The 114,537-nt window shown below is 64.6% G+C and carries 101 protein-coding genes and 1 pseudogene (1 of these 102 cut by a window edge); 41 read left to right on the top strand and 61 right to left on the bottom strand.

What is annotated here, in order from left to right:
- Positions 1-1,231: the 5' portion of a YeaH/YhbH family protein gene (locus WH303_RS01665; protein ID WP_312986994.1), read on the bottom strand. Its footprint begins 41 nt before the window's first position; 1,231 of the gene's 1,272 nt are visible here — the first part of the coding sequence; its start codon is at positions 1,229-1,231; its stop codon lies off the left edge, out of view.
- Between the two features lie 56 nt (positions 1,232-1,287).
- Positions 1,288-3,210 carry a PrkA family serine protein kinase gene (locus tag WH303_RS01660; RefSeq protein ID WP_021028741.1) on the bottom strand — a complete coding sequence of 641 codons (1,923 nt, stop codon included), beginning with the start codon at positions 3,208-3,210 and terminating at the stop codon, positions 1,288-1,290.
- Between the two features lie 506 nt (positions 3,211-3,716).
- Between WH303_RS01660 and WH303_RS01655 the strand changes: the two genes are divergently transcribed.
- Positions 3,717-5,654: a PhoX family protein gene (locus WH303_RS01655; protein WP_339516465.1), complete on the top strand. Its 1,938-nt coding sequence runs from the start codon at positions 3,717-3,719 to the stop codon at positions 5,652-5,654.
- 87 nt (positions 5,655-5,741) lie between these two features.
- On the opposite strand, the gene trxC is transcribed toward WH303_RS01655, so the two are convergent.
- Positions 5,742-6,179 carry a thioredoxin TrxC gene (trxC, locus tag WH303_RS01650; RefSeq protein ID WP_021028739.1) on the bottom strand — a complete coding sequence of 146 codons (438 nt, stop codon included), beginning with the start codon at positions 6,177-6,179 and terminating at the stop codon, positions 5,742-5,744.
- A gap of 68 nt (positions 6,180-6,247) precedes the next feature.
- Positions 6,248-7,120, bottom strand: coding sequence for an endonuclease/exonuclease/phosphatase family protein (locus tag WH303_RS01645; RefSeq protein WP_339516459.1), 873 nt, complete (start codon positions 7,118-7,120; stop codon positions 6,248-6,250).
- Positions 7,121-7,239: 119 nt separating this feature from the next.
- Here WH303_RS01645 and WH303_RS01640 point away from each other — a divergent pair, with 119 nt between their 5' ends.
- The gene (locus tag WH303_RS01640) at positions 7,240-7,695 is read left to right on the top strand and encodes a GNAT family N-acetyltransferase (protein ID WP_021028498.1); all 456 of its coding nucleotides are present in this window, start codon (positions 7,240-7,242) and stop codon (positions 7,693-7,695) included.
- A 179-nt stretch (positions 7,696-7,874) separates the two neighbouring features.
- Entirely contained in the window at positions 7,875-8,399 is a 525-nt protein-coding gene (locus WH303_RS01635; RefSeq protein ID WP_021028499.1) for an AAA family ATPase, read from the top strand.
- A 23-nt stretch (positions 8,400-8,422) separates the two neighbouring features.
- Here WH303_RS01635 and WH303_RS01630 read toward each other — a convergent pair whose 3' ends face one another.
- The 3 genes from WH303_RS01630 to WH303_RS01620 all read right to left on the bottom strand — a co-directional run bounded on the left by WH303_RS01630 (position 8,423) and on the right by WH303_RS01620 (position 11,005).
- Positions 8,423-9,130, bottom strand: a complete 708-nt coding sequence (locus WH303_RS01630) for an SDR family oxidoreductase (protein WP_021028500.1) — start codon at positions 9,128-9,130, stop codon at positions 8,423-8,425.
- A gap of 288 nt (positions 9,131-9,418) precedes the next feature.
- Positions 9,419-10,054 carry a TetR/AcrR family transcriptional regulator gene (locus WH303_RS01625; RefSeq protein WP_021028501.1) on the bottom strand — a complete coding sequence of 212 codons (636 nt, stop codon included), beginning with the start codon at positions 10,052-10,054 and terminating at the stop codon, positions 9,419-9,421.
- 84 nt (positions 10,055-10,138) lie between these two features.
- Positions 10,139-11,005, bottom strand: a complete 867-nt coding sequence (locus tag WH303_RS01620) for a LysR family transcriptional regulator (RefSeq protein WP_021028502.1) — start codon at positions 11,003-11,005, stop codon at positions 10,139-10,141.
- A 150-nt stretch (positions 11,006-11,155) separates the two neighbouring features.
- On the opposite strand from WH303_RS01620, the gene WH303_RS01615 reads away from it, so the two are divergent.
- A complete protein-coding gene (locus tag WH303_RS01615; RefSeq protein WP_445228243.1) occupies positions 11,156-12,307 on the top strand; it encodes an agmatine deiminase family protein in 1,152 nt (383 codons plus the stop codon).
- Between the two features lie 43 nt (positions 12,308-12,350).
- Here the strand turns inward: WH303_RS01615 and WH303_RS01610 are convergent, their stop codons facing one another.
- The 7 genes from WH303_RS01610 to WH303_RS01580 all read right to left on the bottom strand — a co-directional run bounded on the left by WH303_RS01610 (position 12,351) and on the right by WH303_RS01580 (position 18,999).
- On the bottom strand, positions 12,351-12,749 hold the full coding sequence (locus WH303_RS01610; protein WP_021028504.1) for a VOC family protein: 399 nt from the start codon (positions 12,747-12,749) through the stop codon (positions 12,351-12,353).
- A 36-nt stretch (positions 12,750-12,785) separates the two neighbouring features.
- On the bottom strand, positions 12,786-13,619 hold the full coding sequence (locus tag WH303_RS01605; RefSeq protein ID WP_021028505.1) for a carbohydrate ABC transporter permease: 834 nt from the start codon (positions 13,617-13,619) through the stop codon (positions 12,786-12,788).
- Positions 13,616-14,515, bottom strand: a complete 900-nt coding sequence (locus WH303_RS01600; RefSeq protein WP_021028506.1) for a carbohydrate ABC transporter permease — start codon at positions 14,513-14,515, stop codon at positions 13,616-13,618. Before WH303_RS01600 ends, WH303_RS01605 begins: the two co-directional genes overlap by 4 nt.
- A gap of 84 nt (positions 14,516-14,599) precedes the next feature.
- Positions 14,600-15,898 (bottom strand): ABC transporter substrate-binding protein, encoded by a 1,299-nt coding sequence (locus WH303_RS01595; protein WP_339516446.1) that lies wholly within the window; start codon positions 15,896-15,898, stop codon positions 14,600-14,602.
- Positions 15,899-15,975: 77 nt separating this feature from the next.
- Positions 15,976-17,001, bottom strand: a complete 1,026-nt coding sequence (locus tag WH303_RS01590) for an ABC transporter ATP-binding protein (protein WP_339516444.1) — start codon at positions 16,999-17,001, stop codon at positions 15,976-15,978.
- Positions 17,002-17,153: 152 nt separating this feature from the next.
- Positions 17,154-17,348, bottom strand: coding sequence for a DUF2905 family protein (locus tag WH303_RS01585; protein WP_021028510.1), 195 nt, complete (start codon positions 17,346-17,348; stop codon positions 17,154-17,156).
- A gap of 37 nt (positions 17,349-17,385) precedes the next feature.
- Positions 17,386-18,999 carry an amidohydrolase gene (locus WH303_RS01580; RefSeq protein WP_339516441.1) on the bottom strand — a complete coding sequence of 538 codons (1,614 nt, stop codon included), beginning with the start codon at positions 18,997-18,999 and terminating at the stop codon, positions 17,386-17,388.
- Here WH303_RS01580 and WH303_RS01575 point away from each other — a divergent pair.
- Positions 18,998-19,183 carry a hypothetical protein gene (locus tag WH303_RS01575; protein ID WP_339516438.1) on the top strand — a complete coding sequence of 62 codons (186 nt, stop codon included), beginning with the start codon at positions 18,998-19,000 and terminating at the stop codon, positions 19,181-19,183. The two genes, WH303_RS01580 and WH303_RS01575, sit on opposite strands and share 2 nt — an antisense overlap.
- 466 nt (positions 19,184-19,649) lie before the next feature.
- Here WH303_RS01575 and WH303_RS01570 read toward each other — a convergent pair whose 3' ends face one another.
- From WH303_RS01570 to WH303_RS01545, 6 genes are all read right to left on the bottom strand, one after another.
- On the bottom strand, positions 19,650-21,644 hold the full coding sequence (locus WH303_RS01570; RefSeq protein WP_239645056.1) for a BCCT family transporter: 1,995 nt from the start codon (positions 21,642-21,644) through the stop codon (positions 19,650-19,652).
- A 347-nt stretch (positions 21,645-21,991) separates the two neighbouring features.
- Positions 21,992-22,894: an ABC transporter permease gene (locus WH303_RS01565; RefSeq protein ID WP_339516436.1), complete on the bottom strand. Its 903-nt coding sequence runs from the start codon at positions 22,892-22,894 to the stop codon at positions 21,992-21,994.
- Positions 22,895-22,914: 20 nt separating this feature from the next.
- Positions 22,915-23,928 carry an ABC transporter ATP-binding protein gene (locus tag WH303_RS01560; RefSeq protein ID WP_339516434.1) on the bottom strand — a complete coding sequence of 338 codons (1,014 nt, stop codon included), beginning with the start codon at positions 23,926-23,928 and terminating at the stop codon, positions 22,915-22,917.
- 1 nt (position 23,929) lies between these two features.
- The gene (locus WH303_RS01555; protein WP_339516432.1) at positions 23,930-25,051 is read right to left on the bottom strand and encodes an ABC transporter substrate-binding protein; all 1,122 of its coding nucleotides are present in this window, start codon (positions 25,049-25,051) and stop codon (positions 23,930-23,932) included.
- A gap of 247 nt (positions 25,052-25,298) precedes the next feature.
- Entirely contained in the window at positions 25,299-26,267 is a 969-nt protein-coding gene (locus WH303_RS01550) for a TauD/TfdA dioxygenase family protein (RefSeq protein WP_339516430.1), read from the bottom strand.
- A gap of 511 nt (positions 26,268-26,778) precedes the next feature.
- Entirely contained in the window at positions 26,779-27,852 is a 1,074-nt protein-coding gene (locus WH303_RS01545; protein WP_339516428.1) for a class I SAM-dependent methyltransferase, read from the bottom strand.
- A 78-nt stretch (positions 27,853-27,930) separates the two neighbouring features.
- Between WH303_RS01545 and WH303_RS01540 the strand changes: the two genes are divergently transcribed.
- From WH303_RS01540 to WH303_RS01515, 6 genes are all read left to right on the top strand, one after another.
- Entirely contained in the window at positions 27,931-28,707 is a 777-nt protein-coding gene (locus WH303_RS01540) for an SDR family oxidoreductase (protein WP_339516426.1), read from the top strand.
- 26 nt (positions 28,708-28,733) lie between these two features.
- Positions 28,734-29,108, top strand: a complete 375-nt coding sequence (locus tag WH303_RS01535; protein ID WP_116926667.1) for a dihydroneopterin aldolase — start codon at positions 28,734-28,736, stop codon at positions 29,106-29,108.
- A 4-nt stretch (positions 29,109-29,112) separates the two neighbouring features.
- Complete coding sequence (gene ttcA / locus WH303_RS01530) at positions 29,113-30,108, top strand: tRNA 2-thiocytidine(32) synthetase TtcA (RefSeq protein WP_339516421.1); 996 nt, start codon at positions 29,113-29,115, stop codon at positions 30,106-30,108.
- Between the two features lie 132 nt (positions 30,109-30,240).
- A complete protein-coding gene (locus WH303_RS01525; protein ID WP_339516419.1) occupies positions 30,241-30,972 on the top strand; it encodes a hypothetical protein in 732 nt (243 codons plus the stop codon).
- A 10-nt stretch (positions 30,973-30,982) separates the two neighbouring features.
- Positions 30,983-31,621 (top strand): histidine phosphatase family protein, encoded by a 639-nt coding sequence (locus tag WH303_RS01520; protein ID WP_339516417.1) that lies wholly within the window; start codon positions 30,983-30,985, stop codon positions 31,619-31,621.
- A 356-nt stretch (positions 31,622-31,977) separates the two neighbouring features.
- Positions 31,978-32,934: a LysR family transcriptional regulator gene (locus WH303_RS01515; protein WP_339516415.1), complete on the top strand. Its 957-nt coding sequence runs from the start codon at positions 31,978-31,980 to the stop codon at positions 32,932-32,934.
- Positions 32,935-33,019: 85 nt separating this feature from the next.
- Here WH303_RS01515 and ruvB read toward each other — a convergent pair whose 3' ends face one another.
- From ruvB to ruvA, 5 genes are all read right to left on the bottom strand, one after another.
- Positions 33,020-34,087, bottom strand: a complete 1,068-nt coding sequence (ruvB, locus tag WH303_RS01510) for a Holliday junction branch migration DNA helicase RuvB (protein ID WP_312987863.1) — start codon at positions 34,085-34,087, stop codon at positions 33,020-33,022.
- 41 nt (positions 34,088-34,128) lie between these two features.
- On the bottom strand, positions 34,129-36,027 hold the full coding sequence (locus WH303_RS01505; protein ID WP_339516411.1) for a trypsin-like serine protease: 1,899 nt from the start codon (positions 36,025-36,027) through the stop codon (positions 34,129-34,131).
- A gap of 199 nt (positions 36,028-36,226) precedes the next feature.
- Positions 36,227-37,690: a trypsin-like serine peptidase gene (locus WH303_RS01500; protein WP_339516408.1), complete on the bottom strand. Its 1,464-nt coding sequence runs from the start codon at positions 37,688-37,690 to the stop codon at positions 36,227-36,229.
- 613 nt (positions 37,691-38,303) lie between these two features.
- On the bottom strand, positions 38,304-39,776 hold the full coding sequence (locus WH303_RS01495) for a trypsin-like serine peptidase (protein ID WP_339516406.1): 1,473 nt from the start codon (positions 39,774-39,776) through the stop codon (positions 38,304-38,306).
- 76 nt (positions 39,777-39,852) lie between these two features.
- A complete protein-coding gene (gene ruvA / locus WH303_RS01490; protein WP_339516404.1) occupies positions 39,853-40,425 on the bottom strand; it encodes a Holliday junction branch migration protein RuvA in 573 nt (190 codons plus the stop codon).
- Positions 40,426-40,516: 91 nt separating this feature from the next.
- Between ruvA and WH303_RS01485 the strand changes: the two genes are divergently transcribed.
- The 3 genes from WH303_RS01485 to WH303_RS01475 all read left to right on the top strand — a co-directional run bounded on the left by WH303_RS01485 (position 40,517) and on the right by WH303_RS01475 (position 42,892).
- Positions 40,517-41,464 (top strand): PhoH family protein, encoded by a 948-nt coding sequence (locus WH303_RS01485; protein WP_339516402.1) that lies wholly within the window; start codon positions 40,517-40,519, stop codon positions 41,462-41,464.
- A gap of 48 nt (positions 41,465-41,512) precedes the next feature.
- Entirely contained in the window at positions 41,513-41,971 is a 459-nt protein-coding gene (ybeY, locus tag WH303_RS01480) for an rRNA maturation RNase YbeY (protein ID WP_339516400.1), read from the top strand.
- Between the two features lie 168 nt (positions 41,972-42,139).
- Positions 42,140-42,892 (top strand): sulfite exporter TauE/SafE family protein, encoded by a 753-nt coding sequence (locus WH303_RS01475; protein ID WP_339516398.1) that lies wholly within the window; start codon positions 42,140-42,142, stop codon positions 42,890-42,892.
- A gap of 38 nt (positions 42,893-42,930) precedes the next feature.
- On the opposite strand, the gene WH303_RS01470 is transcribed toward WH303_RS01475, so the two are convergent.
- From WH303_RS01470 to WH303_RS01455, 4 genes are all read right to left on the bottom strand, one after another.
- Positions 42,931-43,833, bottom strand: a complete 903-nt coding sequence (locus WH303_RS01470; protein ID WP_339516396.1) for a LysR family transcriptional regulator — start codon at positions 43,831-43,833, stop codon at positions 42,931-42,933.
- 80 nt (positions 43,834-43,913) lie between these two features.
- Positions 43,914-45,077, bottom strand: coding sequence for an acyl-CoA dehydrogenase family protein (locus WH303_RS01465; RefSeq protein WP_027011285.1), 1,164 nt, complete (start codon positions 45,075-45,077; stop codon positions 43,914-43,916).
- Between the two features lie 67 nt (positions 45,078-45,144).
- Positions 45,145-45,528 carry a cupin domain-containing protein gene (locus WH303_RS01460; RefSeq protein ID WP_339516392.1) on the bottom strand — a complete coding sequence of 128 codons (384 nt, stop codon included), beginning with the start codon at positions 45,526-45,528 and terminating at the stop codon, positions 45,145-45,147.
- 55 nt (positions 45,529-45,583) lie between these two features.
- Positions 45,584-46,564, bottom strand: coding sequence for a Bug family tripartite tricarboxylate transporter substrate binding protein (locus WH303_RS01455; RefSeq protein WP_339516390.1), 981 nt, complete (start codon positions 46,562-46,564; stop codon positions 45,584-45,586).
- Positions 46,565-46,786: 222 nt separating this feature from the next.
- Between WH303_RS01455 and WH303_RS01450 the strand changes: the two genes are divergently transcribed.
- The 3 genes from WH303_RS01450 (at position 46,787) to WH303_RS01440 (ending at position 49,052) form a co-directional block, all read left to right on the top strand.
- Positions 46,787-47,350 (top strand): dihydrofolate reductase family protein, encoded by a 564-nt coding sequence (locus WH303_RS01450; protein ID WP_021028535.1) that lies wholly within the window; start codon positions 46,787-46,789, stop codon positions 47,348-47,350.
- Positions 47,351-48,308: 958 nt separating this feature from the next.
- The gene (locus tag WH303_RS01445) at positions 48,309-48,749 is read left to right on the top strand and encodes a hypothetical protein (protein ID WP_339516388.1); all 441 of its coding nucleotides are present in this window, start codon (positions 48,309-48,311) and stop codon (positions 48,747-48,749) included.
- A gap of 33 nt (positions 48,750-48,782) precedes the next feature.
- On the top strand, positions 48,783-49,052 hold the full coding sequence (locus tag WH303_RS01440) for a hypothetical protein (protein ID WP_339516387.1): 270 nt from the start codon (positions 48,783-48,785) through the stop codon (positions 49,050-49,052).
- 33 nt (positions 49,053-49,085) lie between these two features.
- Here WH303_RS01440 and WH303_RS01435 read toward each other — a convergent pair whose 3' ends face one another.
- Genes WH303_RS01435 through WH303_RS01400 form a run of 8 tightly spaced genes read right to left on the bottom strand, consistent with a single transcriptional unit; the run spans position 49,086 to position 58,431 of the window.
- A complete protein-coding gene (locus WH303_RS01435; protein WP_339516385.1) occupies positions 49,086-50,576 on the bottom strand; it encodes an N-acyl-D-amino-acid deacylase family protein in 1,491 nt (496 codons plus the stop codon).
- Between the two features lie 33 nt (positions 50,577-50,609).
- Complete coding sequence (locus WH303_RS01430; RefSeq protein ID WP_339516383.1) at positions 50,610-51,572, bottom strand: MurR/RpiR family transcriptional regulator; 963 nt, start codon at positions 51,570-51,572, stop codon at positions 50,610-50,612.
- 1 nt (position 51,573) lies between these two features.
- Positions 51,574-52,845, bottom strand: a complete 1,272-nt coding sequence (locus WH303_RS01425; protein ID WP_339516381.1) for an amino acid deaminase — start codon at positions 52,843-52,845, stop codon at positions 51,574-51,576.
- 11 nt (positions 52,846-52,856) lie between these two features.
- Positions 52,857-53,888 (bottom strand): ABC transporter ATP-binding protein, encoded by a 1,032-nt coding sequence (locus WH303_RS01420; RefSeq protein WP_021028540.1) that lies wholly within the window; start codon positions 53,886-53,888, stop codon positions 52,857-52,859.
- Positions 53,885-54,988 (bottom strand): ABC transporter ATP-binding protein, encoded by a 1,104-nt coding sequence (locus tag WH303_RS01415; protein ID WP_339516629.1) that lies wholly within the window; start codon positions 54,986-54,988, stop codon positions 53,885-53,887. The genes WH303_RS01420 and WH303_RS01415 overlap by 4 nt, the downstream gene beginning before the upstream one ends.
- Positions 54,988-55,881 carry an ABC transporter permease gene (locus WH303_RS01410; protein ID WP_021024848.1) on the bottom strand — a complete coding sequence of 298 codons (894 nt, stop codon included), beginning with the start codon at positions 55,879-55,881 and terminating at the stop codon, positions 54,988-54,990. Before WH303_RS01410 ends, WH303_RS01415 begins: the two co-directional genes overlap by 1 nt.
- Positions 55,881-56,831, bottom strand: coding sequence for an ABC transporter permease (locus WH303_RS01405; protein ID WP_021024849.1), 951 nt, complete (start codon positions 56,829-56,831; stop codon positions 55,881-55,883). Before WH303_RS01405 ends, WH303_RS01410 begins: the two co-directional genes overlap by 1 nt.
- A 25-nt stretch (positions 56,832-56,856) precedes the next feature.
- Complete coding sequence (locus WH303_RS01400; RefSeq protein ID WP_021024850.1) at positions 56,857-58,431, bottom strand: ABC transporter substrate-binding protein; 1,575 nt, start codon at positions 58,429-58,431, stop codon at positions 56,857-56,859.
- A gap of 131 nt (positions 58,432-58,562) precedes the next feature.
- Here WH303_RS01400 and WH303_RS01395 point away from each other — a divergent pair, with 131 nt between their 5' ends.
- From WH303_RS01395 to WH303_RS01385, 3 genes are all read left to right on the top strand, one after another.
- The gene (locus WH303_RS01395) at positions 58,563-58,949 is read left to right on the top strand and encodes a RidA family protein (RefSeq protein WP_021024851.1); all 387 of its coding nucleotides are present in this window, start codon (positions 58,563-58,565) and stop codon (positions 58,947-58,949) included.
- Between the two features lie 121 nt (positions 58,950-59,070).
- Positions 59,071-60,033, top strand: a complete 963-nt coding sequence (locus tag WH303_RS01390) for a 2-dehydro-3-deoxygalactonokinase (RefSeq protein WP_339516368.1) — start codon at positions 59,071-59,073, stop codon at positions 60,031-60,033.
- A 54-nt stretch (positions 60,034-60,087) separates the two neighbouring features.
- A complete protein-coding gene (locus WH303_RS01385) occupies positions 60,088-60,726 on the top strand; it encodes a 2-dehydro-3-deoxy-6-phosphogalactonate aldolase (protein ID WP_339516366.1) in 639 nt (212 codons plus the stop codon).
- 81 nt (positions 60,727-60,807) lie between these two features.
- Here the strand turns inward: WH303_RS01385 and WH303_RS01380 are convergent, their stop codons facing one another.
- The 4 genes from WH303_RS01380 to WH303_RS01365 all read right to left on the bottom strand — a co-directional run bounded on the left by WH303_RS01380 (position 60,808) and on the right by WH303_RS01365 (position 66,163).
- Positions 60,808-62,550 carry a dipeptidase gene (locus WH303_RS01380; RefSeq protein WP_339516364.1) on the bottom strand — a complete coding sequence of 581 codons (1,743 nt, stop codon included), beginning with the start codon at positions 62,548-62,550 and terminating at the stop codon, positions 60,808-60,810.
- A gap of 173 nt (positions 62,551-62,723) precedes the next feature.
- Complete coding sequence (locus WH303_RS01375) at positions 62,724-63,584, bottom strand: DMT family transporter (RefSeq protein WP_339516362.1); 861 nt, start codon at positions 63,582-63,584, stop codon at positions 62,724-62,726.
- 137 nt (positions 63,585-63,721) lie between these two features.
- On the bottom strand, positions 63,722-65,128 hold the full coding sequence (locus WH303_RS01370; protein WP_339516360.1) for an aminotransferase-like domain-containing protein: 1,407 nt from the start codon (positions 65,126-65,128) through the stop codon (positions 63,722-63,724).
- A 42-nt stretch (positions 65,129-65,170) separates the two neighbouring features.
- On the bottom strand, positions 65,171-66,163 hold the full coding sequence (locus WH303_RS01365) for a LysR family transcriptional regulator (protein WP_021024857.1): 993 nt from the start codon (positions 66,161-66,163) through the stop codon (positions 65,171-65,173).
- Positions 66,164-66,312: 149 nt separating this feature from the next.
- Here WH303_RS01365 and WH303_RS01360 point away from each other — a divergent pair, with 149 nt between their 5' ends.
- Positions 66,313-66,555 (top strand): hypothetical protein, encoded by a 243-nt coding sequence (locus WH303_RS01360; protein WP_043338187.1) that lies wholly within the window; start codon positions 66,313-66,315, stop codon positions 66,553-66,555.
- Between the two features lie 215 nt (positions 66,556-66,770).
- Here the strand turns inward: WH303_RS01360 and WH303_RS01355 are convergent, their stop codons facing one another.
- Positions 66,771-67,364 (bottom strand): TetR/AcrR family transcriptional regulator, encoded by a 594-nt coding sequence (locus WH303_RS01355; protein WP_339516355.1) that lies wholly within the window; start codon positions 67,362-67,364, stop codon positions 66,771-66,773.
- Between the two features lie 106 nt (positions 67,365-67,470).
- Here WH303_RS01355 and WH303_RS01350 point away from each other — a divergent pair, with 106 nt between their 5' ends.
- Positions 67,471-68,745, top strand: coding sequence for a beta-ketoacyl-[acyl-carrier-protein] synthase II (locus WH303_RS01350; protein ID WP_339516353.1), 1,275 nt, complete (start codon positions 67,471-67,473; stop codon positions 68,743-68,745).
- A 198-nt stretch (positions 68,746-68,943) separates the two neighbouring features.
- Complete coding sequence (locus WH303_RS01345; protein ID WP_339516351.1) at positions 68,944-69,453, top strand: DUF1993 domain-containing protein; 510 nt, start codon at positions 68,944-68,946, stop codon at positions 69,451-69,453.
- Positions 69,454-69,783: 330 nt separating this feature from the next.
- Here WH303_RS01345 and WH303_RS01340 read toward each other — a convergent pair whose 3' ends face one another.
- The 4 genes from WH303_RS01340 to WH303_RS01325 form a co-directional block, all read right to left on the bottom strand.
- The gene (locus WH303_RS01340; RefSeq protein WP_339516349.1) at positions 69,784-70,272 is read right to left on the bottom strand and encodes a DUF2199 domain-containing protein; all 489 of its coding nucleotides are present in this window, start codon (positions 70,270-70,272) and stop codon (positions 69,784-69,786) included.
- A gap of 97 nt (positions 70,273-70,369) precedes the next feature.
- A complete protein-coding gene (locus WH303_RS01335) occupies positions 70,370-70,810 on the bottom strand; it encodes a hypothetical protein (RefSeq protein ID WP_339516347.1) in 441 nt (146 codons plus the stop codon).
- Positions 70,811-71,156: 346 nt separating this feature from the next.
- Complete coding sequence (locus WH303_RS01330; protein WP_339516345.1) at positions 71,157-71,564, bottom strand: hypothetical protein; 408 nt, start codon at positions 71,562-71,564, stop codon at positions 71,157-71,159.
- Positions 71,565-71,651: 87 nt separating this feature from the next.
- Positions 71,652-72,446 (bottom strand): class I SAM-dependent methyltransferase, encoded by a 795-nt coding sequence (locus tag WH303_RS01325; protein WP_339516343.1) that lies wholly within the window; start codon positions 72,444-72,446, stop codon positions 71,652-71,654.
- 176 nt (positions 72,447-72,622) lie between these two features.
- Between WH303_RS01325 and WH303_RS01320 the strand changes: the two genes are divergently transcribed.
- Positions 72,623-73,732 (top strand): tetratricopeptide repeat protein, encoded by a 1,110-nt coding sequence (locus tag WH303_RS01320; RefSeq protein ID WP_339516341.1) that lies wholly within the window; start codon positions 72,623-72,625, stop codon positions 73,730-73,732.
- Between the two features lie 112 nt (positions 73,733-73,844).
- On the opposite strand, the gene WH303_RS01315 is transcribed toward WH303_RS01320, so the two are convergent.
- A complete protein-coding gene (locus WH303_RS01315) occupies positions 73,845-76,265 on the bottom strand; it encodes a heavy metal translocating P-type ATPase (RefSeq protein WP_445228242.1) in 2,421 nt (806 codons plus the stop codon).
- Positions 76,266-76,360: 95 nt separating this feature from the next.
- Here WH303_RS01315 and cadR point away from each other — a divergent pair, with 95 nt between their 5' ends.
- Entirely contained in the window at positions 76,361-76,795 is a 435-nt protein-coding gene (gene cadR / locus WH303_RS01310) for a Cd(II)/Pb(II)-responsive transcriptional regulator (protein WP_339516339.1), read from the top strand.
- A 74-nt stretch (positions 76,796-76,869) separates the two neighbouring features.
- Here the strand turns inward: cadR and WH303_RS01305 are convergent, their stop codons facing one another.
- The 4 genes from WH303_RS01305 to WH303_RS01290 form a co-directional block, all read right to left on the bottom strand.
- Complete coding sequence (locus WH303_RS01305) at positions 76,870-77,214, bottom strand: DUF4148 domain-containing protein (protein ID WP_312987821.1); 345 nt, start codon at positions 77,212-77,214, stop codon at positions 76,870-76,872.
- Positions 77,215-77,411: 197 nt separating this feature from the next.
- On the bottom strand, positions 77,412-80,591 hold the full coding sequence (locus tag WH303_RS01300; protein ID WP_339516334.1) for an efflux RND transporter permease subunit: 3,180 nt from the start codon (positions 80,589-80,591) through the stop codon (positions 77,412-77,414).
- A 12-nt stretch (positions 80,592-80,603) separates the two neighbouring features.
- Positions 80,604-81,965, bottom strand: coding sequence for an efflux RND transporter periplasmic adaptor subunit (locus tag WH303_RS01295; protein WP_339516332.1), 1,362 nt, complete (start codon positions 81,963-81,965; stop codon positions 80,604-80,606).
- 4 nt (positions 81,966-81,969) lie between these two features.
- Positions 81,970-83,343: a TolC family protein gene (locus tag WH303_RS01290; protein ID WP_339516330.1), complete on the bottom strand. Its 1,374-nt coding sequence runs from the start codon at positions 83,341-83,343 to the stop codon at positions 81,970-81,972.
- Between the two features lie 210 nt (positions 83,344-83,553).
- Here WH303_RS01290 and WH303_RS01285 point away from each other — a divergent pair, with 210 nt between their 5' ends.
- The 5 genes from WH303_RS01285 to WH303_RS01265 all read left to right on the top strand — a co-directional run bounded on the left by WH303_RS01285 (position 83,554) and on the right by WH303_RS01265 (position 87,331).
- Positions 83,554-84,243: a heavy metal response regulator transcription factor gene (locus tag WH303_RS01285; RefSeq protein ID WP_339516328.1), complete on the top strand. Its 690-nt coding sequence runs from the start codon at positions 83,554-83,556 to the stop codon at positions 84,241-84,243.
- Positions 84,240-85,601, top strand: coding sequence for a heavy metal sensor histidine kinase (locus WH303_RS01280; RefSeq protein WP_339516326.1), 1,362 nt, complete (start codon positions 84,240-84,242; stop codon positions 85,599-85,601). Before WH303_RS01285 ends, WH303_RS01280 begins: the two co-directional genes overlap by 4 nt.
- A gap of 115 nt (positions 85,602-85,716) precedes the next feature.
- Complete coding sequence (locus WH303_RS01275; protein WP_339516324.1) at positions 85,717-86,211, top strand: MarR family winged helix-turn-helix transcriptional regulator; 495 nt, start codon at positions 85,717-85,719, stop codon at positions 86,209-86,211.
- On the top strand, positions 86,208-86,978 hold the full coding sequence (locus WH303_RS01270) for a HEAT repeat domain-containing protein (protein ID WP_339516323.1): 771 nt from the start codon (positions 86,208-86,210) through the stop codon (positions 86,976-86,978). The genes WH303_RS01275 and WH303_RS01270 overlap by 4 nt, the downstream gene beginning before the upstream one ends.
- A gap of 14 nt (positions 86,979-86,992) precedes the next feature.
- Positions 86,993-87,331 (top strand): DUF6616 family protein, encoded by a 339-nt coding sequence (locus tag WH303_RS01265; RefSeq protein ID WP_339516321.1) that lies wholly within the window; start codon positions 86,993-86,995, stop codon positions 87,329-87,331.
- Positions 87,332-87,344: 13 nt separating this feature from the next.
- On the opposite strand, the gene WH303_RS01260 is transcribed toward WH303_RS01265, so the two are convergent.
- From WH303_RS01260 to dbpA, 4 genes are all read right to left on the bottom strand, one after another.
- Complete coding sequence (locus WH303_RS01260) at positions 87,345-87,926, bottom strand: sugar O-acetyltransferase (protein ID WP_339516319.1); 582 nt, start codon at positions 87,924-87,926, stop codon at positions 87,345-87,347.
- Between the two features lie 85 nt (positions 87,927-88,011).
- Positions 88,012-88,476 (bottom strand): D-aminoacyl-tRNA deacylase, encoded by a 465-nt coding sequence (gene dtd, locus WH303_RS01255; protein ID WP_339516317.1) that lies wholly within the window; start codon positions 88,474-88,476, stop codon positions 88,012-88,014.
- Positions 88,477-88,535: 59 nt separating this feature from the next.
- Positions 88,536-89,489: a cation diffusion facilitator family transporter gene (locus WH303_RS01250; RefSeq protein ID WP_021024954.1), complete on the bottom strand. Its 954-nt coding sequence runs from the start codon at positions 89,487-89,489 to the stop codon at positions 88,536-88,538.
- 22 nt (positions 89,490-89,511) lie between these two features.
- On the bottom strand, positions 89,512-90,921 hold the full coding sequence (gene dbpA, locus WH303_RS01245) for an ATP-dependent RNA helicase DbpA (RefSeq protein ID WP_339516315.1): 1,410 nt from the start codon (positions 90,919-90,921) through the stop codon (positions 89,512-89,514).
- Between the two features lie 155 nt (positions 90,922-91,076).
- Between dbpA and WH303_RS01240 the strand changes: the two genes are divergently transcribed.
- Both WH303_RS01240 and WH303_RS01235 read left to right on the top strand, forming a co-directional pair.
- Positions 91,077-92,561 (top strand): AMP nucleosidase, encoded by a 1,485-nt coding sequence (locus WH303_RS01240; protein WP_021024952.1) that lies wholly within the window; start codon positions 91,077-91,079, stop codon positions 92,559-92,561.
- A 188-nt stretch (positions 92,562-92,749) separates the two neighbouring features.
- Positions 92,750-94,456, top strand: a complete 1,707-nt coding sequence (locus WH303_RS01235; protein WP_339516312.1) for a tannase/feruloyl esterase family alpha/beta hydrolase — start codon at positions 92,750-92,752, stop codon at positions 94,454-94,456.
- A 116-nt stretch (positions 94,457-94,572) separates the two neighbouring features.
- On the opposite strand, the gene purT is transcribed toward WH303_RS01235, so the two are convergent.
- Positions 94,573-95,802 (bottom strand): formate-dependent phosphoribosylglycinamide formyltransferase, encoded by a 1,230-nt coding sequence (purT, locus tag WH303_RS01230; protein ID WP_339516310.1) that lies wholly within the window; start codon positions 95,800-95,802, stop codon positions 94,573-94,575.
- 147 nt (positions 95,803-95,949) lie between these two features.
- Here purT and WH303_RS01225 point away from each other — a divergent pair.
- The 6 genes and pseudogenes from WH303_RS01225 to WH303_RS01200 all read left to right on the top strand — a co-directional run.
- Positions 95,950-96,843 (top strand): annotated as a pseudogene (locus WH303_RS01225) (3-hydroxybutyryl-CoA dehydrogenase); the annotation flags it as partial.
- Between the two features lie 36 nt (positions 96,844-96,879).
- Positions 96,880-97,254, top strand: coding sequence for a hypothetical protein (locus WH303_RS01220; protein WP_339516308.1), 375 nt, complete (start codon positions 96,880-96,882; stop codon positions 97,252-97,254).
- A 41-nt stretch (positions 97,255-97,295) separates the two neighbouring features.
- Positions 97,296-98,099: an HpcH/HpaI aldolase family protein gene (locus WH303_RS01215; RefSeq protein ID WP_021024947.1), complete on the top strand. Its 804-nt coding sequence runs from the start codon at positions 97,296-97,298 to the stop codon at positions 98,097-98,099.
- Positions 98,100-98,256: 157 nt separating this feature from the next.
- A complete protein-coding gene (locus tag WH303_RS01210; RefSeq protein WP_021024946.1) occupies positions 98,257-98,727 on the top strand; it encodes a MarR family winged helix-turn-helix transcriptional regulator in 471 nt (156 codons plus the stop codon).
- Positions 98,728-98,769: 42 nt separating this feature from the next.
- The gene (locus WH303_RS01205; RefSeq protein ID WP_027010425.1) at positions 98,770-99,189 is read left to right on the top strand and encodes an organic hydroperoxide resistance protein; all 420 of its coding nucleotides are present in this window, start codon (positions 98,770-98,772) and stop codon (positions 99,187-99,189) included.
- A 117-nt stretch (positions 99,190-99,306) separates the two neighbouring features.
- Positions 99,307-100,359, top strand: a complete 1,053-nt coding sequence (locus tag WH303_RS01200; RefSeq protein ID WP_339516304.1) for a serine/threonine protein kinase — start codon at positions 99,307-99,309, stop codon at positions 100,357-100,359.
- Positions 100,360-100,367: 8 nt separating this feature from the next.
- Here WH303_RS01200 and WH303_RS01195 read toward each other — a convergent pair whose 3' ends face one another.
- Positions 100,368-100,865 carry a hypothetical protein gene (locus tag WH303_RS01195; protein WP_445228241.1) on the bottom strand — a complete coding sequence of 166 codons (498 nt, stop codon included), beginning with the start codon at positions 100,863-100,865 and terminating at the stop codon, positions 100,368-100,370.
- A gap of 214 nt (positions 100,866-101,079) precedes the next feature.
- Between WH303_RS01195 and WH303_RS01190 the strand changes: the two genes are divergently transcribed.
- Positions 101,080-102,291: an MFS transporter gene (locus WH303_RS01190; protein ID WP_339516300.1), complete on the top strand. Its 1,212-nt coding sequence runs from the start codon at positions 101,080-101,082 to the stop codon at positions 102,289-102,291.
- A gap of 2 nt (positions 102,292-102,293) precedes the next feature.
- Here WH303_RS01190 and WH303_RS01185 read toward each other — a convergent pair whose 3' ends face one another.
- The 4 genes from WH303_RS01185 to htpG form a co-directional block, all read right to left on the bottom strand.
- The gene (locus WH303_RS01185; RefSeq protein WP_021024941.1) at positions 102,294-103,022 is read right to left on the bottom strand and encodes an exosortase H-associated membrane protein; all 729 of its coding nucleotides are present in this window, start codon (positions 103,020-103,022) and stop codon (positions 102,294-102,296) included.
- A 96-nt stretch (positions 103,023-103,118) separates the two neighbouring features.
- Positions 103,119-103,670 (bottom strand): exosortase H, encoded by a 552-nt coding sequence (xrtH, locus tag WH303_RS01180; RefSeq protein WP_116927747.1) that lies wholly within the window; start codon positions 103,668-103,670, stop codon positions 103,119-103,121.
- Between the two features lie 180 nt (positions 103,671-103,850).
- Positions 103,851-108,014, bottom strand: coding sequence for a hypothetical protein (locus tag WH303_RS01175; RefSeq protein ID WP_339516294.1), 4,164 nt, complete (start codon positions 108,012-108,014; stop codon positions 103,851-103,853).
- Between the two features lie 1,013 nt (positions 108,015-109,027).
- Positions 109,028-110,977 carry a molecular chaperone HtpG gene (htpG, locus tag WH303_RS01170; RefSeq protein WP_339516292.1) on the bottom strand — a complete coding sequence of 650 codons (1,950 nt, stop codon included), beginning with the start codon at positions 110,975-110,977 and terminating at the stop codon, positions 109,028-109,030.
- Between the two features lie 410 nt (positions 110,978-111,387).
- On the opposite strand from htpG, the gene WH303_RS01165 reads away from it, so the two are divergent.
- Positions 111,388-113,535, top strand: coding sequence for a hypothetical protein (locus WH303_RS01165; protein ID WP_339516290.1), 2,148 nt, complete (start codon positions 111,388-111,390; stop codon positions 113,533-113,535).
- 97 nt (positions 113,536-113,632) lie between these two features.
- Positions 113,633-114,253, top strand: a complete 621-nt coding sequence (locus WH303_RS01160) for a hypothetical protein (protein WP_232539510.1) — start codon at positions 113,633-113,635, stop codon at positions 114,251-114,253.
- The last annotated feature ends 284 nt before the right edge of the window (positions 114,254-114,537 follow it).

Below are 114,537 nucleotides of genomic sequence, written 5' to 3'. Positions count from 1 at the left end.
CCGGGTAGATATCGCCGGGCTCGGCCACCTTGCGCATCGCGAAATGCGGAAACAGCGGCAACAACTGGCTGTATTCCTGCCAGAGGCTTTGCTCGTCCGGGGCCACCTGCACATAGGCAAAGTAGCGCGCCAGCGGCAGGATCTTGTCAGCCAGCAGGCTGCGGCAGTTGCCGCCATCGTCGCCAAAGTTGTCGCCGTCGCTCGCCTGGGCCACGTAGATGTTCCAGTCGGCCACCGGGTAGCGAGCGCTGATGACCTGGTCGAGCAGCACCAGCGCGCTGCTGACCACGGTGCCACCGCTTTCGGTGGAATGAAAGAACTCGTCCTCGCCCACCTCGGCCGCCTGGGTGTGGTGGCGGATGAAGACGATCTCGATCTTCTCGTAGTGGCGGGTGAGAAACAGGTAGAGCAGGATGAAAAAGCGCTTGGCCAGGTCCTTGCGCGACTGGTCCATCGAGCCCGAGACATCCATCACGCAAAACATCACCGCCTGGCTGCTGGGCTCGGGCACCTTGGTGCGGCTGCGAAAGCGCAGGTCCAGCGGATCGAGAAAGGCCACCTTGCCCATGCGCGCCTGCAGCACGGCGATGCGCTGCTGCAGCTCGGCCACCGCTTCGCTGGTGCCGTCATCCTGCGCCACGAGGTCTGCCAGCGCGTCCTCCAGCGCCTTGAGTTCACGGTTGGGCGCCTTGGTCAACGCAATGCGCCGGCCCAGCGCGCCGCGCATGGTGCGCAGCACGGCCAGGTTGTGCGGCGTGCCGTCATGGCTGTAGCCGGCGCGGCGCGTCTTGTACTGCAAGGTGCTGGCGATATGGGTGCGCAAGAGGCGCGGCAGCGCCAGGTCTTCAAAGAAGAGTTCCATGAACTCTTCCTTGGTCAGGGTGAAGGTGAAGTCGTCCTCACCCTCGCCGCTGTCACTGGCCTGCGAGCCACCACCCCCGCCCGCACCGCCCTGGGGCCGCGCAATGCGGTCGCCCCGCACATGCTCGGTATTGCCCGGGTGCACGGTGTCGCGCACACCCCCTTGCCCATGGTGAAAAACGGGCTCCTGGATGTCCTTGCGCGGGATGGTGATGTTCTCGGCCTGCTCGATATGGCGGATATCGCGCTTGGCCACCGCGCGGCGCACCGCGTCGGCAATCTGCGTCTTGTAGCGGCGCACAAAGCGCTCGCGGTTGCCCACCGACTTGTTCTTGCCGGCGAGCCTGCGGTCGATGATTTGCAATGCCATCTATGCCCCCATCCATGACCCGGCGCGTTCGGTGCCGGCGCGCCGTTATCGTTGCCTCAGCTGCTCTTGCGCACACGCAGGTACCACTCGCACAACAGGCGCACCTGCTTGGGCGTGTAGCCCTTGGCCTCCATGCGGGTGACAAAGTCTTCGTGCTTGCGTGCATCCTCGGCGCTGGCCTTGGCGTTGAAGCTGATGACGGGCAGCAGCTCTTCGGTGTTGGAGAACATCTTCTTCTCGATCACCAGGCGCAGCTTCTCGTAGCTGGTCCAGCTGGGGTTCTTGCCCTGGTTGTTGGCACGCGCGCGCAGAACGAAGTTGACGATCTCGTTGCGGAAATCCTTCGCATTGGCAATGCCGGCGGGCTTTTCTACCTTCTCCAGCTCGGCATTGAGCGCATTGCGGTCGAACACCTCACCGGTGTCGGTGTCGCGGTACTCGCTGTCCTGGATCCAGTAGTCGGCGTAGGTGACGTAGCGGTCAAAGATGTTCTGGCCGTACTCGCTGTAGCTTTCCAGATAGGCGGTCTGGATCTCCTTGCCGATGAACTCGGCGTAGTGTGGCGACAGGTATTCCTTGATGTAGCCGGTGTACTTGGTCTCCAGCTCGGCGGGGAACTGCTCGCGCTCGATCTGCTGCTCCAGCACATACATCAGGTGCACCGGGTTGGCCGCCACCTCGGTGCTGTCGTAGTTGAAGACCTTGGACAGGATCTTGAAGGCAAAGCGGGTGGAGATGCCCGACATGCCCTCGTCCACGCCGGCGTAGTCGCGGTACTCCTGGTAGCTCTTGGCGCGCGGGTCTGTGTCTTTCAAGCTCTCGCCGTCGTAGACCTGCATCTTGCTGAAGATGCTGGAGTTCTCGGGCTCCTTGAGGCGCGTGAGCACCGCAAACTGCGCCATCATCTTCAAGGTGCCGGGCGCGCAGACCGCGCTGGCGAGCGAGGATTCGCGGATCAGCTTTTCGTAGATGCGCACCTCCTCCGAGACCCGCAGGCAATACGGCACCTTGACGATATAGACCCGGTCGAGAAACGCCTCGTTGTTGCGGTTGTTGCGGAAGGCCTTCCACTCGCTCTCGTTGCTGTGGGCCAGCACGATGCCATCAAAGGGGATGGCGCCAAAGCCTTCGGTGCCCTTGTAATTGCCCTCCTGCGTTGCGGTCAGCAAGGGGTGCAGCACCTTGATCGGCGCCTTGAACATTTCGACAAACTCCAGCAGGCCCTGGTTGGCCAGGCACAGGCCGCCCGAGTAGCTGTAGGCATCGGTGTCGTCCTGGGCATAGTTCTCCAGCTTGCGGATGTCGACCTTGCCGACCAGGCTGGAGATGTCCTGGTTGTTCTCGTCGCCCGGCTCGGTCTTGGCCACGCCCACCTGGCGCGAGATGCTGGGGTAGCGCTTGACGACCCGGAACTGGCGGATATCGCCGCCGTATTCATCGAGGCGCTTGACGGCCCAGGGCGAGAGCACATGGTTGAGACAGCGGCGCGGAATGCCGAACTGCTCCTCGAGCACCGGGCCGTCTTCGATCGGGTCGAACAGAGCCAGCGGCGACTCATTGACCGGCGAGCCCTTGAGCGCATAGAACGGCACCTTCTGCATCAGGTACTTCAGGCGCTCGGCGATGGAGCTCTTGCCACCCCCGACCGGGCCGAGCAGGTAGAGAATCTGCTTGCGCTCTTCCAGGCCCTGGGCGGCATGGCGGAAAAAGCTCACCACCTGCTCGATGGAGTCCTCCATGCCGTAGAACTCGGCAAAGGCCGGGTAGCGGCGGATCATCTTGTTGGCAAACAGCCGCGAGAGGTGCGGATCGTTGCGCGTGTCGACCATCTCCGGCTCGCCAATCGCCGCCAGCATGCGGTGTGCCGCGCCCTCGTAGACCATCGGGTCGCGCTGGCACAAGCCAAGAAACTCGTCGAGCGACATTTCCTCTTCGCGCAGGCGCACGTAGCGGGCGGCAGAGTTGCTGATGACATCCATACGACCTCCGTGGCGGCACCCAAGGGGCTGACCGTGCCGCAAACTTGTTAGGACCCCTCTGCAAAACTCCCTGCCTCGTGGTCGGAATGCGTCCATACCATTTGGCGAGGGCTTTGCAGAGCCTCCCTAGGCAACCGTTATCGTGACTTGGTTTTAGCACCTTAGCGGCGCTTTGACCAGATCACATGTCCTACACACGGATGACCACAATGCAGGCAATATTTCTGGTTACGGCGCCAGCGGCCGCGCCGGCCTCTGATAGGCTCTGCCGCCCTCGGAAAACCGTCCAGCAACGCCCGTCACACATCGCCGCAACGGCGCCATTTGGCGGCTGAAGACGGCAGCCCGCCCCGCGCGCATCGTCATAAAAACGACACAACAACGTCATGCCTCTGCCATGGGCGCCGCCGATACTCGCTGCGCACCACAGAGTATGTTGGCCCGGATCTCTCATGGGCCTCTGTGGTGCATCCAAACACCACATAACACCCCACGGAGTTACCGATATGAGCGCAGTGCTGACCTCGCGTCGCCGTCTTTTGCAATTTCTGGGCAGCGCACCTTTGCTGCCCTTGTCCGGCTCCCTGTCTGCAGCAGGCCTGCTGACCGCCTGCGGCGGCGGTGGTGATGACGATGGCCCTACGGCCGCGTTCAAGTCGGTGAGCTTCTCCAACATGGCAGCGCCCAACCTGACCAACCCCGCAGCGATGGCGACGACCTCGACCACGGCGGTGATGACCATCCTCTACGCCGATGACAGCAAGCGCGAAGTGGCGCTGGCCTATGAATCCTTCTTTGTCACCGGCGACATGGTGGCAGACGGCAAGGGCGGCAAGATCCTGGCTGGCGGCTACTATGACATCAACAACCAGCCGATCATGGACAAGTCTGTGGCGGGCAGCGAGCGCCACTTCTTCTCCGACTGCCCCGATGGCTCCTCGATCATCCAGGTCGCCGATGCCAAGGTCGACGGCGTCAAGGGCAAGCCCGTGTTTGCCGTGGTGCAATTCGAGTACACCTCCAAGGACCTGTCGGGCGCCGATGCCTACGGCACCCTGCCTTCGCCCATCGCCGTGCTGACCCTGGACCAGGACCAGGACACCGGCAAGCTGAGCCTGGTCAAGTACCACAACGTCGACATGTCCAAGGCCCACGGTCTGTGGATCACCTGCGGCGCCAGCCTCTCGCCCTGGAACACCCACCTGTCCAGCGAAGAGTACGAACCCGATGCCTTCACCGCGGCCAGCTCGGCCCAGTTCAAGGCCTTCAGCAAGCATGTGTACGGCAACGAAACCACAGCCAACCCTTACCACTACGGCCACCTGCCCGAGATCACCGTCAATAAGGACGGCACCGGCACGGTCAAGAAGCACTACTGCCTGGGTCGCATCTCGCACGAGCTGATCCATGTGATGCCCGACAACCGCACCGCGCTGATGGGCGATGACTACACCAACGGTGGTCTGTTCATGTTCGTGGCCGACAAGGAAAAAGACCTGTCCGCCGGCAACCTGTACGTCGCGCATTACACCGACGTGCTGACCGACACCTCGACCGCCAAGATGGAGTGGATCCACCTGGGCCACGCCACCAGCGCCGAGATCGAAGCGCTGGCGAACAGCCTCAAGCCGGCCGACATCATGGAGTCGCTGACCACCGACCCGCAGGATGCCAGCTACACCGCGGTGTTCCTGGACGGCAAGGCCGCCTGGCTCAAGCTCAAGCCCGGCATGGAAAAGGCGGCCGCTTTCCTCGAAACCCACCGCTACGCCAACCTGGTGGGCGGCTCGATGGCCTTCACCAAGATGGAAGGCACCACCGTCAACATCAAGGACAAGGTGGCCTACTCGGCACTGGCCAACATCCAGACCTCGATGATCAACGGTGACAAGGCCTGGAATGCCAAGCACAACGTGACCTTCCCCAAGACCGTGAAGGCCGGCGGCGTGCTGGCCCACAACCTGGGCGGCGGCATCAAGGACCGCCAGGGCTCCACCATCAACAGCGAATGGGTGCCACAGCAATCGCACATGCTGATGATGGGCGAGGACATTGCCGCAGACGCACTGGGCAACACCTCCAACCCCGACAAGATCGCCAGCCCGGACAACCTGAAGTTCTCCGAAAAGATGCGCACCCTGTTCATCGGCGAAGACAGCGGCAACCACGTGAACAACTTCCTGTGGGCCTACAACGCCGACACCAAGCAGCTCTCGCGCATCCTGTCGACGCCTGCGGGCGCCGAATCCACCGGTCTGCACGCGGTGGACGAAGCCAACGGCTGGACCTACATCATGAGCAACTTCCAGCACCCTGGTGACTGGAGCGCGCTGCACGCCAAGATCAAGGACCAGCTCGATCCGCTGATCAACGCCAACTACAAGAACAAGTTTGGCGCCTCGGTGGGTTACCTGACCGGCACCCCGCAAGCGGTGAAGCTGTAAGCACAGAGCGCGTGGCCACTCGCGCGCTCGCTTCACAACAAAAAAATGCCATCCAGACGGATGGCATTTTTTCGTGGGGCAGTGCGTTTACAAAACCGACTGCAGCCAGCGCACGATCTCGCCGGGCGGCAGCGCACCAGAGATGCGTGCCGCCTCCTGGCCGCCCTTGAACACCACCATGGTCGGAATGCTGCGGATATTGAAGGGCTGGGCGACGTGCGGATAGGCCTCGGTATCGAGCTTGGCAAAGCGCAGCCGGGGTTCGAGCTGCTTGGCGGCCAGCGCATAGCCGGGTGCCATCTGCAGGCAGGGGCCGCACCAGGGCGCCCAGAAGTCCACCACCACGGGGATGTGGTTGCGCCCCAGCTGCTTGGCAAAGCTGTCGGCATCGAGCGCGACCGGCTCGCCGGTGAACAAAGGCTGGTGGCAGCTGCCGCAATCGGGCTGCTGGGCCAGCTGCGCGCGCTGCACGCGGTTGGTGGTATGGCAATGGGGGCACACAATGTGCAGGCTGTCTTCGGTCATGGGGCACTCTCCTGCTGCCCATCATAGGCAGCGATGCACACGCCAGTTGCAGGCCGGTGCCGCATATTTCAAGCCAGTGTCAACAGTACCGGCTGGTGGTCGGACAGCTGCGTGGCGCTGTCGCTGTGCCAGGCCCGCACATGGCTGCGCAGGCTGTCGCTGACCAGCGCAAAATCACAGGCCACCGGCGCGGGCCCCCAGGTGCGGTCAAACAGGCAGAAGGTGGGCGGCTGCGGCGCGCTGCCGTGCAGCAAGGGCCAGCTGTCATGCCAGAGCGCGGATCCATCGGCCTGGGCTGCGACCAGGGCGGCATAGGCGGGCTCACCGGCGTGCAGGTTGAAATCGCCACACAGCACCGCATGGGGCGTGTGCACCGGCGTGGTGTAGGGCGTGGCCGCCGATGCCGCAGCGGGCAGCGCCTGCAGCTGTGCCAGCGCCTCGGCATGGATCGCCCGCAGCGCCTGCACCTGCGCCATGCGCTGGCTCGCGCTGTGGTACTCCAGATGCGTGCACATCACCCGCACCAAGCCCAGCGCCGGGTCGCGCACCGTCACCACCAGGCAGCCCCGGGGCATGCTGACCACCCCCGCCTCGGCCAGCCAGGGCAGGCGGTGCTGCGCCACCTCGGCCACCGGCAGGCGGCTGGCCACTACATTGCCAAAGCTGCGGCGTTGGCCGCTGGCATCAAAACCATCGGTGGTGGCGGCAAAAAACAGCTGCCAGCCCGGCAGCAGCGCCTGCAGCTGCGCCACCTGGTCACCCGGCGCGCCCGCCAGCGCGCCGTGGCCCACGGCCACCTCCTGCAGGCACAGCACATCGATGCCGCCCGTGCCCGCGCCTGCACCCTCGCCCATCGCCAGCGCATGGCGCACCATGCGCGCCGGATCGGCCAGGCCATCGAGGCCGCAGCACCATTGCACATTCCAGCTCAGTATTTGCATGTGGAAAACTCTGTGGATAGCCGCGCCCGCTGGCGCCATCGCCTGCCATTGTGCAGCAGGGGTCCGGCATTTTTCGTGTCAGCGCCCCAAGCCAGACCCGGCGCCTCTATAGTCGGGCGATGCCCAACCACCAAGCAGATTCCTTTCAGATCCGCCCCGCCACCGTGGGCGATGTAGCGGCCATGTTCCAGGTGCGCCTGGCAGTCACGGAAAACCGCATGACCCTTGACGAGCTGGCCGCCGCCAGCGTCACGCCCGAGTCCATTGCCGAGGCTATTCGCAGCGCCTCTTGCGCCTGGGTCGCCACCATCGATGGCGAGGTCGCCGGCTTCGCGATGGTGGACCTGGACAGCGCCTGCCTGTTTGCACTGTTTGTGCGCAGCGACCGCGAAGGCCGGGGCCTGGGCACGGCCCTGTGCCGGACCTGCGAGCAGGCCTTGTTGGCGCAGCATGAGGCGGCCTGGCTGGAGACGGCCACAACCAGCCGCGCAGCGCGCCTCTACCGCCACCTGGGCTGGGGCGATGAGCGCGATGTGGGCGACGGCGATATCCGCCTGACCAAGCGGCGCTCTTGAGGGCGCGCAGCGCTGCACGCTGGCCTGGCGTCTGCTACATTGCGCTGATGGCCCTGTGCACCAGCCCCCGAATTATTCGCATCGTCATACCGACGGTGGGATAGCGCGCGGCCACGCAAGCATGCAACCCACCCTGGAGGTGGGTTTTCCGTCTCTGGGGTTTCCTCCAAGGAGATGGAATGAACACCAGCCAAGCGCCTGACACATTCGCCGATAGAGACACCGATACCGGCACCCTGCACCTGCTCTGCGGCAAGATCGCCTCCGGCAAGTCCAGCCTGGCCCGGCAGCTCGCCGCACAGCCCCGCACGGTGCTGGTCAGCGAAGACGCCTGGCTTGCCCAGCTCTACCCGGATGCGCTGGTCTCGGTCCAGGACTATGTCCGGCTGTCCGCCAGGCTGCGCGGCGCGATGCAGTCCCATATTGTGTCGCTGCTCCAGGCCGGCACGTCGGTGGTGCTGGATTTCCCATCGAACACCCCCGCCACCCGCACCTGGGCGCGCCGCATTTTTGAGGCAGCCGGGGCCCCGCATGCGCTGCACTGGCTGCAGCTGCCCGACGAGGAATGCAAGCGCCGCCTGCGGGCGCGCAATGCGTCGGGCGAGCATCCGTTTGAAACCAGCGATGCGCAGTTTGAGCTGATCAGCCAGCACTTTGTCGCGCCATCAGCGGCGGAAGGCTTTGCGCTGGTGCTGCACGGCTGATACGCACGGCCAAGCACCCAGCCTCAAGCGCGCTGCGGCAGGTAGCTCGGCCGGTCTGCCGCCAGCCCGCGCTTGACTTGCTGCGTCAGGTCATCGGCCAGCACCTCGTCCAGCCCAGCTTCCAGCGCATCGAGCGTGCGGCGGACGATATCGGCCGGGCTGGACTTGGGGGCATCCAGCCCCCGAGTCAGGTCGGTATCGACAAAGGCCATATGCAGGCCCAGCACCTGCGTTTTCTGGGCAGCCAGCTCGTAGCGCAGCGAGTTGGTGAGCGACCAGGCGGCGGACTTGCTCGCCGAATAGGCGGCCAGATCGCTGCCGTTCACCCAGGAGGCAATCGACAGCACATTGAGCAAGCCACCACCACCATTGGCCGCCAGCACTGGTGCAAAGGCCTTGCTCATGCGCAACACCGCGAAGAAATTGGTCTCGAACATGCGGCGAGCCACCGCTTCGCTGTCCTCGGCAAGAAAACCACCCGTCTGCGCGATGCCGGCGTTGTTGATCACCAGGGTCACATCGGGCGCCTGCGCCACAGCTGCCGCCACGTCCTCGGGCTTATTGACATCCAGCCGCAGCGGATGCACCCCCGCTTGCGGGCTGATATTGGCGGGATCCCGGGAACCCGCGTAGACCTTGCGGGCACCGCGGGCAAGCAACTCGCGCACAAAGGCCTGGCCAATGCCACGGTTGGCACCTGAAACAAGAACGACAGCGTTAGCAATTTTCATGGAAATCTCCAGATTGAACGAGGTTGAAGAAGCGCGCACGGGCGCTGGATGGGGACTTTTCCCCTGGCATCACCGGCCACAGCAGAGGCCAGTGCGTCAGGGGTGCATTCAAAGGCGAAAACAAGATCTGCCACCGGGCGGAGCACCCGCCCCGATCAGCGCTGCGGACTCGCGCAACTGCGCGCAGCGGCCAGCTCTTTTTGCCAGGGCGATTTGGCACCAACGCTTGCACGGCTGCATTTCGCATGATGCTCATCATATTAAAAATCAAAAAAAAGCAGCGCGCTGCTAGGCGCTGCTGCCGGGCGTAAGATCTGCTGCCCGATCGGCGGGCAGCAGATGCTGGAGCGCCGCTTCGCGCAAGCTGTCCGACAGCGCCGGGTCGTCCACCGCACGGGCCAGCAACAGGCTGCCCACCATCGTGGACAAGGCCACCATCGCACGCTCATGCGCTTGCGCCTGTCCCCAATCGGGCGATTGGCGGGCGATGAGGTCCACCATGCCCTTGATGTGCTGGGTGGTCAGGCGGCGCACTTCCGGTGCCTGGCGTGCGGTCTCCGAGCCCAAGGCCACCAGCGGGCAGCCTTGCTCGGCATGCTGCACATGGGCTTTCGAGAGGTAAGCGCGCAGCAGGGCGTCCCAGGCCTGGTCAGGGGGCGCCTGGGCCGCAACCTCGGCCACCACGGCAGCAGACTCGGCACACGCCAGACCGGCAGCTTCTGCCAGCATCGCCTCGCGCGAGGCGAAATGCGCGTAGAAGGCCCCATGCGTCAGGCCCGCCTCTTTCATGATGTCGGCCACCCCCGTGCCGCCATAGCCGCTGCGGCGGATAGCGCGCGCGGCAACGGACACAATGCGATCATGCGTCGCTTGCTTGGCCGCAGCCCGGGTGTTGGAAGTATCATTTCGCATGACACTCATCATACATAATTTTCAGGCCCTGCGCATTGCAGGGTAAATGCCGCGCGATGCCGGCGCAGCAAGCTGCAGGCAGCGCCCTGTCCCCGGTCACCGTGGCTGGCCTTGCGCGCCCAGCCATTGGAAGACCTGCGCAACCATGTCCGAGCGGGCAGGCCCAGCCACGCCCGACAGCCACCAGGTGCTGCCCGGCACACGCGGGTAGCCTGGCAGCATCTGCAGCCGCCCATTTGCCAGGCTGCCCTCCAGCAACAGGCTGGGCAGGCAAGCGATGCCTTGCGCTGCCAACACGGCATCGAGCACCAGCCGCGCATCGTCATACATGGCGCGCTTGCGAAACTGCGCCAGGGGCCCCAGAAAAAGCGGCGCCGTGGCCTCGGAGCTAAGGCTTTCTTCCAGGCACACCAGATCGGCATGCAGGTGGTGCTGCTCGTGAGGGATGCAGCCCAGCTTCTGGGCGATACCCGCATCGGCCACCAGCAGCCACTCGTCCTGCAGCAGGGGCTGATCCTGCAAGCCCGGCTGCAACAGCGGCCTGCGGCTGATGGCAATGTCCACATCGATCTCATCGACAAAGCGGGCGCTCTCGTCGGCCGACAGCACCAGGCTCAGCCCGGGCAGCAGCGCATGCAGCTCGGGCAGCCGGGGCTGCAGCCAGCCGCGCAACAGCGGCGCGGGGCAGACCAGGGACACCAGGCTCGGATCGAGGTAGGTGCCAATGCGATCCACGCCGCTGCGCAGCACAGTGAGCGAGCGCTGAACACTGCGCAGCAGCACCTCGCCTGCGATGGTCAACTCCACACCGCGCCCTGCACGCCGAAACAGCGGCTGCATCAGCTGCGCTTCGAGCTGCTGCACCTGGTGGCTGATCGCAGACTGGGTCACATGCAGCTCATCGGCTGCGCGTGAAAAGCTGCCATGCCGGGCGGCGGCCTCAAACCCCATCAACAGCTTCAAGGACGGGAGACGTGGCTCTGACATATGAGATATATTAATGAATAAGCGCAAATCTTATCATTTGATCTCATACCTACCGCGATACACAATGCGACCTCGTCCGAATATTCGGCAACGCAACGGCTCCGAACAGGAGCCATTGGAAAAGTGATGAAGACAGGTCCAGATGTGATGCGCGATGGCGCGAACGACCCCATGGGAGCCAACACCATGCAACGACGACAATTTCTCTCGGCCGGCACCACCTTGGTCGCCGGAGGCGCGGTGGGCATGCCAGCGCAGTCAGCGCCCGCTGCAGACAGCCAAGGGCGCATGCCCGATGAAGGCGAGCGCCATGCTGCCACCTGGATGGCCTTTGGTGCCAGTGACGCGATCTGGGGCCGCCGGCTGAAGGCGGGCGCACAGGCCAACCTGGCGCTGATTGCCCAGACCATTGCCCAGATGGAGCCGGTGCAGATGCTGGTCAACGCCCAGGACTACGACCTGGCCGCGCGCCTGTGCGGCAGCAAGGTCAAACTGCTGGTGCAAGACATCGATGACCTGTGGATGCGGGACACCGGCCCGGTATTTGTGAAGAAGGCAGGCGGCGGGCTTGCCGGGGTCGGTTTCAACTTCAATGGCTGGGGCAACAAGCAATACCACCGCAACGATGCCCAGGTCGCGGCCTTTGTGGCCGGTACGGCAGGGGTTCCCTTGCTGAAAAGCAGCCTGGTCCTGGAAGGCGGCGGCATCGAAGTGGATGGCCAGGGCACTGCCATCATCACCGAGAGCTGCGTGCTCAACGCCAACCGCAATCCCGGCCTCAGCAAGGCGCAGTGCGAGCAGGAATTGCAGCGGGTGCTGGGGATCGACAAGGTCATCTGGCTGCCCGGCATTGCCGGCCACGACATCACCGATGGCCACACCGACTTTTATGCCCGCTTCTGCGCGCCCGGGGTCGTGGTTGCCGGTGTGGACAATGACAGGTCCTCGCCAGAATATGCGGTCACCCAGCGCCACCTGGCCATCTTGCGCAAGGCGACGGACGCGCAGGGCCGCCCCTTGCAGGTGCTGCGCATGCCGGGGCCTGACGAGGTCCGGCCGCAGTACGAGAACAAGGATTTTGCGGCAGGCTATATCAATTTTTACGTCTGCAACGGCGCAGTGATCAGCCCGGAGTTTGGCGATAGCCGCGCTGACCGCAACAGCCGCGCCCTCTTGCGCGAACAGTTCCCGGGGCGCGAGATTGTGCAGCTCAATATCGATGCCATCGCGGCGGGCGGCGGCGGCATCCACTGCACCACGCAGCAGCAACCGGCTTGAGCGGGAACTGCGGCTCAGCAGGCCGCGGGGACGGTGTGACCCGTTACTGGGCAGCAGCGGACGTCAACTCGCGCAGCTGGAACACATTGCCCTCGCAGTCCATCGCATTGCAAGCGCGAAAGCCCGGCCCGGCCCAGGCGTCCTGGAGCAGCGCACCGCCCAGGCTTTCTGCCACAGCGCCCGCATCGGCCAGTGAAGGGACAGCCGCAAAGAACTTCAGCGCCACATTCTCGCGCCGCTGTGGCGGCGCGGTGATGGTCATGCGCGCGGCGATATGGGCTGGGATCGCATGCAACTCCAGCTGCCAGGCCGCTGCTGCCAGCACCACCCAGCCCGATTCGCGGTGCTGCTCGCGCAGGCCCAGCACCTGCGTGTAGAACTGCGCCAAGCGCTCGATATCCTTGCCATACAGAACCACGCCAGCCAAGCCCGTTGCAGCCATAGACACACCTCCCCAAAAAGCGCCACTCTAGCGTTTTTACTTGATCCCTGCCCGCATAAAGCTCTGCACAAACTGGCGCTGGAACAGGATAAAGCCGACGAGCAGCGGCGCCGAGGTCATCAAGGTGGCGGCGGTGATGGTGGACCAGTCCACGCCCTGCTCCACGCTGGAGAACACCTGCAGCCCGACGGTGAGCGGGCGCGATTCCACGCTGTTGGTGATGATCAGCGGCCAGAGAAAGTTGTTCCAGTGAAAGCTCACCGACACCAGCGCAAAGGCGGTGTAGACCGGCCGGGCCAGCGGCACATAGACGCGCCAGAGAATCTGCAAGGTGCTGGCCCCTTCGACACGCGCGGCCTCGTCCAGCTCCTTGGGGATGCCCATAAAGGTCTGGCGCAGCAAAAAGATCGCAAAGGCCGAGGCAAAGTACGGCAGGCCAATCGCAAACAAGGTATCGACCAGGCCCAGCCGGGCCATGGTCTGGTAGTTCTCCACCAGCAGGATGTCGGGCATGATCATCAGCTGTACCAGCACCAGCGCAAAGGCGATGTTCTTGCCCCGGAACTGGTAGCGTGCAAAGGCAAAGGCCGCCAAGGTGGACAGCACGAGCTGCGCCGCCAGGATCAGGGCCACCAGCAAGCTGGTGTTCAGAAAATAGCGCGCAAACGGCGCCGCATCCCAGGCCTTGCGGAAGTTCTGCAAGGTCCAGGGGGCGCCGAGGTCAAAACGGATCGCGTAGTCGCTGGGGTGGAAGGCGGTCCAGAACGCATAGGCCAGCGGCAAGATCCACAGCAGCGCCAGCAGCCAGGCGGCAAAGGTGTCCAGCCAGGTGTGGCGGTAGATGACGGCAGGGGCTTGGCTGCGGCTCATTGGTAGTGCACCTTCTTGTCCAGCACAAAGAACTGGAACAGCGCCACGCTGGACAGCACCACCACCAGCACCACGGTGATGGCCGCTGCATAGGCCGTATCCCAGAACTTGAAGCCCACCTCATAGAGGTGGTAGAGCAGCAAGGTGGTGGCATTGTCCGGGCCGCCGCGCGTCAGGATAAACACATGGTCGACCAGGCGGAAGGCATTGATCACCGCATTGACCAGCACAAACACCGTGGTCGGCATCAGCAGCGGCCATTGCACCCGGCGGAAAAAGTACCAGCGCGATGCGCCCTCAATGGCGGCGGCCTCCTTCAGGCTCGGGTTGAGCGTTTGCAGCGCCGCCAGGTAGAAGATCATGAAAAAGCCCGCTTCCTTCCACACCGCCACCAAGGTGATAGCCCCCAGCGCGGTCGACGGGCTGCCCAGCCAGTTGTGCGAGGGCAGGCCCAGCGCGCCGGTGACCTGCTCCAGCAGGCCGTACTGCGGCGTGTAGAAGAACAGCCAGATATTGGCCACTGCAATCATCGGCAGCACCGTGGGTGTGAAATACGCCATGCGCACAAAAGTGCGGCCTGCGATGCGCTCATTCACCCAGACCGCCATCAAGAGCGCCAGGCCGATGGAGGCAGGAATCGTGGCGGCCGCAAACCAGAGGTTGTTGCGCACCGCCTGCCAGAACACCGGGTCATCGGCCATCGCCTGGTAGTTTTCGATGCCCACCCACACCGCTGCACGCGCGCCCTTGGGGGTGGAATAAAAACTGTCGATGAAGGTCGCCACGGCCGGCCAATGGGTAAAGGCGACCAGCAGCACCAGCGCAGGCAGCAGCAGCAGCCAGGCGTGGATGCTGCGCTGGCCGCTGCCGGCAATGGACGAGGAAGAGGCGCTCATGCGTTGGGTTCTCTCAACCGGGCTGGGGCCTTGCCCAACCCTGGCCCGGCATGGTCTGCAAGCAGGCCATGCCGGGTGGGGACGTTACTGGTAGCTGCGCAGGATGCGGTCGGCTTCCTTCTGCGCATCCTTCATCGCCTGCGCCGAGGTCTTGGTGCCGTTCAGCGCGGCCTGCACGGCGTCGTTCAGCACCTTGGTCACGCGCTGGTTGTCATGCGTGGAGAACTCGGCCACCGAGACGGGCAGCTGGTCGCGGGCCACCAGGGCCTGCGGGAAATCCTGGCCGTACTGCTTCAGGATCGGCGTGTCATAGGCGGCGGGCGATACGGCCACATAGCCGCTGTCCATGCTCCACTGCGCAGCGCGCTCGGGCTGGGTCACCCACTTGGCAAATTCGAAAGCGGCCTGCTGCTGCTCCTTGGGTGCCTTCTTGAAGATGTAGAAGTTGCCGCCACCGGTGGGCGAGCCGCCCTTGCGCACATGGCCGGCGATCTGGCCGACCCCGAAATCAAACTTGGCGTTGGCCTTGATATTGGTCAGGTTGCCGGTGGTGGTAACGATGATCGCGGCCTTCTTTTCCATGAAGTCCTTGGGCGTCGTGCCCCACTCGATCACGCCCTTGGGGTGCACGCCTTCCTTGGTCAGGTTGACCCAGTAGTCCAGCGCCTCGATCACCTTGGGGTTGTCGAAGCTGACCTTGGTGCCCGCTTCGTTGGCCAGCAGCACATCATTGGGGGTGGTCAGGGTCTGCAGCATCCAGTAGGCAAAGCCGGTCGACGGGATCTGGATGCCGTACTGGGTGACGTTGCCACTGGCGTCTTTCTTGGTGAGCTTCTTGGCCGCCTCGCTCAGCTCCTTCCAGGTGGCGGGGGCCTTGTTCGGGTCCAAGCCGGCTTCCTTGAAGGCGTCCTTGTTGTAGTACATCACCACGGTGGAGCGCTGGAAAGGCACGCCCCAGGTCTTGCCACCCGTCTGGCTGTTGGCCATGAAGGCAGGGTAGAAGCCCTTGAGCCAGGCCTTGTCGGCATCGGTCTTGGCAAAGTCGTCGATCGGCACGATCGCGTCTTCGTCAATCAGGGTGAACATGTCGGTCGACAGCAGCACCGAGGTGGCCGGCGCCTTGCCCGACTTGTTGGCAGTGAGCGCCTTGACGATGGTTTCCTGGTAGGTGCCCGCGTAGATCGGCGTGATCTTGTACTGCGGATGCGCCTTGTTGAAGTCATTCGCATAGCCGTCGATCACCTTGGTGATCGGGCCGCCCACGGCCACGGGGTAGTAAAAAGGCACTTCCAGCGGATCGGCGGCATGCGCCAGGCCGGCGCCCAGGCCAAGCATGGCGACGGCCGATGCGGCCAGGGTCTTCAAAAAGATATTGCGTTGCACGGAATCACTCCTCGGGTTATGCGCCTGCCCGCAGGCGCTGCACAAACAGCTCAGTCAAAGAAAAGGGGTTGCGTGCCTCAGGCCATGCGCTGGCCATGGGCATCGAAGAAATGCATGTCCTCCGCGCGCCAGGCCAGGCGCAGCGCCTGCCCCACGGCCACTGCCTGCTGGCCGGGTGCGCGCACCGTGATCTGCTCGCTGCCAATCGCGCAGCGCAGCACCGTATCGGCGCCCAGGTATTCCAGGCTGCTCACCTGCGCATCCACGCCTTCGGTAGCCAGGCACTGCACGGCCTCAGGCCGCAGGCCCAGCGCAGCAGCACCGGCCGGCGCCGCCACCTGCACCTGGCTGCCGGCAATGGCGCCACCGCTGAGCTGGACCAGGTTCATCGCCGGCGTGCCAATAAAGCGCGCGGCAAAGCGGCTGGCTGGGCGGGCATACATCTCGCGCGGGGTCGCGCATTGCTCGACCCGGCCCTGGTGCAGCAGCACCACCTGGTCGGCCATGCTCATCGCTTCGGTCTGGTCATGGGTGACATAGACCACCGTGAGCCCCAGGCGCTGCTGCAGCTCGCGCAGCTCGGCACGCATCTCCTGGCGCAGCTGCGCGTCCAGGTTCGACAGCGGCTCGTCCATCAGGCAGACATGGGCCTGGGCCACCAGGGCCCGGCCCAGCGCCACGCGCTGCTGCTGGCCGCCCGAGAGCTGGCCTGGCTTGCGCTCCAGCAGATGCGACAGGCCCAGCAGCCCGGCTGCATCCTTCAAACGTTTGTCGGCCTCGGCCTTGGGCACCTTGCGCACTGCCAGGCCAAAGCCCATGTTCTCGGCCACCGACAGATGCGGAAACAGCGCATAGTTCTGGAACACCATCGCAATGCCGCGCTGCGCTGGCGGCAGCTGCGTCACATCACGGCCTCCAATCAGCACCTGGCCGGCGCTGGCCGTCTCCAGCCCTGCAATGATGCGCAGGGTCGTCGATTTGCCGCAGCCCGAGGGGCCCAGCAGCACGCAAAAGCTGCCCGGCGCGATCTGCAGATCGACCGCATGCAGCGCCGTGGTGCTGCCCCAGGATTTGGCAACCTGCCGTAACTCAATGCTTGACATCGCGCCAGTGTATGAAAGCACGGTGACAATTTGTTTACAAGCTTTCCCTTAGCTGACAAGGCGCTGCAGGGGCGATCGGTCTATCCACCCCCGAGATTTGCTTACAACCATGACAGATGCTGCGGTGCAGCAGTGGTCGGCGCTCCCTGGGCTTACAGCCAGCGCGCAATCCCGGCCGCCAGCAGGCTCAGCACCACCGTCGTCGCAATCGGCAGCCACAGGGTTCTGCCAAACAGGCGAATCTCGAAATCGCCTGGCAGCCGCCCCAGCCCCAGTTTGCGCAGCAGCGCGGCAAAACCGTTGAGCAGCAGCAGCGCGAGGAAAATGACAATCAGCCAGCGGATCATCGCAGCGCCTCCGGCAGGTGAATGGGTGGCGAAGTCATCATGCGGCGCAGTGGACCTGCTCGCCGGCAATCCAGGTGGCTTGCACACGCAGGCTGCCAATGTCGGCAACCGGCACGGTGAAGATATCGCGGTCCAGCACCGCAAAGCTGGCTTCAAAGCCGGGGGCGATCTGGCCCAGTTGGCCCTCGAAAGGCGACAGGCTGGCAGCGCGTGCGGTGTAGAGCAGCAGGGCCTGGGGCACCGTCAGCGCCTGGCTGTCCACAATGGGGGCGCCGTTGTAGGCGCGGCGCTGCACGGCAGCCTGGATGGAGACAAAGACATTGTCCGGATCGGCCCAGGTGGTGGCCGGCGCGTCGGACGACAGCGCCACATGGCCGATCTCGTCATAGAAGGTCTTGAGCGCGTAGGACTGGTCAAACTCGGAATCAACCAGGTTCTCGGTATAGGCCTCGTACTCGGCAAACATGAAGATGATCTGCGTGGCCACGCCCCACTGCATCGGCATCGCATTCATCTGCGCGATCTGCGCGGGCTTGAGCAAGGTGGCATGCTCCAAGCGCACGGAAGGCACGCCCGCAGGCAGCCAGGGCTTTTTATCGGCAAAGAAGTCGATCACCAACTGCAGGGCCGCATCGCCCATCGCATGCACGGCCATTTGCGCGCCGTTGGCCACTGACCATGCATAGGCCTGCGCCAGTGCCGCGCTGCTGAGCAAGGACATGCCAAACAGGCTGCCGGTATGTTTGTAGGCGCAGCTGCACCAGGCCGTCTTGCCGGAGATGGAGCCATCGGCAAACAGCTTGATGCCGGCGATCTTGATGCGGCCCTCCTTTTGCGCGGCCTCTAGCCCCGCAAGCAAATCGCCCTTGCAAGGCTCCCAGGAGAAATACAGCGCTGCCTGCTGCTTGAAGCCGGCCTGGGCAGCATCGCGGTAGACATCGAGGTGGTGGAAGGGCTGGGTGAAGGCCATCATGTCGGTCACCGCGACAATGCCGCGCTCGCTGAAGCGCTGCGAGGTGCGCGCCAGGCTCCCCACCGCCTGCGCATAGTCCAGCACCGCCTTGGCGCGCTGCACCACGCTGTTGGCCGCCAGCTCGGTCAAAACGCCATTGGGCGTGCCATCGGCATCGCGGCCAAAGTGGCCGCCGATGGGGTCGGGCGTCTCTTTGCCAATGCCCGCCAGCGCCAGCGCGCGGCTGTTGCAAATGCCCGAATGGCAGTCGGAGCGGCCCACATAGACCGGCTGCGTGGTCGATACCAGATCCAGGTCATGGCGCGTGGGCGTGCGCCCTTCCTTCAGCTTGGACTCGTCATAGCCCCAGCCCTCAATCCAGTCGTTGGGCCCCAGCCCCGCCTTGGGGTGGCTCTTCAACGCCGCAATCAGCCCCGGAATGTCTTCAACCAGCGGCACCGTGCAAGGCACTGCATCGACGATCTGCGACAAAAAGGTGGGATGCGTATGCACATCAATAAAGCCCGGCACCACTGTGCGCCCCTGCAAATCCACCTGCTGGTCGGCCGCCGGCTGCGACGCATCGCCCACATGCCCCACCCAGGCAATCTTGCCGTCTGCGACCACAAAAGCCGAGGCGAAATCGCTCTCGCTGCGACCGGTAAAAACATGGGCGTTGGTGAACAGACAAGAAGGCATGACAGAGGCTGCAAAAAGCAAAGGCGGCAAAGAAGCCGCCATTGTCGGCGATTGCAAGAACCACCCAGCAAACCGCTGCACCGGATGTTCCAGGCCATCAGCAAAGCAGCAAGCGCAGCACCAAGGCCAAATATTGAATGCGGCTGTTCAGAACAACCACCCCAGCAGCAAGCGCAGCGCCTGAACCGCCAACTCCAATGACGAGATGGGGGCGTAGGCGCGACGTCGGGGGCGCAGACAATACGCCTGTATGGCAAGCCACCGCAACAAAGCCTACGCGCCCATATCGCCACCCCAAAACGATGACTGCCAGCGCCCCAGCCAAAAACAGCATCGCCAGGGCAAAGGTTCGCCACAGCCAATCACCCACCGCATTGGACTTCAAAACAACCACCCAAGCAGCGAGCGCAGCACCCGAACCGCCACATCCAATGGCGAGATGGGCGCGTAGGCGCGACGTCGGGGGCGCAGACAATACGCCTGTATGGCAAGCCACCGCAACAAAGCCTACGCGCCCATATCGCCACCTAAAAACGAAGACTACCAACGCCCCAGCCAAAGAAAGCACCGCCAGAGCATTCACCCCCCAACGCATAACCAGACAAACCACAAAAAGAAAAAGCCACCCGAAGGTGGCCAGCGAAGAACATTTACACCGGGTCTGTATGCCCTGGAGCCCGGTTCAGCATTTGCGTTCGCTTGTCTGCGCTGAGGGACAGATAGCGCTCGTACTGGCGGAGAATATCGGCGATGAGCTCCTCGCTGCGCAAGTACTGCACGTCATAGCCCGAGCGCCCATCTTCGAAGAAAGTCACCGGCTCATACATGTAGCGGCGCGCGTTGCTGCCGGCGCTCTCGCGCACTGTGAACGTGGGCATGGTGCGGCGCACGGCGCGCACGCCATAGACAAAGTCGCGTAGCTGCTCGACCGGCACGACCAGGCGTGCTTCGCTGTCGGCATCGCCCTCCAGGCTGTCTTGCACATGCGCCTGCAAGCCCCGCTTTTGCATCTCTGCGGCCACTTCGTTCATCGCAGGCAGCACGGTGGTGCTCAGAAAGCGCTGCACATCGTCCTTGTGCGGCTGGTGCACGATCTGCTCGAGGCGCTTGCGCCAGTGCTGGCCGCTCCAGAAGTTGGTGGCGGGCGCCAGATCGGGCGAGTAATGGGCCAGGTCGGCCACCATGCCGCGCCACAGCCCCACGCACAGCACCAGCATGATGAAGGCCACCGGCAAGGCGGTCACCAGGGTGACCGCCTGCAGGGCACCCAGGCCGCCGGCGAGCAGCAGCACGATGGAGGTCAGGCCCAGCAACACGCACCAGAACAGGCGCTGCCAGACGGGCGCCTCGTTGTTGCCACGCGAAGCGATGGAGTTGACCACCAGCGCGCCCGAGTCCGCCGAGGTGATGAAGAACACGCCAATCAGCAGCACCGCCAGCCAGGACACCGGCTTGACCCAGGGCAGGTACTCGAAGAAGCGGAACAGCAAGGCGTCCACATTGGTGGCGGTCTGCGCCAGCGCACCAGCGGCCACATGGCTGTCGGTCCAGATCGCGCTGTTGCCAAAGGCCGTCATCCACAGCAGGTTGAACGCGGTGGGCACCAGCAGCACGCCGATGACGAACTCGCGCACCGTGCGGCCGCGCGAGATACGCGCGATGAACAGGCCGACAAAGGGCGACCAGCTCACCCACCAGGCCCAGTACAGGATCGTCCAGCCACCAAACCAGCCCTCCTCCCGCGACGGCGCATAGGCGAAGGTGCGCAGCGACATGCCGATAAGGCCCTGCAGGTAGTTGCCGATGTTCTCGCTCAAGGCCTTGAAGATATGCGCGGTGGGGCCGGCGATGATGACAAAGCTCAGCAGCAGCACCGACAGCAGCATGTTGAATTCGCTCAGGCGCCGCACGCCTTTGTCCACGCCCAGCAGCGCAGACAGACTGGCCAGGGTCACCACCACGACGATGACGGCCACCAGGAACCCGGAGGTCTCGGTTTCCCAGCCGGTCAAGGTGTGGATGCCGGCGGCGATCTGGCGCGCGCCATAGCCCAAGGTGGTGGCAATACCGGCAATGGTGCCCACCAGCGCAAACGCATCGACGCCGTGGCCAATGGGGCCGTTGATACGCTCGCGCAGCAGCGGGTACAGGCCCGAACGCATCGTCAGCGGCAGGTTGTAGCGAAAGCCGAAATAGGCCAGCACCAGGCCCATCGTGCCGTAGACCGCCCAGGCATGGAAGCCCCAGTGGAAGAACGTGGCCTCCATCGCCTCGCGCGCGGCAGCGGGCGTGCCCGGCTCCTGTGTGGCCGGGTTGAGGAAATGCTGCAGCGGCTCGCCCACGCCAAAGTACATCAGGCCAATGCCCATGCCGGCGGCAAACAGCATCGATGACCAGGAGACAAAGCTGAACTCCGGCTTGGCGTCATCGGGGCCCAGGCGGATATCGCCATAGCGGCTGGCTGCCAGCACCACCAAAAACAGCAAGAAGGCGCTGAGCGCCATCACATAGAACCAGTCAAAACTGGCCACCACCCAGCGCTGCGCGCCCGAGAACAGGCGGTCTGCGGCATCAGGCGCCAGCACGCACACGAGCAGCAGGACGCCCAGCACCAGCAGTGCAGGCACCACCACCGGCAGCGACATGGTCGAGCGCTGGCTCGCCTGCGGCTCCTGCGGCGTCTGCGCAGCGGGCTCCGGGGCCGCTGCGCCGGCCTCTGGCGAGAGCGCAGTATCAGAAGAAGAATTGGTCATAGGTCTACCCGTGTTGGGAGCACGCCCCATCCGTCACAGGCGCGCAGCAGCAGCCCTCCGGCCCCCAATGGGCATGATCAGGCACTGCAAAACCTATCAGTATGCAATAAATGATTGCAAAAATGCTATTTTGACAAGCCGGCAATCTTCAACAATCGCTACAGTCCTACAGCTGCGCCCCTGCTGGCCCGCTGCGCTTGTTGGGATGCGACCACAGCGCCCGCAGCCCGGTGAGCGCATCAGCGCTGCACACCCCAGCGCTTGATGGTGACCCTCTCCAGCGGGTGAAAGCCCAGGTTCTCGACCAAGAGGCCAATGATGATCACCAGGGCCAGCCCGGCAAATACCTGGTCGGTATAGAGCTCGTTGCGGCTTTGGAAGATGTACCAGCCCAGGCCGCCCTTGCCCGACGACGCCCCAAACACCAGCTCGGCAGCAATCAGGGTGCGCCAGGCAAAGGCCCAGCCAATCTTGAGGCCCGACAGGATGGACGGCAGCGCAGCTGGCACCAGGATTTGCAGCACATAGCGCGCGCCGCGCAGGCCATAGTTGCGGCCGGCCATGCGCAAGGTCTCGGGCACCGACTGAAAACCGGCATAGGTGGCCAGCGCCAGCGGCCACAGCACCGAATGCACCAGCACCGCCAGCAAGCTGGCCTGCCCCAGGCCCAGCCACAGCAGGGCCAGTGGCAGCAGCGCAATCGCCGGCAGGGGGTTGAACATGCTGGTCAAGGTGGTCAGCACATCGCGCCCCCACTGGCTCGATACCGCCAGCAGCGTCAGCAGCAAGGCCCCGGCCACACCCAGCAGATAGCCTTGCAGCAAGATACCCAGCGATATCGCCGCCTTGCCCAGCAGCGCGCCATTGCCCAGCTCGCGCAGCAAGGTCGCTGCCGTCTGGCTGAAGGTGGGCAAGAGCAGGTCGTTGTTCTGCCAGCGCGCAGCCAGCTCCCACAGGAGGGCCAGCACCACCAAAATAAGGGCCTTGCGCAAGGCCGGATGCTGGAGCAAGCGTTTGGCCAGCGGCAAGCGGCGCACCGCCAGGTGTGCCGGGGCATCGGGCAGGGGGTATTCGGCCTCGGGCCGCAGGGGTGGCAGGGCCTTGGCAGCGCCAGGCCAGGCCGTCAGGGGGGTGGATGCCATAGCGGGTCTCTTCTCTCGTGTCAGGCCACGCGGCGCAAGCCGGTGGCTGCGCTGCTGCCGGGGTCGGCGGCGGCGGGGGCGCCAGCGCGGTCTTCGTCAAACAGCAGCCGGTGGATACGCTGGTGCGCGGCCTCGAACTCGGCGCTGCCGCCGCTCGCCAGGCCAAAGGCATGGGCGTTGATCTCCGCCCGCAGCCGCCCCGGGTGGGGCGAGAGAATGGCGACGCGGCTGCCCACGACCAGCGCCTCCTCGATCGAATGGGTGACAAAGACCAAGGTGAAGCGCAGCTCGTCCCACAGCGCCAGCAGCTCTTCCTGCATGCGCCGGCGCGTCAGCGCATCGAGGGCCGCAAAGGGCTCGTCCATCAGCAGCACCTGCGGGTGCATGGCCAGCGCACGGGCAATAGCCACGCGCTGCTTCATGCCGCCTGACAGCTGGTGCGGATGCACATCGGCAAAGCGGCTCAACCCCACCTTGTCCAGGTAGAGATCGGCGCGCTCGCGCGCCTCGGCCTTGCTGCAGCGGCGCGAGGCCAGCAGCGGGAACATCACGTTCTCGCGCACCGTCTTCCAAGGCGGCAGCTGGTCAAACTCCTGGAACACCATCACCCGGTCCGGCCCGGGGCCCTCGACCGGTTGGCCAGCCAGGCGGATCGCCCCTTCGCTGACCGGCACAAAACCGGCCATGGCCTTGAGCAGGGTCGATTTGCCGCAACCAGACGCCCCCAGCAGCACAAAGCGCTCGGCCGCATGCACCTGCAGGCTGACCTGGTGGGTGGCACGCAGCACACGCTCGTCGGTCACATAGTCGATGCTGACCTGGTCGACCTCCAGCAAGGCGCTGCCCGCCTGCGCAGCCTGGCTGTGCAAGCTCTGGCTGGGTGCCGATGTTGGGATGGGCGGGGCACGGCTGATGAGGCGGTCGGCCAGCTCGGCCTCGGCCAGGCTGGCATAGGGCTCGGCGGCGCTGCGCAGCCAGCTGCCGCGCGACAGCGCAACATCACCCTCCTGCGCAAAAACGTGGGGCCAGCGCATCTCAGCTCCCCCCGGAGATGCGCGGGTCGTCAAAGAAATAGTCGCGCACCGATTCGGGCTTGGTCTTGATCACGCCCACCCGCTGCAGGAACTGGCCCAGGCCCACGGTGTTCTGCGGCTGGATCGTGAACTGCACCTGCGGGTTCTTGATGATCTGCAGGATCAGGTTGCGATCGACCTTGCCGCCGCCACCGCTCTTCAAAAAGATATCGGCCGCCTGCTCGGGATTGGCCTGCACAAAGCGGGCCGATTCATCGAGCGCATCGAGGAAGGCGCGGTAGGTCTTGGGGCTTTCCTGGCGGAACTTCTCGGTGGCGTAGAGCACGGTGGACGAGGCCGGACCGCCCAGCACCTCATAGCTGTTGAGCACAATGCGCGCATTGGGGTTGCCGGCCAGCTCCACCTCCTGGAACGGCGGGTTGCCAAAGTGCGCGGTAATCTCGGTGCCGCCCTTGATGATGGCCGCTGCCGCATCGGGGTGCGGCAAGGCCACCTGCAGCTTGTCGAGCCGCTGGTAGTGCTGCTCGCCCCAAAGCTTGGCCGAGGCGTACTGCAGCACGCGCGACTGCACCGAGACGCCAACCGCCGGCGTGGCAATGCGGTCTTTGTCGCTGAAGTCGGCAATCGTCTTGACCTGCGGGTTGTTGCTGACCAGGTAGTAGGGGAAGTTGCCCAGCGAGGCCACGCCCTTGACGTTTTGCTTGCCCTTGGTGCGGTCCCAGAGCGTAAAGAGCGGCGCGACGCCGGCGCCGCCAATATCGACGTTGCCCGAGAGCAGCGCATCGTTGACCGCCGGGCCGCCGGAGAACTGCAGGTAGCTGACCTTGATGTCCACCCCCTGGGCCTTGCCCTGCTTTTCGATGAACTGCTGGTCCTGCGCCACATTGAGCAGCAAATAGACGATGCCGTACTGCTGCGCAATGCGCAGCTGGCCCTCGGCCGCCTGCGCGTCGCCCGCAGCCACGCCCCAGAGCGCAGCGGTGGCGGCCAGCACGGCTGCCGCATGCTTGCTGGCAGAGCCGAGGCTGGCGCCATGGGCGGCGGCAGCGGGACGGCTGGATGGTGTGGTGGACTGTTTACCGGGCGGCTGGCTGCGCAGCGCCCAAGGATTGCGGATGTTCATAGTGCGTCAAGAGGTATGGCTGGAATCGTTGGGCCGCAGCGCAGCACCACCGCGCTTTTTGGCGCGGGTGGGCAGGCACTGGGGGTGGGCGTCAATCGCCGTTGTCAAGGAGCGGGCAGCGCCGCCGCAATGGCGGGCGCTGGCGATCAACAACAGGCGGCAGCCAGGCTCAGCGACAGCAGAAACAGCGGCTGGTGGCGTTGCGGGCGGGGCAGCCCGGTAGCGCGCAAGGTCGGGGAGGTGGCGTTCATACCGGTACATCCCCTTCGATCGTCGTGCGGTAGAGCTTGCGGCGCTGGCCGGCCGGCACGCCGGTGGCCAGGTGCAGCACCGCGCGGTTGTCCCAAAAGACCAGGTCCCGGTCACGCCAGTGGTGGCGGTAGACAAACTGCGGCTGGGTGCTGTGGGCAAACAGCTCGGCCAGCAGCGCGGCCGAGCGGCCCTCGGGCAGGCCCAGGATGCGGGTGGTGAAATGCTCGCTGACAAACAAGGACTTGCGGCCGGTCTGCGGATCGGTGCGCACCACCGGGTGCACAGCAGGCTTGACCTCGGCCACCTGCTCGGCGCTCAGCGCAGGGCGGAAGGCATTGCGCTCGCGCAGTGCCTCATATTTGAGCAAATAGCTGTGTTCGGCCAGCAAGCCCACCAGCTGCTGCTTGAGGGTGTAGGGCAGCGCCTCGTAGGCCGCGACCTGGTCGGCAAACAAGGTGTCCCCACCGACCTCGGGCAGCTCTTGCGCATGCAACAGCGAACCCATCGCAGGCTGGGGCTTGTAGGACAGGTCAGAGTGCCAGTAGGCCCCGGCATCGCCCAGGCCCACGGGCTGGCCGTTTTCAATGATGTTGGAGACGATCAGGATCTCGTCATGGCCCGGCAGCTGGTAGTTGCGCAGCACATGGCGCTGCAGCGGCCCAAAGCGGCGGCTGAAGGCAATCTGCTCGGCCGGGCTGATGCGCTGGTTGCGGTAGACCACGACACTGTGGTCCTGGTGCGCCTGCTGCAGCCGGGCAAAGTCCTCCGGGCCCAGCGGGCGGGACAGGTCCAGGCCCACGACCTCCACCCCCAGGCGGGTCTGGGCGCCCGCGGGCTGCTGGATGGGGCGCAGGCTGAAGGCCTGCGTGGTGCCAGTGGCGCTGCCCGCCTGGCTGGCGCTGTCAGGCACCGGGCGGCGGAAGAAAAACGGATGGGCAGTCAGAACATCAAACAGCGCGGACATGGCAGCTTTCCTTGGCGGACCAGTGATAGGCCCACTGTAGAAGGCGCGCTGCGATCAGAAAACGAATGAAAACGCGTATCTTTATGCGCAAACCGATGAAGGGTGCTGCTGCGCTGCTGTTTTGTCTGCTGTCATCAGGCCGTCATGCAGCGCCGCCATGATCGCAGTCTGTCGGTGCAGCACAAGCCAGCCTGCATGCCCCGTGCCGGGCGCGTCCAGATCGGACGCACCGGGCGGCGGGCATGTGTCAGGGCTTGGCACCGGCAGCCATCTTTTGTCGGCCCGCCTCTGCGGGGCCCACCTCACCCAGTCCCACCCTGCCCCCTCTCTGCCCTGGTGCCAGCGGCTAGGGATGCTCTGCAAAACCCTCGCCAAGCGGGATGGACGCGGATCGGGATGAGGCGCAAGGCGTCTTTTGCAGTCAATAGCTGTTGCTATTGACAAGGAAGACAACGCAGTGGATCGCCCGAGACCGCGTTGAGACCACGGCAGGGATTTTTGCAGAGGGTCCCTATAGCCGGTGCATGCGGTCGCCCTGCACAAAGCCGGCTGGCTCCCAGACGGCCACACCCTTGCTCAGCATGATGGCCTTGAAGAACTCGCCCATCTCATGCTCCATCATCAGCTTGGCCGCCTTGCTGCGGGCAATCACTTCGAGCCCGTCGAGCTTGGCGCCCAGGCCGCAGTTGATCAGGAAATGGGCCTGGCTGGTGTAGCCCAGCACATCCATGCCGGCATCCTGCGCCGCCACAGCAATGCCGGTGAAGTTCACATGGGCGGTGATGTCTTTCAGCCCCACCAGCACCAGCGGGTCACTGTCGACCTGGTGCAGGTGGTGGCAGACCAGGGTGCCCATGTGGCGCTGCGGGTGGTAGTACTCCGATTCGCCAAAGCCATAGTCGATCAGCAGCACCGCGCCGCGCGTGATGCGGTCGGCCAGCGTCGCGACAAAGGCTTCGCCCTGCGGGTGGATCTCGGTCAGGTACTCGGCCTCCTGCGGCAGCTCCGGCTCCACCGGCGGGCGCAGGTGGGTAGGGCGCTGGTCCCAGCCAAAGCGCAGATCGTCGCCCTCGGCGCTCGCCACGACCACGCCGCGCTCCTGCCACACACCCTGCTGGCGCAGCAAAAGCTTGACCGGCATGGCGTCAAGCACCTCGTTGCCGACGACCACGCCCTGCATCTGCGCGGGCAGGCTGTCGGCCCACTGCACCTGGTCGCCAAAGCGGGCCAGGCGCTCTTGCTGGCGCAGGCGCAGGCTGCCCGAGACATCGACAATCGTGTAGCGCGTGCAGGCGGGGCCCAGGGTGGACAGCAGCTGCTCGGCCAGCGCACCGGTGCCGGCGCCAAACTCCCAGACCTCGCTGGTCTGGGTGTGGGCAAAGGCATCCTGCACCTGGGCAGCGACCAGCTCGCCAAACACCGGCGAGAGCTCGGGCGCGGTGACAAAGTCGCTGCCCTCCTCGGGCATGACGCCAAACTTGCTGCGGTCATTGGCGTAGTAGCCCAGGCCGGGCTCGTACAGCGCCATGCGCATGAAGTCATCAAACGGGATCCAACCGCCGGCCTGGGCAATAGCCTCAGCCATGCGCTTGGCCAGCACAGTCGTTAAACTAGAGGGTTCTGTATTCACCCCCTTATTGTCGCCGCTTGCTGAGCGCTTGCCATGCCCATGCCTTCTTCGACCCCACGCACCGTACTGGTCACTGGCGCTGCCAAGCGCCTGGGCCGGGTGATTGCGCTCGGGCTGGCCCGCCATGGCTGGCAGGTGGCGGTGCACTACCGTGGCTCGGCCGCCGAGGCTGCGCAGACCGCTGCCGAGTGCGCCGCGCTGTCGGGCCTGAGCGGCCATTTTGACGCCGATTTCGACGATGAGGCCGCAGTGCGCAGCCTGCTGCCCCGGGTGGTGGCCCATTTCGGCCAGGTCGATGCAGTGGTCAACAGCGCCTCGCTGTTCGAGCATGATGGCGCCGCCGACTTTGGCTATGCCGCGCTGGAGCGCCATCTGCGCAGCAACACGGCCGCGCCCATTGTGCTGGCCCAGCTGCTGCACCAGCATATCTGCCAGCGGGGCGACCCGGCCCAGGGCGTGGTGGTGAACCTGCTCGACCAGAAGCTGTGGAACATGAACCCCGACTTTGTCAGCTACACCTTGAGCAAGGCGGCGCTGGAAGCGGCCAACACCTTGCTGGCCCAGGCGCTGGCGCCGCGCCTGCGGGTGGTGGGTGTGGCCCCGGGCTTGACGCTGACCAGCGACTACCTGAGCGCCGAGAAGTTCGAGGCCCTGCACCGCATGAGCCCGCTGGGGCGTTCTTCCACAGCGGAAGACGTGGCAGCCACCGTGCGCTTTGCGCTGGACAACAGCTCCATCACCGGCACCAGCCTGCTGGTGGACGGCGGCCAGCACCTGATGCGGTTTGACCGCGATTTTTCGATGATGTAGCGATTCTTCGCTGCCTTGCTGTTTTTATGACGACATTTGACACCGGGTTGCAAACCCTGAGCTTGACGGGCCTGCGTTTTGATGCCAATTTAGGCATCCTCGCCCACGAGAAGACTGCGCCGCAACCCATCTTGGTGGATGCGGAAATCAACATGGGCCAGCAGCCGCTGGCGCCCAGTGATGACGACATCATGCATGTGCTGGACTACCGCAAGGTGCGCCAGATCATCATCGATGAATGCACGGCCGAGCATGTCAACCTGCTTGAGACCCTGATCGGCAAGGTCGCCCAGCGGCTGATGCAGTTGCCCAATGTGCGCGGCGTTCGCGTGAAGATCGCCAAGCTAGAGATTTTTGACGATTGCGAAGTTGCAATCCGCACCGAAACCGGACAATGGTGAACCTATGAACGCCCCCACCGATACCGCACTCCTCCAGCCCCAGCCCGCCGCCGCGAACGGATGGGACTTTGACGACGCCACCAGCGACGATGCGCAGGCATCGGCTAACAACGAAAAGCGGGTGAAGATCCAGCGCGAGAACCACAAGCTGGAAAAGCGCCTGTGCCGTGAGGTGGCGCGCGCCATTGGCGACTACAACATGATCGAGGACGGCGACAAGGTGATGGTCTGCATGTCCGGCGGCAAGGACAGCTACACCCTGCTTGACATCCTGATGAAGCTGCGCGCCCGCGCTCCCATCAAGTTCGACCTGGTGGCCGTGAACCTGGACCAGAAGCAGCCCGGCTTTCCCGAGCATGTGCTGCCCGAGTACCTCAAAAGCGTGGGCGTGGACTTCCACATCGAGAACCAGGACACCTACAGCGTCGTCAAGCGTGTGGTGCCCGAGGGCAAGACCACCTGCGGTCTGTGCTCGCGCCTGCGCCGCGCCATTTTGTACAAGGTGGCCGACCAGCTGGGCTGCAACAAGGTGGCGCTGGGCCACCACCGCGACGACATCGTGCAGACCTTGATGCTCAACATGTTCCACGGCGGCATCATGAAGGCCATGCCCCCGAAGCTGGTGAGCGACGACGGCAAGCATGTGGTGATCCGCCCGCTGGCCTATGTGCCCGAGAAGGACACCGAACGCTGGGCCCAGTACCGCGACTTCCCCATCATCCCCTGCAACCTCTGCGGCAGCCAGGAAAACCTGCAGCGCCAGATGATTGGCGACATGCTGCGCGAGTGGGACCGCAAGCACCCCGGCCGCGTGAACAACATGTTCCGCGCGCTGCAGCATGTGGTGCCCACCCACCTGGCCGACTCCAAGCTGTTCGATTTCCAGAACGCCAAGCCTACCGGCATCGCCGATGAAAACGGCGACAAGGCCTTCGACCACGACGACTTGCCCAGCAACCCCTCGCTGCCTGCCGGCATGCAGGTGGTGCAATTGGGCTGATCCACGTTTGCTTGAGCCATGCAGCCCTGCTTGTCGCCCCTGACTGACAGCCGCTGCCGCTCCAAGCGTTTATCGTTGAGCGCATGCGCTGTGTCCTTATGGCGCAGCGCTTTTTTTTCGGGAGACGGCACCATGTTCCTATCTTTTGACCGGGCGGCCCTGCCAGGCATGCCCCAGTGGCGTCGTATCGCCGGTATCGCAGCGATGGCCTGCGCCAGCCTCTGGCTGGCCGGTTGCGCCGGCGTGCGCACCATCGACAGCGATGTGCAAAGCTACTCCACTTTGCAGCAAGTGCCCGCGCCGCCAACCTACCGGCTGCAGTTGCTGCCGTCCCAGGTCGCACTGGGGCCACAATTTGATACCGTCGTGCAACAGGCCGAGGCCTCTTTGGCCGGTGTGGGTCTGCGCCGCGACGACCGCCAGGGCAGCGTGATCGCGCAGATCGACGTACAAGCTCGTTACATTCCCGACAGCTGGCTGCTGCCCGGCAGTCCCTATAACCCCTATGGCGGTTTGGGCTGGGGCCCCGGCTGGGGTTGGGGCTGGCGCGGTGGCATCGCCTGGCGCGACACCGGCCCTTCGCTGCACTACCGCGCCGTGCAGCTGACCTTGCGCGATGTCCAGACCCAGCAGGTGGTCTATGAGACCTCGGCCCGCTACGAGGATGTCTGGGTCGATGACCAGGTGATCTACCGCATCTTGTTCGACTCAGCGCTCAACGGCTTTCCCAAGCCGCCGCAAGGACCACGCCGCGTCAGCACCACGGTTGGCGCGCCCGCCGCTGCCCAGCCCGCATCCACTCCAGCTGCAGCCGCTGCATCTGCCACTGCCACTCCCGCTAAGCCCGCCGCCAAACCCCAATAACAAGGAACGCATGCACAGCACCCAGATCATTGCCATTCGCCACGGGGAGACCGATTGGAACCTTGCCGCTCGCATCCAGGGCCATACGGACATACCGCTGAACGCCACCGGCGAGCGCCAGGCCCGGCAGCTGGCCCAGGCGCTGACCGAGACCCCGCTGGCCCATATCTACAGCAGTGATCTGCAGCGCGCATTCAGCACCGCCCAGGCGCTGGCGCAGGCCAATGGCGCGCCGCTCGCCACCCACCGCGCCTTACGCGAGCGCAGCTTTGGCGACTATGAAGGCTCCCGCTTTGCCGACATCGAGGTCTCGGACCCGCCGTCGGCCCTGCGCTGGCGCAAGCGTGACCCGGTCTTTGCCCCGCCCCAGGGCGAATCACTGCAGGCGCTGCAGGCGCGCGTGGCCCAGGTCGTGGCCGAACTCGCCGCCAGCCACCTGGGCCAGCAGATCGCGCTGGTGGCCCATGGCGGCGTGCTCGATTGCCTCTACCGCCTGGCCACGCGCCAGGACATCCAGGCCCCCCGCACCTGGGAGTTGGCCAATACCAGCGTCAACCGCCTGCTGTGGACACCGGACAGCGGCCTGACCCTGGTGGGCTGGGGCGACACCAGCCACCTGCAGACCGTCGGCTTGGACGAAACCCTCTAACAGCGGCTGCAAGCCGCCGCCCTTCGGGCCGGACTCTGCCTCCCCCCTCCACTTTTTGTGACTTTTTTGCATCAGCTTCCCCTGCATGGTGGCCACCATGCAGGCGGCCGTTTGCCTGCCGCGCCAATGTCGCCCAGGGTCCTGTGCGATGACACAAACAAATGAAACGCAATGCTTCATAGAGCCGATAAAATACCAAGGTATGTCAGCGTTCACTCCAACCTCTGGTGATCAAGTGACATTTAATTACTTTTAGAATTCACTAATTGCTTGATCATTATTAATAGTAGTGCGACCATCTATAGACGAGTTCAATGACTCCTCTGTTAGATTACTAAAAAGGTATTGACCGTTATATGCCAGACGCCGAGCTGACCCGAAAACCCCTGCCGACGCCCTCCCTGCGCCAGCTGAGCTGCTTCAAGGAAGTAGCGACGCACCGCAGCTTCAGCCGTGCCGCGCAGGCGCTGTCCATGAGCCAGCCCGCACTGTCTTCGGCCATCCGTGAGCTGGAGACGCTGCTGGGCACCGCCTTGTTTGACCGCAGCACCCACCATGTCCGCCTGACGTCGGCCGGCGAAGCCGTGCGCCCGCAGGTCGAGTGGATGATCAACAACTTTGTGCAAGGCGTGCAGGATCTGCAGCAGTTGCTCAAATACCAGGCCGACACCGTGCGCATCAGCTGCATCCCCTCCACCACCCACCTGCTGGCGCCGTGGCTCGCCCTCTGGCAGCAGTCCCACCCGATGGTGGACCTGCAGCTGCACGACATGCGCAATGACGACCTGCTGGCCTCGGTGGCCAATGGCAGCTCGGACATCGGCCTGGGCCTGGAGTTCACCGTGCCCCCGTCGGTGGAGACACAGTTCGTGACCGAGGACGAGGTCATGGCCGTCATCCCCGCCAAGCACCGCCTGGCACAAAAGACCGATCTGCGCTGGTCGGACCTCAGCGATGAGCCGCTGGTCGTGCTCTCGCGCGGCAGCACCTACGAGATGATTGTCTCGGTGCTGGAGCAGCAAGGCGTGGGCACCAGCCACACCGAGACGCTGAGCTATACCGAGTCGCTCTACGCGCTGGTGCAAAGCGGCCTGCGCATCGGCCTGCTCTCGCGCCTGTACACGCAGGGCCACCAAAGCGATGACTGGGTGACCGTGCCGCTCAAAGGCCCCTTGCTGTCGCGCCGCATCTGCCTGATGACGCGCGCAGCCAATGGCAGCCGCCGCGCCATCGTGCAGGAATGCTGGGACTACCTCTGCGAGAACATGGGCAACGAATCGCCGCCCACCAAGCGCGCCGCCAAGGCCGCTTGAATCGGCGCCAAACGGGGCCACGCGCCCCTGTCTGGCACCAAACGCTAAAGCCCCAGCAAAAGCCCCATCGATGGGGCTTTACGTTTTACACCAATGCCGCCTGTCCAGGCCCGCCGCCCACCAGACCCAGGTGGCGGTAGGCCGCCTGGGTGGCCATCCGGCCGCGCGGCGTGCGCTGCAAAAAGCCCTGCTGGATCAAATACGGCTCGATCACATCCTCGATCGTGCCAGGCTCCTCGCCAATGCTGGCGGCAATATTGTCCAGCCCCACCGGCCCGCCATCAAAGCGGTGCACCACCGCTTCGAGCAGCTTGCGGTCCATGATGTCAAAGCCCAGGGGGTCGACATCCAGCATGGCCAGCGCGCGGTTGGCCATCTCCTGCGTGATGCGGCCATTGCCTTTGACATCGGCGTAATCGCGCACCCGGCGCAGCAAGCGGTTGGCAATACGGGGCGTGCCGCGTGAGCGGCGTGCAATCTCCAGCCCGCCTTCGTCATCGATGGGTGTGTTCAGCAAGCCGGCGCTGCGCATCACGATCTTGGTCAGCTCTTCGGTGGTGTAGAACTCCAGGCGCGCGACGATGCCAAAGCGGTCGCGCAGCGGGTTGGTGAGCATGCCCGCGCGTGTGGTGGCCCCCACGAGGGTGAAGGGCTGCAGATCCAGCTTGATGGAGCGCGCAGCCGGCCCTTCGCCGATCATGATGTCGATCTGGTAGTCCTCCAGCGCCGGGTAGAGGATTTCCTCGACCACCGGCGAGAGGCGGTGGATCTCGTCAATGAAGAGCACATCGTTGCGCTCCAGGTTGGTCAGCAGCGCCGCCAGGTCCTTGGGCTTTTCCAGCACCGGGCCGCTGGTCTGGCGCAGGTTCACCCCCAGCTCCGAGGCGATGATGTGCGAGAGCGTCGTCTTGCCCAGCCCGGGCGGGCCAAACAACAGCACATGGTCCAGTGCCTCGCTGCGCTTTTTGGCCGCGCCAATGAAGATCTCCAGCTGCTCGCGCGCCTTGACCTGGCCCACATACTCCTGGAGCTGCTTGGGGCGCAGCGCGCGCTCGAGCACCTCCTCCTGCGGCGAGGACTGGCTCGCGGAAATCACGCGGTTGTCAGGGCGGGGGACTGGCGCAGCGGCGAAGGAATCGGTATGGATAGTCATGGATCAGTGCAGGCATGGCCAGGGAGGTGTGCAGCGCATCCCTAAGGCGCATCCCACACATAATAAGCCAGTCCGTCATACAAAAGCCCCGCATTGGCCAGCCAGGCATCGCGCGCCTGCACTTGCAGGCTGTAGAGGTGCACCCCCGGCACATACTGGTAGGCGCGGTAGACGGCCTCCACCCCGTCACCGGGCTGCGCGGGCGACCACCAGGCAATGCCGTCGTAGTTCCAGCTGGGGTGGTAGGTCTGCACAAACTGCCGCTCGGCATCGCTGGTGGTGTAGAAATGGGCGACGACCTCGGGGTTGAAATAGCGGTGCACGGGCACCAGGCGGGCATGTGCGCGGCCTGCGGCATAGAACGCAACGCCGTCAAAGACCAGCTCGTTGGGGAAGCTCGCGATCACATAGTCACGCTCAGAGGCAGACAAGGTATAGAACTCCCCGCCCGAGCGCAGCACCAGGAAGCGGTAGACGGGCATGTGCATATCGCTGTTCATCGCCTTGTCGGCCCCCAGCCAAGCCGCAAAGCTGGCGATGGCCTGGTCCAGCCGGCCATAGACGACACGGCCATCCTTGGCAGGGCACCAGTTGTCACCGCCCGTCAGCGTACCGGTCACGCGGCCATTGACAAACAGGGCCGAACCGCTGGAGCCCGCCTCGATACCGCCCTGGCTCCAAAGCACCCGGTAAAAGCCCCCATCGGCTTGGGCCTGCGGAGCGCAGTCCAAGGTGCGGCCCACATAGTCCACCGCGCACACCGCATCGTCCTGCAGCTTGCCCGATGACAGCATCATCAAGTCGCCACGCGGATGGTGCAGCCCGGCCACCGCAACGCCCCAGGGCTGGGTGGACGCATCCCAGCCGGCAAACAAGGCGCCTGCTGGCGGCGCCTCATCCAGCTGCAGCAAGGTCATGTCATTGCCGATGCCTGTGGCCAGCCAGCGCGCCGCGCTGTAGCGCTCGGCATGGCCGGCAAACAGCTGCTGGCTGCCGCAGGACTGCGAGTAGTAGAACCAGGAGGTCTGCAAGGTCGATGCCGTCGCCTGGTCCCGCACACAGTGGGCGGCAGTCAGCACATAGGGTGTCAGGTCCTGACGTGGGTTGTTGAGCAAGGTGCCTGTGCACTGGAAAGTGCGCGCCTGGCTCACATAGACCATGCGGATCACGGCATCACGCTGGTCCAGCAACGCAGTCTGGCAATTCACATCCTGCTGGCAGGCATTGGAGAGGCGCTTTTCAGACAACGTGGCCATGTCAGCCGTCTTCAGAGCCTCAGCCACCAGGGGCGGCACGACGATCTGCGAGAGCTGGGGCATGGCCCATTGCAGGCTGCTGGTCGCCAACGCGGCGGGCAGCAGGATCTCCAGCACGGGCGTGGGCCCCACATCGGGCGTCCACCAGGTGCGCTGGCCCGTCTGCGCATCGGCAGCCAGGCCCTCGAGCAGCGCAGCGCCGGTCACCTCGTAGCTGGCAGCGGCATCGGGCGATGCATAAAGCCGGAACACCGCCATCGGCGGCAAGGCGGCAAACTCCAGACCCAGACGCAGCCCATAGGCATCGTCCGCCCGCCATTGCAAGGCGGCCACCTGCTGGCCCGATGGCAGGGTTCGCCACTGCAACAGACGCGCGACTTTGTCGGCCGTATCCAGGGTATCCAGCGCGCGCGCCACGCCAATCTGGCGGACGCCGCCCTCATCGGGGGCCAGCGCCTTGCTGTCCTGCCAGGGCGGCAGCACGATGGGCACCACAGCCATCGCCGAGAGCGCCACCGCATCCTTGGCCTCCACAGCGCTGGGGCTGGCCGGCATCCTGCGCGCATCAACCTGCCAACTGGCCTGGGCACAACCACAACTGCCAGCCACGATGAGCGCGGTGACCCAACGCAGGCCCTCAGCAGAAAGCGCCGAACTCCAGCGGGACACAATGCGACAAGACATGATGGACTCCTCGCGGTTGCGACAAGAAAAGCGCCGCCGATCAACACAAACTACTGACCGGATACAGCCAATCTAGAGCAAGCACTTACATCAAGCAAGCCTATCGAATAGTACAAAAACAAAACATTGGTTAACTGCGCAAAGAAAAGGGCCGGCAAACCGGCCCTGCGAGGGCGGCGGCCGCGCCAGGTGTCAGCGATCAGTTGCCCAGCCACTGCGCGGCCCCGTCCGCAAAAAACTTGTCAAAGCGGCCGTAGTAGCTGAGGCCCCGTGGCGCCTGGCAGCGGCTGGAGCCGCCATACAGGGTGCCAATGACGCGGCCGTCACTGAACAGCGCAGATCCACTGCTGCCTCCCTCGGTCCTCCCCTGGCTCCAGCTGACGCTGTAGAAGCCGCCATTCGCATCGCCCCCACTGCAGCTGAAGGTGGAGCTGCCGGTGGACTGGCAGCGGGCATGGTCCGCTACAGCGCCCACGCTGTACTTGAGCAGGTCGCCACCGGGATGGTGCAGACCGTAGATGGCCTGGCCCTTGGGGGCCAGATTTGTTGCATCCCAGCCTGCATAGTCCACCCCTGCCGGAGGCATCTCGTTGAGCCGGAGCAATGCAGAATCTGTCGTGGCCGTGGCGTGCAGCAAGGTGGCACCTGCGCTGCGCCGGGCGCTTTGGGCACTCGGCACACCGGAATTGCAACTGCTGGCGTGGTAGAACCAGCGGGTCTGCAGCGTCGAGGCTACCGATTGGTTAGAGATACAGTGGTTGGCCGTCAGAAAGTAAGGCACAAAATCCGCCTTGGGGTTGTTCAGCAAGGTGCCGGTGCACAGGTAGGACTGGCCGCTTTCCCGGGTGTAGACCATCTGGGCCACGGCATTGCGCTCGGTCTGGTAGTTGCTGGTGCAGGACACATCCATACGGCAACTCTCCAGCGGATCGGCTTCGGTGGCTCCTGCCGGGTCCATGTCGGCCGCGTCCACGGCGGCCGCTCCCACGGTGGCCGCTCCCACATCCGTGGGCAAGGACAGGTTGTAGAAGATGTGCGAAACCCGGGGGATCGAGATCCGCAATGCCTCCGCGGGCATCCCTGCGGGGAGCACTACTTCGATGGTGGTGTCGCCCGCACCCACATCGGGCGTCCACCAGGTGCTGGCAGGCGCGCCGCTCTCGCCCGCGCTCTGGTTCTGCGCCAGCAGTGCATTGATCTGCGCGCCGCTGCGCTCGACGATCGCTGCGGGATGCTCCTGGCTGTAGATGCGCAGCAGCGCGCCATCGGGCAGCTGCTCCACCAGCACACCGGCACGCAGGCCATAGGCACCCATAGCCTGGATATTGATGGCCGCCACTTGCTGCCCACTGGGCAACGGCGTCCACTGCATGGCCGACTGGGTTTGCGCCACCGATGCGGTGGCATCCACGGCGCGTGCGGCGCCAATCTGGAGTGCCGGGCCGCTCGCCTCCTCGTCAGCCATGGACTCTTGCATTTCCAGCTCGGGCAGCACCACAAAATGCGTTTGCACCCGGGTGCCTAAAGGCACTGGCACCAAGAGAGAGGATTCGACGGCGGAATCCGGCAATACCACCGGGTCCAGGATATAGGTCGTAGGCTGGGCCACCACCATGCCGGAGGTCCATAACAGACCGAGCACTGCATGTTTTGGGTATCTCATGATGGATTCACTCCAAGTCAAAATGCCATTCAAAAGCCTGCAAATCACCGAATTGCGGTTTGCATTTTTATTTTGAAGATATCCAAGTGAGCAGACACCTACAAAGGTAAAGCAAATATCGACCAGTAACAGCAAGAGGGCGACGAATCTCTCCCGTACCCTCTACGCCATAGGCCCACAAAATGAAACTCATCCACCAATATTATTTATTATTCCTTTCATTCGATATTAATAAAATCCAGACCCTATTCGCTTGGCACAGCAAGCCAAAGAATGCCTATATTTACTCGCTTTCTGACAAAGTGAGTGGTGTTATTGAAATCCTTTTATAAAAACCGGCGATTTACAAATGCGCTCTCATGCAGCAGGTTGAGTTTCCTCAGCAGAACATCGCATACCAGGGACAAAAATTTAATCCGCCTTGGTATTGATGAATTCCGCAAGCGGGGCCGCTTCTCGGTACTGATTCGATGGCCCTACATTGCAGCAGGCCGGTGGATATCTGCAGACCGGAAACCACTCCCCCAGACGTAAAAAAACCTGCCGTTTGACGGGCAGGTTTGTCAGCGCTGGAAGGCTTGCGGCACAAGAGCCGCAATCAGCGGTGCAGCGGTCAGCTGGCCAGCCAGCTCCAGATGCGGTCGCCGAACACCTTGTCAAAGCGGCCGTAGTAGTCGGACGCATTGGGCGCCAGGCAGCTGGCGCCGCCACCGTAGAGGTTACCGACCACGCGGCCATTGCGGAACAGCGACGAGCCGCTGCTGCCGCCCTCGGTCGTGCCCTGGCTCCAGCGCACGCTGTAGAAGCCGCTGTTCGAGTCACCGGTGCTGCAGGTGATGGAGGTGCCACTGCCTGCGGTGCAGTTCATATAGCCCACGACCGCGCCCACGCTGTACTTGAGCAGGTTGCCGCCAGGGTGGTGCAGGCCATAGACGGCATCACCCACTTGGCCAGCGGTGCGTGCATCCCAGCCCGCCAGGGTCACGCCAACAGGAGGCATTTCATTGAGCTTGAGCAGCGCCGAATCGGTGGTGCTGGTGGCGTAGAGCAAGGTCGCGCCGGCACTGCGCAGTGCGGCATTGGCGCCCGGCACGCCGGAGTTGCAGCTGCTCGAGCGGTAGAACCAGGACGTCTGCATCGACGAGGCCGAGGACTGGGTCGAGATGCAGTGGTTGCCGGTGATGAAGTACGGAGCAAAGTCACCCTTGGTATTGTTCAGCAAGGTGCCGGTGCACAGGTAGGACTTGCCGTCCGAGCGGGTGAACACCATGCGGGCCACCGCATTGCGCTCGGTCTGGTAGTTGTTGGTGCAGGTGGCATCCAGGTTGCAGGCGGCCGAGGTGTCGGCCTTGGCCGCGTCTGCCAGCTCGGCCTCGGTGGGCAGCGACAGGTTCTGGTAGATGTGCGAGACCACGGGGATCGAGATGCGCAGTGCATCGGCGCCAGTGCCGGCTGGCAGCACCACTTCGAGCGTGGTATCGCCTGCGCCTACATCGGGCGTCCACCAGGTATTGGCGGCCGCACCGGTCTCCCCCGCCTTGCGGTTTTGCGCCAGCAGCGCATTCACCTCAGCACCGCTGCGCTCGACGATCGCATTGGGGTGTTCCTGGCTGTAGACGCGCAGCTGCGCGCCATCGGGCAGGCTGTCGACCAGCACGCCGGCGCGCAGGCCATAGGCGCCGGTCGACTGGATGTTGATGGCAGCGACCTGCTGGCCATTGGCCAGCGTGCTCCACTGCAGGGCCGACTGGGTCTGGGCCACTGTGCTGGTGGCCGCCACCGCGCGTTGCGTGCCGATCTGCTGGGCCGGGCCGTTGTCGCTGGCCACGGTCTTTTCCGCGTCCAGCTCGGGCAGCACGACAAAGCGGGTCTGCACCGCAGCGCCCAAGGATGCAGGCGCCACTGCGGCCGATTTGATGGCCGATGCGGGCAGCACGACCGAGTCCAGCACATAGGCCGTGGGCTGGGTCACATTGCCGTTGTCGTCGTCGGAACCTGAGCCGCCACCGCAGCCCGCCAAGGCCAGGGCCGCAGCCACGCCGGTAGTCCACAACAGACCGGGCACTGCATACTTGGGATATTTCATGGATTCGTCCACTCCGTGTTGGTTGGTATAGATGGTGATACCCGGCCGGGCTGCTGCCCGGCCGCCTCTGCGCGGGCTATTTTGCCAGTGCTTTCAGCGCCTGCTTGATACCGTCGGTTACGCTGATGTCGGCAGGTAACAGTTTCAGAGCGGCAGCCGCATCCTTGTCGCTGTAACCCAGGGCCACCAGCGCTTGCAAAATGTCGACCTGGGCATCGCTGGTGGCAGCGGCTCTGGTGCCCATGTCCGCGCCCAGCTTGCCTTTGAGCTCCAGCAGCAGGCGCTCGGCGGTCTTCTTGCCGATGCCCGGCACCTTCACGAGGCGCCCCGCTTCCTGCAAGGACACGGCCTGCGCCAGATCGCTCACGCCCATGCCGCTCAGGATGGACAGCGCCGTGCGCGGGCCCACGCCGGTGATCTTGATCAGCTCGCGGAAAGTCTGGCGCTCTTCGGCCGTGCCAAACCCGTACAGCAGCTGCGCATCCTCACGCACGATAAACTGCGTCAGCAGCGTGATGGTGTCGCCCACGGCAGGCAGGTTGTAGAAGGTGCTCATGGGCACCTGCACCTCATAGCCCACACCATGGCAATCCACCAGTACTTCGGGTGGGTTCTTTTCCACCAGGGTTCCGCTCAATCGGCCTATCATTTGTATCTTTCCTTGTAGCTTGTGTGCGGCCGCCCTGTGTGCGTCGCTTGCCGCCTGCAAGCATACTGAATTTTTCACTGGAATTTACCGCGTGATCCTGCGCCACACCTTTACGCCCCACAACAACAACCGCATTGCCAACCTCTGCGGACCGGCCGATGCGCATCTGCGCCAGATCGAGAACCACATGGGCGTCAAGATTGCCCATCGCCACGAGCAGTTCAAGATCGACGGCCCCAAGGCCGTGGCCAACGACGCGCTGGAGCTGCTGGAGGCGCTGTACGAGATGGCTGATACGCCCATCAGCGAAGACCAGATCCAGCTGATGATGGCCGGCGACAGCGAGCTGATGGCCGCGCCCGAGGGCGCCATCGTGCTGAACACGCGCCGCGCCGACCTGCGCGCGCGCACGCCCAACCAGGCCGGCTACCTGGAGAACATCGCTGCGCACGACATCACCTTTGGCATTGGCCCGGCCGGCACCGGCAAGACCTACCTGGCCGTGGCCTGCGCCGTCGATGCGCTCGAGCGCAGCCAGGTGCAGCGCATTGTGCTGACCCGGCCCGCCGTCGAAGCCGGCGAGCGCCTGGGCTTTCTGCCCGGTGACCTGTCGCAGAAGGTCGATCCCTACCTGCGCCCGCTCTACGACGCGCTCTACGACCTGATGGGTTACGACAAGGTGCAAAAGGCCTTTGAGCGCAATGCCATCGAGATCGCGCCGCTGGCCTTCATGCGCGGCCGCACGCTCAACAACGCCTTCATCATCCTGGACGAGGCCCAGAACACCACGCCCGAGCAGATGAAGATGTTCCTCACCCGCATCGGCTTTGGTGCCAAGGCTGTGGTCACTGGCGATGTGAGCCAGATCGACCTGCCCAAGGGCCAGCTGAGCGGCCTGATCGACGCCGAGCGCGTGCTCAAGCGCGTCAAGGGCATTGCGCTCAACCGCTTTACCAGCGCCGATGTGGTGCGCCACCCGCTGGTCGCGCGCATTGTGGACGCCTACGACAAGCAGCGCCGCCCCGCGCGCGAAGACTGAGCCCCGCCCGCACACCCCCACCTGTGCCACCCCGCCGATAAAAACCATATGGCATTGAACCAACTCACCCTCTCGCTGCAATTTGCCCGTTTTGACGGCGTGGCCGAGCACCGCGCAGCCCTGCCCCGCAGCCAGGTGACGCGCTGGATTCGCCACGCGCTGGCCGACGACGCCGAGATCACCGTGCGCATTGTCGATACCGAAGAAGGCCAGGCACTGAACCGCGAGTACCGCCAAAAGGACTACGCCACCAATGTGCTGACCTTTGACTACCAGCAGGAGCCCACCGTGCTGGCCGACCTGGTGCTCTGCGCGCCCGTGGTGGCGCGTGAGGCCCAGGAGCAGAACAAGTCGCTGCAGGAGCACTATGCCCACCTGCTGGTGCATGGCACTTTGCACGCCCAGGGCTGGGACCATGAAACCAGCGAGCAGGATGCCGAAGAGATGGAAGCCTACGAGACGGCCATCATGCAAGAGCTGGGCTTTACCGATCCGTACCAGAAGTAAGGAACGGGGCCCGCTGCCCGGCCATTGGGCGCGCCCGTCTCAAGGCAATGATGACTTTTGAGCGACTAATCCAGCCGCTTCTTCGCGCCATTACTACCTAGAATCCTCCTCATAAAGGCCGTGCTGGCAGCGACACCCCGCAACCGCCGGCGCATAACAGGAGGAGACATGCTTGACACCGCCATCTTGCTGGCCGCTGCCCTGGTGGCCGGCGCGCTCAATGCCGTCGCCGGAGGCGGCAGTTTTCTAACCCTGCCTGCGCTGGTGTTTACCGGTGTGCCGCCGGTCGTTGCCAATGCCACAGGCACGGTCGCGCTGCTGCCGGGCTATGCGGCTGGCGCCTGGGGCTTCAAGGACGATATGCAGGCCCCACCCGGCCTGTCGATGAAGGCGGTGATGCTGCTGGCGCTCGTCGGCGGCGCAGCCGGGGCTGCCTTGCTGCTGGTCACCCCTGAGGCAGCCTTCCGCAAGATCGTGCCCTGGCTGCTGCTGGCAGCGACTGCCATGTTTGCCTTTGGCCCGCAGCTGCGCCAATGGGCCATGGGCGCACAGCACGGCGCCACGCCCTCACGCAGCAAGGCCGCGCTGGGCATGCTGGCCGTCTCCATCTATGGCGGCTACTTCAATGGCGGCCTGGGCATCTTGCTGCTCGCGCTGCTGGGTTTGCTGGGCCAGACCAACCTGCATGCAATGAATGGCACCAAGAACCTGGTCTCCGCACTGCTGACCGCCATTGCCGTCGCCATCTATGCCGCTGGCGGCGTCGTGCAGTGGCAGCCCGCCTTGCTGATGATGGTGGCCGCCACCTTGGGCGGCTACCTGGGCGCCCGGGTGGCGCGCAAGATTGCGCCGCAGTGGCTACGTGCTGGCATTGTGCTGACGGGCTTGGTGATGGCGGTGCTGTTCTTCTTGAAAGCCTAACCGGCCGTGCCTAGCCGGGGGCGCCTAGCCGGCCGTGCCTAGCCGGGGGCGCCTGCCCTCGGCGCCTTGATCACCTCGATCAGCGCATCCAGCGCCGCCGAGCGGCTTTGCGGGTGCCAGACAAAGGCCCCGGCGGTCAGCGCCGTCTGGCCATGGTTGCTGTGCAGCGGCACATAGCGCACTCCAGCCATGCCGGCGCGCTGCATGCAAGAGGGCACCAGCGCCACGCCCTGGCCAATGGCAACCAGCGAAATAACGGCCAGCCACTGGCGCACCGCATGGCTGGTGCGCGGGTGGATGCCGGCGTTGTGCAGGCAGGCGATCACATTGTCGTAATTGGCCGGGCTGACATCGCGCACAAACATCACAAAGCGCTCATGCGCGAGGCTGCGCAAATCCAGGCTGGTTTGCTGCGCCTGGGGGTGGTTTTCCGGCAGGCAGCAGACGAGGGTATCGGGCGCCAGCGGCCACAGCTCCAGCCCCGGCGCGGGGGTGATGATGTTGACAAAACCGCCTTGGAGCTGGCCGCGCAGAATCGCCGCCTGCTGCTCGGTGGTGGACATCTCGTGCAAGGTGATGTCGATATCGGGCCGCTGCTGGGCAAAGGCCTGCATCACATGGGGCAGGTCGCGGTAGATCATCGAGCCGGTCACGCCAATATCGAGCTGGCCCTGGCGCCCCTGGGCCACATTGCGTGCCACGTCGGCGGCGCGCTGGATCTGGCTGAGCACCTGGCGCGCCTCGATCAAAAAGGCGGCGCCGGCATCGGTCAGCCGCACCTGCTTGGCATCGCGCTCGAGCAGCCGCACGCCCAAATCTTCTTCGAGCGATTTGATGGCCACCGACAGCGGCGGCTGGGTGATGGCCAGGCGCTGGGCGGCGCGGCCAAAATGCAGCTCCTCGGCCAGTACCACAAAATAACGCAGCAAATGGGTCTTCATCTGCGTATCATGCCCCAGCCAGTGCGGGCTGGCCGCACGGCGAGGGGCATGGCCCGGCAGCGCACTGCGCATGGCGCCGCCTAGTAGGACTTGGGCAGGCCCAGCACCTTCTCTGCGATAAAGCACAGAATCAGTTGCGGGCTCACCGGCGCCAGGCGCGGAATCCAGCTCTCGCGCATCAGCCGCTCGACATGGAACTCCTTGGCGTAACCCATGCCGCCATGGGTAAAGATGGCGGTCTCGCAGGCCTTGAAACCCGCCTCCGCCCCCAGGAACTTGGCCGCATTGGCCTCGGCCGCGCAAGGCTGATGGCGGTCATACAGCCAGGCCGCCTTCATCGCCAGCAAAAAGGCTGCTTCCAGCTCCATCCAGCGCTCGGCCAGCGGGTGCTGGATGCCCTGGTTCTGACCAATCGGGCGGTTGAACACCTCGCGCTCGCGGGCGTACTGCGTGGCGCGGCCCAGCGCGGCGCGGCCCAGGCCAATGGCTTCGCAGGCAATCAGAATGCGCTCGGGGTTCATGCCATGCAGGATGTATTCAAAACCCCGGTTTTCCTCGCCAATGCGGTCCTCTACCGGAATGCGCAGCCCATCGATGAACAGCTGGTTGGTGTCCACGCATTTGCGGCCCATCTTGGCGATCTCATGCACCTCGATCTTGCTGCGGTCAAAGTCGGTGTAGAACAGCGACAGGCCTTCGGTGCCCTTGCATTCCTCCACCGGCTTGGTGCGCGCCAGCAGCAAGATCTTGCTGGCCTGCTGCGCGGTCGAGATGAAGACCTTCTGCCCATGCACCACATAGTGGTCGCCATCGCGCACCGCGCGGGTCTTGAGTTTGAGCGTGTTGAGCCCCGTGTTGGGCTCGGTCACGCCAAAGCAGGCCTTGTCCTTGCCGGCAATCAGTGGCGGCAGCATGCGTGCCTTTTGTTCTTCGGTGCCATAGACCACCACCGGGTGCAGGCCAAAGATATTCATATGCACCGCAGACGCGCCCGACAGTCCCGCGCCGGTGGCCGAGATCGTGTGCATCATCAAGGCCGCCTCGGTGATGCCCAGGCCGGCCCCGCCATAGGCCTCGGGCATCGCAATGCCCAGCCAGCCGGCATCGGCCAGCGCGCGGTAAAAGTCTTCCGGAAAAGCGCCATCGTTGTCACGGGCATGCCAGTAGTCGGCATCAAACGGGGCACAGACTTTCTCGATGGCATCGATGATCTGTTGCTGCTCTTCGGTCAGGGCGAAATCCATGGTGTTGCGGTCCTCAATACTCAATCAGTGGCGCGGTGCTATGCACGGCGCAGGTTCACATCGCCGCTCAGGCCGGCCGGCGCACCCGCTCTGGGTTCTCGCCATAGGGCGGGCTGTAGATCACCAGCAGCTTGGCCGGCGTGTTGCTGGTGGTCTGGAAGATGTGCATCTTGTCGGCCGGGAAAAAGCAGGTATCGCCCGGCACCATCTCAAAGCTTTCGCCCTCCACCTCGACATGGGCCGTACCCTCCAGCAGGTAGCAGGCCTGCTCCATGCCCGGGTGGGCATGGGGCAGCGCGCCGCCGCCCTTGGCAATCTCGCCCAGCACCACTTCCATGTGCTGGGCGCCCACATTGGCCTGGCTCACCAGGCGGCGGTTAAAGGTACCGGTATGGTTGGCCGGGCTATAGGCCTCCACCTCGGAGGCACGGATCAGGTAACGCGAAGTCATCGTGGGGCAGTCATTCTCTAAGGGTTAACAAAGGTGGCGAAGACAGAGCCCAGGCTTATTGCGCAGGGATATCAGCCTGTTTGACCAGGCGCCCCCAGTACGCCAGCTGCTCGCTCACATACTGGGTAAACTCCTGCGGGGTCTTGGTAGGCCAGACTTCAAAGCCAATCTGTTCAAGCTGCTTTTGCACGGCCTCATCGGCCAGCACGGCCTGCAAGGCGCCATTGATCTTGTTGACCACCTCCGGGGGCGTGCCCGCCGGCGCAAAAATGCCGTTCCAGGAGGTGATGTCAAAGCCCGACAAGGTCTTGCCGATGGGCGGCACATTGGGGAGGATCTTGCTGCCCTTGGCAGCGGTCACAGCCAGGGTGCGCACCCGGTCGGTCTTGAGCATGCTCCAGCCCGAGCCCAGGTCCACCACATACATCTGCACCTGGTTGCCCATCAGGTCGGTCAGCGCCTGCGGGCTGGATTTGTAGGGCACGCCAACAATATCGGTCTTGGACAGAAAACGCAGCGTCTCCGACGCCACCAGCGAGGTGCTGTTCGGTGTCGCATACGAGAGCTTGCCCGGGTTGGCCTTGGCGTAGTCGATCAGCGCCTGCACCGAATCGGCCGGCACCGACGGGTGCACGGCCAGCGCAAACGGCAGCTCGCCCACGCGGGCGATCGGCGTGAAATCCTTGATCGGGTCGTACTTCAGGCTTTTGACCAGCCAGGGGTTGGCCGAATGCGAGGTGTTGGTGGTCATGAACAAGGTATAGCCATCAGGCTTGGCCTTCGCCACCAGGCCGGCCGCAATCTGCGCATTGGCGCCTGCGCGATTGTCCACAATCACCGGCTGCTGCAGGCGCTCGCCCAGCTTCTGGCCCACCGCCCGGGCCACCGCATCGGTGCCGCTGCCAGCGGCGAAGGGCACGATCATCGTGATCGGTGCATTGGGGTAGCTGCCCTGCGCCGCGCTGGCGTAAGCTGCTGTTGTTACGGTGGCGATGGCGGTCAGGGCGAGGGTCGCCCACCATTGGCGTCGTTGCATGCTTTTGTCTCCTGTTTTTAGTCGAACCTCTACGGGCCGAGCTTGCATGGTGCAGGCGTCAACGATTCGCGTCCAATGTTTTATGCGGATGGATTGATATACGAATCGAATTCTTAAACACAGGGAATGACCACTGTAAAAAAAACAGGTATTTGACCCATCCGGCCTCTACGCGCTACTTAAAATTTACGACTTCGCTATTGATTGACCCCAGGACATCCCATGCACTGCAGCAGCTTTATCGCCACCAGCCTGGACGGATTTATCGCCAAGGCCGATGGCAGCCTGGACTGGCTCAATGCCGCCAATGCCACCGTGCCAGAGGGGGAAGACTGCGGCTATGCGCAGTACATGGCCGGTGTCGATGTGATCCTGATGGGGCGCAAAACCTTTGAGACGGTGCTGTCCTTTGGCGCCTGGCCGTATGACAAGCCGGTCTATGTCGTGTCTCGCCAGTGGAACGCCCTGCCCGCTGGCGCGCCCGCCACCGCCCAGCTTTGGAAGGGCAGCCTGCCGGCGCTCCGCACCCATCTGGCCGCCAGCGGCGTGCGCGCGGCCTATGTCGATGGCGGGCAGCTGATCCAGTCCTTTATCAATGCGCAGTTGCTCGACGAGATCACCATCACCCGCATCCCCGTGCTGCTGGGCAGCGGCCTGCCGCTGTTCGGGCCCTTGGCCGATGGAATCAGCTCGGTGAGCGCCCAGCATCTGCAGACGCGCAGCTATGACTTTGGCTTTGTGCAGAGTGACTACCGGCTGCAATACGCGGCAAGCGACGCGCTCTAAATAGATGCCACCCCTGGCTGGTGTCGCTGAGGCATGGCCACAGCCGGCCTTCGCCGCTGCCCTGCGCTGACAAGCAGTTCTCAAACTCCCCTGGCTGCAGATGCCGGCAGGTCAAGCCGATCACATCGCCGGGTAAATTCACCATCCCCCGCCATAACGCGCCTGGGTCGCTTGAAGTCGCTCAGGATGTTGCACACCCACTACAAGCTGCGGCCCATCCTGGTCCGGCGCCCAGACCGACCTGCCTGGCCTGTTTGAAGCAGTTCAGCACCTCTTGCATCGCCCTCCGCTGCAAGCCCGGAGCACGAGTTGCAGGCCCCTGCTTTGCGCTGCTGCATGCCAGATGACAACGCCCGCATGCACCGTAAAACTCGTGCGGTGGCACGGGCCCCTGACAGCCTGCACAGCAAGCACAGCAACGCATAGAACGCCGCTGGCCTGCCAGCGCAGCATAAAGCTAAGGGATGCGGCTGCGCTCCAGAATCGGCACTTCTCTGGCCCGCCATCAGGGCTTACCGGCTGCGAAAACGGCAATGCGCCAAGGGGTGGATTGACGGCTGCAATCAGGATTAAAAACACACGCTGCTGATAGCTATCATCAATTTAGATAAATTTCAACAATTGATATCAAAACATAGATATTCATATTTAATTTATGCAATGCTTGCACAATCGTGAGAATCCCATTGTCTACGCTTCAGCATTTGGCCGGAATTGATCCAGCGCAGCGCATGCCAACACCCTCGGTGCTATAGAGCCGGCCCCCGTGCCAGAGGTCTTGTGCCAGGGCAGGTTGCAGCAGCCATACCGGCTGCCAAGGTCTGTGGTTGGCGCGCAGCGCAGGCTGGACAGAAGCGATACGACGGGATGACTGACAAGGCTTGCTAACTCTGGGAAGTCACCACGCTGCCGATGCATCGGCAGCGCTGGTCTCAACCAACTACAAGGACTCGTTCACATGCTCAAGAAAATCCTGATGGCCTCGGCCACCACCGTGGCGCTGCTTTCCGCACCGGCACAGGCGCAAACCACCACGCCAGAGGTGCTGTACTCCGCACCACCCTCCAATCCGGTAGGAGGCTGGTGCACGACCCGCGACCAGTACCGCTTTGCCGTCAAGCTCACGGTGCCTGCGGGTCAATCCTTTGACCTGACCAGCGTCAAGCTGCCGCTCTGGTTTGAGGAAACCAACCCGGCTACCGCCATTGATGTGCAGGTGCATCAATGGACGGCGGACGCAACGGAGCCCTCTGCCGCCGATCTGCTGGCCACCTTATCGATGGTGGAGACCCTGCCGCCGCCCCAGGATACGGGCGTGAGTGATTCTGAGCGCCACGAATACAACTTTGTACCCAGCCAGCCACTGCGTCTGCAAAGCGGCAGCAGCTACTGGGTATAGTTCGCTACTACCACCGTCACTGGCGGCTGTGATGTGTACACCTCCACGTCCGCATTGCCGACTGGAGGAGTCTTTGTCCGCGCTGCCGAATACCAAGGCCAGTACACCGACTGGCTGGACCGCACCGACGACCGAGTGACCGAGCTGGTCGTGATGGGTACGCCCGTGGTCAATGTGGATCCGCCGGTGGAGCCCACCGCCCCCACGCCGGTTCCGGGCCTCACGGGCCTGGCGCTGCCGCTGCTGAGCTTGTCTTTTGCCGGCCTGGGCTTGTGGGCCCAAAGAAGGCGCTCTTCCCGCTAAGGAAATCCGAGAGGCGCGCAGGGCCGCAGGGCGCTAAGCGGCAGCGCAAGCTGCCGCCCGCCGCACAAACCGCCCAGCCCGCGCCGGCAAGGCGCCCGCCTCTTCCGTGTAACTAAGCACGCCATTGACCCAGACGGCTTCCACACCCACACTGCGCTGCTTGGGGTTTTCAAAGGTGGCCTGGTCCTGGATGCGCGCAGGGTCGAACACGACCACATCGGCGGCCTTGCCGGCGGCCAGCAGGCCGCGGTCGGCCATGCGAAAGCGCTGGGCCGACATGCCCGTCATCTTGTGCACCGCCTGGGCAAGGCTCAGCACGCCCTTGTCGCGCCAGTACATGGCCAGCACGCGAGGGAAGGCGCCCCAGAGCCGAGGGTGTGGGCGCTCGTCGTTGGGCAGGCCGTCCGAGCCGATCATGGCCAGCGGGTGGCGGATGACGCGCTCCACATCGTCTTCGCGCATCTGAAAGTAGCAGGCATTGCCGGGCTTGAGGCGCACGCAGGCGTCGTATTCGCTGATGCCCCAGTCGGCGGCAATATCGCGCAGGTAGCGGCCGCCCACCTCGGGGTGGGGCTCGCTGCGGGTGATCAGGATATCGATGACGCCATCGACCAGGTCCTCGCGCAGCACCGTCGACCCTGCGGTGTAGGGATAGACGTCCATCGACAGCTCTTGCTGCTGCGCCAGTTTGTCGACCAGCGGCAAGGTCTGCAGGGTGCGGCCCCAGTTGGCCGAGCCCGCGCATTTGTGGTGCGACAGCACCAGCGGCAGGCCCGATTGCTGGGCCGTGCCGGCAGCCTCCAGCATGGCCTCCAGAATGCCTTCGAGCTCGTCGCGGATATGGGTGGCATAGACGCCGCCATGCCGGGCGGCCACGGTGGCCACGGCCACCAGCTCCTGCATGTCGGCCGCGTAGGCCTCGCGGTAGAAGATGCCGCTGGACAGGCCCAGGGCTCCTGCCTGCATGGCCTCATGCATGTCCTCGGCCATCGCTTCGCGCTCGGCCGCATTGGCCGGGCGGCTCAGATCGGCCATGTGCTTGATGCGCAGCGAGGTGTGGCCCAAGAGCGCCGCGATGTTGATCGAGGGCTGCGCCGCATCGACGGCGGCTGCGTAGTCCTGCATGCTGCCAAAGCGGAACTGCTGGCAGCCCAGCAGCGACAACGGCGCGGGTGGGTGCGCCGTCACCACCGGTGCCAGCGAGATGCCGCAGTTGCCGGCGATCACCGTGGTCACCCCTTGCGAGAGCTTGGGCAGCATGGCCGGGCTGTTGAGCGCAGCGGCATCGTCATGGGTGTGTACATCGATAAAGCCCGGGGCGATCACCTTGGCCGTGCAATCGATCTGCAGCGGGTCCTGCGCCTTCCAGCGATCCAACGTGGCCTGCTGGGCGGCATCCACCGCGCCATCGCGGGCAAACACGCCAATGATGCGCCCGCCCTGCAGCCAGACATCGCCAACAAACTCCGACAGGCCGGTGCCATCCACCACCGTGCCATTGCTCAACCACACTCTGCGTTCCATTGTTGTCTCTCCAGGCGCTGCTGCCGGCTGCCATCAGCCGGCGGTTTTGCCTTGTTGCTGGCTGGGGGCGGCTGCATCGGGCACGGGGCCCCCTTTGCGTTGCTGCGCGGGCTGCTGAAAGCCCATGTATTCATAGCTGTCAAAGCCATGGGTCTCCAGCAGCCGCTTGTACTGCTGCATGCCGGTGACCACGCGTGGCCCCAGAATCTGCGCCAGGCGCACCATCATGATTTCGATCACCACCAGGTGGGCCAGGTAGGCCTCGGTGCCCACGCGCATCACTGCATCCTGCGGCACATTCACCGCCAGTACGTGGTCGGCCATCTCGGCCAGCGGCGTATCTGGCTGGGTCAGCGCCACGACGGTAGCGCCCTGCTGCTTGGCAAACTGCGCCGCCTCCAGGGTGTAGGGCATGCGCCCCACATGCGAAATCACAAAGGCCACGCCGTTCTTGCCCAGGGTCGAGGCCGACACCAGCTGCTGGTGGGCATCAAAGATGGCATTGGACGTGAGGCCCAGGCGGAACAAGCGGCTTTGCAGCTCTTGCGCCATAAAGGACGAAGCCGCCCCGACCGAGTAGCAATCGATGCGCGAGGCCTTGGCCATCTTGCCGGCCACCTCGTCGATCAGCGCTGCATCCAGGCGCTGGCCCAGGTTGGCAATCGCGCCCGCTGCCGCATGCACGATCTTGCTGACCACCTCGGCGGTGGAGTCGTCCTGCTGCACGCTGCGGTGCAGGTGCGAGCCCGAGACCGCCAAGGTCTGCGCCAGCGCCACCATGAACTCGCGCACCGAGGCATAGCCAAAGCGGCGGCACATGCGCACGATCGTCGGCATCGACACATTCGCCTGCAGCGCCAGCTGCTCGACCGTGGCCAGCACCGCAGCGCCGGGGTCGCGCAGGATCACATCGATCACCTGGCGCTGGGCCAATGGCAGCGCGGCCTGCTGCTGTTGCAGCAGCTGCAGGCTCAGCGCTGTTTTCAGGCTGGCCATTTCAGAACCTTGTCTCGATCGCATCGACCAGGTTCCAGGCATCGTCCACCACCGGAATCCAGCGCCACTTGTCAAAGGTGGTGCAAGGGTGGGAGATGCCCAGCGCAATGCGGTCGCCCACGGCCGGCGCGCCCTGCGCCGGGTCAAAACGCAGATAGGCATGCTGGTCGTTCAGGGCCGAGATGGTCCAGCCGGCAGGGGCGGGCTGCGCCTCCTGGCTGCCGCGCGGCGCATGGCGCTGCACGGAGGGCATCTCCAGGTCGTAGGAGATATCGCGGCGGCCGCAGGTGAGCAAGGCCAGGCCGGGCTCCGGCACGGACTGCACCATGGCCCAGACCTCGAGCGCGGCCTGCAGCGAGTCGGCCACGCCTTCGCGCTGCTCAACCAGCTTGAGCAGGCGCCGGTAGTTGCCATGGTCATGCGTGATGTAGCAGCCCGAGCGCAGCACGCCGGTAAAAGCACGCGACAAGCCCGCGCCCTGCAGCAGCGGCACCACCAGGTCAAAAATGGCCGAGCCGCCGGCACTCAGAATCGGCGCCTCCTCAGGCAGCAGGCCCTGTGCATCGCAGGCCTTGGCAATTTCGACCACGCGGCGCACCAGCTCGGCCACGGCGGGGATGTCATGCGCGCTGTCGCACTGGGTCAGGCCCCCCTCATAGCATTCGATGCCGCCCAGCTGGGCGCTGCCGCTGGCATGGATGGCCTGGGCCAGCGCCAGCGCCTCCTCCTGGCTGCGCACACCGGTGCGCTGGCCAGGAATGCCGACCTCGATCAGCACGTCAAAGCGGCGGGCGCTGTTGCGTGCACGGCTCCAGTCCTCGATACAGCGCAGCTGGCTGATCGAATCGACCAGGAACCAGACGCGCAGATCGGCGTGCTGGCTCAGCAACGCGTCCAGCCCATCCAGGTCGGCCGGTGCCACCACCTGGTTGGCAATGATGGCGCGGCGCGCACCGGCCTCCACACCGACCGCCAGTTGGAAGATGGTCGCAAAGGTCAGGCCCCAGGCGCCGCCTTTGAGCTGCAAATCAAACAGCTGGGGCGACATGGTGGTCTTGCCGTGCGGCGCAAACTGGATCTGGCGGCGCGCCGCATAGTCCTGCATCCAGCGGGCGTTGTGGGCCAGCGCCGACTGGCGGATGACGGCCAGCGGGTAAGGCAGGTCATCGCACAGCACATTCCAGCCGCGTTGGGCGAGCGCAGAGGCCTGGGTGGGGGCAGCAGCCAGCGGGTAGCTCTTGCTGCGCGCGTCAATCAAAAAATCGGGTTGCATGGTTCACTCTCTCAATCTTGGACTTTCCAGCAGGCCTGCAGATGGCCTTCGGCCACGGGGCGCAGCTGCATATCAGCCTGGGCGCAGCGCGCCTCGGCCTGCGGGCAACGGGTACGAAAGACGCAACCACTGGGCGGGTTCTTGGGGCTGGGCAGGTCTCCCGTCAAGAGCGGGATCGTGCGCCGCTGGGCCGGGTCCGGAATCGGCGCGGCTGCCAGCAAGGCCTGGGTGTAGGGGTGGCGCGGCCGTGCATACAAGGCCTCGGTCGGTGCCACCTCCACCACACGGCCCAGATACAGGACCACCACGCGATCGCAGAGGTATTCCACCACATCCAAATCGTGCGAGATGAACAGCAAGGTCAAACCAAGGCGGTCTTTGAGGTCGCCCAGCAAATTGACCACCTGCGCCTGGATGGACACGTCGAGCGCCGACAGCGGCTCATCGGCCACGATAAAGCGCGGCTGCACCGCCAGCGCCCGGGCAATGCCGATGCGCTGGCGCTGGCCGCCGGAGAACTCATGCGGAAAGCGCTCGGCATGCTCGGGACGCAGACCCACCTGGTCCAGCAGCTCGGCAATGCGCGGCTGGCGGGCTGCGCCCGGCGCCAGGCCGTGGGTGGACAGCGCCTCGCCCAGCACATCGCGGATGCGCATGCGCGGGTTCAGGCTGGCATAGGGGTCCTGAAAGATGATCTGGATATCGGCGCGCAGCGGCCGCATCGCGCTCGCGCCCAGGTGCGCCAGGTCCACGGTCTCGCCGCCCTGCTTGCGAAAATGCAGCTGGCCGTCCGTCGGCTCGATCAAGCGCGTCAGCAGCCGGCCGATGGTGCTTTTGCCGGAGCCGGACTCGCCCACCAGGCCCAGGGTCTCGCCCGGGAAGATGTCAAACGAGACATCCTGCACCGCACGCACCGGGTGGGCGCCGCTGCCAAACTGCTTGCTCAAATGCTGGATGCGCACCAGCGGCTGGGCCGCTGCGGTGGTGCCAGTCGCTGCCGTGGCCCGCTCGGCCGGGCGCTCCAGCGTGTCGGTCGTGCTCATGCGGCTTCTCCTGCGCGAATGCAGCGCACCTGGCGCTCGCTGGGCTCGGCATCGTTGCCGCTGCGCCATGTCTCCAGGCCGGGCATGGCCTGCTCGCAGGCGTTCAGGCGCTTGCTGCAGCGCGGCGCAAAGGCGCAGCCGGGCGGTGGGTTCAAGGGGCTGGAGACCTGGCCGGGGATGGCATCCAGGCGGCGCCGCCCCACAAAGGCAGGTTTGCCACCGGCGCGCAGCGCGGCGGCCTCGGCCAGCTCGCGCTGGCGCGCCATGCCGGGCAGGCAACCCAGCAGGCCCTGGGTGTAGGGGTGCTGGGGCGCGGCAAACAGCGCATGCACGCTGGCGGTCTCCACAATGCGGCCGGCATACATCACCGCAATCGCATCGGCATACTGCGCCACCACGCCCAGGTTGTGGGTCACAAACAGAATGCTCATGCCCGTCTCCTTTTGCAGCCGGCCCATCAAGGCCAGGATCTGCGCCTGGATGGTCACATCCAGTGCGGTGGTGGGCTCGTCGGCTATCAGCAGGCTCGGGTCGCAGGCCATGGCCAGCGCAATCATCACCCGCTGGCGCATGCCGCCAGACAGCTGGTGCGGGTACTCATGCACGCGCTGGGCGGCAGCCGGTATCTCGACGAGTTCCAGCATGCGCTGGGCATGGGCCAGGGCTGCGGCCTTGCCCAGGCCCTTGTGCAGGCGCACCGATTCGGCAATCTGCTCGCCCACGGTCAGCACCGGGTTCAGGCTGGTCATCGGCTCCTGGAACACCATCGCCAGCTCATTGCCGCGCAGCGCACGCAGCGATTTGGCATCGAGCGAGAGCAGATCGACGGTGCGGCCATCGCGCTGCACAAACCGGGCCTGGCCCTGCACCTGGGCCTGAGAGGTCTTGGCATGCAGGCCCATCAGCGACAGGCTGGTGACCGACTTGCCCGAACCCGACTCGCCCACCAGGGCCAGGGTCTGGCCCGGCAGGATCTGAAAGCTCACATCGGAGACGCTCTGGATACGCCCGCCTTCGGTGGCGAACGAGGTCGACAGCGAGCGCACATCCAGGCGAGGCGCGGCCATGTCGGCAGCCGCTGCAGGGGTGGCGGTGTTCATCATGATTTGTTCTTCAGCTTGGGGTCGAGCAGATCGCGCACACCGTCGCCCAGCAGTTGCAGCGACAGCGCCGTCAGCACAATGGCCACGCCCGGGGTCAGAATGGTCCAGAAGGCCTTGTCGGCATACTCCAGGCTGCCGGCAATCATCGTGCCCCAGGTGGGGATATCGGGCGGCACGCCCACGCCCAGAAACGACAGACCCGCCTCGGCCAGGATCGCATAGGCAAAGATGAAGGTGACCTGCACCAGCACCGGCGACAGCAGATTGGGCAGGATGTGGCGCCACAGAATCAAAGGCGTGCGCACGCCCAGCGCCTTGGCGGCATCGACAAACAGCAGCTCGCGCAGCACCAGGGTCGAGGCGCGCACCACGCGGGCCACGCGCGGCGTGTAGACGATGGTCAGCGCCAGAATCACATTCCACAGTGAGGCCCCCAAGATCGACACCAGCGCAATGCCCAGCAGGATGTCGGGGAAGGCCATCATCGCGTCGACCAGGCGCATCAGCGGCGCATCGAGCCGGCGAAAGTAACCGGCCAGCATGCCCAGCAAGGTGCCCAGCACCACGGCGCCCAGCGCGGTGAAAAAGCCGATCATCAGCGAGTAGCGCGCGCCATAGATGATGCGCGCCATCACATCGCGCCCCAGCTCATCATTGCCGGCCCAGTGCGCCCAGGAAGGCGCATGCAGGCGCATGCTGATGTTCATGCCATTGGGGTCGGAGTCGGTCAGCAGCGGGTAGAGCAAGGCGGTGGCTGCAATCAGCAGCAGCACCACGGCGCTCGCCAGCACCACCTTGCGCGCAAACAGCCGGCGCAGGGTTTTGAACCAGGGGGACTGGGCCCAGCCGCCGCGCGCGGGCAGCGGCAATGCTGTTGGGGCGGCGTTCATCATTGGCCCTCCAGACGAATGCGGGGATCGACCACCGTGTAGAGCAGGTCGATCGCGAGGTTGATGAAAACGTAGATGGCGGCAATGACCAGCAAGGTACCCTGGATGACCGGGTAATCGCGCCGCAGCACGGCCCGCACCACCAGGTTGCCCACGCCGGGCAGGTTGAACACGGTCTCGGTCACGACGGTGCCGCCAATCATCAAGGCCAGGGTCAGGCCCAGCACGGTGACGACGGGCACCAGCGCATTGCGCAGCACATGCTTGACGAGCACCACCGACTCGCCCAGGCCCTTGGCCCGGGCCGTGCGCACATAGTCCTCACCCAGAATGTCGAGCACCGAGGCGCGCGTGAAGCGGATGATCAGCGCCGAGTTGAGCACGCCCAGCACCAGGGCGGGCAGCAGCAGATGCTGCAGGCGGTCGCCAAAGCTCGCATCCGGATCGCCATAGCCCGAAGCCGGAAACCAGCCCAGGTGCACGGCAAAGACCTGGATCAGGATCAGGCCAAACCAGAAGCTGGGAATGCTGGCGCCCAGCATCGCAATGGTGCTGAGCACCTGGTCGATCCAGCTGCCGCGCCACACGGCCGCAGCCATGCCGCAGGGCACACCGATCAGGGCGGCAATCGACACGGCGAACAGCGCCAGAAACATCGTGGGCTCGGCGCGCTCCAGCAGCGCATGGGTGACCGGCATCTGCAAGAACAGCGACTGGCCCAGGTTGCCTTGCAGCACCTGGCCAATCCAGAGCACAAACTGGGTGGTCAGGGGCTTGTCCAGCCCGTACTGCACGCGCGCGGCAGCAATATCGGCGGCGGTGGCCTGGTCACCCAGCAGCAGCGCCACCGGATCGCCCGAGGCCAGGCGCGTGAGCAGGAACACCAGCACGGCCACCAGGGCGAGCACCACCACCGCGCCGCCCAGGCGCTTGACTAAAAAATGCAGCATGGCTGAACTCGAGAAACGCTGGGGCTTACTGGCTCAGCGAGGTGTTCCAGAAGAAGGGCCAGGGCATGGGCTGGTAGCCCTGCAGCTTGGACGAGCGCGCCGACAGCGCATTGAACTTGCCCACTTCGACAAAAGGCACCTCGTCATAGACGAGCGCCTGCACCTGGCCCCAGAGCGGGCCGCGCTTGGCCACATCGGGCTCGCCATTGAAGGCGGCAAGCGCGGCCTTCTTGGTCTCGGTCTCCCACCAGCCCGGCGCGCCGCTGCCCATCTGCGGAGGCGACAGCATCGGCTCAGGGAACAGGCCCGAGTGGGTCATATAGACATCCCAGAGCTTGGCATCGTTGCGGCGCTGCACCAGGGTGGCCCAGTCCACCACCTGCAGCTCGGTCTTGAAGCCGGCGCGCTTCAAGTGCTCGGCCATCACCAGCGCCATGTTGTAGTGGAACTCATACTGGCGGCTGGCCATGATGCGGATGGGCTCGGACTTGTAGCCGGCCTTGGCCGCCTGGTCCTTGGCCAGCTGCGGGTTCTTCTGGTTGTAGAGCTTGGCACCGGCATCCGAGTAGTACGGCGTGCCCTTGGCAAAGAAGTTGGGCTCGGCCGCAAAGAAGCGCTTGTCGCCAAAGCCGGCCTGCAGCATCTCGGCCGGGCCCATCGCGGTCTGCACCGCCTGGCGCAGTTCCTTCTTGGCCAGCACGCCTTCCTTGGTGTTGAAGACGATGTAAGGGAAGCCAAAGTTCTGCGTGACGATCGGCACCACATTGGGCGCGGCCTTTTCCAGGCGGCCAACCGATTCGACCTGCAGCAGATCGGCGTACTGGAACTGGCCCGAGAGCACGCCCTCAACCCGCGTCGTCGCATTGGGCACCGGCACAAAGCGCAGCTCATCGAGCAGGGCCTCGCGCTTGCCGGCATAGCCACTGGCGGGCTCGCTGCGCGCGGCGTACTGGTCAAAACGCGCCAGCACGGTGAACTGGTCAGGCTTGCGCTCCTTGAGTTGGTAGGGGCCGGTGCCGATGAAATCCTTGAGCACCGGTGCCACCACCTCCTTGGGCATGATGCCGGCCATGCCGCTGGGCATCGCCAGGTGGGCCAGCAGCGGTGCATACACCGCCTTGAGCTTGATCTCCACCGTCTGCGGGTTCTTGGCGCTCATGCTGGCAATCTCCTGGCCCACGGCCTTGCCGCGCGCCGACACGTCCATCCAGCGCTGCAGCGAGGCGACCACGTCATCGGCCACCATCTCCTTGCCGTTGTGGAACTTGACGCCCTTGCGCAGGCTGATGGTGTAGGTCAGGCCATCGGCGGAGATGACCGGCATGGCCTGGGCCAGCATCGGCTGGATGCGCCACTGCGCATCAAAGGTGAAAAGCGGCTCGTAGACGTGTTGCATGATGGTGCCCACCAGGTCGGTGGAGCTGACCATCGGGTCCAGGCTCTGGGGTTCGCCAATCATGGCCAGGTTGGCCGCCCCGCCCTTGTGGGCCGCCTGGGCCCAGGCGCTGCCCGCTGGCAGGCCTACGCAACCGGCAGCCAACAGGGCTGCGGCAAGCAGTTGGCGACGGGAGGTGCGGACACGCAAGGCAAGGGCGTTCATGGGGCAGGCTTTCATCGAAGGGGTGAAGAAATTTTTTTACACCACAACCGCTAAAAACTGCCTTCAAATCGTCTTATTGACAGATTTATGGGTTGTTGATGTAATATCTTTACATATAGGAGCCCACCCCCATGACAGTAATTACCCTAGGCCAACCCCCTCTCGCATCGGACCGTCTGGCCCGTCCGCTCTCGCCCGCAGTGCGCGCTGGCGACTTTGTTTTTGTCTCCGGCACCGTGCCCACCGATGACCAGGGCCAGGTTGTGCCCGGCGGCATCGAGGCGCAGACGCGCGCCGTGTTCAAGCGCCTGGAAGAGGCCTTGGCGCTGGGCGGCTGCACCCTGGCCGATGTTGCCAAGGTCAATGTCTGGCTCGATGACCCGCGTGATTTCGGCAGCTTCAACCGCGTCTACATGGAGTGCTTTGGTGACCACCGCCCGGCCCGCTCGACCGTGGAATCGCGCCTGATGATCGACGCCAAGGTCGAGATCGACGTGACGGCCTACAAGCCGCTGTAAAACCACTAGCGCACAGGCGCAACGGGCGCGCGCAGCAGGCGCGACAGCTGCCCGCTGCAGGCGCTTCTACAATGGCCCGCGCAGACTTGGTCTGCGCTTTTTTTCGCCTTCTCTCACCGCCATGCCCAAGCCTCCGACCTTTTCCGCCCGCACGCCGTCAGACCCGCGCCCCCGCATGCTCGCCATCGACTGGGGCACCACCTCACTGCGGGGCGTGCGCATCGATGCACAGGGCCAGATCAGCGAGCGGCGCGCCCTGCCCCAAGGCATCCTGCAAGTGGCGCCCGGCGGCTTTGCCGATGCGTTTGCACAGCACTTTGGCGACTGGCTGGCCGAAGGGCCCCAGCTGTGTCTGCTGTCGGGCATGGTGGGCAGCCGCCAGGGCTGGCAGGAAGCGCCTTACTGCCCCTGCCCGGCCGATTTTTCTGCGCTGTGCCAGCAGCTGCTCTGGCTCGATCTTCCCCAGGGCGTGCCCACGGCCATCGTGCCGGGCATGAGCAGCCTGGCACAGAGCCAGGTCGATGCCGTGCATGGCGTGCCCGATGTGATGCGCGGCGAAGAAATCCAGGTGATTGGCGCGCTGCGGCTGATGGGCAGCCGCGACGGCCTGCTGGTGCTGCCGGGCACGCACAGCAAATGGGTGCAGGCGCAAAACAGCACCATCACCGGCTTCAAGACCTTCATGACCGGCGAGCTGTTTGCGCTGCTGGCCCAGCACTCGATCCTGGGCAAGACGCTGGACAGCAGCGCCGTGCTGGACGAGGCCGCCTTTGTCCAGGGGCTGGAGCGGGCGCAGAGCCCCGACAGCCTGAGCCACCTGCTGTTTGGCACGCGTGCGCTGTCGCTGTTTGGCGCGCTGGACCCGGCCCAGTCGGCCAGCTACCTCTCGGGCCTGCTGATCGGCCAGGAGCTGCGCACCATGCCGACGGCCGCGGGCAGCCGCGTTGCCGTCATCGGCTCCAGCACCCTGGTGCAGCGCTACAGCCTGGCACTGCGCCATGGAGGCTGCGAGCCCATTGCCTTTGGTGACGAAGCCACCTGGGCCGGCCACCAGGCCATTTACGAGCACCTGACCCAAGGCTGAACACGCCACCCAACCCCTGCCCTCTTCGTACAGCCCTCCATCCAGAACACCGCCATGAACCTGCTCCAACAATTCCAGGCCCTGCAGGCCAAGCTGCCGCTGATCGCCATCCTGCGCGGCCTCACCCCCAGCGAGGCCGTGCCCGTGGGTGCCGCCTTGCAATCGGCCGGCTTTGGCCTGTGGGAAGTACCGCTGAACTCGCCCGAGCCACTGGAGAGCATTGCCGCGATGCGCGAGGCCTACCCGCATGTGCTGGTGGGCGCTGGCACGGTGCTGACGCCCCAGCAGGTGCGCGAGGTGCATGCCGCCGGCGGCCAGCTCATCATCTCGCCCAACTGCAACCCGGCCGTGATCGACGAGGCCGTCAAGCTGGGCCTCATCAGCCTGCCCGGCGTCTTCACCCCCACCGAGGCATTCATGGCGCTCGAGCATGGCGCCCATGGCCTCAAGATCTTCCCCGCCGAGCTGGCCTCGCCCGCCGTCATCAAGGCCCTGCTGGCCGTGCTACCCAAGGGCAGCAATATCTACCCCGTCGGCGGCATTGCGCCCGACAACATGGCCCCCTGGCTGCAAGCGGGCGCGGCAGGCTTTGGCATTGGCTCTGCACTATTCAAGCCCGGCAAGACGGCAGCGCAGGTGCGTGTGGATGCGCTGGCGTTTGCGGAGAACTTTCAGGCGGCAAAAGCGGGCTGACCAAATCAGCGCCACGCCGTAAAAAAAGGCCTGCTCCCCGTCTTGGGAGCAGGCCTTTTGCTTGGGGCCAAAGCCTGGTGTTTATTGCATCTGCTGCAGGTTGCCGATGCGCACCAGCATCTCGGTAAACATCTGCATATCGGCTTGCAGATCCGGCACTTCCTTGTACTCCAGCGCGTTGTGCGCGGTGTACTTCTTGCCGGGCATCGCGGGGCCAAAGTTGATGGCATTGGGCATCAGCTTGGCGGTGGTGCTGCCGGCGGTGGGCACGGGCTTGGCATCGAGGCCGGTGGTGTCGCCAAAGATGTTCAGCAGGGTCGAGAGCCAGGCGCCCTTGGGGTCGCGGGCCATCCAGTTGCCTTGGCTGTAGTCGATCTTGACGGGCACCTTGGTCGCAGCGCTCCAGTTGGCAATGCCCTTTTCCACCTCGGCCTTGAGCTGCTCGGGCGATTTGCCGCGCGGCATGCGCGCATTGGCGGTCACCTCCAGCTGGCCATTGCCGGGCTTGATCAGGTTGGGCGAGATGGTCAGCGGGCCCATGAAGTCATCAGCGTAGGCAACATTCAGGCCCTTGCCAAAGTAGTCCATGCCAAACACGCCATTGATGTAGCGCACGGCTTCGCTGTACTGGTTCTGCTGCACCAGCGGCTGGCCCTGGGCGGGCATCAGCGCCGATTGCAGCAGCAAGGCCAGGCGCGGCACGGGGTTCACGCCTTCTTCAGGGCGCGAGCCGTGGGCGGAGGTGCCGGTCACCTTGATGTCGATCTTGTTGGCGCTGCTCACCAGGTCCACACTGAACTTGCCAAACTGCTGGTTGCTGGCCACAAAGCTGTCTTTGGCGGCTTGCAGTTGCTGGGCCACGGCGGCCAGCGCGGCGGCATTGCCGGCCTCGATCGTCGCGGTAGCCGTCTGGGCAATCGCATTGGCCGATGCGGCGCCGGCCATCGCGGTAATGGCCGGTTGCTGCGGGTCGGTCTTCATATCAGCAAAGCTGGCCTTGATGGCGCCCGTGCCTTTTTCGGCCACCACGGCCGGGTACTTGCTGTCGAGCACGATGTTGTAGTCGGGCAGCTTGGTCTTGTCGCGGTAGTACTTCATCGCGTCGCCACCGGTCTCTTCGGTGGTCTCGATCATCAGGCGGATGCCGCGCTGCAATGGCAGCTTGGATTGCTTGACGGCCTTCATCGCATACAGCACCGTGGCGATCGAGCCCTTGTCGTCGATGGTGCCGCGACCGTAGAGCTTGTCGCCCACACGGGTGACCTTGAAGGGGTCGAGCTGCTGGCCATCCACCACCCATTCGGCAGGCACCACCGGCACCACATCCGCATGGGTCAGAATGCCGAACTCTTCTGCGCTCGTTCCCGGCAAGGTCACTTCAAAGATGCGGTTGTCCACATTGCGGTACTGCAGGCCAAAGTCCTGGGCCATCTTTTCCACCATGCGGCCAAAGTCGATGATGGCCGGGCTCTCATGCGGCGGCACCTTGGGGTCGCGCACCGTTGGCAGCGCCACCATCTGGGTAATGCTGCTGAGCACCTGGTGCTCTTGCGTCAGGCGGGTGTAGAGGCCGAGCAGGCGGGCCACATTGGCCAGGTCATCGCCTTGCAGCGCCTGGCCTTGCGTGTAGCGCTGCACCGCAGGGGCCAAGCGGGCATCCTGCTTGGCGGCGTTCTGCAAAAACTGTGCAAAGGTCGCAGGCGTCTTCACGGCTTCGGCGGCAATGGCATCGAGCGCCGGCTTTTGCAGCAGCTGGGCCTGGGCGCTTGCAGCGGCCAGGGCAATACCCAGGGAGATGGCGGTGTGGCGGAATACGGTCTTCATGGCAAACCTCGGTCTCTTATTTTGGAAAGACAAAAGAATAGCCGTTTTCCGCCCCACCCCGCGCCAGAAAACGCCGCCAGCATGGCGCAGAACATGCCGAACATGCCCGCTTGGTACCGGATGCAGACAGCCGTACTGGCGCACCCACCTTCAGGAGCTGTGCGGCGGCTGGCTCACGCGTATTTTTTGGCCCCCGCCACGCAGACCACCGCCACCAGGGTCACGACCAGCATCGACCAACTGACCTGCTCATGCAGCAGCACGGCAGCCAGCGCAAAACCCATAAAGGGCTGCAGCAGCTGCAACTGGCCGACCGCCGCAATGCCGCCTTGTGCCAGCCCCCGGTACCAGAACACAAAGCCGATCAGCTGGCTGAACACGGCCACATAGACAAAGCTGAGCCAGGTGGCGCTGCTGACATGGGCCAAGCTGGCAGGGGCCAGCCACAGCGCCAACGGCAGCATCAGCGGCAGCGCCAAAACCAACGCCCAGCTGATGACCTGCCAGCCGCCCAGCTTGCGCGACAGGCGCGCGCCCTCGGCGTAACCCATGCCGCAGACCAGCACGGCGGCCAGCATCAGCACATCGCCGCTGAGCGATCCCTGCCCGCCGCCCAGGGCCGCATAGCCCGCCACGGCGGCAGCCCCCATCAGCGAAAACACCCAGAACAGCCCCTGGGGCCGCTCACCGCCGCGCAACACCGCAAACAAGGCGGTGGACAGCGGCAGCAAGCCGATAAAGACAATGGAATAGGCCGAGGTCATGCGCTGCAGCGCCAAGGCCGTCAGCAGCGGAAAACCCACCACCACGCCCAAGGCCGCAATCGCGAGCGACGGCACATCGCCCGCGGCAGGCCGGCGCGCACGCTGGGCCAGCAAAAAGACACCCCCCAACAGCGCCGCCACCACGGCGCGGGCACAGGTCAGAAAACTAGGGTTCAAATCTGCCACCGCCACCCGCGTGGCCGGCAGCGAACCGGCAAAAATCGCCACCCCCACCAGGCCATTGAGCCACCCGCCCGTACTTTTCTCCATGCCAGACTCCTTGATCGAGCCTGCAGTACAGCATGCCGCCTGCCCTCTGCACCAGACACAGTGCAGTACAGTTCAAAGAAACTGTCATCAATAAAAGGCCATACAGTTGGCAGCCAAGCGGGCCGCAGATCCTGCAGTTAGCGGCCTTGCGCCTCGGCTGTAGCTTGTCTCAAGGCCCGGTCCAGCACCGCAAACACCCGCTCGTCGGCGCACTGCGACACGTTGAAGCGCACATAGTCGCCCGCCGACTGCGACTGGCTGAACGAGTTGCCAGGCGCCAGCACCACCCCTTCTTGCAGACAAGCCCGCGCCACCGCTGCCGCATCGGCGCCTTGCGGCAGACGGCACCACAAAAACATGCCGGCCTGCGGCACCAAGGCGGGCTCTACCCGCAGCTTGCGCAGCCGCTGGGCCACTTTGTCCATGTTCTTGGCCAGGCGCTGGCGCACCAGATCCATATGCTTGCGGTAGCCGCTGTCGGTCAGGGTTTTCAGGATGATGTCCTGCGCCAGCCGCCCGGCACCAAAGGTGGTGGCCAGCTTCAGGTCCACCAGGCCCTCGATCCAGTCGGGGCGGGCCGCCAGGTAGCCGCAGCGCACGGAGGCAGAGACGGTCTTGGAGAAGCTGCCGATCTGGATCACGCGCGCCAGCCCGTCAAATGCGGCCAGCCGGGGCGCATGCTGGTTTTCAAAGTCGGCAAAGATATCGTCTTCCACAATCACCAGGTCCGAGCCCTCCACCAGCTTGAGCAGCCGGTGCGCCACCAGCGGCGACAGCGCGGCGCCCGTGGGGTTGTGGATGCCGGCATTGGTGATGTAGAGCCGGGGCTGGTGCGCTTGGAGGGCCTTGGCAAACAGCTGCACATCGGGGCCCTGCGGCGTGTAGGGCACGCCCACTGCCTGTACCTGGTGCGCCTTGAGCAGCGCATGGAAGTTGAAGTAGCAGGGGTCATCGACCAGCACCGTGTCGCCGGGCTTGAGCAAGAAGCGGCACACCAGGTCGATGGCCTGGGTGCCCGACTCGGTCAGCATCAGCTGCTCGGGCGATACCTCAATGCCCGTAGCCGCCATGCGCCTGGCCAGCAGCTGGCGCAGCCCCGGGCTGCCTAGCGGCGAGGCATATTCGGTCAGCTCCGCCAGCGGCCCGCGCGCCTGCGCACGCAGCGCCCGCCGCACGCCCTCTTCAAACATCCACTCCGGCGGCAGCCAGCCACAGCCCGGGCGCAGCGTGGCATGGTCGCTCTCCAGCGACTGGCGCGACACCCAGAGCGGATCGACGACCCGGTCCAGCTTGGGCCCCAGCTTCAGCAGCGCCAGCGGTGCCACCGGCCCGTTGACATAAAAGCCCGCCCCCGGCCGCGCCACCACCAGGCCCTCGGCCGCCAGCCTTTCATAGGCCTCCACCACCGTCGACACCGACATGCCCAGCAACCCCGCCTGCTGCCGCACCGATGGCAGCCGCGTGCCCGGCAAATAGCTGCGCGCTGCCATGCCGGCACGCACATGGGCCATGACCTGTTGGATAAGGGTTCCGTTGCGCGCCATGGTCCGCTCCACTGTTCTGGCAAAAATCAATAACGGTTGAGCTTAATTGTTATTGGATGCGGATGCTATCTCTGCCCTATTGGGCAAACCCACCAACGCCGGATGCCCCGGCAGCACCTCCAGCAAATAGTCCACAAAGCTGCGCACCTTGGCCGGCACATACTGCCGGTCGCGGAAGCAGGCAAAAAAGTCCAAGGTCACATCTTCCAGCTGCAGCGGGCCCGGTGCTGCTTTACGACCCTTGCGCGCGGGCTGCAGCACCAAGGGCAGCAGCCGCCCTTCCTGCACATGGCGCTGCGTGATAAAGCTGCCAGCCCAGACAATGCCGCCACCGGCAACGGCCAGCTCCACCAGCGCATCGATATCGGTGCCAATGGCGGCAATGCGCAGGCCAGGGTCGACCCGGCGGCCATCGCGCACAAAGGGCCAGCGCATAAAGCGCCCGTCCCGCTCGCGGCGGTACAGCAAGCAGGCATGCTGCAGCAGGTCGTCAGCCACCTGCGGGCGGCCATGTTTTTCCAGATACGCGGGTGAGGCATAGAGAAGGCGCGGCATGGCCGCCAGGGGCCGCACCGACATGCCGGGCTCCAGCACATCGCGGTAGCGGATGCTGACGTCCACATCCTCCTTGAGCACATCGACATCGCGGTCAGTCACCAGCAATTCCAGCTCCAGCTGCGGGTGGCGCGCCTGGAAGGCCGGCAGCAAGGGCGCCAGCACATGTCGGCCAAAGGCAGCCATACAGGCCACCCGCAGCCGCCCTTGCACAACCCCATGTACCAGCGACACATCGGCCTGCGCCCGCGCCAGTTCATCGAGCACCGGTGCCACCCGGGCCAGGTAGCGCTCACCCGCTTCGGTCAACGCCATCGAGCGCGTGGTGCGCGTGATCAGCCGTGTGCCCAGCTCGCGTTCCAGCCGCGCAATGTTCTGGCTAGCCGCCGCCGGAGAGATACCCAGCTGGCGTGCAGCCGAGGCGATGGAGCCCCCTTCCAGGGCTTTGACAAAGATGTCGATGGCGCGCAGATTCGTCATAAATGCGAATGTATACGCAAACCCATTCGTAAATCCAGATTACGAGTTCTGCAAGCCTGCGCCCACTACCGGATGGGCTGCTGCCTGCGTACAGTCTCCCATAAGGTGCTGGGCCACCGTGCCCGGCCGTTATGGATTTGGAGCCAGCGATGCAGAATGTGATTGAAGCAGTGACGCCCCAGGGCGATGTGGTTTTTCGGGCAGCGGATGGGAGCTATATCGTCGCCCAGCAGATCGATGCCAAGCCCTTGAAGCAGGCGCAGATCCTGGAGGGCGCGCTGGAGACGATTGGCATCGAGACTGCGACGGATGTGAATACGGGACAGAGCTACGAGTTCTTTATCGCCGGCTATGGGCTGTCGCGCGAAGGGGCCTTTGGGGCGCCGGAGTGAGCTGCGCATTCCATGCCTCCCTGGGAACGTACCACGCTGCCCTTTCCTCAGGCGTGTTGAAACCTCATTCCACCATTTCCATCCTTGACACCCAATGACCGATTGAAGGATGGAAAGGGTGGATTGATGCCCGTTGCGGTCTTAGGTTGAAGATGCCGTGGAGCTCGTCATTCGCCTACTGCTTCAGGCGGTTTCCAGCGCCATCTTGAAACCTATCATTCATCGTCTGCCGGTGCCAACTGCTCCCGCAAAGTAGCCAAGATCTCCTCCGACAGCCCCGGATTGCCCGCCGCCGTGGCGCGGGCCAGCACCAGGGCGCCGACCATGCTGCTGAGCGCCACGATGGTCTGGCTGCGCCTGTCCGCACGGTCATCGGGTAACACGGCCATAAAGCGCTGGATATTGCGCTCCACTCCCAGCGCAAATACCTCGGACATCCCCGGCCCGGCGCGGGCCGCATCGGTAGCCAAGGCGGCGGCGGGGCAGCCGTCGCCCGGGCGGTCGCGGTGGCTGGCCGACAGGTAGCCATGCACTAAGGCGCGCAGCCGGGCAGCGGGGTCGTGATCGGCACCAGCACTGTCCAGGCCCTCCAGCGGCGTGATGGTCCAGTCAAAGGCGCGCAGGCAGGCCTCTCTGGCCAGGGCATCCTTGGACGCAAAGTGCCGGTAGAGCCCGCCATGCGTCAGGCCCGCGTCGCGCGTGATCTCGGCCACGCCCACGCCCTCCAGGCCTTTTTCCCGGTAGAGGCGTGCAGCGGCATCGACGATGCCTTCGCGGTGCTCGGCCGCTTGTGCTTTGCTGACTTTCATGCGTTAGATGATACCCATCATCAAAACTCATTTATGATGACGACCATCATCAATAAGGCTGGGCGCCCGTTTTTCCGCGATGGCGTTCAACCGCGAAAGCTGCCATATGGATCGTCGCGTCGTCATCACCGGCCTGGGCCTGGTGTCTCCCCTGGGTTGCAATGTAGAGCTGGCCTGGCAGCGCTTGCTGGCGGGCCAATCGGGCGTGCGCGCACTGGCCGCCGAGGTGGGTGAAGGTACTGGCGTCACGGTGGCCGGGCGCGTGCCCAGTTTGGAAGAAGACCCGCAAGCCGGCTGGAGCGCCGAGGCCCTCATTGCCGCCAAAGAGCTGCGCCGCATGGACCGCTTTATCGCCTTTGCGCTGGGCGCCGCAGACCAGGCGCTGGCCCATGCCCAGTGGACCCAAGCCAGCGCTGAGCAGCAAGAGCGCGCAGCCACCATCATCGGCTCCGGCGTGGGGGGCTTTAGCACCATTACCGACGCAGTACGCACCACCGATGGCAAGGGGCCGCAGCGCCTCTCGCCCTTCACCGTGCCGGCCTTTCTGGCCAATCTGGCTGCCGGCCAGGTCTCCATCCGCCACCAGCTCAAGGGCCCACTGGGCGCGCCGGTCACGGCCTGCGCCGCCAGCATCCAGGCGATTGGCGATGCGGCACGCTTGATTCGCAACAACGAGGCGGACATGGCGCTGTGCGGCGGCAGCGAAGCCACCATTGACCGCGTGGCGCTGGGCAGCTTTGCCGCCGCCAAGGCCGTCGCCACCGGCGGCGAGGACCATCCCAGCCAGGTGTCCCGGCCTTTTGACATGGCGCGCGAAGGCTTTGTGATGGCCGAAGGCGCAGGTCTTCTGGTGCTGGAGGCCTTGGACCACGCCTTGGCGCGTGGCGCCACACCGCTGGCCGAGGTCGTGGGGTATGGCACCTCGGCCGATGCCTACCATGTCACCTCCGGACCCGAGGACGGATCGGACGCCGCCCGCTCCATGCGCGCCGCCTTGCGCCAGGCGCAGCTGCAGCCCGGCGATATCCAGCACCTCAATGCCCATGCCACCTCCACCCCGGTGGGCGACCGCGGCGAGCTGGCCGCCATCCGCCAGGTGTTTGGTGCGGGCACGGGCCCATCCATCACCGCCACCAAGTCGGCCCTGGGCCATATGCTGGGCGCTGCTGGCGGGGCTGCTGCGGTGTTTACCGTCTTGGCTCTGCGCGACCAGATCGCGCCGCCCGTGCTCAACCTGGACAGCCCCGACCCCTTGGCAGAAGGGCTGGATCTGGTTCGCGGCAGTGCACGGGCGCATGCGATGGAGCATGCGATGCTCAATGGGTTTGGCTTTGGCGGGGTAAATGCTTCGTTGGTGCTGAAGCGATTTGGGGGTTCATAAGCGCTTCAGCCATGCCAAGGAGAGTCAGACAACTCGGCATTCACCATCACATTTTTCACACATGCAACGCGAGACCCGCAAGCCTGTAACGGCACCACGCATGATGCTGTGTTCTTTTGCTGTTAGCCTTCCATGGCCGGCAGGATCCCTGCCAGCCCCACCTCGGCCATCGCGCCCCTTCTGAAAAGTGAACCCCCTATGACCAGCCCGCTGTACACCGCCTCCATTCCCGTCATGCAGCAGATGCTGCGTGCGCTGTCCGATGTGCTCAAGAAAGCCGAAGACCACGCGGCGCAACGCAATATCGACCCCAATGCGCTGCTGCAGGCGCGGCTGTTTCCCGACATGTTTCCGCTCGTCCGTCAGGTGCAGATCGCCTCGGACTTCTCCAAGGGCATTGCTTCGCGCCTGGCGGGTGCCGAAGTACCTTCCTGGCCCGACACGGAGACCAGCTTCGCCGACCTGCAAGCCTTGATCGCCAAGGCGCTGGCCCATCTCGCATCCTTCCAAGCCGCGCAATTCGATCTCAGCGAAAGCCGCGACATCGTATTGCGCCCCGGCACGCCCAAGGAAAAGAAGCTGACCGCCAGCGCCTACCTTCTGCACTATGGTCTGCCGCAGTTTTTCTTCCATGTGACCACCGCCTATGCCATCCTGCGCCACAACGGTGTGGAGGTGGGCAAGCGCGACTATATGGGTGCGTATTAACCTGCGCGGCGCCGCTCGGTTACGGTTGCTCGATGGCACTAGGGCATCGTTGCGCCGATCGCGCACATGCCCTGGATACCCAACAGGCAATGGCCATGGCCTGAGGCGGGCGGCACTCTGGTTGCCAGCGCGGGCGGTTGCAATCCTTTCTGCACTGACCAAGGCCCATCATGCGCAGCGTTGCGCGACCTGGCGGATCCAGGCGGCTTAGGCTACGGGCGAGAAGGTCAATGGGACCTGTTATGGGTGCCTTGGGATGCGCAGAAGATGGCATGTACGAGTGGCCATCGCGGCCGTCAGCCCTGTCAGGTCATGACGACGGATCGTGCATCACCATTGCATACAGTTCTGCGACACGGTCCACCGAAATGCCTTGCCGCTGTTCGATGGCAAGCGGGTGTTCGGTGGGCTCCAGCTCAATAAAAGGCCAATCCCGTCATCGCGAAGATGCACCCGCGTCTTGAGGTTCAATGTGTCTGGATAGGGCATCAAGTCTGTGTTGAGCCATCCAAAGAATGGTCCAATATGCGAGCGTTTATCAATGAACTCAAATTCAAGCCATTGGTTGTAGCTCTCGGCACTGAGCGATACCCAAACCCCCCAGGAAAAAGGCTCGGGCTCCCCTTGAACAGGAATCTCAAGGCACGCACGGACAAAAAAGAATCTGCCATCAACAGTGCAGGTATCTGTTGAGAGTGTGCAGCGCGTCGCGCGCTCATTGGGCGGTATATCGTCATAACTGAACGGGGTGAGTACGCCAAAGGAAGGCATCCCCTGGTGCACCTCACCGCATGAGGCGCATAAAAATTCAAAGGACATCATCCGTCTCCATGCTTCAAAAGCCAAGGGGTGGAAAAAGCAACTGATGAGGCTCGTCCATCGACTACAACAAACGACAGCCATACAAAATGGGCAGCTAAGTATCCATGCGCAAGCGCAGCATACGAATGGTCCGCCGAACATCTGCGGGCACCTGGTGGTAGATGCGCTGTGTCAGCCGATCAGGGGCATATCTTGCAAACTGGGAATGAATTCTTTCAAGTGCTGCCAGAAGCTGTTTTTGAATCTCCCCGCTGTCCATGCCTGACCCCATGACTTCCTGTGCAACACGGGTCAAACCAGCGGCCGCATCGGTATCACCTCTAGAGTCCTCCGAGGCCAGATACTGCAGGTAGGCCGCCAAATAAAAAACACGTGCTTGCGGCCCCATATCGGCGAGCGCTTCAGCGCATGGCATGGAATGCGCCCGAAACATCTCGACGGCCTCGGCAATGCTCTTCCCCAAGAACATCTGGGCGGCAAAACGCTCATCCAGCGAATCATGGATGTTGATTTCTTCAAAAGTCGGAAGGCGCATGGCTGCCAAGTCTATCGACCTCGCGCGCTTATGGCTTGGAGCCCCACCTCGCAATAACCGCTATCCATACACCCCCACCGGATCAGACCCCTGCCATATGCTAGGTGCCTCTGACGGACCGCTGCGATCTTTATCGTGTCAGCCTTGCGCAACCAGATGGCCCCGCAGCTCCTCAACCTGGACAACCCTGACCCCGTGGGCTGAAGGGCTCGTTTTCATTCGCGGCAGTCTATCGGTACATGCGATTGAAGGCACGATGCCCAATGGGTTTGGTGGGGTGATTGTTTCGTTGGTGTTCAAGCAGCTCTCGGCTTAGACCACTGGTCTTCTATGACAGGTGGGCGTCTCACATCTGGTCAGAAATCATGCGCCATATCCGGCGCATGTTCCTAGAAACTTCAAACTCCGCCTCCGGCCCAATGTCTTCAAGGCAGGCCCAGTATGAAATGGTTGAAGCGTGAATTTCAGGTCTGGCTAACAAGGACAGTTTAATACGCTGCCAAGCGGAATCAAACAAAGACAAAGGCATTTCCTCGACACACTGAATCATGATCTCCATCAGGGAATATCGCTCCGCATCCGTGACGCCCTCTGCTCGATAGGCCTCAAAAAACTCATCGAAGCGCTTCACATCTGCAACCTCCCATTCCCAATCCTGCATGCTGTAGTGAAATGGCAACCCAAACCGAGTTGCGAGGGCTTCACGAGCCATCTGGCTTGGGTAAAAGACGGGCTTCCCGGAGTTTGCTGACATCATGTCGCTCCTCAAAGTGGCTTCTGCTGACCAAGCTACACGTCAATAGGCATCGGCCTGTGATGCAGGTGGCAAGCGAATGATTGATCATCCGAGCTTCAACGCCCTGGTAGCAATAAAAGTCGGAATCACATTCTCCACCACAAAGCGCGGATGAGGCTGCCAGTCCTCATGGAAGCCGGTGAGCACCAAGCCCGCATTCAGCTGGCCGCCAATCTGGTCTGCCAGCGTATGGCCAAACACCAGGGCCTCGCCGCGCTCGCGCTTGGCGGCCAGGTCTTCAGCAGACAAGTGCGCTAAGTCGGAAAAGGGCAGCCGGCGGTTGGGGCGCACAAGCCCCTGGGCCGTCAAGGCCGGGTCGCGGTCGGCGACAAAGACCACAGGGTTCCAAAAGCTAGACAGCAGCTCGCCACGCGGCGCCAGAACGCGCGTGCATTCGCGCCAGACCGGGCGCACATCGGGGATATAGAGGTTGGAGATGGGGTGGAAGATGACGTCAAAGCTGGCGTTGGCAAAGACGGAGAGATCACGCATATCGCCCTGCACACAGCGCAGGTCCAGGTCCTCTCTGGCGGCAACCTTGCGGTCTTGGTCCAGCTGCCCTTCGGAGAAATCGAACACGGTCACATCGGCGCCCGCCGCTGACAGGATGGGGGCTTGCTGCCCGCCTCCGGCTGCCAGGCACAGAATGCGCCGACCGCGCACCTGGTCCAACCACCCTGCGGGCAAGGGCCCGGGCGTGAGGCGGGCGGCACTCCAGTCGCCCGCGCGGGCTGTTGCAATCGCTTCAGCGCTGACCGGGGCCGACCATGCGCAGCCTTGCGCGGCCTGACGGTTCCAGGCGGCTTGGTTGTGGGTGAGTAGGTCGATGGGATCTGTCATGGGGCTCTTCAGCATCTCGGCAGAATGCATGGTCCAAATACGGGATTGTCCGCGTGCCATGGGCCCGCCCAGCCAGCGGTAGACTATCCAGCGCCCGGGGTCCAATGCGCTGCTTCTCTATCTATAAGCGAAACCAACCAAAGCTTGCACCCACTCCGGCATTAGGCGGGAAATGATTGAATGTCCGCCGCGACGAAGATCGGAACATAAGCCATTTGGAGGAATTCCAGACTCCTCGCTGCTGCCCCGAACACTTGAAGATATCGAAAGAGTTTATGCCATTTGTGCCTGCCCTATGCCCTTCCTGCTCGGGAAAGCTCCAAGTACCTGATGACCACGACATCGTCAAATGCATGTACTGTGGTGTCGATGTCGTCGTGAGACAAGCCATTCGATTGATTTCTGGCAGCGCATCCACTTTTATGGAGCTGGCGCATGTCGCTTTGGCAGCGAGAAATTTTTCAGAAGCCTACGGCTATTACACCAAGGTATTGGAGATAGAGCCTCGCAATGCGGATGCCTGGTATGGCAAGGGGAAGGCCGCTGGCGCGATGGGCAACGGGAGCTTTCAACACCTGAAAGAAATGCAGGTTGCCATTGCACAAGCCATTAAATTATCGCCCCCTGATAAGGTCGCCGATATGAAAGCAGCAGCTGCAAGGGACATGGCAAGTGTTGGCGCTACCAATTACCAAATGGCAAGCAGCATCATTGCAAGGCTTGTCGCGGCCCATGGCGCATGGGCCAGTCATTTGACACTGTGCCGAGAGATTATTTCGCTGCTCGAAACCGCGCACAGCTACAACCCCAAGGACACCCAGATCCTCAAAAATATTGTCCAGATATGCAGTGACAATATTTCAGGCATCAAATTCAAAGATCCTGCCAATGGCAATGCCACGACCGTCAAACATCTCAACGATGATTACGAGAAAGAGCTGCGCGTTATTTTCAATTTATATGCAGAGAAGCTCGTAGCGCTGGAGCCCGGCTACCAACTCCCCTATCCAAAAAGAAAATCCTCGTATTGCTTTGTGATCACTGCAACCATGGGCAGCGCACAGCACCCAAATGTCACATTCCTCCGGTCTTTCCGGGACACCATGCTGGTCCGCACTGCGTTTGGCAAGGCATTCATTCGCTGGTATTACCGCCATGGCCCTGCTATCGCTCGGCACATTGGAGGCTCTCGCCTGGCGCGGTCCGTCTCTTATGTGTTCATCGTGCTGCCGGCTGTGGCTATCGCCAAGCTGATCACCTGGGCGGCGGCAGGACGTTCGCGCTGACCACACCGGGGGGCATCGGCGCTTGTTGCGCTGCGGTGCCTCTTTCAGTTCGCACCCTGCGATGGCGCAACCACCGGGGCCTGGGCTTGCTCAAGCGCCCCTGTGCGACAGCCTATTTTTTAGGCACCCGCATCAACCGCAGCCCATTGAACACCACCAGCAGACTCGCCCCCATATCGGCAAACACCGCCATCCACATCGAGGCATTGCCAAACACCGCCAGCGCAAAAAACACCGCCTTGATGCCCAGCGCGAAGATGATGTTCTGCCACAGGATGGCGTAGGTGCGCTTGGACAGCAGCACCGTCTCGGGCACGCGGCGCAGGTCGTCGTTCATGATGAGGATGTCGGCAGCCTCCTTGGCGATGTCGGTGCCGGCGCCGCCCATCGAGAAGCCGATGGAGGCGGCGGCCAGGCTGGGCGAGTCGTTGACGCCGTCGCCCACCATGCCGGTCGGCTGCTGGGCCACCAGGCCGTTGATGACCTGGAGCTTGTCCTCGGGCAGCAGGTTGGCCTTGACCTCATCGATGCCCACTTGCGCGGCAATGGCGCGGGCGGTGGCTTCGTTGTCGCCGGTCAGCATCACCGTGCGGATGCCCAGGGCCTTCAATTCAGCAATCGCCTGCTTGCTCGATTCCTTGGTGGTGTCGGCCACCGCAAACAGGCCCAGCACGCCTTGCGCGCTGGCCAGCACCGAGACGGTCTGGCCCTGCTCCTCCATCGCCAGCATCAGCGCCTCCACCTCGGCAGAGCACTGGCCGCGCTCATGGATCCAGCGGTGGTTGCCCAGCACATAGCTGTGGCCACCGATATCGCCTTTGACGCCACGGCCCAGCTCGGCGGCAAAGTTGCCCACCTCCAGCGCCTCACCATCGATACCGGCAGCAACCGCCTTCGATACCGGGTGGTCCGAGCGCGCGGCCAGGCTTTTGGCGATGCGCTCGATCTGGGGGGCATCGGTGCTGGTCGACAGCATGCGCGTCTGCACCAGCTGAGGGGTGCCGGCGGTGATGGTGCCGGTCTTGTCCAGGGCGACGACGCGCAGCTTGCGCGCCTCTTCCAGATAGGCGCCGCCCTTGACCAGAATGCCCCTGCGGGCGGCAGCAGACAGGCCGCTGACAACGGTCACTGGCGTGGAGATCACCAGCGCGCAAGGACAGGCGATGACCAGCAGCACCAAGGCCTTGTAGATGGCGGTCAGCCAGGGCCAGTCCAGCATCAGAGGCGGCAGCACCGCGACTGCGACGGCCAGCACAAACACAGCGGGGGTGTAGATGCGGGCAAAGCTATCCACAAAACGCTGCGTGGGCGCGCGCTGGCCCTGGGCCTGCTCCACCGCGTGGATGATGCGGGCCAGCACGGTGTCGGTCGACAGCTTGCTGACCTCGAACTCCAGCGAGCCGCTTTGGTTGATGGTGCCGGCAAACACCGGGTCGCCCGGTGCCTTGTCCACCGGAATGCTCTCGCCGGTGACGGAGGACTGGTCCACCGCGCTTTGGCCGCTGGTCACCACGCCATCCAGCGCAAAGCGCTCGCCGGGCTTGACCCGCGCCAGGGTGCCAACCGCCACTGTCTTGGCGTCCTGGATCTGCCAGCTGCCATCGGCCTGCTTGGCCTCGATCTGCGGCGGCGACAGCGCCAACAATTGGGCAATCGCATTGCGTGCGCGGTCCACCGAGCGCGCCTCGATCAGCTCGGCCAGCGAGTACAGCGCCATCACCATGGCCGCCTCTGGCCACTGGCCGATCACAAAGGCGCCTATCACCGCCACGCTCATCAGCGCATTGATGCCCAGCTGGCCGCGCAGCAAGGCCGACAGGCCTTTTTTGAACACGCCCAGGCCCGACAGTGCAATGGCCAGTGCGGCCACCGCCATGCCGACCATGCGCCAGACCGAGGTTTCGGGCGTCAGCAGGTGCAGCAGCTCGGCGGTGGCTGCCACCACCAGCGCGGCAATCAGGCGGTAGAGCTCCCGGCGTTGCGCCTTCTGCACATCGGCAGCAGCCGGCGGGGCCGACAGCGTCTCGGTGCTAAAGCCTGCAGCCTGGATCTTCTCCGTCACTGCCGCCCATTGCTGCGGGTCGGCTTCGACCCGCAGGGTGCGGGCAGGCAGGTCAAACTGCAGCAGCCTGACGCCCGCCGCGCCTTCGAGAATCTGCCGAATCTGCCCCTCTTCCACCGGGCAGTCCATCGCGGGAATGCGCAGTAGCAAGGCGCCCTCATCGGCCTTCAAGGCCGAGCTGGCCTGGGCGGCAGCGCCCAGGTCGGGGCTGCAGCAGTCGCTATGCGCATGCGCTGCAGCTGTTGCGGCTGGGGCATGGGCATGCGAATGCGCATGGTCGTGACCATGGCTGTGATCGTGACCCTTGTCGTGGCTATGGCCGTGATCGTGCCTATGGTCGTGCCCCTTGGCGCCCACGGCCGCGGCCTGCTGGTCTTTGCCGGCGCAGCAGGATGCCGCTGCATGGCCATGGGAATGGCGCTGCGCGGTGTCGGAATGGGCAGTGACTGGGTTGGTATTCGTTTGGGTCATTGAGCGTGCTCCCTGTTGCTTCGATTAAAAACCCTGTAGTAACTACAATGTCAAGCCTAAATCGCTAGACTCCGTATGGACATGAGGGCAATGACATGAAAATCGGTGAACTGGCCACGGCCTCGGCGACGCCCGTGGAAACCATCCGCTACTACGAGCGCGAAGGCCTGCTGCCGCAGCCCACGCGCACCGCCAGCAACTACCGCGTCTACGAAGAGCAGCACCTGGAGCGCCTGCAGTTCATCCGCAACTGCCGGGGGCTGCAGATGTCGCTGGACGAAGTGCGCGAGCTGCTGCGCTACAAGGACGAGCCGGCCCAGGACTGCGCCGAAACCGTCGACAAGCTGCTTGAAGCGCATATCGGCCACGTCGCCCTGCGCATCCAGGAGCTGCGCGGGCTGGAAGCCCAGCTGATCGCCCTGCGTGACCGCTGCCGGGGCACCCAGGATGTGGAGCACTGCGGCATCCTCGCCGGCCTGGCCGAGCCGCCTGCGGCGCCCCCCGTGAAGCACCATCTGCATGTGCGCTAAAGGCCTGGTCGCGGGAGATCAGAGGGCGCAAAAAAAGGTGGCGCACTGCGCCACCTTTTAGAGCCCGGCTGCAGTTAGCCACGGAACATTTGCAAGCGGGCCTTTCGCTCCGCCGGCGTCTCGCTGGTGTAGGCATCGATCACCTGCTGGCGCGTCTTGCCTGGGCCGGAGGCGACAGGCGCGGGCGGGTAGTTGCTGCTGCGCAAGGCGTTGGGGCCGCGCTTTTGCAGCGCCTCGATGGTCTCCGCCTGCACCTGCGCGCGGCTTTTGCCTGGCTGGGCATGTTCGGGGTAGAGCTCGTAGCCCTTTTCCGTCGGGGCCGAGTGCAAGGTAGCGCTGGCCGATGCGTTGCCCAGCATGCCCAGCGACAGGGCTGCGAAAGCCAGGGACAACAGGGTGGAGGTGCGTGTCTTTTGCATGGTTGCAATGCCTTTCATAGGAGTGGAAGTACTCTCGCTGCGACTGCATTCGAGATGGCTCCATTGTTGAAAAAACACGCTGACCAAAGCCCCACAGCAAGATGACATTGCTGCAATGCGCAGGCCGCTTAAATAGCAGATACAACAAAGCCATGGCGGGCTGGGCCATGGCTTTGCTGTCACTGCGTTTGGAAGGCTCAGGCCGGGTGCGCAGCGGGCTTGTCAGCGCCCTCTTTGTCGTCCAACTCATCCTCCGACGGATCGTGCCGGTGCACCAGGCGGTAGAGCAGCGGCAGCACCAGCAAGGTGAGCACCGTCGACGACAGGATGCCGCCAATCACCACGGTGGCCAAGGGGCGCTGCACCTCGGCACCCGTGCCGGTCGCAATGGCCATCGGCACAAAGCCCAGCGATGCGACCAGGGCCGTCATCAGCACGGGCCGCAGGCGCGACAGCGCTCCGGTGTGCACGGCATCGGGAACGGCCAGCCCACCCTCGCGCAGCGCGCGGATCGACGAGATCATCACCAGGCCGTTCAGCACGGCCACGCCGGACAGGGCGATGAAGCCAATCGCCGCAGAGATGGACAGCGGAATACCGCGCAGCCACAGCGCCAGAATGCCGCCAGTCAGTGCAAACGGAATGCCGGTAAAGACGATCAGACCGTCGCGCACGTTGTTGAACATCGCAAACAGCAAGGTGAACACCAGCAGCAGCGCGACGGGCACGACAATCTGCAGCCGCTGCTGGGCCGATTGCATGTTCTCGAAGGTGCCGCCCCAACGCGTCCAGTAGCCGCTGGGCAGGGCCATCGCTCCCAGGTCCTGCTGCGCCTGCTCGACAAAGGAGCCGATATCGCGGCCGCGCACATTGGCGCTCACCACAATGCTGCGCTTGCCATCCTCACGGCTGACCTGGTTAGGCCCGGGCGACAGCGCAAAGCTGGCCACCGCTGACAAGGGCACAAAGCCCAGGCGGCTGCCTTCTTGCTGCGGCAGCGCAATGGGCAGGCGCTCCAGCGCGGCCAGATCGCTGCGCAGCGCCTCGGGCAGGCGCACCTGGATGTCAAAGCGCCGGTCGCCTTCAAACACCGTGCCGGCCTCTTGGCCGCCCACAGCCGTGGCAATGGTCTGCTGCACATCGCCCATGTTCAGGCCATAGCGCGATGCCTTTTCCCGGTCCACCTGCACGGTGAGCATCGGCAGGCCCGTGGTCTGCTCCACCTTCACCTCGGAGGCGCCGGGCACCTTCTGCAGCATGGCGGCAATCGATTGGGCCGTGCGTTCGAGCACCTGCATGTCATCGCCAAACACCTTGACCGCCACATCGCTGCGCACGCCCGATATCAGCTCGTTGAAGCGCAGCTGGATCGGTTGCGAGAACTCGTAGTTGCTGCCCGGTATCGCCTCGACCACCTCCTGCACCTGGGCGAGCAGGTCCTCGCGGCTGCGCTGCGGATCCGGCCATTGCGCACGCGGCTTGAGCATGATGTAGCCATCCGAGATATTGGGCGGCATCGGGTCCGAGGCAATCTCGGCCGTGCCGGTGCGGGCAAACACGCGCTCGATCTCGGGCACCTGGTCCTTGAGCGCGCGCTCGATCTGCATTTGCATCTCCAGCGATTGCGTGAGGCTCGTGCCCGGCACCCGCAGCGCCTGGATCGCAAAGTCGCCCTCGTTGAGGTTGGGCGCAAACTCGCTGCCCAGGCGCGAGGCCAGCAGCAGGCTCAGGGCCACCGAAACGACAGCCGCCGTCAGCACCACCACCGGCATGCGCATCACCCGCGCCAGCAAGGGCTCGTAGGCCTTGCGTGCCCAGGTCATCAGGCGGTTCTCCTTCTCGCCTACCTTGCTGCCAATGAACAAGGCAATGGCCGCCGGGATAAAGGTGATGGACAGCAGCATCGCGCCCACCAGGGCCAGCACCACGGTCAGCGCCATCGGGTGGAACATCTTGCCCTCCACCCCCGTCAGCGCAAAGATCGGCAGATAGACCACCATGATGATCAGCTGGCCAAACAGCAGCGGACGGCGCGATTCCTTGGCGGCGGCAAACACCTCATGAAAGCGCTCGCTGCGCGAGAGCGGGCTGCCCTTGCGCTCCTGCGCATGCGCCAGGCGCCGCACGCAGTTCTCCACAATCACCACCGCCCCGTCGATGATGATGCCGAAATCCAGCGCGCCCAGGCTCATCAGGTTGGCGCTGATGCCCCACTTCACCATGCCCGTAAAGGTGAACAGCATCGATAGCGGAATGATCAGCGCCGTGATCAGCGCAGCGCGGATATTGCCCAGGAACAGGAACAGCACCACCACTACCAGCGCCGCACCTTCGACCAGGTTTTTCTTCACCGTCGCAATGGCTTTTTCCACCAAGGTGGTGCGGTCGTAGACGGTCACGATCTTCACGCCTTCGGGCAAGGTCTTGCGGATCGACTCCATGCGCGCATCCACCGCCTTGGAGACGATGCGGCTGTTCTCCCCGATCAGCATGAACACGGTGCCCAGCACCACCTCGCGGCCGTTGTCGGTGGCAGCGCCCGTGCGCAGCTCGCGGCCCAGGCTCACCTCGGCCAGGTCGCGCACGCGCACGGGCTGGCCTTGGGTGCTGCCCACAATCACTTCCTGGATGTCCGCAATGCCCTTGACCTGGCCGGGCGCGCGGATCAGGTACTGCTCGCCTTCGCGCTCGATATAGCCCGCCCCCACATTGGTGTTGTTGCTCTGCAGTGCTGCGACCAGCTTGTCCATCGAGATGCCATAGGACGCGAGCTTGTCCGGCCGGGGCGCCACCAGGTACTCCTTGGCAAAGCCGCCAATGGAGTTGATCTCGGTCACGCCGGGCACATTGCGCAGCTGGGGTTTGATGACCCAGTCCTGGATCTCGCGCAGGTCCATGGGGGTGTAGGGCGTGCCATCAGGCTTTTTGGCGCTATCTTCCGCCTCCACCGTCCACAGGTAGATTTCGCCCAGACCCGTGGAAATGGGGCCGATGCTCGGCGCAATACCGGGCGGCAGCTTCTCGCGCGCTTCCTGGATGCGCTCATTGACCAGCTGGCGGGCAAAGTAGATGTCGGTGCCGTCCTTGAAGATGACCGTCACCTGTGACAGTCCGTAGCGTGACAGCGAACGGGTCTGCTCCAGGTGGGGCAAGCCGGCCATCACGGTCTCGATGGGATAGGTGATGCGCTGCTCGGTCTCCAGCGGCGAATAGCCCGGCGCCTGGGTGTTGATCTGGACCTGCACATTGGTGATGTCGGGCACGGCATCGATGGACAGGCGCTGGTAGCTGAATACGCCCAGCGCAGCCATGGCGAACACCGCCAGGATGACCAGCCAGCGCTGCTCGATGGAAAAACGGATGATGCGTTCAAACATGCGGGCTCCCGATCAATGCGCGTGCTCGGCAGAGGCCTTGCCCAGCTCGGCGCGCAGCATGAAGGAGCCCTGCTTGATGTAGCGCTGCCCGGCTTGCAGGCCCGACTTGACTTCGGTGGTCTTGCCATCCGTCGCACCCAGCTCAACCACCTGGGCCCGGTAGCCGCCCTCGGCCGGTACAAACACCACGCTCTCTTTGCCATCGGGCCGCTGGATGGCCTTGGCGTCCACCGCAATGGGGACGGGCGATTCAGATGCGAGAACTTCCACATCCACAAACAGGCCAGGCCGCCACACGCCTTGCGGGTTGGCCAGCGCCACGCGGGCCGGTGCCGTGCGGGTTTGCGCGCCAATCAACGCACCCACATAGGCAATCCGGCCTTCGGCCTCGGCGTCAAAGGCCGTGGCGCGCACGACGACCGGCGCGCCCATGCGCACATCGGGCAATTGCGGCGCGGCCACGCTGATCTCGGCCCAGACCGAGCGCAGGTCCGACACGGTGAACGAGGCGGTGCTGTCGGTGACCGACTCGCCCACGGTCAGGTGCTTCTCCACCACCATGCCGGCCAGTGGCGCACGCAGCTCATAGCGGCTGGCGCCAGCCGCGCCCGCCCCAATGGCGGACAGCTTTTGCGCGGCATTGGCCACGGCAATTTCGGCCTCCTGCAGCGCTTGGCGCGCTGCCTGGTAGTCCTGCTCAGCAGATATCCGCTCCTGCCACAGCTGCTTTTCGCGCGCGTAGCTGCTCTTGGCAAAGGCCAGCCGCCGCTGCGCCGTTTGCAGCTCGCTGCGCTGGTCCGACACTGCCGGGCTCTGAATGACGGCCAGCAGCTGCCCCTTGGCCACCTGCTCGCCCAGCTGGGCGTGGACGGAGGCCACGACACCCGCTACGCGCGGCACCACGTGCGCGGTGCGGTCTTCGTCAAAGCGGATCTCGCCGGGCAGCAGCACCTGCTTTTTGATCGATGCCGGGCCCGCCTGGGCCAGCACCACGCCAGCCTTTTTGGCCTGCGCCGCACTGAGCTTGACCAGGCCCTCAGCCTCTTCTTCGCCCTCGGCATGTTGCCCGCCTGCGGCGTCGGCGTGCCCGTTCTGGCTGCCAGCCTCGGCCTTTTCGTCGTGGTGCTCCCCATCGGCATGTTGGTCCGACTCCTGGTGCGCACTCTCCTTGGCAGCGGCTTCGCCATGGTGCTCGCCATCCTTGTGGGGCTGGGCATCGGCATGGCCCGATGCCGCTGCAGCCGGCGCGGCCGCCGTGCCAGGGCCCCGCAACAAATAGGCGCCGCCGGCCACACCGGCAGCGGCCATCACCGCCGCGGCGATCCACTGTTTGGATGAGCGGAGCGAGGTATCGAATGGGGTTTTCTCGGACATGGGTTCAGGTTCCTGTAGCGGCCGCCAGCGCTGGCGTGCCAAAGATGCGTTCAATCTCCGCACGGGCGCGGTGCGAGGTCATCAGCTGGTCCAGCAGTTGGCGCTGGCTGTCAAACAGGCTGCGCTGGGCGTCGAGCACATCCAGAAAGCTGAACTTGCCCAGCGAGAAGCCACGCACCGCCAGGTCATAGGCCGACTGCGCCGTGGGGATCACCTGGCTTTGCAGCAGCGCCACCTGCTGGTTGCTGCTGAGCCACTGCTGGCGGGCGGCAAACACCTGGGCCTGCAGCTGCAGGCGCTGGTCCTGCAGCTGCTGCTCGGCCTGGTCCACCTTGCGCAGCGCCTGCAGCTGGTTGCCGGCATTGCGGTCAAACAGCGGCAAGGGGATGCTGACGCCAACAAACACCTGGTTGCGGCCCACATCCTGCGCGCGCTTGACGCCCAGGCTCACGGTAGGGTCCTGCACGCGTTTGGCGCGCTCCAGCGCCGATGTGGCCTGGCTTTGCGCCAGCGCGCGCTGCGCCAGCACCATGGCGGGCGCCTCATCGAGGCGCTGGTCCAGCTGCTCGGCAGTCGGGGCCGCCGTGGTGGTCAAAAAGTCGCCGCTCGCCAGCCCCAGCTCCGTACCGCGCCCGCCCCAGAGCGCGGCCAGGTTGTGCTGCGCCACGCCGGTCAATGAGCGCGCCTGCTCCAGCTCCATCGCCGCATTGGCCTGCGCCACTTGGGCGCGGCTGGCCTCCAGCGGCGGAGCCTTGCCGGCCTGTACGCGCTTGTTGGCGGCATCCAGCGCCTGGGTCGCCAGCGCATGGGTCTGGGTCGCAAAGTGCACCCGCTGCTGGGCTAGCAGCAGCTCGTTGAAGTGGATCTGCAGCTGGTAGCGCAAGGCCGCCAGTGCGGCCACGACACCGGCTTCGGCCGCTGACTTTTCGGTATCAGCCAGCTGCATACGTGCCTCGCGCTTGCCGCCCAGCTCGATCAGCTGGTTGATCTGCACGGTGTGGGTGCGCGTCTCGCGGCGGGTGTCTTCGATGCTGACTGCCAGCTCCGGGTTGGGACGCGCCTGGCTTTGCACCACCAGGCCTTCGGCGGCAGCTGCGCCATGGCGGGCCGCCTGCAAACCGGGGTTGGCCGCCAGGGCTTTGTCCCAGGCGGCAGCCAGCGTGATCGCCGGGTTGGCCTGCGCCGGCGCAGAGGCCGTGGCTCGCTCCAGGCCTTGGGCGGGTGCCTGGGCCTGGGCCTGGCCCTGGGGCAGCCAGGCGCTGGCCAGCGCGGCGGTCAGCAGCCAGGCTGGCCATGCCGGGCCTCGATGGCCTGGAGGGCGTGGTGGTTGGGCGGGATGGATGCCGGCCCGGGTGGGGACTGGCTGCGGGATGGTCATGGCGGCTTCTCCTGTGGTGGCAGACCACGCGCAACCTGGCCTTGGCAGCGCAGGGCCCGCCAGCGGCGGCCCGCACCGCAGACCCCAGTTGCAGGCGGTATCCCTATGCGATGCCAGCGACTGTAGAAAGCGGCAACGAACACCAGGCCGACGGGAACATGACAAATTTGTAATCCACGCCCGCGCACACCATCAGGGACAATGGCAGCCATGAGACTGCTGCTGATTGAAGACGAAGCCAAGCTCGGCGAGTACCTTCGCAAAGGTCTGGCCGAGGAGAGCTATACGGTCGATGTCGCCACCAACGGCATCGATGGCCTGCACCTGGCCATGGAGCTGGACTACGACCTGGTCGTGCTCGACGGCATGCTGCCGGGCATCCACGGTTTTGCGGTGCTGGCAGCGCTGCGCCAGGCCAAATCCACCCCGGTGCTGATGCTGACGGCCCGCAGCGATGTGCAAGACCGGGTGCGCGGCCTGCAAAGCGGCGCCGATGACTACCTGATCAAGCCTTTTGCGTTTTCCGAGCTGGTGGCCCGCATCCAGGTGCTGCTGCGCCGTGCGCAGGCCTACCCGGCGTCGCCCGAGCCCACGGTGCTGCGCCAGGCCGATCTGGAGCTGGACCTGATCCGGCGCAAGGCGGTGCGCGCCGGTGTGCGGCTCGATCTGACGGCCAAGGAGTTCAACCTGCTCGCCTTGCTGCTGCGCCGCCAGGGCGAGGTGCTCTCGCGCACCGAGCTGGCCTCGCAGGTCTGGGACATGAACTTTGACAGCGAGACCAATGTGGTCGAAGTGGCCGTGCGGCGCCTGCGCATGAAGGTGGACCAGCCTTTTGCCGCGCCCTTGATCCACACCGTGCGCGGCATGGGCTATGTGCTGGAGAGCCGGGCCCAGCCATGAGCCCGACCTCCGCCGTACCGCACCTGGGGCGCCGGCTCTCGCGCTGGATGGCGCTGCTGTCGATGCTGGGGCTGGGCGCCGTCAGCCTGGTGGTGTTCCTGGTGTTCGACAACACCTTGTCAGCCCGCCAAAAGGAGATGCTCGACCAAAAGCAGCAGTCGCTGATGCATGTGCTGCGCGATGACAGCACGGCCCACCGCGACAAGGCGCTGGACCACCTGCTCACCGATTTTCTGGCCGGCCACGGCGACTATGCGATCCGCGTGGTGGACAACGAGGGCCATGTGCTGTTCGACAGCATCCCGGCCGATTGGAGCAGCCACCACACCATGCTGCGCAGTTTTGCCGTCGGCATCACTGCGCCCCAGTACCACCAGGCGCGCGCGGCCACCGCCACCTTGGTGATGGACCTGCGCCCCGACGAGGCCTTGCTGCGCGGCCTGGGCTGGACCCTGTTTGCGGCCATGGTCGCCGGCTCCTTGCTGCTGGCGCTGTTTGGCGGCCTGCTGGTGCAGCGCAGCCTGCAGCCCATCGCCTCGCTGGTCTCGCAGATCAGCCTGCTGTCGGCCCGCGATTTTGAGCGCCGGCTGGGCGGCAGCGGCCTGCCCCAGGAGCTGCAGCCCATCGTCACGCAGTTCAATGCCCTGCTCGACCGCCTGGCCGATGCCTACCGCCAGCTCGAAGCCTTCAACGCCGATGTGGCGCACGAGCTCAACACGCCACTGGCCACCTTGATCAGCAGCACCGAAGTGGTCTTGCGCAAGCCCCGCTCGGTCGATGAGCTGCGCGATGTGCTGGAGTCCAACCTGGAGGACCTGCGCCGCATCGCCGCGATGGTGGGCGACATGCTGTTTCTCTCGCGTGCCGACCAGGGCGTGGGCGCGCGCGAGACCGGGGTCGTCAGCCTGGCCGCCGTGGCCCAGGATGTGGTCGAGTTCTATGAAGCGGTTGCGCTCGATGCCGACCTGCGCCTGGAAGTGCTGGGCGACGCGCAGGCCCAGGTCGATGCGCCGCTGGTGCGGCGCGCGCTGTCCAACCTGCTGAGCAATGCCACCCGCTATGCGCTGGCGGGCTCTGCGATCCGCATCGACATTCGCACGCGCTGGCAGCACGAGCATGCCCATGCGGTCATCTCCGTGACCAACACCGGGCCCGACATTGCGCCCGAACACCTGCGCCACCTGTTTGACCGCTTCTACCGCGCCGATGCCTCGCGCCACAACGCCGAGCGCCACCATGGCCTGGGCCTGGCCATTGTCAAAGCCATCGCCAAGATGCATGGCGGCTCGGTGTTTGCCCAGTCGCAGGGCGGCGAGACGACGTTTGGGCTGATCCTGCCGGTGGCGCCCGTCCTGTGACGGAGCACTGCTTCTAGCCACACAGCGCCTTCGCCAACCGCCATCCCCATAGCTTGCAACCAGACTTCAGATCGCTTTATGCATATAATTAGCCACCTTACTATTTGCCGCCACCATGCAACTCGCCCAAAAATACAATGCCCTGCTGGACGAAGCCCAGCGGCGCGGCATGCCCGATGTGGCAGGGATTCGCCTTTGCTTCCAGACGCTCACGCTGGCAGCAGTCATTGACCGCGACTGCGCCCGCTTGCTGGCGCCGCATGGCCTGTCCGAAGGGCGCTTTGTGCTGCTGTTCCTGCTCGACGCGGCACCCGATGGTCTGGCGCCCAACACCTTGGCCGAGCGTGCGGGCGTGACCCGGGCCACCGTCACCGGTCTGCTCGATGGCCTGGAGCGCGAAGGCCTGGTTGCCCGCCATGCCGAGGCCAGCGACCGCCGCGCGCTGCGCATACGGCTCACCGGCAAAGGCCGGCAGCTGGCCCAACAGGTGTTTGCGCAGCACAGCCACTGGATCGCCGGGTTGTACGGCGGGCTGTCGGCCAGCGAGCGCCAGCAGCTGGCCCAGCTGCTGGACAAGGTGGCCCGCAACCTGGGCCAGGCAGCGCCATGAACAGCCCGCGCAAAGGCGCCAGCCGCGCTGCTGATATTCCCGCCGATGTGCTGCAAGCACTGTCCAGCGGCGAAATCGCCACGGCCACGCTGGCTGAATGCACGGCGCTGGACCAGGCGCAGCTGCTGCGCACCGTCTTTCCCGGTCTCTCTGCCCAGACCCTGCAGCAAGCCGATGCGGCTTGCACGCTGGGTATTCTGGGGCGCATGGGCCGCATCGGCGAGCTGCTGCTGGATGCGCTGGGCCCCGAGGGCATCGCGCAATGCCGCAATCACCCGGCAGACACCGTGCGCGGCTGGGCCTGTTTTATGGTGGGTGCCCAAGTGGAGCTGGCCCTGCCGGCACGCCTGGCCGCCATTGAAAGCCTGGCAGACGATGGGCATTTTGGCGTGCGCGAATGGGCCTGGATGGCCTTGCGCCCGCACCTGGCCAGCGCTCTGGACGAGGCCATCGCACAGCTGCTGCCCTGGACGGCATCACCGTCTGACAAGCTGCGCCGCTTTGCCTGTGAGGCACTGCGCCCGCGTGGCGTCTGGTGTGCCCATATCGCCGCGCTCAAAAAGGCACCCGCGCAGGCCCTGCCGCTGCTGCAAGCGCTGCGCGCCGACCCCTCCATCTATGTGCAGGATTCCGTTGCCAACTGGCTCAACGACGCCGCCAAGGACCAGCCCGACTGGGTGCGCGAGCTCTGCAGCCAGTGGCTGGGCGATACGCCATCGCCCAGCACCGCACGTATCTGTCAACGCGCGCTGCGCAGTATTCGCTGAAAGAAGCCCCAGCCATGTCTTGCTACCTTGTCGAACTCTACACCCCGAACGCCACCTGGCAGGCGCTGCCTGCTGCACAGCGCCAGCAGTTTCTGGCCACCATCGGCCAGGGCCTGGGGCAGCTCTCCAGCCTGGGGATTGAACTGTTGTCGCTGGCAGAGGCCGATGCCGCCATCGCGCAAGCCAGCCCGCACCAGTACCTGGGCATCTGGCGCTTTCCTGATCCACAAGCACGCGATGCCTTGCTGGCCGCGATCGAGGCCAGCGGCTGGTACCAGTACTTTGCGCATGTGAATGCCGCCAGTGGTACAGGCGCTGTGGATGCCCATCTGGCAGCATTGGCAGCGGCTTGAGGAACCGCCCTACTCAGGCATAGGCCTGTGCATCCTTGTCGGTGATGGCCCGCAGCACCCGCGCCGGGTTGCCGGCGCTCACCACGCCTTCGGGCACATCCTTGGTAACGATGGCGCCAGCCGCAATCACGCTGCCCGCACCAATGCGGACGCCGGGCAGCACCTGCACACCCGCGCCAATCCAGACGTTGTCGCCAATGGTGATGGGCAGGGCGAATTCCAGCCCCTGGTTGCGCCGCGCGGCATCGAGCGGGTGACCGGAGGTGTAGAGGCCGACATTGGGCGCGATAAAGACGTTGTTGCCGATGCGGACCTTGGCGGCATCGAGGATGACCAGGTTCACATTGGTGTAGAAGTTATCGCCAATCTCGATGTTGAAGCCGTAGTCGCACAAGAAGGGGCCATCGAACACGGGATTGCGGCCCAGCTTTCCCAGCAGGCCGCGCAGAATCACTTCGCGCTCGGCACGTTGGTGCGCGCCGATCTGCTGGAAGGCAAACAGCTTTTCCTTGGCGGCATCGCGCAGCTGCAGCACGCTGGGGTCATGGTTGGCGTCGTACAGCAGGCCGGCAGCGGCTTTTTCCATCTCGGTCATCGGTGTCTCTCGTCCTCTCGGTGGCAAAAGGACTGAGTCTAGCGGAGGCATGGCTGGCCTGCGATGACCTGGCTGTGGATAGGCTTCAAGCGCCCGTCGCCGCAGCGGCCGGTGCAATGCGCAGCGGGATCGTCACCGGGCCGTCGTTCATCAGGTAGACCTTCATGTCGGCGCCAAAGCGGCCGGTCGCCACCTCGGGGTGCAGCGCACGGGCCTGCGCCACCACATAGTCGTACAGGCGCTCGCCATCGGCCGGGGGCGCGGCCTGGGTAAAGCTGGGGCGGTTGCCGCCGCTGGTGTCTGCTGCCAACGTGAACTGGCTCACGATCAGCAGGCCGCCGGCCACATCGACCACGCTCTTGTTCATCTTGCCGGCCTCGTCCTGAAAGATGCGCAGCTTGAGCATCTTGGCCAACCACTTGTCGGCTTCTGCCTGGCTGTCGCCACGCTCGGCACAGACGAGGGCCAGCAGGCCATGGCCGATCTGGCCGACCACCTGGCCGTCCACTTCAACACGCGCTTCGCGCACCCGTTGCAATACGCTGATCATCGGAGATTCTTGCTTCCGGAAAGGCGGCAGGCCAGGGCGCTGCAGCCGAGGTTCATGGTTCAGGGGCTGGGTGCATCGCCAACGCGCTGCACGGCCTCGGTCTGGGTTTGCACGCCCAGTGGCAGCACTTCCATGCTGATACGTGCCTGCGGCAGCTCCTGCAGCAAAGCGGCCTCCAGCTGCATGCGCAGCTGGGTGGCATGGGCGAGGGTCCAGCCGCCGGGCATGTGCAGGTGCATGTCGATAAAGTGCAGCGCGCCGGCGCGCCGGGTGCTGAGCTTGTCGCAATGCACAGCGCCGCCGGTTTGCGCCTCAAAGCTGCGCACGCAGTGCTCGATCTTGGCTAGGGTCTCCGCATCGATGGACTCGTCCATCAGGCCCTGCGACGAACGCCAGACCAACTGGCCACCCTCTTTGAAGATATGCAAGGCCACCGCAATGCCCAGCACTGCATCGAGCCAATGCCAGCCCGTCAGCATTGCCAGCAGCAAGCCGCCGACCACACCGACCGAGGTCCAGACATCGGTCATCAGGTGGCGGCCATCGCCTTCCAGCGCCATCGAATGGTGCGCGCGGGCCGCCCGCAACATGACGAAGGCCAGCCCGCCGTTGAGCGCCGTGCTGAGCATGGACAGCGCAATGCCCCAGCCCAGCTGCTCGAGCGGCTGGGGATGGAGCAAACGGTCCACCGATGCCCAGACGATGGCCATGGCCGCGCCAAAGATCAGCAGGCCCTCAAAGCCGGCCGAGAAGTACTCCGCCTTGGTGTGGCCATAGGGGTGGCCCTCGTCAGCCGGGCGCTTGGCAATGGTGACCATGCCCAGCGCAAACAGCGCGCCCACCAGGTTGACCAGCGATTCCAGCGCATCGGACAGCAGGCCCACCGAGCCGCTGACGGCCCAGGCGCTGGTCTTCAAGGCAATGGTGGCAATGGCCACCACCACCGAGATGCGCAGCAGGTTCTCGGGCGTGGTCCAGCGGCTGTGCGCTGCGGCGGATAAGGCAGGTTTCATGGCGGGCGGGGTGTGGCCTGGCTTACAGCAGGCGCGCCTTGACAGTCTTGCCCTTGACCCGGCCGCTGTTGAGCCGGTCCACCGCCTGGTGGGCGATATCTCGGCTGACGGCCACATAGGTCGAGAAGTCGTTCACATTGATCTTGCCGATCTGCTCCTTGGTATAGCCAAAGTCGCGCGTCATCGCGCCCAGCACATCGCCGGCACGGATCTTTTCCTTGCGTCCGCCGATGATCTGGATGGTGCGCATCGCTGGCACCATGGGTTGGTTGGAGGCGGGGGTCAGCTCGCTCAGCGGGTGCCATTGCGACTCGCGCCCTTGCAGCAGCTCGATCTTGCCGACCGAGCCCATCTCGTCCATGCTGGCCAGGCTCAGCGCCAGGCCTTCGGCATCGCCTCGGCCGGTGCGGCCAATGCGGTGGATATGCACTTCGGCATCGGGCGTGGTGTCCACATTGATGACGGCGGCGAGGTTGGCGATATCGAGGCCGCGCGCGGCCACATCGGTGGCCACCAGCACGCTGCAGCTGCGGTTGGCAAACTGCACCAGCACCTCGTCGCGCTCGCGCTGTTCCAGCTCGCCAAACAGCGCCAAGGCGCTTACGCCCTGGGCCTGCAGCACCTCGACCAGGTCGCGGCACTGCTGCTTGGTGTTGCAAAAGGCGATGGACGATTCGGGCCGGAAATGCGCCAGCAGCTGCGATACGGCATGCAGGCGCTCGGATTCCTTGACCTCGTACCAGCGCTGCGCGATCTTGTGCGCGCTGTGCTGCGAGGCGACCTTGACGGTCTGCGGATCGCGCATAAAGCGCTCGGCCAGCTGGGCAATGCCCTCGGGATAGGTGGCCGAGAACAGCAGGGTCTGGCGCTCGGCCGGGCATTGGCTGGCCACGGTGACGATGTCGCCATAAAAGCCCATGTCCAGCATACGGTCGGCCTCGTCCAGCACCAGAGTGTTGAGGGCGGCCAGGTCGATCACGCCGCGCTCCATCAGGTCCATAACCCGGCCCGGGGTGCCAACGATGATGTGGGCACCGTTTTCCAGGCTGGCGATCTGGTTGCGCGAAGGCACACCGCCATAGACGGTGACGACCTTGATGTTTTCTTCGGCGCGCGCGAGGCGGCGGATTTCGGTGGCGACCTGGTCGGCCAGCTCACGGGTGGGGCAGAGCACCAGCGATTGCACGGCAAACCAGCGCGGGTTCAGCCGGGCGAGCAGGGCCAGGCCAAAGGCGGCCGTCTTGCCGCTGCCGGTGCTGGCCTGGGCAATGACATCCTTGCCTTGCAGCGCAAAGGGCAGGCTGGCCGCCTGGATCGCCGTCATCTGCGTGTAGCCCAGCTGCTGCAGATTGGCCTGCATGGTCTGGCCCAGGGGCAGTTGGCTGAAAGAGCTGGCGTCCGCTGCGTTGGCGGTGGTGGTGGTTGCGTTCATGGCGCAATTATCCCGCGCCCGGCCTGGCAGCCGCTGGCGGCCCTGCGGGTACCCCTGAATCCGGCCTTGGCGCCGCCGGCCACCGGTGCCGACTGCCAGCAACACCGGGCCCTGATTTGTCATGCCAGGGCCCCAAAGCAGATGCACAATGGTGCATGACCTTTACCAAACCTGCCTTTACCGCACCGACCAGCCACCGCACGGCTTCCTCCGCGCTGGCGCAGGTCCAGGCCATCTATGCCGAGCAAATCGGCTTTCTGCGCCAGGCCATGCAGCGCTTTGTAGCCGGCGAGACTCCGGCGGCCCCCTACCGCGCCTGCTACCCCTTTGTGCGCCTGCACACGCGCACCGTGGCCCGGGCCGACAGCAAGCTCGCCTATGGCTTTGTCGAGGGCCCCGGCCACTACGAGACCACGCTGACCCGCCCCGACCTGTTTGCCAACTACTATGCCGAGCAGTTCCGGCTGCTGATCGAGAACCACGGCGTGGAGCTGGAGGTGGGCACCAGCAACCAGCCCATCCCCATCCATTTCTCGTTCGCCGACAACGACCATATCGAAGGCCAGCTGAGCGCCGAGCGCCGCATGCTGATGCGCGATGTGTTTGACCTGCCCGACCTGCATGCGATGGACGACGGCATCGCCAACGGCACCTGGGAGCCCAAACCGGGCGAGGCGCATCCGCTGTCGCTGTTCACCGCGCCGCGCATGGACTACTCGCTCCAGCGCCTGCGCCACTACACCGGCACCCTGCCCGAGTGGTTCCAGAACTTCGTGCTGTTCACCAACTACCAGTTCTATATCGACGAGTTCATCCGCCTGGGCCGCGCCGAGATGGCCAACCCCGACAGCGAGTACATCGCCTTCATCGAGCCGGGCAATGTCGTCACCCGCCGCCAGGGCCTGGCGCCCGAAGCGGTGGACGCGCTGGGCAACCCGCCGCCGCGCCTGCCGCAGATGCCCGCCTACCACCTGGTGCGCGCCGACCAGTCGGGCACGACCATGGTCAATATCGGCGTGGGCCCGGCCAATGCCAAGACCATCACCGACCATATCGCCGTGCTGCGCCCCCACGCCTGGATGATGCTGGGCCACTGCGCCGGCCTGCGCAACAGCCAGCAGCTGGGCGACTATGTGCTGGCCCATGCCTATGTGCGCGAGGACCATGTGCTGGACGAAGAGCTGCCGCTGTGGGTGCCCATCCCGGCGCTGGCCGAGATCCAGGTCGCGCTGCAGCAGGCGGTGGCCGATGTCACCCAGGTGCCCGAGGACGACCTCAAGCGCTTCATGCGCACGGGCACCGTGGCCAGCACCGACAACCGCAACTGGGAGCTGCTGCCCGACAACACGCCCCAGCGCCGCTTCAGCCAGAGCCGGGCCGTGGCGCTCGATATGGAAAGCGCCACCATTGCGGCCAATGGCTTTCGCTTTCGCGTGCCCTACGGCACCTTGCTGTGCGTGAGCGACAAGCCGCTGCACGGCGAGATCAAGCTGCCCGGCATGGCCAACCATTTCTACCGTGAGCGGGTGGACCAGCATTTGCGCATCGGCATGCGGGCGGTCAACATCCTGCGCGAAGGAGGTGTGGACCGGCTGCACAGCCGCAAGCTGCGCAGCTTTGCCGAGGTGGCTTTCCAGTAAGCAGCACGCCAAGCGGGCCCTTGCCAGCGGGGGCCCTACTCGAATGCCAGCACGACCGTGCTGGCTTTTTTACTTATGGGGAACTACCTAACTGCAAACCCTGTGGATAACTGTGGGCGTCACTTCCACAATGGTCGGCGGGCCGTAAAGAAGCCTTTGCGCCCGCACCATAACAACCAGGAGACACAGTGACCACAACCATCCTCCCACCCCTGCGGCGCTTTATCCCTCTGACGGCCGTCGCCAGCGCAGTCCTTGCGCTGTCCGCTTGCGGCAGCGGCGGCTCCCACAGCTTTAACTTTGACGAGGCCAGCCTGGCGCTGGCCAAGCAGCAGGTGGCGGCCAGCCAGATCGGCCTGCCCACCAGCGGAGCCACGGTGACCTCGACCGAAACGCCAACGGCTGCCAGTGGCGCGCAGCCGCCGGCCTCGGTACGGGCCAATATCTCGATCGCCCCGGTCGACCCCGGCGCCCCGGCCATCAAGATGGGCCTGCTGCTGCCCAAGGAGTGGAACGGCAAGGTGGTGATGGTGGGCGGCGGCGGCTACAACGGCGTGATGCCCAGCCTCTACACCTACCCGGCCGCCCCCGCCAGCCAGGGTGCCTACCCGCTGCTCAACCAGGGCTATGCGGTGTTTGGCAGCGACTCGGGCCACCAGGCAGGGGCTGCCGGCAGCCGCGACGGCAGCTTTGGCACCAATGACGAAGCGGTCGCCAACTTCTCGGGCGCTGCACTGAAAAAGGTCAGCGATGTGGCCGATGTGCTGGTGACGCGCTTTTACGGCAAAAAGCCGGACAAGCGCTACTTCATGGGCGGCTCCACCGGCGGGCGCGAAGCACTGGCCGTCGCCCAGAAATGGCCGTCCGACTGGGATGGCGTGGTCGCCTGGTACCCGGCCTGGAACGCCGCCAGCCTGGATCTGCAGTTTGGCCGCATCAGCCGCGCCTTTGCCCAGCCCGGTGCCTACCCCAGCCTGGGCCAGCGCAAGCTGCTGCGCCAGGCGGCGCTGGAGAAGTGCGATGCGCTCGACGGCGTGCAGGACGGCGTGGTCAGCAATGTGGCGGCCTGCAACAGCCAGTTCGACCCGGCTACCGCTACGCTCAATGGCCAGCCGCTGCGCTGCCCTGGCGGCGCGAGCCAGGACGGCTGCCTGTCCGACGCGATGATCAGCGCGCTCAAGACCTACAACAGCGAAATCCGCTTCAGCGCGCCGCTGGGCAGCGGCGAGACGCAGTACCCGGGTTTCAACGTCTGGGGCTCGGAGCTGGGCGAGGAAGGCAGCAGCCCGCTGCAGCCCACGGTCAATCTGCTGGCGATGAACACCACCGCCCCGGCCAGCCCCGCGCCGCTCACCGCCCCGTACTGGGCGGTGTTCTGGGACCAGTGGGTGCGCTATTTTGTGACCCGCGATGCCAACTTTGATGCGCTGTCGCTGGACCCGCAAAACCCCGGCGCCTGGACCGACCGCATCAACCAGCTCACCAAGCTGCAGGACATCAACAGCACCGATCTGTCGGCCTTCAACAAGCGCGGCGGCAAGCTGCTGATGGCCCATGGCACCGCCGACGTGCTCGTCAGCACCCGCGCCACCGCGCAGTACTGGCAGCGCCTGGAGCAGACCATGGGCGCCAGCGCCGTCAAGAGCTTTGCCCGCTACTACGAAGTGCCCGGTTACGGCCATGCAGCCAGCACCGCCTTCAATGCCAACTGGGACTCGCTCAAGGCGCTGGACCAGTGGGTGACCGCTGGCACCGCGCCTGGTGCCCAGGTGGTCAGCGACACCGCTGGCGTGCCGGGCCGCACCCGGCCGCTGTGCGAGTACCCGACCTGGCCGCGCTACAAGGGCAGTGGTGATGTGAACCTGGCCGACAACTACAGCTGCCAAACCAACTAAAAGCGACCTCAGCAAGCCAGCAAAACAAAAGCATCTGGACGCCCTTCTCAAGGGCAGCCAGATGCTTTTTTATCGGATAAATCCAACGCGGTGCTGAGCGCTCGCTCAGCAGCCGTTTACTCCGCCACGCGGGGCTTGACCAGCGCTGCCGCCTTTTTGGCGTTGTCGCGCGCGGCATCGGTATCGACCGCGCGGGCCAGCGCCACGCCCATGCGGCGGCGGCTAAAGCTCTCGGGCTTGCCAAACAGGCGCACCTCGGTGCCGGAGATCTGCAGGGCGGCATCGACGCCGTCAAACACAATGCCCTGGGCATCGACACCGCCGTAGATCACGGCGCTGGCGCCGGCGGTCTTCAGGCTGGTGTCCACGGGCAGGCCCAGGATGGCGCGGGCATGCAGCTCGAACTCGTTTTGCCACTGGGTGATCATGGTCACCATGCCGGTGTCATGCGGGCGCGGGCTCACTTCGCTGAACCAGACCTGGTCGCCCTTGACGAACAGTTCCACGCCAAACAGGCCCAGGCCGGCGGGCTCACCGTTCAGGCCGGTGCCCAGGTCGCTGGTGATGGCGCGGGCAATGTCCCGCGCCAAGGTCAGCGCAGCGGGCGCCATGCGCGCGGGCTGCCAGCTTTCCACATAGTCGCCCTGCACCTGCACATGGCCGATGGGCTCGCAGAAATGGGTTTCGATCTGGCCCGCCGCATTCTTGGCGCGCACGGTCAGCAAGGTGATTTCGTAGTCAAAGTCGATAAAGCCCTCGACGATGATGCGCCCGCCCTGCACCCGGCCACCTGCCATCGCGTAGTTCCAGGCCTTTTCCACATCGGCCGGGCCATCGATCTTGCTCTGGCCCTTGCCCGAGCTGCTCATCACCGGTTTGACCACGCAGGGGTAGCCAATGCCGCCATCGATGGCGGCCTGCAGCTCGGCCAGGCTGTCGCAGAACTGGTAGGGGCTGGTGGGCAGGCCCAGGGTCTCGGCGGCCAGGCGGCGGATGCCTTCGCGGTCCATCGTCAACCGGGTGGCGCGGGCCGTCGGCACCACGCGCACGGTGCCAGCGGCCTCCAACGCCTGCAGCGCGGGCGTGGCAATGGCTTCGATCTCGGGCACCACCAGGTCGGGCTTTTCGGCCTCGATCAGCGCCGTCAGCTGGGCCGGGTCGCTCATCGTGATGGTGCGGGCATGGTGCGCCACCTGCTGGCCGGGCGCGTTGTCATAGCGGTCCACCGCCACCGTCTCCACGCCCAGGCGCTGCAAGGCAATCAGCACCTCCTTGCCCAGCTCGCCGCTGCCCAGCAGCATGACTTTGGTTGCGTTCTTGGTGAGCGGGGTGCCGAAGGTGGTCATATCAGGTCGTGTCTACAAAGGGGCTGCGGCGCAGCGATGGGGGGCATTTTAGAACCCTCGCCTATCCCCGCGCTCTGTCGCCCAGTTTGTGCCGCACTGCAACACCAGCCGCTATGATCTTGCCACCGGGCTTGCCACAGGCACTGCAGGGCGGGCCCCTCTCCCAGCAACAGGACCCAAGGAAGACAGATGACGATCCAGACCGTAGGCGTAATTGGTGCAGGCACCATGGGCAACGGCATTGCGCAGACCTGCGCGGTGGCCGGGCTGAATGTGGTGATGGTGGACATTTCGGAGGCGGCCGTGCAAAAGGGCCTGGCAACGGTGGGCAGCAGCCTGGACCGCCTGATCAAGAAGGAAAAGATCAGCGAAGCCGACAAGGCCGCCGCCCTCGCGCGCATCCAGGGCAGCACCCGCTATGAAGACCTGCAAAAGGCCCAGCTGGTGATCGAGGCGGCCACCGAGAACTACGAGCTCAAGCTCAAGATCCTGCAGCAGGTGGATGCGCTGCTCGACCCTTCGGTGCTGCTGGCCTCGAACACCTCGTCGATCTCGATCACCCAGCTGGCAGCCGCCACCAAGCGCGCGGACAAGTTCATCGGCATGCACTTCTTCAACCCCGTGCCGCTGATGGCGCTGGTCGAGGTGATCCGTGGCCTGCAAACCAGCGATGCCACGCACGATGCGGTCAAGGCGCTGGCCGAGAGCCTGGGCAAGTCGCCGATCAGCGTGAAGAACTCGCCCGGCTTTGTCGTCAACCGCATTCTGGTGCCGATGATCAACGAGGCCTTCTATGTGCTGGCCGAAGGCATTGCTTCGGCCCAGGACATCGATGACGGCATGAAGCTCGGCTGCAGCCACCCGATTGGCCCGCTGGCCCTGGCCGACATGATCGGCCTGGATGTCTGCCTGGCCGTGATGGAGGTCTACCTGAAAGACTTTGGCGACAGCAAATACCGCCCCTGCCCGCTGCTCAAGGAAATGGTCGCCGCCGGCCAGCTGGGCCGCAAGACCGGCAAGGGCGTCTACAGCTACGCCTGATCGCGCGCGCCCGCGCTGCCCAGCGATCCCTGCCCCATGTCCGCGCCACGCCGCACCCCGATCTGGAAAAAGGCCCTGCCGGTGACTGCACTGGTGCTGGCCCTGGTGGCCTGCATGGCCGGCTTTCGCCTCTGGAAGCAGCAGCTCGAAGAGGCGCCGGTCGATGCGCTCTACCGCGACTACCTGGCCTATGTGGCCGCCCGGGTGCCGGCCGCCGATCTGCACCTCAAGCGCTACTACCAGCGCTATGGGCGCGACACGGTGGCGGCCAAGCATTTCAAGCCCATCTGCCGCAGCGTGACGGCCATGGCGGACCAGCAGGCGCTGGACCTGGGCGCCAGCGAGTGGCACACCCTGGCCGGCAGCTGCCGAACGCGGCTGAGCAACGACGAGATCCACCTTCTGCCCTGACCACACCACCACACAGACAACACCACACTACAGAGACAAGCATGCCAACACCCAACCTCTTCAAAAAAGCCATGGCCGCCGGCCAGGCGCAGATCGGCCTGTGGTCGGCCTTTCCCTCGCCCTACATCACCGAGCTGCTGGCCGGCAGCGGCTATGACTGGATCATGCTCGACACCGAGCATTCGCCCAACGATGTGCCCCAGGTGCTGCAGCAGCTCCAGGCGGTCGAGGCGGCTTTGCAGCCCCGCCCGACCAGCGCCGTGGTGCGCCCGGCCTGGAACGATCCAGTCCTCATCAAGCGCTACCTGGACATTGGCGCCCAGACCATTCTGATCCCCTTTGTGCAAAACGCCGACGAGGCCCGCGCCGCCGTGCAGGCCATGCGCTATGCGCCCCAGGGCATTCGCGGCATGGGCGGCTCGATGCGCGCCAGCAACTTTGGCCGCGACATGCAGTATGTGGACGATGCCGACAAGGAGCTGTGCCTGCTGGTGCAGGTGGAAACCGCGCAGGCGCTGGACCAGATCGAGGCCATCGCGGCCGTCGATGGCGTGGATGGCATCTTTATCGGCCCGGCCGATCTGTCGGCCAGCATGGGCTACCCTGGCCAGCCGCGCCACCCGGTCGTCAATGCCGCGATTGACAACGCCATCACCCGCATCCGCGCGGCCGGCAAGGCCCCCGGCATCCTGATGGTGGACGAGGCCCGCGCCCGCGAATGCCTGGCGCTGGGCGCGCAGTTTGTCGCGGTCTCGATGGACCTGATCCTGCTGCGCACCGCTGCCGATGCGGTGGCGGCCAAGTTCAAGGACAGCAGCGGCCAAGTGGTGCAGACGGCTTACTGAGAACGCTAGGCGACCCAGCTTCCGTCTGAGACGCGGGTTGCCTCTTCCTAAGACGAATCCAGGGGCCCTGCACCGGCCCTTGCCAAACACCCTGCTCCTGGCAGGTGATTCCCCAATTAAGTTGCACGCAATTTAATTGAGCACGATAATTCAACCCATGCCCAACGCCACCCCTGCCACTGCCCACAACGCGCTGCTGCTCGACCAGCAGCTGTGTTTTGCGCTGTACTCCAGCTCGCTGGCGATGACCAAGCTGTACAAGCCCTTGCTCGAACCATTGGGTTTGACCTACCCGCAGTACCTGGTGCTCTTGGTACTGTGGGAGGGCGATGGCTGCATGGTCTCCGAGCTGGGCGAGCGTCTGTACCTGGATTCGGGTACTTTGACGCCGCTGCTCAAGCGCATGCAGACCGCAGGTTGGCTGCAGCGCCAGCGTGACAGCGACGATGAGCGCCGTGTGCGCGTGTATCTGACGGAGGCCGGCCGCCAGCTGCGCGAGCAAGCCGCGGCCATCCCTGCCTGTGTGCTCGCGCACAGCCAATGCACGGTGCAGGAGCTGCAGGCATTGACACAACAGATCCAACAGCTGCGCAGCCGACTGGCCGCGCCGCTGCCCGCCGCTTCTTGATGAAGCATGTTTTTTCGTTCCACCCTTGACCAGGAGTTCACCATGGCTACTCTCGAAAAAGTTCTGTACACCGCCCACGCACATACCACCGGCGGCCGCGACGGCGCATCGCGCACCAATGATGGCCGCCTGGATGTGCAGCTGTCCTCGCCCGGCACCAGCGGCCAGGGCACCAACCCCGAGCAGCTGTTTGCCGCCGGCTACTCCGCCTGCTTTATCGGCGCGATGAAGGCGGTGGCGGGCAAGCAAAAGCTCGCCCTGCCCGATGGCCTGTCGATCGACGCCGAAGTGGACCTGGGCCCCATCCCGAACGCCTACGGCATCGCTGCCCGCCTGACGGTGAACCTGCCCGGCATGGACAAGGCCGTGGCCGAAAAGCTGGTGCATGACGCCGACCTGGTCTGCCCTTACTCGAACGCCACCCGCGGCAATATCGACAAGACCCTGACCGTGGTGGTCTAAGTCGCGCAGTTCAACGATTGACACCCTCCAGTACAGCCGGTGCATGCCTTGCATGCCCGGCTTTTTTGCGTCCCTGTGGTCAAAATGGCCGTCACAAGAAGGGCGCACAATGGCGGTATGCACGATACCGATGACTACCCGCCCAGCAGCCCCGCGCAGGAACATGCCTATGCCGCGCTGACCCCCGATGTGGTGCTCGACGCGCTGGCGTCGGTGGGCCTGTGGGGCGATGGCCGCCTGAACCCGCTGTCTTCCTACGAAAACCGCGTCTACCAAGTCTGGCTGGAAGACGGCAGCAAGGTGGTCTGCAAGTTCTACCGCCCGGGCCGCTGGAGCGATGCGGCCATTGCCGAGGAGCACCAGTTCTCCCAGCAGCTGGCTGACGCTGAAGTGCCCGTGGTTGCGCCCCTGCAGCTGGGCGGCCACAGCCTGCTGCTGCATGGCGGCTTTCGCTTTTCCGTATCGCCCTGGCGGGGCGGGCGCCAGCCCGATCTGGACGACTGGGAGGTGCTCGAATGGGTGGGGCGCTTTCTGGCCCGCATCCACACCGTGGGTGAGGCCCGGCCCTTTGTGCACCGCCCCAGCATCAACGCCCAGGACTTTGCCCGCGAGCCCCATGACTGGCTGATGGCCCATGGCGCCATCCCGCCCGGCCAGCGCAGCGCCTGGAGCGATGCCTGCCGCCGCGCCACCGACAAGATCTGCGAGATCATCGACCCGGGCAATGCCAGCGGCCATTTTGCTGCGGGCAGCTACCGCAGCCTGCGCCTGCATGGCGACTGCCACCCGGGCAATGTGCTGTGGGTGCCGCCCGAGCACCAGGGCGGCGGCCCGCATTTTGTCGACCTCGATGACACGCGCAGCGGCCCGGCCGTGCAGGACCTGTGGATGCTGCTGTCGGGCGACCGCCAGCAGCAAAGCGCGCAGCTGTCGACGCTGGTCGAGGGCTATGAACAGTTCCGCCCCTTTGACCGGCGCGAGCTGGCACTGATCGAGCCGCTGCGCACGCTGCGCCTGATCCACTACAGCGCCTGGCTGGCGCGGCGCTTTGACGACCCGATCTTTCCGATCCACTTTCCCTGGTTTGGCAGCGAGGCCTACTGGCAGGAGCAAACCCAGATGCTGCAGGCCCAGCTCATCGCGATGGATGAGCCGCCGCTGTACGTTTAAGGAACCGGTTAACAGCGGTTGTTCAAGCGGCAGTCGGGCAGCAGTTGCCCATCCGCACCGCGCCACTGCAGGTTGGGATCATGCTCGCCCGTGGGTGGGCTGACCACCCCAGGCACGACCACGCCGGGCTGTGCGGCCTGGGCATGGTTGGGTGCAGCAGCGGGGGCAGACGCGGGCGCTGCCGGGTCATACAGCACCGTGCCGGTGCCCACCCCCACACCCACCTGGGCGCCCCCGACGGAGGTGCCGACCCCGACACCGGCATTGCCCGTCACCTGGCCGCGCTGATTGACCCCCACGCCGACACCGACAGGGCCCAGGCCCGTGCCCACCCCGGCGCTGACCCCGCCACTGCCCAGCCCCACGCCGACCGAGAACGGCCCCACCGGCACACCCACACCCACATAGGGCGAGCAGGCGGACAGCGCAGCCACGGACAAAGCGACAGTGGCGACGGCGGCCGCTGCACGGCGGCGGTGGGGGAGAAAGAAAGGCATGGCGGGCATTCGGATCATGGCTATTTTTAACAGCGATTGCCACACCAGCCTCTGGCGCAAGGACATTGCACTCCGATGTCCTACGCCCAGCGATGGGCACCCCGACGGCGCGGGGACATGCCGGGCCCGACTCCCTACAATCCAGGCCACCGTCCTTTTCGGGCCAGCCGCTACCCGCCGCTGGCCTGCTGCTGCCACCGCAGCCCAGCCCCAAGTTCTGATCATGAAATACCAATGGCCGCCCTATTTCTGGGTGTGCTTCTCGATGTGCGTCGGCGTCATGGGAACGGCGCTGGCCAGCCCGCTCTACCCGCTCTACCAGGCCCAGTGGCAGCTGCCGCCCAGCGCGATCACCCAGGTGTTTGTGCTCTATATGGCCGCAGCGCTCACCAGCCTGATGCTGCTGGGCGCGATCACGACCCGCTATGGTTTTTTCAAGGTGCTGCGCGCGGGAGTGATGCTGATGAGCGCAGGCGTGCTGCTGTCGGCACTGGCCTGGAACATGCAGGTGTTTGGCTTGAGCCGCATCATCATTGGCCTGGCCTCGGGGATGATCACCACCTCGGCCTCGCTGGGCCTGACCCAGCTCAACACCAGCGGTGACACGCAGCGGGCCGCTGCCACCACCAGCTTGACGATTGCCTTTGGCTTTGGCCTGGGGCCCATTGTCGGTGGCCTGGTCGCGCAATGGGCGCCTTTTCCGCTGCGCAGCGCCTATCTGCCGTCCCTGCTGCTGAGCGCCTTGGCGATTTATTCGCTGTTCCAGGTGCAGCTGCCGGCCCACCTGCAGCCGGTGCCCTCCAGCACCAGCTTTGGCCTGCGCCAGCTGATGCCGCGCCTCACCTTTCCCGAGCGCGCAGCGCTGCGCCGCTACGGCCTGGCGTCGATGGGCGCCTTCTGTGCCTTTGGCATGTTCAGCCTGTTTGCCTCGCTCGCGCCCAGCTTTATGCAAAGCATGCTGCCCTGGCACGGGCCGGCCATCAGCGGGCCGTCGATCGGCCTTATCTTGCTGCTGTCGGCCGCCTCGCAGTATGCCGCCAAGGGCTTTGTCACCCGCAAGGTGCTGATCACCGGCTATGGCGCGCTGGCGCTGTGCAATCTGCTGCTGATCGCCAATGTGTTTGCCAGCTCGGCGGCGGTTTTTCTGCTCTGCGTGCTGAGCGCCGCGCTCGGCCATGGCCTGTGCAACCTGGGCGGTATCTCGGTGGTCAACCGCGTGGCGCGGGCTGACAACCGGGCCGGCCTGCTGGCCACCTACCTGGTCATTGGCTATGTGGGCACGATCTTGCCGATTCTGGGGATTGGCTGGCTGTCCGACCAGGTGGGCCTGTCGCGCGCGCTGCTCGTGTTTTGCGCGGTGTTTGCGCTGCTGTCCACCGCGCTGGCGCTGGCCACCTGGCGCACCCCAGTGCCGGCGCCCGCTGCCAAGCACTAGCCTTATTTGCGCGGCGGCAAGGTGATGCTGATCTCGTGCGAGATCTCTGGGCCGCTCTCGGCCGGGCGGATCACCTGCTCGGGGGGCGGTGGGGGTGGCGGCCGCAGCACGGTGGGGCGCGGCGCCAGCTTGGGCTGGATGTTTTTCTTCCAGGCCTCGACCAGCACCTCGTTGACAAACTGGCGGTCCAGCCACAGCCACAGCAAAAACGGCACCAGGGTGGGCAGCACCAGGCTGCCCAGCTGGTAGCCATAGGCCAGCAAGTCCAGCTGGGTCTGCGAGATCTTGAGCAGGCGCAGGTCCAGGTTGGTGGCCAGCACCATCTGCATCAGCAGGCTAGTCGAGATGCTGAACGCCTGGAACGGCAACAAGATCACATAGCCCAGCACCGCGCGCCAGATGCGGCCCTTGCGCCAGGCGGCCAGCAGCAGCGCCAAGAAGATAGGAAAGCCGTAGGCATAGCGGCCCGGGTCGCCATCGACCGAGATCTCGGCCCAGCGGCCACCGGTGTTGGCATTGGCGACACCCACCGAGGTGTCGACCTCGATCTTGCCGGGCGCAATATGCACCTGCTTGACCCAGCCCGCAGCCAGGTCCAGCATGCCTTCCTTGGAGATCACCGCCACCGGGTAGCTCATCCACGGCGACAGCTGCACCCACAAGGTGGTCAGCACGATGATGCCGGCAAAGGCCAGCAGCGCAAATCGCTGTATCGGGTTCAAGCGCTTCATCCCTCTTCCTCTGTATCCGCCCTCCTGGGGGCTCTGTGCTTCTTCTCGTGCCTATGGAAAAAAGCCAGCAGTGCTTGCACTGCTGGCCGGTTCAAATCAGGCGGCTGCCAGCGTGGGCTCGGCCCCCGAGCCCGAGGGAGGCGGTTGGTCCGAGCCATCCTCGGCCCGCTTGGCGCGCTGGCCGGCACGCACCCAGACGAGCCAGACGACCAGCACGTCCAGCATGATCAGCGCCTGCCACAGGTACTCGTGGGCAAAGTTGAAGGCCGTCATGTTCCACTGGCCCAGGTAGAACAGGCTGATCACGCGCACAATATTGACCGCTTGCACCGCGATAAAGCCCAGCACCAGGCCGATGAGCTTGTGGCGCCAGCTCGACGGAAAAGCCATGATGGCGGCAAACAACACAATGCAGGCCTCGATGCCATTGCAGCCGGCCTCGATCGACACGCCAAAATTGGTGGCATGGTTCCACAGCACCTTGCCTTCGGCCACGGCAGACTTGTCAAACCAGGTCACCAAAAAGGCGCAGATCTGCGCCAACATTGCCGTCCAGGGCTCCACCAGGTGCTTTTGCACCCAGCTGAGCATATTGAGGCCAAACAAAGTGAGCTGCAGCCCCAGAAATACAAAAAAGAAGCGAACCATGGTACGTGCCTGCTGTCGTCGAAGTGGACGTAGGAGCAAATATAGCCGTTAAAGTTCTGGCCGGGGGAAATGCCTCTGTCAACAACTGGTGTTCGTGCGGCAAATCCCCCACGCGCAAAAAAGCCGCGCATGGCTATGCGCGGCTGGGGTGCTGGAGGCAAATCCTATGGCATAGCCTTATCAGCTGCGGCGTCCCAGTCGCAGTGCGGCCAGGCCAGCCATGGCCAGCGCCATCAGCAGCAGCGCGCCGGGGGCCAAGGCAGGCACCGGCACCGCCGTCTGGTCGCCGGGCCGGCCTTCGCCGCCGCCATTGTCCTTGCCAGCAATGGTCGTGGTCGCCGAGCTTTCGTTGTTGCTCGGGTCGCTATCGCCGGGCAGGTCCACCACGGCGGTATTGACCAGGCTGGCCGGGCCTTGCAGCGCGGCATCCACGGTGGTCTCCACCGTCAAGCTCACAGACGCACCCACCGCCAGCGGCTCCAGCGCACAGTCCAGCGTGCGGCTGCCTGCGTCAAAACGGCAGGCCGGCGAGGCTTGCACAAAGACCAGGCCTTCGGGCAAGACATCGGTCACGCTGGCTTCGCGGCTATCGGCCGGGCCGTTGTTCACAACGGTCAAGGTGTAGGTCAGCGCATCGCCTGCGGCGGCCTGGGCTTTGTCCACCGATTTGGTCAACGCCAGGTCCACCAGCGCCAGCGGCGTCTCGGTGTGGCTGTCGTTGTTGGACTCGTCGGTATCGCCGGGGCTCGTCAGGCGGGCGCTGTTGACCACCAGGGTCTGTCCTTCGGTACGCGAGAGCAGCTTGGCGCTGAAGCTGAAATCCCGCACTTCACCGGCATTGAGCGAGCTGATCTCGCAGCGCAAGGCGCGCGTGGCCTCGTCATAGCTGCAGCCGGCAGGGGCCGCGCCTTCCAGCGCCAGGCCTTCGGGCAGCACATCGCTGACGACCGCCTGGCCGTTCACCAGGTCATTGCGCGGGCTGGCTGCCGGGTCTTCCTCGTTCTTCACCGTCAAGGTATAGGCGATCAGATCGCCCACATCGACGGCGCTGGTGGCCGAGCTGGTCTTGGTCAGCGACAGGTCCACATAGCGCAGCTTGTCCAGCTCATCGGGCGAGATTTGCGCCGGGTCATAGGTGGAGGTGCGGTCCGTGGTCTGGTTGTTCTTGCTGACATCCATGCCGTCGAGCACTTCCACATCGGCCTTCACGGTTGCGCTGTGGTTGACGGTGCCTACGGCACGGCCATCGAGCAGTGCAGCGGGCTCCATCGTGAACTTGATCGCCACCGATTCATTGGGCGCCAACCAGGGGAAATCACAGACCAGGCTGCCCGCCAGCGCGCCGGCGGCCGGCACGGTGCAGCTGTCCAGACCCATGCGGCTATCCCCATTGGCCAGCTGCACGCTGTCGAGCGAGACAAAGCGGAAGTCGGCCGTCGATCCCGCTGCCGGGAACTGGTCCACCATCTGCACGCCCGTCGCATAGGACTGCGATGCACCGCTGTTGGTCACCGTGATCGTGTACTGGGTCTTGCCGGTGTCCAGCGGGATGCCGTCGTTGGTGTGGCGCATGTTCACCAGCACATCGACCTGGGGCTTGCCCAGCGGCACGGTTTCGTTGGCGCTGTTGTTGCCCAGGTCCGTCTCCGGCGTGGCCGAGGCCACGACGACGCTGTTGTCCAGCTGAGGCGGGTAGTCCTTGGCAGGCGAGCGCAGCTGGTAGCTGACCGTGTTTTGCGCGTTCTCGGCGAGCGCATCGGTCCAGACGCAGGTCATCGTGCGGTTGGCTTCGGTGATCTCCAGGCCAGCGGCAAACCTGGCGCCGCCGCTCAAGCTGCAGCTGCCACCGCTGATGCTGGGCGCAGAGCCCACCAAGATGGTGTTCAGCGGCAGGCGATCGGTCACGCGGACCTGGCGCGCCTGCGAGGGGCCGCTGTTCTTGGCTGTCAAGGTGTAGGTGATCGCCTGGCCAGCGGCAGCGCTCTCGGGTGCGGCCTGCTTGGTCACGGTCAGATCGGTCAGTGCTTCGAGCACAACCGAGGCCTGCGCACGGTTGTTGGCGGTGTTGAACTCCGCCGTGTCGGGCGAGCTCACATCGGCCACATTGACGATGGTGTTGGTCTGCGTGGCATCGTCCTGGGGGTCCACATACTGGCGCGCCTTGATGACGACCAGATACGCAACATCCGGGTCGGCAGGCAGGTTGCGCAGGGTGCAGCTGACGGTCGCAGACTTCTGGTGGTTGTCACCCGAAATGCTGCAGCCATCGGAGGCGGCAGTGCTGCCCGCCTTCAAACCCAGCATCTGGGCCTGCGGCACCTCAGGCATTTGCACCTCGGCCGTCAGATAGCGGCTGTTGTCATAGGCTTTCACACCCAGTACGCCCGCGCTGGCGTCGGTCAGCAGGTTGCCGATGACATCGGTCACCGTGACGGTTTGCGCAGCCTGCAGGTCTAGATTGCGCCCATTCTCAGGCACATCGTTTTTCACGCGCAGGGTGTAGACCACCTCGGCACCCGAGGCCTTCGCGCCATCTGTGATCACCGCAGACTTGCTGATCGACAGGTCGGCCTGGCGCTCGGATATGTTGACTTTGTTGCTGCTCACGATCTGGCCCAGCGGCGCACCGTCACGTCCCTGCATACCCACCAGTGCAGCGCCGTTGGCGATGGAGGCAAACTGGCCGTTTGCCGCATCGATGTGGGCCACCACATTGAGCAAGAGCTCCGAGCTGCTACCAGCGGCAATACCGCCGCTGAAGGTGCAGGTCAGCAATTTCCCCAGGTCAGTGGCCGTGCCGCTTGCGGGGCTGCAGACCCAGGGCGACCCGGCGGCCACACCCAGAAACTGCAGTTGGCCGTCAAGCTGGTCGGTCACCGTCATGGTCTGGCCGGGCAGCACATCCAGCGGCCCATTGTTCTTGATCTTGATCGCGTACTGGTATTCCTGGCCGGAGGCAATCACCGACGCCGTCGTGCTTTTGCTCAGCGCCAGATTGACCTTGTTGCTGACCAGCACGCTCGCTTGCGCCTGGTTGTTGGCGCCCACATTGGCGGGCGGTTCATTGCTGGCCGAGACCTCGGCCGCGTTGTTGATGACGCTCTCTGCCGCCACCAAAGACACATCCACCAAGGCCTTGACCGTGATCTGCGGCAGGTTCGGGGTAAAGGCACCGCTGTACTGGCAGCGGACCACTTGCGCGTTGTTGCTGCAGATCCAGTCCACTCCAGCAGCAGACGCAAAGCTGACACCAGCCGGCAGGGTGTCGGTGACGACAATGTCCTGCGGCACCAATTCACCGGCGACCCGCTTGGCGCTCAGCGTGTAGGTGACCGGCACAGGCGCGCTGGCCTGCTTGTCCAGCACCTTGGGATTGACGACCTTGGTGAGCGCCATGTCCAGGTTCAGATTGGGCTGGACCTGGATCTGCACATCATCGGTGTTGTTGTCAGGGTCGGCATCCAGAAACAGCTGACCGGTGGCGGTCTCGCCCGACACCGACACCGCGCTGGCCACCTGGCCGCCGCTGGTCTTGACCAGCAAGGGCACGCTCAGCAGCGGCAAGTCCTGGCCACGGCCAACGGACTGCCCAGCGGGCACGGTGTAGCTGCAGCTCCATACCGGCACGGGCTGGTTGGCGCTCGTGTCTTCGGCCAGCTTGCACACCCAGCCATCGCCGCCCGGACTGCCCTGGAACTCGGTGCCCTCGGGCTGTGGAAAACGCAGCTGGGCCTTTTCACCCGCCTTGAGCGCAAAGGCATAGGGCGAGTCGGCATTGCGCACCTGCAGCTGGTAGTCGACCTTGTCGCCCTGGGTATGGCTTGCGCCATTCACTGGCGCGAGGATCTGCACGGCCAGATCGGCGCGCTCATAGGTGGTGATCGTGCGCTCGATGCGGCTGTGGTTGGGGGCCGCCTCGCCCGCATCCGGATCCGCATTGTCGGGGCTGGAGGCAGACGCCTGCGCCGTCCAGTCCGTCCCCGCGCTGGGCAGCTTGACGCGAAAGTCCACCGCGACAAAATCGGTCGCCGTCACCAACGCAAGATTGCATGCCAGCGCAGCGCCTGCCTCGATGGTGTCGCCGGCCTTGGGCAGCGGATCGGCACACTGCACCCCGGCGGGCGCGACGATTTCCTGAAAAATGGCGCCCGCAGGCAGCTGCTGCAGCAGCGACACATTGGCGACCTCGCCGCTGCCGCCATTGAGCTTGACCTTGGCGCGGTAGACAAAGTCGGCGCCCACCGGGCCGTCGACCGACCCGCTCTCCGCCACGGCCCCGGTCTGGGCCACAAAGGCGTCATGGTTCACAAAGATGTCGTAGCGGGTCGACTGCGCAGCGGCCACCGCCGGAAGCAGACCAGAGACCAAGGCAAGGGCAACGCTGCATCGCAAGGGGCTGCGTAGCGGCGGCGATCGATACGGGAGTAACACTTTCAACGTCCTGCTTAAAAAAGGCAAAGCTCCGCCCTCTCCTGAAAAAACAGAGATAACGGCTTGCGTGTTCAGTGAAATAAAAGGTTTTCGCTACATACCAAATATTTTCCGGGCCATCACAGAGATAAAGCCCAGCGGTAGTCACGAAACCTTTGAGGCCTGCTGTACCTGACAACAAGGGCTGCGAATGTAGCACCGGGATTCAAGCTATATATGCAATAAACTTTTAATAAATTTATTGACTATATAAAAATGATGCAGCAAAACGATGCAGCACCGGCCATAGCATTTCCGATGGCCGCGCGAGGGCTCTGCCATGCGCTGGGCTCTGTGCGCCAGCGTCGGCAAGCGGTGCAGGGTGAAGGCAGGGGCCGCCAAGCGCTGCACCGGTGGCGCGGCAGCGCATTCCGCAGTCTCCTGGGGATCACTTCGCAATAACTTGATTTACCTAGCAAATAACAGATCTACGACAAGCAGGCACTGTTTGAAGGCGTGGCCAGCGCCGAGACAAAGGCACTTGCTGCCCATGGCTGGAAAGCAGACCAGCACCTTCGTGCTGCAGCGTCTTTGACGTCCTCTCGGCAGGCTGGCGCCGAGTGAATAAAACAATTAGATACAGTGTTGAGAAATCCAGAGACGGCCCATGGTCCGCTGAGAAGTTCTGCCTCCCCATATGTCAACAATTCTTAACTTTTATTTTGTCGGGTATTGGGAAAATATTTACAGGTGAAAGTAAGTACTCCCCTTGGGCGACAAAAGAAAATAATCAATCGGGATTTTAAAAAACCAAGCAGATGGCCAGCGCTGCGGCATCAGAGAAATATCCATCTGCAGCACATACCATGCAACTGCCAGGCGACAGATAAAAAAATCCCCGCCCGGTTTTTCAACCGGCGGGGATTTTTATGCGGTGTACTGCTGCTTTATGCCAGCAGTGCATTGACCCGTTTGACGTAGGCGGCAGGGTCGTCGGGCAAACCGCCTTCGGCCAGCACCGCCTGGTCAAACAGGATCTGGGCCAGGTCGTGGAAGTGCACCGAGCCGTCCAGCTTCTTGACCAGCGGGTGCTCCGGATTGACCTCCAGCACCGGCTTGGATTCGGGCGCTGGCTGGCCGGCCTGCTTGAGCAGGCGCGCCAGTTGCAGGCTCATGCCGCTGTCCGAGACCACGAGGCAAGCGGGCGAGTCCACCAGGCGGCTGGTGGCACGCACGTCATCAGCACGGTCCTTCAAGGCTTCCTTGAGCTGGGCCAGCACCGGTTTGAAGGCTTCGGCGGCTTCTTCGGCGGCTTTCTTCTCTTCGTCGTTTTGCAGCTTGCCCAGATCGACAGCGCCCTTGGCCACCGATTGCAGCGGCGTGCCATCAAAGTCCTGCAGGAAGTTCAGCGCCCACTCGTCGACCCGGTCGGTCATCAGCAGCACCTCGATGCCCTTTTTCTTGAACACTTCGAGCTGCGGGCTGCTCTTGGCCGCGGCCAAGGTGTCGGCGGTGATGTAGTAGATGGCGTCCTGGCCCTCTTTCATGCGCGCCTTGTAGTCGGCAAACGAGGTGTTCAGGCCTTCCTGCGTGGTCGATGCAAAGCGCAGCAGCTTGGCGATGCGCTCCTTGTTGCCCATGTCCTCGCCCAGGCCTTCCTTGAGCACGGCGCCAAACTCGCCGTAGAAGCGGCTGTACTTGCCCTCCTTGGCCTTGTCGTCTTCGCTCACCACATCCACCACGCCATCGCTGCCCTCGGCCGCTGGCTGGGGCTTGTCATGGCGGGCCAGGTCCTCGAGCATCGACAGCACGCGCTTGACCGAGCCATCGCGGATCAGGCGCACATCGCGGCTTTCCTGCAGCAGCTCGCGGCTCACGTTCAGCGGCAGGTCGGCCGAGTCGATCACGCCTTTGACAAAGCGCAGGTACTGCGGCATCAGCGCCTGGGCATCGTCCATGATGAAGACGCGCTTGACGTAGAGCTTGATGCCCGCGTGCTTGCCCTGCTGGTACAGGTCAAACGGCGCCTTGGCGGGGATGTAGAGCAGCTGCGTGTACTCGGTATTGCCTTCGACGCGGTTGTGGCTCCAGGTCAGCGGGTCTTCGTAGTCATGGCTGATGGCCTTGTAGAAGTCCTGGTACTGCTCGGGCGTGATGTCCTTCTTGGCGCGGGTCCACAAGGCGCTGGCCTTGTTCACGGTTTCCCACTCGCCGGTCTTGGCCATCTCGCCGGGCTGGTCGTTCTCGCCCTCTTTCCACTCTTCCTTTTCCATCAGGATCGGCAGGCTGATGTGGTCGGAGTACTTGGCAATCACTTCCTTGAGCTTGTAGCCGTTCAAGAAGTCCTGCGCGTCCTCGCGCAGGTGCAGGGTGATGCTGGTGCCGCGCTGGGCACGGTCGATCTGCTCGACCTCAAAGTCGCCCATGCCGCCGCTGGTCCAGCGCACGCCTTCCGAAGCCTGGGCCCCAGCGCGGCGCGACTCGACGGTGATCTTGTCGGCCACGATGAAGCCCGAGTAAAAGCCCACGCCGAACTGGCCGATCAGCTGCGAATCGGCCTTCTGGTCGCCACTGAGCTTGTCCATGAAGGCCTTGGTGCCGCTCTTGGCAATCGTGCCCAGGTTGTCGATGGCCTCTTGCGTGGTCATGCCGATGCCGGTGTCGGTGATGGTCAAGGTCTTGGCCTTGTCGTCATAGGACACGCGCACTTCCAGCTCAGGCTGGTCGCCGTACAAACCACTGTCATTGAGTGCTTCAAAGCGCAGTTTGTCGCATGCATCCGACGCATTGGAGATCAGCTCGCGCAAGAAGATCTCTTGGTTCGAATACAGCGAATGCGTCACCAGGTGAAGCAGTTGGGCCACTTCGGCCTGGAAGGAATGGGTTTTTTTGGTCATGGGAGCTCAGTCTTCATCAACACAGATCAAGGGTCTATATGGGTGCAGACCGCGCCGCTTCAAGGTATACCGTCATTTTAGGAATTGCTTATCCAAACAATCTATATCAAGCAAAGATTTATGACATAGATCGCTGATAAATGATCATGATCACCCGTAGAGGAGATTTTTAATCTTCTTTCTACGCGCCATCCCACTTCACTGTTATCTCCCCTGACACACTTAACGTTGTGTATCAAATTTTGACATTTGATTGGTGGCATCCGCGCAAAATAAACTCAACGTTAGTTAACTTTTAATTACAAATGAATGTTGTTGAGCGGCATCCCTTGTACAGCGGCACTGGTTTCTTCCAGGCGTTTACAGGGCTTGCCGCTTGGGGGATGTGGGTGCTGGTGCTTGGTGGGCATGTGTCCCTAGCCCAAGCACAGAACGATCAGGCAGTCAGTGCCCAGGTGGAGTCACTGAGCGCTGCCCAGGCAGAGCAGGCCCGGCTGCGCGCCACCATCGAGGCGGCGCCCGCCGCCTACGAGGACAACTTCATGAGCGCCGATGAACTGACGGCCTTGCGGGCCGGTGAAGCCGAAGAAGTCGACCCCAGCACCTTGCCGCTGGGGCTGCGCAGCTGGGTGCTGGAGAGCCGCCTGGGCATCGCCCGTTCCGACAACGGCCCGTTGGGCAGCCAAAGCGGCACCGAGCTGGGCCAGCGCATCCAGTACCGCCAGCAAACCCTGAACTATGGCGAGTGGCTGCTGCAGGCCGATGTGCGCAGCATGCATGGCGGCCAAGACGCCTTCAATGGCATTGGCGCCCTGGGCTATGCCCGCCAATCCAGCAGCCAGCGCATCACCGTGCAGAACCTGGCTATGCCCCTGACACCGGGCATCCGCATGGATACCACCATCGGCGACGGCTACAGCGAGCTGACCCGGGGCCTGGGCCAGAACTACCGCCTGATGCTGGGCACCAGCACCGTGCGGGGCCTGTCCACCCGCATCTATGGCGTGGACTTTGACATCAGCGCCGGCATGGGCCAGCGGGGCGATTTGCTGGGCGGCCCCTATCCCGGCTTCGAGAAGAGCCAGGGCACAGTCGCCTGGGTAGGCGCCACCCAGCGCCTGGGTGGCGCCTGGTATGCCGCCGGCCAACTGAACCAGGCCAATAACGTTGCAGCGGTGGACTATGGCCTCTGGAGCGACCAGGACAGTGGCAGCAAGCGGGTCAGCAGCTGGGCTGCAGCACTGGGCTATGGATCGCCCACGCAGCAGGACGGCGCATTGCGCGGCCGACTGACCGCGCTGGGCAGCAGCACAAGCAGCGATTCGGCACAAACCCCATCTGGCAGCGCACAAGGCCTGTACCTGGAGGCAGACACCAAGCTGGGCCGCTACCGCCATACCTGGGGTGCCTATGTCACCCGCCCCAATCTGCATTTTGGTGACTACCTGCTGCCCTCGGGCACGCAAGGCGCTTACTGGCGCATGGACCATAGCACCAGCCGCATGAGCTGGGGCACGGGGGTAGATGTGGAGCGCATGCGCGCCAGCAGTTGGCCGGCCCAGCAAGGCCAGACCCGCGTGGGGCTGAGCGGCAATCTGCACTACCAGATAGACCGCCGCACCGCGCTGGGCGGCAACCTCAACCTGTACCAGACCCGCTATGCGGGCGACGGCCAGGGCGGGGGCCTGGATGGAAAGATGCGCAGCCTCTACGCCTATGGCTACTACCAGACCCGCTTTGGCGAGCTGCCGCGCTCGCGCTTCAGCCTGAGCCTGCGCAGCAATGAGCAGATTGTGCTGGGCGATGGCACTGCTACCGGGCGCGAGCTGCAGTGGGAGCAGGACTGGATCAGTGCCCAGCGCGAGACCATGCGCCCCGAGCTGGTTACCACGCTGGGCTGGGCCGATGACCGCAGCAACGGCAGCCACCAGCGCTACCCCACGGCCGGGGTACAGGGCCGCTACTGGGCCAGCAGCAACCTGAGCTTTTTCGGCAACCTGCGCTACACCTCGCAAAGCGGCGGGCTTTTCACCAGCCGGGGCCTGTCGGGCAACTTTTCGGCCGAAAAGCAGTGGGGCAATGGCTGGAGCACGGGCCTGGGCGTGCTGCTCAACCAGGCGCGCCTGGCCACCACCCAGGTGCTCAGCTGGACCAGCCCGCAAATCTACCGCAGCAACGACAAGACCGCCTATGTCTACCTGCGCTGGGAGGGCGGCACCGGCCGGCCCTTTGCCGTCGCCGGTGGCATGCCCGGCAATGGCAGCGGCAGTATCAGCGGCCGCGTGTTCTACGACGCCAACAAGGATGGCCGCATCCAGGCCAATGAGTCAGGAGCGCAGGGCATCGAGGTGGTGCTGGACGGCCGCTACCGCAGCACCACCGATGCCGAAGGCCGCTTCTTATTCCCGATGGTTGGCGTAGGCCGCCATCAGCTCAGCATCACGCTCGACAGCGTGCCCCTGCCCTGGGGCACGGCCGATGGCACGGTACTGAGCGTCGATGTTCCGCTGCGTGGCGAAGCCAACGCCGAGATCCCCATCACCAAGGTGGAGGACTAACCATGCAGCAGAACCCAGGCCCCCGCTTGCGCACCCCGTGCACGGTGTGGGCCAAACCCCGGCGCCCAGGCGCTTGCTCTCTTGAAAGACTCGAACCATGAAACACCCAAAATTGAAAGCATTGGCGCTGGGATCTGCCCTGGCGCTGGCCTACGCCGGCCATGCCTTGGCGGAAAGCCAATACGGCTTCTCCTCGGCCGGTACGGGCACCGTGACCGCCACCGCCAAGGTCAACCTGAGCGTGGTCATCCCCAAGCTGATCCTGCTCAAGGTGGGTTCCAGCAATGCCGTCCAGGACACCGTCACCTGGAACGCAACGCTGACCATTCCGCCCACCCCCGGCACCACGCCCACGGCCACCGCCAACAACGTCCAGGTGCCCTGGGATGGCACCGCGCCCACCGTGGCCGTCACCCCTACAGGCAACGTGCTGTCGGTGGCTGCCTGGACCAATGCCGGCACTGCCAACATCAATTGCGCCGTGGGTGCCTGGAGCCCGGCCGCTGGCGGCCCACCCAATGCCAACTTCACCGTGACAGCAGCAGGTGCAACGCCGGTCCCCCATCCCGGCGCCAACCTGGGCGCATGCGCATCCACCACGCTCACCCCCAACACCTTGTTGAGCGGCACCTGGACCTATGCGCTGACCGGTACGGCCACCGCCTGGAGCGCCGGCACCTACACCGGCTCCGTCACCTATACGGCGACAGGCGTCTGATGCGCAAGCGCGATGCAACCACCGCCGCGGGGGGGGGGGGGGGGGGGGGGGGGGGCGCGCCGGGGGGGGGGGGGGGGGGGGGGGGGGCGCGCCGGGGGGGGCGGGCGGGGGGGGGGGGGGGGGGGGGGGGGGGGGGGGGGGGGTCCTGGGGGGTCTGGGCGGGGGGCTCCGGGGCCGGGGCGCCGGCCTCTGGCGAGAGCGCAGTATCAGAAGAAGAATTGGTCATAGGGCTACCCGTGTTGGGAGCACGCCCCATCCGTCACAGGCGCGCAGCAGCAGCCCTC

It is taken from the genome of Comamonas sp. MYb69, assembly GCF_037479315.1.
Taxonomy (GTDB): domain Bacteria; phylum Pseudomonadota; class Gammaproteobacteria; order Burkholderiales; family Burkholderiaceae_C; genus Comamonas.
This window is presented reverse-complemented; position numbering and strand designations above follow the sequence as displayed.

Bases quoted from the DNA above. Each gene is read 5' to 3' on its own strand.
- WH303_RS01370 (WP_339516360.1), bottom strand. From the start codon at position 65,128: ATGGCGCGCAACGGAACCCTTATCCAACAGGTCATGGCCCATGTGCGT.
- WH303_RS01645 (WP_339516459.1), bottom strand. From the start codon at position 7,120: ATGCAAATACTGAGCTGGAATGTGCAATGGTGCTGCGGCCTCGATGGC.
- htpG (WP_339516292.1), bottom strand. From the start codon at position 110,977: ATGACCAAAAAAACCCATTCCTTCCAGGCCGAAGTGGCCCAACTGCTT.
- WH303_RS01375 (WP_339516362.1), bottom strand. From the start codon at position 63,584: ATGGAGAAAAGTACGGGCGGGTGGCTCAATGGCCTGGTGGGGGTGGCG.
- WH303_RS01345 (WP_339516351.1), top strand. From the start codon at position 68,944: ATGACCAGCCCGCTGTACACCGCCTCCATTCCCGTCATGCAGCAGATG.
- WH303_RS01575 (WP_339516438.1), top strand. From the start codon at position 18,998: ATGACAGAGGCTGCAAAAAGCAAAGGCGGCAAAGAAGCCGCCATTGTC.
- WH303_RS01550 (WP_339516430.1), bottom strand. From the start codon at position 26,267: ATGTCCGCGCTGTTTGATGTTCTGACTGCCCATCCGTTTTTCTTCCGC.
- WH303_RS01465 (WP_027011285.1), bottom strand. From the start codon at position 45,077: ATGGATTTCGCCCTGACCGAAGAGCAGCAACAGATCATCGATGCCATC.
- WH303_RS01275 (WP_339516324.1), top strand. From the start codon at position 85,717: ATGCAACTCGCCCAAAAATACAATGCCCTGCTGGACGAAGCCCAGCGG.
- WH303_RS01210 (WP_021024946.1), top strand. From the start codon at position 98,257: ATGCCCAACGCCACCCCTGCCACTGCCCACAACGCGCTGCTGCTCGAC.
- WH303_RS01330 (WP_339516345.1), bottom strand. From the start codon at position 71,564: ATGTCAGCAAACTCCGGGAAGCCCGTCTTTTACCCAAGCCAGATGGCT.
- WH303_RS01410 (WP_021024848.1), bottom strand. From the start codon at position 55,881: ATGAACGCCGCCCCAACAGCATTGCCGCTGCCCGCGCGCGGCGGCTGG.
- WH303_RS01615 (WP_445228243.1), top strand. From the start codon at position 11,156: ATGAAGACAGGTCCAGATGTGATGCGCGATGGCGCGAACGACCCCATG.
- WH303_RS01355 (WP_339516355.1), bottom strand. From the start codon at position 67,364: ATGAAAGTCAGCAAAGCACAAGCGGCCGAGCACCGCGAAGGCATCGTC.
- WH303_RS01605 (WP_021028505.1), bottom strand. From the start codon at position 13,619: ATGAGCCGCAGCCAAGCCCCTGCCGTCATCTACCGCCACACCTGGCTG.
- WH303_RS01560 (WP_339516434.1), bottom strand. From the start codon at position 23,928: ATGCGCTGGCCCCACGTTTTTGCGCAGGAGGGTGATGTTGCGCTGTCG.
- WH303_RS01460 (WP_339516392.1), bottom strand. From the start codon at position 45,528: ATGACTTCGCGTTACCTGATCCGTGCCTCCGAGGTGGAGGCCTATAGC.
- WH303_RS01425 (WP_339516381.1), bottom strand. From the start codon at position 52,845: ATGCAACCCGATTTTTTGATTGACGCGCGCAGCAAGAGCTACCCGCTG.
- WH303_RS01580 (WP_339516441.1), bottom strand. From the start codon at position 18,999: ATGCCTTCTTGTCTGTTCACCAACGCCCATGTTTTTACCGGTCGCAGC.
- WH303_RS01540 (WP_339516426.1), top strand. From the start codon at position 27,931: ATGCCCATGCCTTCTTCGACCCCACGCACCGTACTGGTCACTGGCGCT.
- WH303_RS01215 (WP_021024947.1), top strand. From the start codon at position 97,296: ATGCCAACACCCAACCTCTTCAAAAAAGCCATGGCCGCCGGCCAGGCG.
- WH303_RS01200 (WP_339516304.1), top strand. From the start codon at position 99,307: ATGCACGATACCGATGACTACCCGCCCAGCAGCCCCGCGCAGGAACAT.
- WH303_RS01290 (WP_339516330.1), bottom strand. From the start codon at position 83,343: ATGACCATCCCGCAGCCAGTCCCCACCCGGGCCGGCATCCATCCCGCC.
- WH303_RS01395 (WP_021024851.1), top strand. From the start codon at position 58,563: ATGACAGTAATTACCCTAGGCCAACCCCCTCTCGCATCGGACCGTCTG.
- WH303_RS01300 (WP_339516334.1), bottom strand. From the start codon at position 80,591: ATGTTTGAACGCATCATCCGTTTTTCCATCGAGCAGCGCTGGCTGGTC.
- WH303_RS01365 (WP_021024857.1), bottom strand. From the start codon at position 66,163: ATGACGAATCTGCGCGCCATCGACATCTTTGTCAAAGCCCTGGAAGGG.
- WH303_RS01515 (WP_339516415.1), top strand. From the start codon at position 31,978: ATGCCAGACGCCGAGCTGACCCGAAAACCCCTGCCGACGCCCTCCCTG.
- WH303_RS01430 (WP_339516383.1), bottom strand. From the start codon at position 51,572: ATGGCCAGCCTGAAAACAGCGCTGAGCCTGCAGCTGCTGCAACAGCAG.
- WH303_RS01500 (WP_339516408.1), bottom strand. From the start codon at position 37,690: ATGAGATACCCAAAACATGCAGTGCTCGGTCTGTTATGGACCTCCGGC.
- WH303_RS01195 (WP_445228241.1), bottom strand. From the start codon at position 100,865: ATGCCCGCCATGCCTTTCTTTCTCCCCCACCGCCGCCGTGCAGCGGCC.
- WH303_RS01250 (WP_021024954.1), bottom strand. From the start codon at position 89,489: ATGAAACCTGCCTTATCCGCCGCAGCGCACAGCCGCTGGACCACGCCC.
- WH303_RS01505 (WP_339516411.1), bottom strand. From the start codon at position 36,027: ATGTCTTGTCGCATTGTGTCCCGCTGGAGTTCGGCGCTTTCTGCTGAG.
- WH303_RS01445 (WP_339516388.1), top strand. From the start codon at position 48,309: ATGCTCAAGAAAATCCTGATGGCCTCGGCCACCACCGTGGCGCTGCTT.
- WH303_RS01415 (WP_339516629.1), bottom strand. From the start codon at position 54,988: ATGAACACCGCCACCCCTGCAGCGGCTGCCGACATGGCCGCGCCTCGC.
- WH303_RS01470 (WP_339516396.1), bottom strand. From the start codon at position 43,833: ATGAAGACCCATTTGCTGCGTTATTTTGTGGTACTGGCCGAGGAGCTG.
- WH303_RS01450 (WP_021028535.1), top strand. From the start codon at position 46,787: ATGCACTGCAGCAGCTTTATCGCCACCAGCCTGGACGGATTTATCGCC.
- WH303_RS01205 (WP_027010425.1), top strand. From the start codon at position 98,770: ATGGCTACTCTCGAAAAAGTTCTGTACACCGCCCACGCACATACCACC.
- WH303_RS01360 (WP_043338187.1), top strand. From the start codon at position 66,313: ATGCAGAATGTGATTGAAGCAGTGACGCCCCAGGGCGATGTGGTTTTT.
- WH303_RS01435 (WP_339516385.1), bottom strand. From the start codon at position 50,576: ATGGAACGCAGAGTGTGGTTGAGCAATGGCACGGTGGTGGATGGCACC.
- WH303_RS01390 (WP_339516368.1), top strand. From the start codon at position 59,071: ATGCCCAAGCCTCCGACCTTTTCCGCCCGCACGCCGTCAGACCCGCGC.
- WH303_RS01635 (WP_021028499.1), top strand. From the start codon at position 7,875: ATGAACACCAGCCAAGCGCCTGACACATTCGCCGATAGAGACACCGAT.
- WH303_RS01380 (WP_339516364.1), bottom strand. From the start codon at position 62,550: ATGAAGACCGTATTCCGCCACACCGCCATCTCCCTGGGTATTGCCCTG.
- WH303_RS01220 (WP_339516308.1), top strand. From the start codon at position 96,880: ATGTCCGCGCCACGCCGCACCCCGATCTGGAAAAAGGCCCTGCCGGTG.
- WH303_RS01570 (WP_239645056.1), bottom strand. From the start codon at position 21,644: ATGTCGCTGCCGGTGGTGGTGCCTGCACTGCTGGTGCTGGGCGTCCTG.
- WH303_RS01190 (WP_339516300.1), top strand. From the start codon at position 101,080: ATGAAATACCAATGGCCGCCCTATTTCTGGGTGTGCTTCTCGATGTGC.
- WH303_RS01295 (WP_339516332.1), bottom strand. From the start codon at position 81,965: ATGTCCGAGAAAACCCCATTCGATACCTCGCTCCGCTCATCCAAACAG.
- purT (WP_339516310.1), bottom strand. From the start codon at position 95,802: ATGACCACCTTCGGCACCCCGCTCACCAAGAACGCAACCAAAGTCATG.
- cadR (WP_339516339.1), top strand. From the start codon at position 76,361: ATGAAAATCGGTGAACTGGCCACGGCCTCGGCGACGCCCGTGGAAACC.
- WH303_RS01545 (WP_339516428.1), bottom strand. From the start codon at position 27,852: ATGGCTGAGGCTATTGCCCAGGCCGGCGGTTGGATCCCGTTTGATGAC.
- WH303_RS01400 (WP_021024850.1), bottom strand. From the start codon at position 58,431: ATGAACGCCCTTGCCTTGCGTGTCCGCACCTCCCGTCGCCAACTGCTT.
- WH303_RS01340 (WP_339516349.1), bottom strand. From the start codon at position 70,272: ATGTCCTTTGAATTTTTATGCGCCTCATGCGGTGAGGTGCACCAGGGG.
- ttcA (WP_339516421.1), top strand. From the start codon at position 29,113: ATGAACGCCCCCACCGATACCGCACTCCTCCAGCCCCAGCCCGCCGCC.
- WH303_RS01285 (WP_339516328.1), top strand. From the start codon at position 83,554: ATGAGACTGCTGCTGATTGAAGACGAAGCCAAGCTCGGCGAGTACCTT.
- WH303_RS01625 (WP_021028501.1), bottom strand. From the start codon at position 10,054: ATGATGAGTGTCATGCGAAATGATACTTCCAACACCCGGGCTGCGGCC.
- dtd (WP_339516317.1), bottom strand. From the start codon at position 88,476: ATGATCAGCGTATTGCAACGGGTGCGCGAAGCGCGTGTTGAAGTGGAC.
- WH303_RS01610 (WP_021028504.1), bottom strand. From the start codon at position 12,749: ATGGCTGCAACGGGCTTGGCTGGCGTGGTTCTGTATGGCAAGGATATC.
- WH303_RS01260 (WP_339516319.1), bottom strand. From the start codon at position 87,926: ATGACCGAGATGGAAAAAGCCGCTGCCGGCCTGCTGTACGACGCCAAC.
- WH303_RS01185 (WP_021024941.1), bottom strand. From the start codon at position 103,022: ATGAAGCGCTTGAACCCGATACAGCGATTTGCGCTGCTGGCCTTTGCC.
- WH303_RS01325 (WP_339516343.1), bottom strand. From the start codon at position 72,446: ATGACAGATCCCATCGACCTACTCACCCACAACCAAGCCGCCTGGAAC.
- ruvA (WP_339516404.1), bottom strand. From the start codon at position 40,425: ATGATAGGCCGATTGAGCGGAACCCTGGTGGAAAAGAACCCACCCGAA.
- WH303_RS01565 (WP_339516436.1), bottom strand. From the start codon at position 22,894: ATGGCATCCACCCCCCTGACGGCCTGGCCTGGCGCTGCCAAGGCCCTG.
- ybeY (WP_339516400.1), top strand. From the start codon at position 41,513: ATGGCATTGAACCAACTCACCCTCTCGCTGCAATTTGCCCGTTTTGAC.
- xrtH (WP_116927747.1), bottom strand. From the start codon at position 103,670: ATGGTTCGCTTCTTTTTTGTATTTCTGGGGCTGCAGCTCACTTTGTTT.
- WH303_RS01350 (WP_339516353.1), top strand. From the start codon at position 67,471: ATGGATCGTCGCGTCGTCATCACCGGCCTGGGCCTGGTGTCTCCCCTG.
- WH303_RS01600 (WP_021028506.1), bottom strand. From the start codon at position 14,515: ATGAGCGCCTCTTCCTCGTCCATTGCCGGCAGCGGCCAGCGCAGCATC.
- WH303_RS01630 (WP_021028500.1), bottom strand. From the start codon at position 9,130: ATGAAAATTGCTAACGCTGTCGTTCTTGTTTCAGGTGCCAACCGTGGC.
- WH303_RS01525 (WP_339516419.1), top strand. From the start codon at position 30,241: ATGTTCCTATCTTTTGACCGGGCGGCCCTGCCAGGCATGCCCCAGTGG.
- WH303_RS01405 (WP_021024849.1), bottom strand. From the start codon at position 56,831: ATGCTGCATTTTTTAGTCAAGCGCCTGGGCGGCGCGGTGGTGGTGCTC.
- WH303_RS01420 (WP_021028540.1), bottom strand. From the start codon at position 53,888: ATGAGCACGACCGACACGCTGGAGCGCCCGGCCGAGCGGGCCACGGCA.
- WH303_RS01305 (WP_312987821.1), bottom strand. From the start codon at position 77,214: ATGCAAAAGACACGCACCTCCACCCTGTTGTCCCTGGCTTTCGCAGCC.
- WH303_RS01590 (WP_339516444.1), bottom strand. From the start codon at position 17,001: ATGTCAAGCATTGAGTTACGGCAGGTTGCCAAATCCTGGGGCAGCACC.
- WH303_RS01535 (WP_116926667.1), top strand. From the start codon at position 28,734: ATGACGACATTTGACACCGGGTTGCAAACCCTGAGCTTGACGGGCCTG.
- WH303_RS01265 (WP_339516321.1), top strand. From the start codon at position 86,993: ATGTCTTGCTACCTTGTCGAACTCTACACCCCGAACGCCACCTGGCAG.
- WH303_RS01385 (WP_339516366.1), top strand. From the start codon at position 60,088: ATGAACCTGCTCCAACAATTCCAGGCCCTGCAGGCCAAGCTGCCGCTG.
- WH303_RS01655 (WP_339516465.1), top strand. From the start codon at position 3,717: ATGAGCGCAGTGCTGACCTCGCGTCGCCGTCTTTTGCAATTTCTGGGC.
- WH303_RS01160 (WP_232539510.1), top strand. From the start codon at position 113,633: ATGAAACACCCAAAATTGAAAGCATTGGCGCTGGGATCTGCCCTGGCG.
- WH303_RS01495 (WP_339516406.1), bottom strand. From the start codon at position 39,776: ATGAAATATCCCAAGTATGCAGTGCCCGGTCTGTTGTGGACTACCGGC.
- WH303_RS01585 (WP_021028510.1), bottom strand. From the start codon at position 17,348: ATGATCCGCTGGCTGATTGTCATTTTCCTCGCGCTGCTGCTGCTCAAC.
- WH303_RS01475 (WP_339516398.1), top strand. From the start codon at position 42,140: ATGCTTGACACCGCCATCTTGCTGGCCGCTGCCCTGGTGGCCGGCGCG.
- dbpA (WP_339516315.1), bottom strand. From the start codon at position 90,921: ATGAACGCAACCACCACCACCGCCAACGCAGCGGACGCCAGCTCTTTC.
- ruvB (WP_312987863.1), bottom strand. From the start codon at position 34,087: ATGACTATCCATACCGATTCCTTCGCCGCTGCGCCAGTCCCCCGCCCT.
- WH303_RS01660 (WP_021028741.1), bottom strand. From the start codon at position 3,210: ATGGATGTCATCAGCAACTCTGCCGCCCGCTACGTGCGCCTGCGCGAA.
- WH303_RS01335 (WP_339516347.1), bottom strand. From the start codon at position 70,810: ATGCGCCTTCCGACTTTTGAAGAAATCAACATCCATGATTCGCTGGAT.
- WH303_RS01270 (WP_339516323.1), top strand. From the start codon at position 86,208: ATGAACAGCCCGCGCAAAGGCGCCAGCCGCGCTGCTGATATTCCCGCC.
- WH303_RS01240 (WP_021024952.1), top strand. From the start codon at position 91,077: ATGACCTTTACCAAACCTGCCTTTACCGCACCGACCAGCCACCGCACG.
- trxC (WP_021028739.1), bottom strand. From the start codon at position 6,179: ATGACCGAAGACAGCCTGCACATTGTGTGCCCCCATTGCCATACCACC.
- WH303_RS01280 (WP_339516326.1), top strand. From the start codon at position 84,240: ATGAGCCCGACCTCCGCCGTACCGCACCTGGGGCGCCGGCTCTCGCGC.
- WH303_RS01315 (WP_445228242.1), bottom strand. From the start codon at position 76,265: ATGACCCAAACGAATACCAACCCAGTCACTGCCCATTCCGACACCGCG.
- WH303_RS01555 (WP_339516432.1), bottom strand. From the start codon at position 25,051: ATGAACATCCGCAATCCTTGGGCGCTGCGCAGCCAGCCGCCCGGTAAA.
- WH303_RS01520 (WP_339516417.1), top strand. From the start codon at position 30,983: ATGCACAGCACCCAGATCATTGCCATTCGCCACGGGGAGACCGATTGG.
- WH303_RS01640 (WP_021028498.1), top strand. From the start codon at position 7,240: ATGCCCAACCACCAAGCAGATTCCTTTCAGATCCGCCCCGCCACCGTG.
- WH303_RS01455 (WP_339516390.1), bottom strand. From the start codon at position 46,564: ATGCAACGACGCCAATGGTGGGCGACCCTCGCCCTGACCGCCATCGCC.